The 108,943-nt window shown below is 70.3% G+C and carries 122 protein-coding genes, 4 tRNA genes, 1 pseudogene and 1 riboswitch (2 of these 128 only partly in view); of the genes and pseudogenes, 96 read left to right on the forward strand and 31 right to left on the reverse strand.

Translation table 11 applies throughout. From position 1 onward, the window contains the following. Both AB0J66_RS21315 and nuoH read left to right on the forward strand, forming a co-directional pair. Positions 1–444, forward strand: partial view of an NADH-quinone oxidoreductase subunit C gene (locus AB0J66_RS21315; RefSeq protein WP_364663154.1) — the 3' portion only. The gene continues 192 nt to the left of window position 1, outside the view; only the last 444 of its 636 coding nucleotides appear in the window; its start codon lies off the left edge, out of view; it ends in the stop codon at positions 442–444. Continuing rightward, a complete protein-coding gene (gene nuoH / locus AB0J66_RS21320) occupies positions 444–1,403 on the forward strand; it encodes an NADH-quinone oxidoreductase subunit NuoH (protein ID WP_364663156.1) in 960 nt (319 codons plus the stop codon). Before AB0J66_RS21315 ends, nuoH begins: the two co-directional genes overlap by 1 nt. Here the strand turns inward: nuoH and AB0J66_RS21325 are convergent. Next, complete coding sequence (locus AB0J66_RS21325; RefSeq protein ID WP_364663159.1) at positions 1,400–1,975, reverse strand: Uma2 family endonuclease; 576 nt, start codon at positions 1,973–1,975, stop codon at positions 1,400–1,402. The genes nuoH and AB0J66_RS21325 overlap by 4 nt on opposite strands. 98 nt (positions 1,976–2,073) lie before the next feature. Here AB0J66_RS21325 and AB0J66_RS21330 point away from each other — a divergent pair, with 98 nt between their 5' ends. The 6 genes and pseudogenes from AB0J66_RS21330 (at position 2,074) to AB0J66_RS21355 (ending at position 8,794) form a co-directional block, all read left to right on the forward strand. Continuing rightward, positions 2,074–2,670 (forward strand): NADH-quinone oxidoreductase subunit I, encoded by a 597-nt coding sequence (locus AB0J66_RS21330; protein ID WP_364663161.1) that lies wholly within the window; start codon positions 2,074–2,076, stop codon positions 2,668–2,670. After that, positions 2,667–3,158, forward strand: a pseudogene (locus tag AB0J66_RS21335) (NADH-quinone oxidoreductase subunit J); the annotation flags it as partial. The gene AB0J66_RS21330 and the pseudogene AB0J66_RS21335, both read left to right, overlap by 4 nt. A 434-nt stretch (positions 3,159–3,592) precedes the next feature. Beyond that, positions 3,593–3,967: an NADH-quinone oxidoreductase subunit NuoK gene (nuoK, locus tag AB0J66_RS21340; protein ID WP_364663164.1), complete on the forward strand. Its 375-nt coding sequence runs from the start codon at positions 3,593–3,595 to the stop codon at positions 3,965–3,967. Further along, positions 3,964–5,856 carry an NADH-quinone oxidoreductase subunit L gene (locus AB0J66_RS21345; protein ID WP_364663167.1) on the forward strand — a complete coding sequence of 631 codons (1,893 nt, stop codon included), beginning with the start codon at positions 3,964–3,966 and terminating at the stop codon, positions 5,854–5,856. Before nuoK ends, AB0J66_RS21345 begins: the two co-directional genes overlap by 4 nt. Continuing rightward, on the forward strand, positions 5,856–7,337 hold the full coding sequence (locus AB0J66_RS21350; RefSeq protein WP_364663170.1) for an NADH-quinone oxidoreductase subunit M: 1,482 nt from the start codon (positions 5,856–5,858) through the stop codon (positions 7,335–7,337). The genes AB0J66_RS21345 and AB0J66_RS21350 overlap by 1 nt, the downstream gene beginning before the upstream one ends. Beyond that, positions 7,334–8,794 carry a proton-conducting transporter membrane subunit gene (locus AB0J66_RS21355; protein WP_364663172.1) on the forward strand — a complete coding sequence of 487 codons (1,461 nt, stop codon included), beginning with the start codon at positions 7,334–7,336 and terminating at the stop codon, positions 8,792–8,794. The genes AB0J66_RS21350 and AB0J66_RS21355 overlap by 4 nt, the downstream gene beginning before the upstream one ends. Before the next feature lie 128 nt (positions 8,795–8,922). On the opposite strand, the gene AB0J66_RS21360 is transcribed toward AB0J66_RS21355, so the two are convergent. Then, positions 8,923–10,185 carry an MFS transporter gene (locus AB0J66_RS21360; protein ID WP_364663175.1) on the reverse strand — a complete coding sequence of 421 codons (1,263 nt, stop codon included), beginning with the start codon at positions 10,183–10,185 and terminating at the stop codon, positions 8,923–8,925. A gap of 139 nt (positions 10,186–10,324) precedes the next feature. Continuing rightward, complete coding sequence (htpX, locus tag AB0J66_RS21365) at positions 10,325–11,248, reverse strand: zinc metalloprotease HtpX (RefSeq protein WP_364663177.1); 924 nt, start codon at positions 11,246–11,248, stop codon at positions 10,325–10,327. A gap of 359 nt (positions 11,249–11,607) precedes the next feature. On the opposite strand from htpX, the gene AB0J66_RS21370 reads away from it, so the two are divergent. After that, a complete protein-coding gene (locus tag AB0J66_RS21370) occupies positions 11,608–12,276 on the forward strand; it encodes a hypothetical protein (RefSeq protein WP_364663180.1) in 669 nt (222 codons plus the stop codon). 4 nt (positions 12,277–12,280) lie between these two features. On the opposite strand, the gene AB0J66_RS21375 is transcribed toward AB0J66_RS21370, so the two are convergent. The 3 genes from AB0J66_RS21375 to AB0J66_RS21385 are packed head-to-tail and all read right to left on the reverse strand — an operon-like array spanning position 12,281 to position 14,840. Beyond that, positions 12,281–12,949, reverse strand: coding sequence for an MOSC domain-containing protein (locus AB0J66_RS21375; RefSeq protein WP_364663182.1), 669 nt, complete (start codon positions 12,947–12,949; stop codon positions 12,281–12,283). Next, positions 12,946–13,779 carry a GNAT family N-acetyltransferase gene (locus tag AB0J66_RS21380; RefSeq protein ID WP_364663185.1) on the reverse strand — a complete coding sequence of 278 codons (834 nt, stop codon included), beginning with the start codon at positions 13,777–13,779 and terminating at the stop codon, positions 12,946–12,948. Before AB0J66_RS21380 ends, AB0J66_RS21375 begins: the two co-directional genes overlap by 4 nt. Before the next feature lie 41 nt (positions 13,780–13,820). Beyond that, the gene (locus tag AB0J66_RS21385; RefSeq protein WP_364663187.1) at positions 13,821–14,840 is read right to left on the reverse strand and encodes an LLM class flavin-dependent oxidoreductase; all 1,020 of its coding nucleotides are present in this window, start codon (positions 14,838–14,840) and stop codon (positions 13,821–13,823) included. 117 nt (positions 14,841–14,957) lie between these two features. Here AB0J66_RS21385 and AB0J66_RS21390 point away from each other — a divergent pair, with 117 nt between their 5' ends. Continuing rightward, positions 14,958–17,081: an acyltransferase family protein gene (locus tag AB0J66_RS21390; RefSeq protein ID WP_364663189.1), complete on the forward strand. Its 2,124-nt coding sequence runs from the start codon at positions 14,958–14,960 to the stop codon at positions 17,079–17,081. A gap of 4 nt (positions 17,082–17,085) precedes the next feature. Here AB0J66_RS21390 and AB0J66_RS21395 read toward each other — a convergent pair whose 3' ends face one another. After that, complete coding sequence (locus AB0J66_RS21395) at positions 17,086–17,529, reverse strand: DUF1707 domain-containing protein (RefSeq protein ID WP_364663192.1); 444 nt, start codon at positions 17,527–17,529, stop codon at positions 17,086–17,088. Between the two features lie 77 nt (positions 17,530–17,606). On the opposite strand from AB0J66_RS21395, the gene AB0J66_RS21400 reads away from it, so the two are divergent. Then, positions 17,607–18,215, forward strand: a complete 609-nt coding sequence (locus AB0J66_RS21400; protein WP_364663195.1) for a class I SAM-dependent methyltransferase — start codon at positions 17,607–17,609, stop codon at positions 18,213–18,215. Here the strand turns inward: AB0J66_RS21400 and AB0J66_RS21405 are convergent. From AB0J66_RS21405 to AB0J66_RS21415, 3 genes are read right to left on the reverse strand one after another with little or no spacing between them, the layout of a single operon-like run. Beyond that, on the reverse strand, positions 18,206–18,664 hold the full coding sequence (locus AB0J66_RS21405) for a DUF4396 domain-containing protein (RefSeq protein ID WP_364663197.1): 459 nt from the start codon (positions 18,662–18,664) through the stop codon (positions 18,206–18,208). The genes AB0J66_RS21400 and AB0J66_RS21405 overlap by 10 nt on opposite strands. 15 nt (positions 18,665–18,679) lie before the next feature. Further along, entirely contained in the window at positions 18,680–19,807 is a 1,128-nt protein-coding gene (locus AB0J66_RS21410; protein WP_364663200.1) for an MFS transporter, read from the reverse strand. A 54-nt stretch (positions 19,808–19,861) separates the two neighbouring features. Further along, a complete protein-coding gene (locus AB0J66_RS21415; RefSeq protein WP_364663203.1) occupies positions 19,862–21,244 on the reverse strand; it encodes an FAD-dependent oxidoreductase in 1,383 nt (460 codons plus the stop codon). An 85-nt stretch (positions 21,245–21,329) separates the two neighbouring features. On the opposite strand from AB0J66_RS21415, the gene AB0J66_RS21420 reads away from it, so the two are divergent. From AB0J66_RS21420 to AB0J66_RS21430, 3 genes are read left to right on the forward strand one after another with little or no spacing between them, the layout of a single operon-like run. Then, positions 21,330–21,704 (forward strand): metalloregulator ArsR/SmtB family transcription factor, encoded by a 375-nt coding sequence (locus AB0J66_RS21420; RefSeq protein WP_364663206.1) that lies wholly within the window; start codon positions 21,330–21,332, stop codon positions 21,702–21,704. Further along, positions 21,701–22,777 (forward strand): ACR3 family arsenite efflux transporter, encoded by a 1,077-nt coding sequence (gene arsB / locus AB0J66_RS21425; protein WP_364663209.1) that lies wholly within the window; start codon positions 21,701–21,703, stop codon positions 22,775–22,777. The genes AB0J66_RS21420 and arsB overlap by 4 nt, the downstream gene beginning before the upstream one ends. After that, entirely contained in the window at positions 22,770–23,177 is a 408-nt protein-coding gene (locus AB0J66_RS21430; RefSeq protein WP_364663212.1) for an arsenate reductase ArsC, read from the forward strand. Before arsB ends, AB0J66_RS21430 begins: the two co-directional genes overlap by 8 nt. Positions 23,178–23,232: 55 nt before the next feature. On the opposite strand, the gene AB0J66_RS21435 is transcribed toward AB0J66_RS21430, so the two are convergent. Next, positions 23,233–23,313, reverse strand: a tRNA-Tyr gene (locus AB0J66_RS21435). Positions 23,314–23,461: 148 nt separating this feature from the next. Here AB0J66_RS21435 and AB0J66_RS21440 point away from each other — a divergent pair. Genes AB0J66_RS21440 through AB0J66_RS21450 form a run of 3 tightly spaced genes read left to right on the forward strand, consistent with a single transcriptional unit; the run spans position 23,462 to position 25,113 of the window. Next, positions 23,462–23,956, forward strand: coding sequence for a YajQ family cyclic di-GMP-binding protein (locus AB0J66_RS21440; protein WP_364663214.1), 495 nt, complete (start codon positions 23,462–23,464; stop codon positions 23,954–23,956). Between the two features lie 30 nt (positions 23,957–23,986). Then, positions 23,987–24,295, forward strand: coding sequence for a hypothetical protein (locus AB0J66_RS21445; RefSeq protein ID WP_364663216.1), 309 nt, complete (start codon positions 23,987–23,989; stop codon positions 24,293–24,295). An 8-nt stretch (positions 24,296–24,303) separates the two neighbouring features. Next, the gene (locus tag AB0J66_RS21450; protein WP_364663219.1) at positions 24,304–25,113 is read left to right on the forward strand and encodes a sulfurtransferase; all 810 of its coding nucleotides are present in this window, start codon (positions 24,304–24,306) and stop codon (positions 25,111–25,113) included. An 18-nt stretch (positions 25,114–25,131) separates the two neighbouring features. On the opposite strand, the gene AB0J66_RS21455 is transcribed toward AB0J66_RS21450, so the two are convergent. Then, positions 25,132–25,458, reverse strand: a complete 327-nt coding sequence (locus tag AB0J66_RS21455; RefSeq protein WP_364663221.1) for a hypothetical protein — start codon at positions 25,456–25,458, stop codon at positions 25,132–25,134. A gap of 260 nt (positions 25,459–25,718) precedes the next feature. Here AB0J66_RS21455 and AB0J66_RS21460 point away from each other — a divergent pair, with 260 nt between their 5' ends. The 56 genes from AB0J66_RS21460 to truA all read left to right on the forward strand — a co-directional run bounded on the left by AB0J66_RS21460 (position 25,719) and on the right by truA (position 67,082). After that, positions 25,719–25,865 (forward strand): hypothetical protein, encoded by a 147-nt coding sequence (locus AB0J66_RS21460; protein WP_364663224.1) that lies wholly within the window; start codon positions 25,719–25,721, stop codon positions 25,863–25,865. Positions 25,866–25,924: 59 nt separating this feature from the next. After that, on the forward strand, positions 25,925–28,459 hold the full coding sequence (locus tag AB0J66_RS21465) for a bifunctional diguanylate cyclase/phosphodiesterase (protein ID WP_364663227.1): 2,535 nt from the start codon (positions 25,925–25,927) through the stop codon (positions 28,457–28,459). 109 nt (positions 28,460–28,568) lie between these two features. Then, positions 28,569–28,641 (forward strand) — tRNA-Thr (locus AB0J66_RS21470). A 47-nt stretch (positions 28,642–28,688) separates the two neighbouring features. Continuing rightward, a tRNA-Met gene (locus tag AB0J66_RS21475) sits at positions 28,689–28,761 on the forward strand. Between the two features lie 106 nt (positions 28,762–28,867). Next, positions 28,868–29,035: a 50S ribosomal protein L33 gene (gene rpmG, locus AB0J66_RS21480; RefSeq protein WP_067495822.1), complete on the forward strand. Its 168-nt coding sequence runs from the start codon at positions 28,868–28,870 to the stop codon at positions 29,033–29,035. Between the two features lie 73 nt (positions 29,036–29,108). Next, positions 29,109–29,555, forward strand: a complete 447-nt coding sequence (locus tag AB0J66_RS21485; RefSeq protein WP_364663230.1) for a MaoC family dehydratase N-terminal domain-containing protein — start codon at positions 29,109–29,111, stop codon at positions 29,553–29,555. 4 nt (positions 29,556–29,559) lie between these two features. Next, positions 29,560–29,943, forward strand: coding sequence for a MaoC/PaaZ C-terminal domain-containing protein (locus AB0J66_RS21490; RefSeq protein ID WP_364663233.1), 384 nt, complete (start codon positions 29,560–29,562; stop codon positions 29,941–29,943). A 118-nt stretch (positions 29,944–30,061) separates the two neighbouring features. After that, positions 30,062–30,134: transfer RNA gene (locus tag AB0J66_RS21495), tRNA-Trp, on the forward strand. Positions 30,135–30,242: 108 nt separating this feature from the next. Beyond that, positions 30,243–30,614 carry a preprotein translocase subunit SecE gene (secE, locus tag AB0J66_RS21500; RefSeq protein WP_364663236.1) on the forward strand — a complete coding sequence of 124 codons (372 nt, stop codon included), beginning with the start codon at positions 30,243–30,245 and terminating at the stop codon, positions 30,612–30,614. A 68-nt stretch (positions 30,615–30,682) separates the two neighbouring features. Continuing rightward, positions 30,683–31,444, forward strand: a complete 762-nt coding sequence (gene nusG, locus AB0J66_RS21505) for a transcription termination/antitermination protein NusG (protein WP_364663238.1) — start codon at positions 30,683–30,685, stop codon at positions 31,442–31,444. Positions 31,445–31,515: 71 nt separating this feature from the next. Continuing rightward, a complete protein-coding gene (gene rplA, locus AB0J66_RS21510) occupies positions 31,516–32,226 on the forward strand; it encodes a 50S ribosomal protein L1 (RefSeq protein WP_364663240.1) in 711 nt (236 codons plus the stop codon). 64 nt (positions 32,227–32,290) lie between these two features. Beyond that, the gene (locus AB0J66_RS21515) at positions 32,291–33,079 is read left to right on the forward strand and encodes an ABC transporter ATP-binding protein (protein WP_364663243.1); all 789 of its coding nucleotides are present in this window, start codon (positions 32,291–32,293) and stop codon (positions 33,077–33,079) included. After that, positions 33,076–33,753: a hypothetical protein gene (locus tag AB0J66_RS21520; RefSeq protein ID WP_364663246.1), complete on the forward strand. Its 678-nt coding sequence runs from the start codon at positions 33,076–33,078 to the stop codon at positions 33,751–33,753. Before AB0J66_RS21515 ends, AB0J66_RS21520 begins: the two co-directional genes overlap by 4 nt. Positions 33,754–34,019: 266 nt before the next feature. After that, positions 34,020–34,565, forward strand: a complete 546-nt coding sequence (rplJ, locus tag AB0J66_RS21525) for a 50S ribosomal protein L10 (protein WP_364663249.1) — start codon at positions 34,020–34,022, stop codon at positions 34,563–34,565. 54 nt (positions 34,566–34,619) lie between these two features. Continuing rightward, positions 34,620–35,009: a 50S ribosomal protein L7/L12 gene (gene rplL / locus AB0J66_RS21530; RefSeq protein WP_364663252.1), complete on the forward strand. Its 390-nt coding sequence runs from the start codon at positions 34,620–34,622 to the stop codon at positions 35,007–35,009. A 479-nt stretch (positions 35,010–35,488) separates the two neighbouring features. Further along, on the forward strand, positions 35,489–38,929 hold the full coding sequence (locus AB0J66_RS21535) for a DNA-directed RNA polymerase subunit beta (RefSeq protein WP_364663255.1): 3,441 nt from the start codon (positions 35,489–35,491) through the stop codon (positions 38,927–38,929). Between the two features lie 93 nt (positions 38,930–39,022). Further along, positions 39,023–42,913 carry a DNA-directed RNA polymerase subunit beta' gene (locus tag AB0J66_RS21540; RefSeq protein WP_364663258.1) on the forward strand — a complete coding sequence of 1,297 codons (3,891 nt, stop codon included), beginning with the start codon at positions 39,023–39,025 and terminating at the stop codon, positions 42,911–42,913. A 96-nt stretch (positions 42,914–43,009) separates the two neighbouring features. Then, positions 43,010–43,324: a hypothetical protein gene (locus AB0J66_RS21545; RefSeq protein ID WP_364663925.1), complete on the forward strand. Its 315-nt coding sequence runs from the start codon at positions 43,010–43,012 to the stop codon at positions 43,322–43,324. 26 nt (positions 43,325–43,350) lie between these two features. Next, positions 43,351–43,812 carry a hypothetical protein gene (locus AB0J66_RS21550; RefSeq protein WP_364663261.1) on the forward strand — a complete coding sequence of 154 codons (462 nt, stop codon included), beginning with the start codon at positions 43,351–43,353 and terminating at the stop codon, positions 43,810–43,812. Between the two features lie 428 nt (positions 43,813–44,240). Then, a complete protein-coding gene (rpsL, locus tag AB0J66_RS21555) occupies positions 44,241–44,615 on the forward strand; it encodes a 30S ribosomal protein S12 (RefSeq protein WP_014440718.1) in 375 nt (124 codons plus the stop codon). Between the two features lies 1 nt (position 44,616). Beyond that, positions 44,617–45,087, forward strand: a complete 471-nt coding sequence (rpsG, locus tag AB0J66_RS21560; RefSeq protein ID WP_097322781.1) for a 30S ribosomal protein S7 — start codon at positions 44,617–44,619, stop codon at positions 45,085–45,087. Between the two features lie 90 nt (positions 45,088–45,177). Continuing rightward, entirely contained in the window at positions 45,178–47,274 is a 2,097-nt protein-coding gene (gene fusA / locus AB0J66_RS21565; RefSeq protein WP_364663265.1) for an elongation factor G, read from the forward strand. Between the two features lie 131 nt (positions 47,275–47,405). After that, entirely contained in the window at positions 47,406–48,599 is a 1,194-nt protein-coding gene (gene tuf, locus AB0J66_RS21570; RefSeq protein WP_097322779.1) for an elongation factor Tu, read from the forward strand. A 305-nt stretch (positions 48,600–48,904) separates the two neighbouring features. Next, complete coding sequence (rpsJ, locus tag AB0J66_RS21575; RefSeq protein WP_097322778.1) at positions 48,905–49,213, forward strand: 30S ribosomal protein S10; 309 nt, start codon at positions 48,905–48,907, stop codon at positions 49,211–49,213. A 13-nt stretch (positions 49,214–49,226) separates the two neighbouring features. Beyond that, positions 49,227–49,883 carry a 50S ribosomal protein L3 gene (gene rplC / locus AB0J66_RS21580; RefSeq protein WP_364663268.1) on the forward strand — a complete coding sequence of 219 codons (657 nt, stop codon included), beginning with the start codon at positions 49,227–49,229 and terminating at the stop codon, positions 49,881–49,883. Further along, positions 49,880–50,527: a 50S ribosomal protein L4 gene (rplD, locus tag AB0J66_RS21585; RefSeq protein WP_364663270.1), complete on the forward strand. Its 648-nt coding sequence runs from the start codon at positions 49,880–49,882 to the stop codon at positions 50,525–50,527. The genes rplC and rplD overlap by 4 nt, the downstream gene beginning before the upstream one ends. Next, complete coding sequence (gene rplW, locus AB0J66_RS21590; protein WP_097322775.1) at positions 50,524–50,826, forward strand: 50S ribosomal protein L23; 303 nt, start codon at positions 50,524–50,526, stop codon at positions 50,824–50,826. The genes rplD and rplW overlap by 4 nt, the downstream gene beginning before the upstream one ends. 14 nt (positions 50,827–50,840) lie before the next feature. Next, a complete protein-coding gene (gene rplB, locus AB0J66_RS21595) occupies positions 50,841–51,680 on the forward strand; it encodes a 50S ribosomal protein L2 (RefSeq protein WP_203761912.1) in 840 nt (279 codons plus the stop codon). 14 nt (positions 51,681–51,694) lie between these two features. Beyond that, positions 51,695–51,976: a 30S ribosomal protein S19 gene (rpsS, locus tag AB0J66_RS21600; RefSeq protein ID WP_097322773.1), complete on the forward strand. Its 282-nt coding sequence runs from the start codon at positions 51,695–51,697 to the stop codon at positions 51,974–51,976. Between the two features lie 31 nt (positions 51,977–52,007). Beyond that, positions 52,008–52,472, forward strand: a complete 465-nt coding sequence (gene rplV / locus AB0J66_RS21605; RefSeq protein ID WP_364663275.1) for a 50S ribosomal protein L22 — start codon at positions 52,008–52,010, stop codon at positions 52,470–52,472. Beyond that, positions 52,472–53,329 (forward strand): 30S ribosomal protein S3, encoded by an 858-nt coding sequence (rpsC, locus tag AB0J66_RS21610; protein ID WP_364663278.1) that lies wholly within the window; start codon positions 52,472–52,474, stop codon positions 53,327–53,329. The genes rplV and rpsC overlap by 1 nt, the downstream gene beginning before the upstream one ends. 3 nt (positions 53,330–53,332) lie before the next feature. Next, a complete protein-coding gene (gene rplP / locus AB0J66_RS21615) occupies positions 53,333–53,758 on the forward strand; it encodes a 50S ribosomal protein L16 (protein ID WP_203379161.1) in 426 nt (141 codons plus the stop codon). Further along, positions 53,758–53,991: a 50S ribosomal protein L29 gene (gene rpmC / locus AB0J66_RS21620; RefSeq protein WP_360245572.1), complete on the forward strand. Its 234-nt coding sequence runs from the start codon at positions 53,758–53,760 to the stop codon at positions 53,989–53,991. Before rplP ends, rpmC begins: the two co-directional genes overlap by 1 nt. After that, the gene (gene rpsQ, locus AB0J66_RS21625; protein ID WP_097322768.1) at positions 53,988–54,266 is read left to right on the forward strand and encodes a 30S ribosomal protein S17; all 279 of its coding nucleotides are present in this window, start codon (positions 53,988–53,990) and stop codon (positions 54,264–54,266) included. Before rpmC ends, rpsQ begins: the two co-directional genes overlap by 4 nt. Before the next feature lie 97 nt (positions 54,267–54,363). Beyond that, positions 54,364–54,732 carry a 50S ribosomal protein L14 gene (rplN, locus tag AB0J66_RS21630; protein ID WP_007073026.1) on the forward strand — a complete coding sequence of 123 codons (369 nt, stop codon included), beginning with the start codon at positions 54,364–54,366 and terminating at the stop codon, positions 54,730–54,732. Beyond that, entirely contained in the window at positions 54,729–55,049 is a 321-nt protein-coding gene (gene rplX, locus AB0J66_RS21635) for a 50S ribosomal protein L24 (RefSeq protein WP_097322767.1), read from the forward strand. Before rplN ends, rplX begins: the two co-directional genes overlap by 4 nt. After that, the gene (rplE, locus tag AB0J66_RS21640; RefSeq protein WP_364663283.1) at positions 55,049–55,618 is read left to right on the forward strand and encodes a 50S ribosomal protein L5; all 570 of its coding nucleotides are present in this window, start codon (positions 55,049–55,051) and stop codon (positions 55,616–55,618) included. Before rplX ends, rplE begins: the two co-directional genes overlap by 1 nt. Positions 55,619–55,620: 2 nt before the next feature. Next, positions 55,621–55,806, forward strand: a complete 186-nt coding sequence (locus AB0J66_RS21645; RefSeq protein WP_014440734.1) for a type Z 30S ribosomal protein S14 — start codon at positions 55,621–55,623, stop codon at positions 55,804–55,806. Between the two features lie 119 nt (positions 55,807–55,925). Continuing rightward, positions 55,926–56,333 carry a 30S ribosomal protein S8 gene (gene rpsH / locus AB0J66_RS21650; RefSeq protein WP_360245564.1) on the forward strand — a complete coding sequence of 136 codons (408 nt, stop codon included), beginning with the start codon at positions 55,926–55,928 and terminating at the stop codon, positions 56,331–56,333. Positions 56,334–56,350: 17 nt separating this feature from the next. Next, a complete protein-coding gene (gene rplF, locus AB0J66_RS21655) occupies positions 56,351–56,890 on the forward strand; it encodes a 50S ribosomal protein L6 (protein ID WP_364663285.1) in 540 nt (179 codons plus the stop codon). Then, on the forward strand, positions 56,887–57,282 hold the full coding sequence (rplR, locus tag AB0J66_RS21660) for a 50S ribosomal protein L18 (protein WP_364663287.1): 396 nt from the start codon (positions 56,887–56,889) through the stop codon (positions 57,280–57,282). Before rplF ends, rplR begins: the two co-directional genes overlap by 4 nt. A 13-nt stretch (positions 57,283–57,295) precedes the next feature. Further along, the gene (rpsE, locus tag AB0J66_RS21665; protein WP_360245554.1) at positions 57,296–57,919 is read left to right on the forward strand and encodes a 30S ribosomal protein S5; all 624 of its coding nucleotides are present in this window, start codon (positions 57,296–57,298) and stop codon (positions 57,917–57,919) included. Next, positions 57,919–58,101 carry a 50S ribosomal protein L30 gene (gene rpmD / locus AB0J66_RS21670; protein ID WP_014687772.1) on the forward strand — a complete coding sequence of 61 codons (183 nt, stop codon included), beginning with the start codon at positions 57,919–57,921 and terminating at the stop codon, positions 58,099–58,101. Before rpsE ends, rpmD begins: the two co-directional genes overlap by 1 nt. Beyond that, positions 58,101–58,544 carry a 50S ribosomal protein L15 gene (gene rplO / locus AB0J66_RS21675; RefSeq protein ID WP_364663290.1) on the forward strand — a complete coding sequence of 148 codons (444 nt, stop codon included), beginning with the start codon at positions 58,101–58,103 and terminating at the stop codon, positions 58,542–58,544. Before rpmD ends, rplO begins: the two co-directional genes overlap by 1 nt. Positions 58,545–58,786: 242 nt before the next feature. Beyond that, positions 58,787–60,130 carry a preprotein translocase subunit SecY gene (secY, locus tag AB0J66_RS21680; RefSeq protein WP_364663292.1) on the forward strand — a complete coding sequence of 448 codons (1,344 nt, stop codon included), beginning with the start codon at positions 58,787–58,789 and terminating at the stop codon, positions 60,128–60,130. Between the two features lie 71 nt (positions 60,131–60,201). Further along, complete coding sequence (locus AB0J66_RS21685; RefSeq protein ID WP_030436520.1) at positions 60,202–60,855, forward strand: adenylate kinase; 654 nt, start codon at positions 60,202–60,204, stop codon at positions 60,853–60,855. Positions 60,856–60,858: 3 nt separating this feature from the next. Then, complete coding sequence (gene map, locus AB0J66_RS21690; RefSeq protein ID WP_364663294.1) at positions 60,859–61,692, forward strand: type I methionyl aminopeptidase; 834 nt, start codon at positions 60,859–60,861, stop codon at positions 61,690–61,692. A 44-nt stretch (positions 61,693–61,736) separates the two neighbouring features. Further along, complete coding sequence (locus tag AB0J66_RS21695) at positions 61,737–62,309, forward strand: DUF1707 domain-containing protein (RefSeq protein ID WP_364663297.1); 573 nt, start codon at positions 61,737–61,739, stop codon at positions 62,307–62,309. 165 nt (positions 62,310–62,474) lie between these two features. After that, on the forward strand, positions 62,475–62,696 hold the full coding sequence (gene infA, locus AB0J66_RS21700; RefSeq protein ID WP_007073013.1) for a translation initiation factor IF-1: 222 nt from the start codon (positions 62,475–62,477) through the stop codon (positions 62,694–62,696). Between the two features lie 52 nt (positions 62,697–62,748). Continuing rightward, a complete protein-coding gene (gene rpmJ, locus AB0J66_RS21705) occupies positions 62,749–62,865 on the forward strand; it encodes a 50S ribosomal protein L36 (RefSeq protein WP_015619018.1) in 117 nt (38 codons plus the stop codon). Positions 62,866–63,014: 149 nt separating this feature from the next. After that, the gene (gene rpsM / locus AB0J66_RS21710; protein WP_097322757.1) at positions 63,015–63,395 is read left to right on the forward strand and encodes a 30S ribosomal protein S13; all 381 of its coding nucleotides are present in this window, start codon (positions 63,015–63,017) and stop codon (positions 63,393–63,395) included. Between the two features lie 17 nt (positions 63,396–63,412). Further along, positions 63,413–63,820 (forward strand): 30S ribosomal protein S11, encoded by a 408-nt coding sequence (gene rpsK / locus AB0J66_RS21715; RefSeq protein WP_014440747.1) that lies wholly within the window; start codon positions 63,413–63,415, stop codon positions 63,818–63,820. A gap of 16 nt (positions 63,821–63,836) precedes the next feature. Further along, the gene (gene rpsD, locus AB0J66_RS21720) at positions 63,837–64,463 is read left to right on the forward strand and encodes a 30S ribosomal protein S4 (RefSeq protein ID WP_364663301.1); all 627 of its coding nucleotides are present in this window, start codon (positions 63,837–63,839) and stop codon (positions 64,461–64,463) included. An 88-nt stretch (positions 64,464–64,551) separates the two neighbouring features. Beyond that, positions 64,552–65,574, forward strand: a complete 1,023-nt coding sequence (locus AB0J66_RS21725; protein WP_127499772.1) for a DNA-directed RNA polymerase subunit alpha — start codon at positions 64,552–64,554, stop codon at positions 65,572–65,574. Positions 65,575–65,608: 34 nt separating this feature from the next. Next, positions 65,609–66,205: a 50S ribosomal protein L17 gene (gene rplQ / locus AB0J66_RS21730; RefSeq protein WP_364663304.1), complete on the forward strand. Its 597-nt coding sequence runs from the start codon at positions 65,609–65,611 to the stop codon at positions 66,203–66,205. A 64-nt stretch (positions 66,206–66,269) separates the two neighbouring features. Next, on the forward strand, positions 66,270–67,082 hold the full coding sequence (gene truA, locus AB0J66_RS21735) for a tRNA pseudouridine(38-40) synthase TruA (protein ID WP_364663306.1): 813 nt from the start codon (positions 66,270–66,272) through the stop codon (positions 67,080–67,082). Here the strand turns inward: truA and AB0J66_RS21740 are convergent. Then, positions 67,060–67,851 carry a hypothetical protein gene (locus tag AB0J66_RS21740; protein WP_364663309.1) on the reverse strand — a complete coding sequence of 264 codons (792 nt, stop codon included), beginning with the start codon at positions 67,849–67,851 and terminating at the stop codon, positions 67,060–67,062. The genes truA and AB0J66_RS21740 overlap by 23 nt on opposite strands. Before the next feature lie 96 nt (positions 67,852–67,947). On the opposite strand from AB0J66_RS21740, the gene AB0J66_RS21745 reads away from it, so the two are divergent. Together AB0J66_RS21745 and AB0J66_RS21750 are read left to right on the forward strand one after the other, a co-directional pair. Continuing rightward, on the forward strand, positions 67,948–68,547 hold the full coding sequence (locus AB0J66_RS21745) for a methyltransferase (protein ID WP_364663312.1): 600 nt from the start codon (positions 67,948–67,950) through the stop codon (positions 68,545–68,547). Between the two features lie 32 nt (positions 68,548–68,579). Beyond that, positions 68,580–70,226: an ATP-binding cassette domain-containing protein gene (locus AB0J66_RS21750; protein WP_364663315.1), complete on the forward strand. Its 1,647-nt coding sequence runs from the start codon at positions 68,580–68,582 to the stop codon at positions 70,224–70,226. On the opposite strand, the gene thiC is transcribed toward AB0J66_RS21750, so the two are convergent. From thiC to AB0J66_RS21805, 11 genes are all read right to left on the reverse strand, one after another. Next, positions 70,223–71,725, reverse strand: coding sequence for a phosphomethylpyrimidine synthase ThiC (gene thiC, locus AB0J66_RS21755; protein ID WP_364663318.1), 1,503 nt, complete (start codon positions 71,723–71,725; stop codon positions 70,223–70,225). The genes AB0J66_RS21750 and thiC overlap by 4 nt on opposite strands. A gap of 67 nt (positions 71,726–71,792) precedes the next feature. Further along, positions 71,793–72,554 carry a bifunctional hydroxymethylpyrimidine kinase/phosphomethylpyrimidine kinase gene (gene thiD / locus AB0J66_RS21760; RefSeq protein ID WP_364663320.1) on the reverse strand — a complete coding sequence of 254 codons (762 nt, stop codon included), beginning with the start codon at positions 72,552–72,554 and terminating at the stop codon, positions 71,793–71,795. Next, positions 72,551–73,111, reverse strand: coding sequence for a thiamine phosphate synthase (locus AB0J66_RS21765; RefSeq protein WP_364663323.1), 561 nt, complete (start codon positions 73,109–73,111; stop codon positions 72,551–72,553). Before AB0J66_RS21765 ends, thiD begins: the two co-directional genes overlap by 4 nt. Beyond that, positions 73,105–73,845, reverse strand: a complete 741-nt coding sequence (locus AB0J66_RS21770; protein ID WP_364663326.1) for a thiazole synthase — start codon at positions 73,843–73,845, stop codon at positions 73,105–73,107. Before AB0J66_RS21770 ends, AB0J66_RS21765 begins: the two co-directional genes overlap by 7 nt. Positions 73,846–73,847: 2 nt before the next feature. Next, positions 73,848–74,048: a sulfur carrier protein ThiS gene (thiS, locus tag AB0J66_RS21775; protein WP_364663329.1), complete on the reverse strand. Its 201-nt coding sequence runs from the start codon at positions 74,046–74,048 to the stop codon at positions 73,848–73,850. Then, positions 74,048–75,043: a glycine oxidase ThiO gene (gene thiO, locus AB0J66_RS21780; RefSeq protein ID WP_364663332.1), complete on the reverse strand. Its 996-nt coding sequence runs from the start codon at positions 75,041–75,043 to the stop codon at positions 74,048–74,050. Before thiO ends, thiS begins: the two co-directional genes overlap by 1 nt. Next, positions 75,040–75,618 (reverse strand): thiamine phosphate synthase, encoded by a 579-nt coding sequence (locus AB0J66_RS21785; protein WP_364663335.1) that lies wholly within the window; start codon positions 75,616–75,618, stop codon positions 75,040–75,042. The genes thiO and AB0J66_RS21785 overlap by 4 nt, the downstream gene beginning before the upstream one ends. Continuing rightward, positions 75,612–75,723, reverse strand: a riboswitch (TPP riboswitch). Its footprint overlaps the gene before it by 7 nt. Before the next feature lie 71 nt (positions 75,724–75,794). After that, on the reverse strand, positions 75,795–76,229 hold the full coding sequence (locus tag AB0J66_RS21790; protein WP_364663337.1) for a ribonuclease domain-containing protein: 435 nt from the start codon (positions 76,227–76,229) through the stop codon (positions 75,795–75,797). A 74-nt stretch (positions 76,230–76,303) separates the two neighbouring features. Next, positions 76,304–77,488, reverse strand: a complete 1,185-nt coding sequence (locus AB0J66_RS21795) for a hypothetical protein (protein WP_364663340.1) — start codon at positions 77,486–77,488, stop codon at positions 76,304–76,306. Positions 77,489–77,589: 101 nt separating this feature from the next. Then, positions 77,590–78,339: an ABC transporter ATP-binding protein gene (locus tag AB0J66_RS21800; RefSeq protein ID WP_364663343.1), complete on the reverse strand. Its 750-nt coding sequence runs from the start codon at positions 78,337–78,339 to the stop codon at positions 77,590–77,592. Next, positions 78,336–79,523, reverse strand: a complete 1,188-nt coding sequence (locus tag AB0J66_RS21805; protein ID WP_364663345.1) for an ABC transporter substrate-binding protein — start codon at positions 79,521–79,523, stop codon at positions 78,336–78,338. The genes AB0J66_RS21800 and AB0J66_RS21805 overlap by 4 nt, the downstream gene beginning before the upstream one ends. A gap of 343 nt (positions 79,524–79,866) precedes the next feature. Between AB0J66_RS21805 and AB0J66_RS21810 the strand changes: the two genes are divergently transcribed. Genes AB0J66_RS21810 through AB0J66_RS21825 form a run of 4 tightly spaced genes read left to right on the forward strand, consistent with a single transcriptional unit; the run spans position 79,867 to position 84,170 of the window. Beyond that, on the forward strand, positions 79,867–82,770 hold the full coding sequence (locus tag AB0J66_RS21810; protein WP_364663347.1) for a nitrate- and nitrite sensing domain-containing protein: 2,904 nt from the start codon (positions 79,867–79,869) through the stop codon (positions 82,768–82,770). Then, on the forward strand, positions 82,767–83,174 hold the full coding sequence (locus tag AB0J66_RS21815) for a roadblock/LC7 domain-containing protein (RefSeq protein WP_364663349.1): 408 nt from the start codon (positions 82,767–82,769) through the stop codon (positions 83,172–83,174). Before AB0J66_RS21810 ends, AB0J66_RS21815 begins: the two co-directional genes overlap by 4 nt. 32 nt (positions 83,175–83,206) lie before the next feature. Next, complete coding sequence (locus tag AB0J66_RS21820; protein WP_364663351.1) at positions 83,207–83,569, forward strand: DUF742 domain-containing protein; 363 nt, start codon at positions 83,207–83,209, stop codon at positions 83,567–83,569. After that, positions 83,550–84,170, forward strand: coding sequence for an ATP/GTP-binding protein (locus AB0J66_RS21825; protein ID WP_097322738.1), 621 nt, complete (start codon positions 83,550–83,552; stop codon positions 84,168–84,170). The genes AB0J66_RS21820 and AB0J66_RS21825 overlap by 20 nt, the downstream gene beginning before the upstream one ends. Before the next feature lie 181 nt (positions 84,171–84,351). Here the strand turns inward: AB0J66_RS21825 and AB0J66_RS21830 are convergent, their stop codons facing one another. Beyond that, positions 84,352–85,497, reverse strand: a complete 1,146-nt coding sequence (locus tag AB0J66_RS21830) for a uroporphyrinogen-III synthase (protein ID WP_364663354.1) — start codon at positions 85,495–85,497, stop codon at positions 84,352–84,354. A 667-nt stretch (positions 85,498–86,164) separates the two neighbouring features. On the opposite strand from AB0J66_RS21830, the gene rplM reads away from it, so the two are divergent. The 3 genes from rplM (at position 86,165) to glmM (ending at position 88,624) form a co-directional block, all read left to right on the forward strand. Next, positions 86,165–86,608: a 50S ribosomal protein L13 gene (rplM, locus tag AB0J66_RS21835; RefSeq protein WP_364663357.1), complete on the forward strand. Its 444-nt coding sequence runs from the start codon at positions 86,165–86,167 to the stop codon at positions 86,606–86,608. 20 nt (positions 86,609–86,628) lie between these two features. Continuing rightward, on the forward strand, positions 86,629–87,126 hold the full coding sequence (rpsI, locus tag AB0J66_RS21840) for a 30S ribosomal protein S9 (protein ID WP_360245468.1): 498 nt from the start codon (positions 86,629–86,631) through the stop codon (positions 87,124–87,126). Positions 87,127–87,268: 142 nt separating this feature from the next. Further along, positions 87,269–88,624, forward strand: a complete 1,356-nt coding sequence (gene glmM, locus AB0J66_RS21845; RefSeq protein WP_364663359.1) for a phosphoglucosamine mutase — start codon at positions 87,269–87,271, stop codon at positions 88,622–88,624. Here glmM and AB0J66_RS21850 read toward each other — a convergent pair. Both AB0J66_RS21850 and AB0J66_RS21855 read right to left on the reverse strand, forming a co-directional pair. Next, entirely contained in the window at positions 88,617–89,789 is a 1,173-nt protein-coding gene (locus AB0J66_RS21850) for a pyridoxal phosphate-dependent aminotransferase (protein WP_364663361.1), read from the reverse strand. The two genes, glmM and AB0J66_RS21850, sit on opposite strands and share 8 nt — an antisense overlap. Positions 89,790–89,799: 10 nt before the next feature. Then, the gene (locus AB0J66_RS21855; protein WP_364663363.1) at positions 89,800–90,486 is read right to left on the reverse strand and encodes an MmpS family transport accessory protein; all 687 of its coding nucleotides are present in this window, start codon (positions 90,484–90,486) and stop codon (positions 89,800–89,802) included. A gap of 163 nt (positions 90,487–90,649) precedes the next feature. Between AB0J66_RS21855 and glmS the strand changes: the two genes are divergently transcribed. Beyond that, positions 90,650–92,521, forward strand: coding sequence for a glutamine--fructose-6-phosphate transaminase (isomerizing) (glmS, locus tag AB0J66_RS21860; protein WP_364663366.1), 1,872 nt, complete (start codon positions 90,650–90,652; stop codon positions 92,519–92,521). A 192-nt stretch (positions 92,522–92,713) separates the two neighbouring features. On the opposite strand, the gene AB0J66_RS21865 is transcribed toward glmS, so the two are convergent. Next, positions 92,714–94,204 carry an alpha/beta hydrolase gene (locus AB0J66_RS21865; RefSeq protein WP_364663368.1) on the reverse strand — a complete coding sequence of 497 codons (1,491 nt, stop codon included), beginning with the start codon at positions 94,202–94,204 and terminating at the stop codon, positions 92,714–92,716. Continuing rightward, positions 94,201–94,488 (reverse strand): hypothetical protein, encoded by a 288-nt coding sequence (locus AB0J66_RS21870; RefSeq protein ID WP_364663370.1) that lies wholly within the window; start codon positions 94,486–94,488, stop codon positions 94,201–94,203. The genes AB0J66_RS21865 and AB0J66_RS21870 overlap by 4 nt, the downstream gene beginning before the upstream one ends. A 164-nt stretch (positions 94,489–94,652) precedes the next feature. On the opposite strand from AB0J66_RS21870, the gene AB0J66_RS21875 reads away from it, so the two are divergent. The 12 genes from AB0J66_RS21875 (at position 94,653) to AB0J66_RS21930 (ending at position 106,063) form a co-directional block, all read left to right on the forward strand. After that, on the forward strand, positions 94,653–95,021 hold the full coding sequence (locus AB0J66_RS21875; protein ID WP_364663373.1) for a holo-ACP synthase: 369 nt from the start codon (positions 94,653–94,655) through the stop codon (positions 95,019–95,021). A gap of 70 nt (positions 95,022–95,091) precedes the next feature. Continuing rightward, positions 95,092–96,543, forward strand: a complete 1,452-nt coding sequence (locus AB0J66_RS21880; protein WP_364663376.1) for an NAD(P)H-hydrate dehydratase — start codon at positions 95,092–95,094, stop codon at positions 96,541–96,543. Between the two features lie 36 nt (positions 96,544–96,579). Then, positions 96,580–97,698 (forward strand): alanine racemase, encoded by a 1,119-nt coding sequence (gene alr, locus AB0J66_RS21885; RefSeq protein WP_364663379.1) that lies wholly within the window; start codon positions 96,580–96,582, stop codon positions 97,696–97,698. Continuing rightward, entirely contained in the window at positions 97,695–98,759 is a 1,065-nt protein-coding gene (locus AB0J66_RS21890; protein ID WP_364663382.1) for an alpha/beta hydrolase, read from the forward strand. Before alr ends, AB0J66_RS21890 begins: the two co-directional genes overlap by 4 nt. Then, positions 98,759–99,223, forward strand: a complete 465-nt coding sequence (gene tsaE / locus AB0J66_RS21895; RefSeq protein WP_364663928.1) for a tRNA (adenosine(37)-N6)-threonylcarbamoyltransferase complex ATPase subunit type 1 TsaE — start codon at positions 98,759–98,761, stop codon at positions 99,221–99,223. Before AB0J66_RS21890 ends, tsaE begins: the two co-directional genes overlap by 1 nt. After that, the gene (gene ung, locus AB0J66_RS21900) at positions 99,220–99,912 is read left to right on the forward strand and encodes a uracil-DNA glycosylase (RefSeq protein ID WP_364663384.1); all 693 of its coding nucleotides are present in this window, start codon (positions 99,220–99,222) and stop codon (positions 99,910–99,912) included. Before tsaE ends, ung begins: the two co-directional genes overlap by 4 nt. Positions 99,913–99,941: 29 nt before the next feature. Further along, positions 99,942–100,799: a tRNA (adenosine(37)-N6)-threonylcarbamoyltransferase complex dimerization subunit type 1 TsaB gene (gene tsaB / locus AB0J66_RS21905; RefSeq protein WP_364663386.1), complete on the forward strand. Its 858-nt coding sequence runs from the start codon at positions 99,942–99,944 to the stop codon at positions 100,797–100,799. Continuing rightward, positions 100,799–101,236: a ribosomal protein S18-alanine N-acetyltransferase gene (rimI, locus tag AB0J66_RS21910; RefSeq protein ID WP_364663388.1), complete on the forward strand. Its 438-nt coding sequence runs from the start codon at positions 100,799–100,801 to the stop codon at positions 101,234–101,236. Before tsaB ends, rimI begins: the two co-directional genes overlap by 1 nt. Further along, positions 101,229–102,278 (forward strand): tRNA (adenosine(37)-N6)-threonylcarbamoyltransferase complex transferase subunit TsaD, encoded by a 1,050-nt coding sequence (gene tsaD, locus AB0J66_RS21915; protein WP_364663391.1) that lies wholly within the window; start codon positions 101,229–101,231, stop codon positions 102,276–102,278. Before rimI ends, tsaD begins: the two co-directional genes overlap by 8 nt. 9 nt (positions 102,279–102,287) lie before the next feature. Next, positions 102,288–102,542 (forward strand): hypothetical protein, encoded by a 255-nt coding sequence (locus AB0J66_RS21920; RefSeq protein WP_364663393.1) that lies wholly within the window; start codon positions 102,288–102,290, stop codon positions 102,540–102,542. Positions 102,543–102,593: 51 nt separating this feature from the next. Next, positions 102,594–104,285, forward strand: a complete 1,692-nt coding sequence (locus AB0J66_RS21925; protein WP_364663396.1) for an ABC transporter ATP-binding protein — start codon at positions 102,594–102,596, stop codon at positions 104,283–104,285. Then, complete coding sequence (locus AB0J66_RS21930; RefSeq protein WP_364663398.1) at positions 104,282–106,063, forward strand: ABC transporter ATP-binding protein; 1,782 nt, start codon at positions 104,282–104,284, stop codon at positions 106,061–106,063. Before AB0J66_RS21925 ends, AB0J66_RS21930 begins: the two co-directional genes overlap by 4 nt. Positions 106,064–106,116: 53 nt before the next feature. Here the strand turns inward: AB0J66_RS21930 and groL are convergent, their stop codons facing one another. After that, complete coding sequence (gene groL, locus AB0J66_RS21935; protein WP_364663400.1) at positions 106,117–107,766, reverse strand: chaperonin GroEL; 1,650 nt, start codon at positions 107,764–107,766, stop codon at positions 106,117–106,119. A 72-nt stretch (positions 107,767–107,838) separates the two neighbouring features. Further along, the gene (gene groES / locus AB0J66_RS21940; protein WP_082771855.1) at positions 107,839–108,153 is read right to left on the reverse strand and encodes a co-chaperone GroES; all 315 of its coding nucleotides are present in this window, start codon (positions 108,151–108,153) and stop codon (positions 107,839–107,841) included. Between the two features lie 228 nt (positions 108,154–108,381). On the opposite strand from groES, the gene AB0J66_RS21945 reads away from it, so the two are divergent. Then, on the forward strand, positions 108,382–108,943 hold the start of the coding sequence (locus tag AB0J66_RS21945; protein ID WP_364663403.1) for a methyltransferase domain-containing protein. It continues 611 nt past the right edge of the window; only the first 562 of its 1,173 coding nucleotides appear in the window; the start codon lies at positions 108,382–108,384; its stop codon lies off the right edge, out of view.

Below are 108,943 nucleotides of genomic sequence, written 5' to 3' on the forward strand. Positions count from 1 at the left end.
GACTTCTTCGACTGGCTGTCCGCTGTCGACGAGGGGGACGACGGGTTCCGGGTGGTCGCCCACCTCTACTCGACCCGGCGGCGGCACGCCCTGCTGGTGCGGACGCTGGTGCCCCGCGACGAGCCGGTCATCGAGTCGGTGACCGAGCTGTTCGCCGGCGCCGACTGGCATGAGCGCGAGACGCACGAGATGTTCGGCATCACCTTCGCTCGTCATCCGGACATGCGGCCTCTGCTGCTGCCGCCCGGCTTCGAGGGGCATCCGCTGCGCAAGGAGTTCATCCTGGCGTCCCGGGTGGCCAAGGCGTGGCCGGGCGCGAAGGAGCCGGGGGAGTCCGAGGCCGGCACGACGAAGCGCGCACCCATGCGGCCCCCGGGCGTGCCCGACCCGAACGAGTGGGGTCCCAGAGCCGCGCCGTCGATTCGTGGCGGCGGAGCTGAATGATGCCTGTCTGGCTGGATCTGACCATACGGGTGCTGGCCGTCGTGGCCGGCTTCCTCGTGCTGCCGCTGGTTGTCGGCCAGACCGAGCACAAGGTCATGGCGCACATGCAGGGCCGGCTGGGCCCGATGTACGCGGGTGGCTATCACGGCTGGGCGCAGCTGGTCGCCGACGGCGTGAAGTTCGTCCAGAAGGAGGACATCACGCCCCGGGAGGCGGACCGGAGGGTCTTCCGTCTCGCGCCGTTGGTCGCCCTGTTCCCGTACCTCCTGGTCCTGCTTGTCATCCCGCTCGGGCCCGGCGGCCTCGTCGCCCAGGCCCTGGACGTGGGGTTGTTCTTCGTCCTGGCCGTGCTCGGCGTCGGTGTGGTGGCCGTGCTGATGTCGGCGTGGGCCTCGGCCAACAAGTACAGCCTGCTCGGTGGTCTGCGCGGCGCGGCCCAGCTCCTCGGCTACGAGCTGCCGCTGGTGCTCGCGGCGGCCAGTGTGGCCATGGCCGCCGGCACGCTCAGCCTGCCCGGCATCGTCGAGGCGTGGCGCCCCTGGTGGCTGTTGTGGCAGGCCCCGGCCGCCCTGGTCTTCTTCGTGGCCGGTCTGGCTGAGATCCGGCGTCCACCGTTCGACATGCCGATCGCCGACTCCGAGCTGGTCTTCGGCTACATGACCGAGTACACGGGCTTGCGCTTCGCGTTCTTCCTGCTCGCGGAGTACGTGGGCATCGTCGTGATCGCCGCCCTGACCACCGTCCTGTTCCTCGGCGGCTGGCACGGGCCGCTTGAGGACCAGCTGGGCTGGTTGTGGACGCTGGTGAAGATCTTCGCCGTCTCGTTCGTCATCATCTGGCTGCGCGTCAGCTACCCGCGGCTGCGCGAGGACCAGCTGCAACGGCTCTGCTGGCTGGTCCTCGTGCCGGTGTCACTCGCTCAGCTGGTCGTGACCGCCACGGTCAAGGTCCTCACCTAGAGATTGCGCGGGCGCACGCTGGCCAGCGGGATCTCGATCGGCCAGGGCTGATCGAGGCGGATGGTGTCGTCCCCGGAGAAGACCGCGACCTCGTCGTAGCTCTGCGTTCCACGGTTGAGCTCGAAGGCGGTGATCTCCAGGCCCCCGAGCGTTTCGATCAACCAGAAATGCGGGATCCCGGCGTGGGCGTAGCCGCTCGGCTTGGTCACCCGGTCGGTGCCTTTGGTGCTGGGCGAGACGATCTCGGCCGCGAGCACCACGTCGGCGGCGGGGAATTTGCCACACCCGGACTTGGCCGCCTCAAAGTTGATCACCAAGAGGTCCGGGATGTAGACCTCTTTCGGAGCTAACTCGACTTCGTTGGCCTGACTGACGAAGAGCTCCTCCGGACAGCTCTGTGTCAGGGCGACGCCCAAGAGCATGGCGAGGGTCTGGTGGATGCTGGATGGTGAAGGGGTCACGTGCATTACTCCGTTGAATAGTTCACGGCGCACGCCATCCTCGGGGAACTTCTCGAGATCGCTGGAAGTCCAGTCGTCCTTCGGGGGCGTGTCGCTGGTCAAAGCGCTCATGAATCGCCTCCCGGTATTTCCTGCCGACTTCACCGTACCGGAAGATCTGTAGGGGGTGTGCTCGCGTCACTCGCCCGGACGGGGCAGGATGTCTCTTTGTGAGTGACGACGGGGAGCGCGGCACGCCCGGCAAGGGTCTGGTCCAGGGGCTCGCGGTCACGCTCAAGACGATGACCAAGCGGTCCACCACCCAGCAGTACCCGGATGTCGAGCCCGATCTGCCGCCGCGCAGCCGCGGGGTGATCGCGCTGCTCGAGGAGAACTGCACGGTCTGCATGCTCTGCGCGCGCGAGTGTCCGGACTGGTGCATCTACATCGACTCGCACAAGGAAGAGGTCGTCGTCCCGGGGGCCGCGCGGGCGCGTCAGCGCAACGTGCTCGACCGCTTCGACATCGACTTCTCGCTCTGCATGTACTGCGGAATCTGCATCGAGGTCTGCCCGTTCGACGCGCTGCATTGGACGCCCGAGTTCGAGTACGCGGAGACCGACGTGCTCGATCTGCTGCATGACAAAGACCGGCTGGGCGAGTGGATGCGCACCGTGCCGCCGCCGCCGGCCCATGACGTTCTCGGCGAGCCTTCGAAGGAGGAGGCCACGGCGGAGCGCAAGGCCGCGGGTCCGGGTGCGGCCACTGCGGCCAAGGTCGCCCGACCGGCTGTACGCCGTGACGCGCGCCCGGAGCCGGAAAAGTGACCGTCGCCGACGCGCTGATGGTGGCTCTCGGCGTGATCGCGGTCGGCTCCGCCGCTTTCGTCGTCACCAGCACCCACCTGGTCCGCGCCGGCTTCTATCTGGTCGTCAGCCTGGGCGCGATCGCCGGGCTCTACCTCGTGCTCGGGGCCGAGCTGGTCGCCTGGGTGCAGGTGCTGGTCTACGTGGGCGCCGTCGTCGTGTTGCTGTTGTTCGCCGTGATGCTCACCCGGGCCCCGATCGGCCCGTCGCCCGACCTGGATCGTCCGGCCGGCCCGGCCGCGCTGATCGGCGCGGGCGTCGGCCTGGGCCTGTCCGTGCTGCTCATGGACGCTTTCCGCTGGACCCGGTACGAGCTGCCGCCGCCCGGCACCGGCCGCCGGGTCGGTGAGCAGATCTTCGGGGCCTGGGTGCTCCCGTTCGAGGTGTTGTCGATCCTGTTGCTGGCCGCCCTGGTCGGCGCGATCGTCCTGTCCCGCCCGGACATCGGCGCCCGCCCCGGCCCCGAGGGCGCGGCCGCCGTCCCGCCGCCGAGCCCGATCGACGAGTCGCCCGAGGTGGTGGCCCGGCTGGAGCGGATCGCCGCCCGGCAGGCCGCCGCCCAGGCCCGGGTCCGCGCCCAGCACGCGGCCGAGGTCGCCGAGGCCAACCAAACCGCCGCCGGCACCGCCGTGGAGACGAAAGCCGCGGAGGTCAAAAAAGATCCCACAGAGATGACCCGTGACGAGCTGCTCCGCGAGCAGGCCCGCGACGTCGTCTTCCGCGCCCGCGAGTCCGGCCCCCAGCTGGGCGGCGAGGATCCGCCCCCGCCCGAGACCGGCCCCCGCAAGGTCGAGAACACGGTCGGCGAGCCGATCCCCGACCGGGAGCAACCGGCCCTTCCCCCGCCGCGGCGGGAACTCCCCACGGGGGAGGACGACGACTGATGCACGCCGTCATCCCGTACGTCATCGCCGCCCTGCTCTTCGCCCTCGGGGTCTACGGCGTCCTGCGCCGGCGCAACGCGATCCTGGTCCTGATGGCCGTGGAGCTCATGCTCAACGCGGTCAACCTGATCCTGGTCGCGGCCGACGCCTCGATCAAGTCGGCGCTGACCGGCGTGCAACCCGAGGCGTGGGCCTACCCGGCGGCCGAGCCCAAGGCCGGCGCCATTTTCGCGCTGTTCATCATCGTCATCGCGGCGGCCGAGGTCGGCGTCGGCCTGGCCATCGTGCTGCAGTACTACCGCCTGCGCCGCGCCGTCGTGCTCGACGACGTCGCGCTGCACGAGCACGAGCACGAAGAGCAGGTGACCGGGTGATCGCCGCCTTGATTCCCGGCGTGCCGCTGCTGCTGGGCCTGATCGGCTTGCTGCTGCCCCCGGGCGACGGCGACCGGCGCCGCCCGGCCGCCACGCTCGGTATCGCGGGCGCCGGGGCCGCACTGCTCGTGACGCTCGGCCTGTTGCTCTTCGCGCACAAGCCGATCGAGGCGAGCACACACTGGGTGACCATCGGCGGCATCGACCTCACGCTCGGACTCTCGGTCGGGGTCGCCGTCCTCTACGTCGCGCTCGCCGTCTCGGCCGTCGCCCTGTTCGTGCAGATCTACTCGGTCGCCTACCTGCACGACGACCCGCGCTACGCGCCGTACGCGGCCCAGGTCAGCCTCTTCACCGGCGCCATGCTGCTGGTCGTCACCTCCGGCGACCTGATCGGCGTGCTGGTCGGCTGGGAGGTGATGGGCGCCTGCTCGTACCTGCTGATCGGCCACGACCGCCGGCTGCCCGAGGCCCCGGCCGCCGCCGTGAAGGCGCTCCTGGTCACCCGGGTCGGTGACGTCGGCTTCCTGCTCGGCGTCGCGTTCCTGATCTCCGAGGCCGGCACGTCGCGGATCGCCGACCTGCTCGCCCACGACTACTCCAGCGGCACCCTCACCGCCGCCCTGCTGCTGATCCTGGCCGGGGTGGCCGGCAAGAGCGCGCAGTTCCCGCTGCACACGTGGCTGCCCGACGCCATGGCGGGCCCGACGCCGATCTCCGCCCTGATCCACGCCGCCACCATGGTCGCGGCCGGTGTCTACGTGGTCTTCCGGCTCTACCCGCTCTACGACCGCTCGCCGGCCGCGCTGGCCACCCTCGGCGTGATGGCCGCGATCACCATCCTGCTCGGCGGCCTGAGCGCGATGGCCCAGGACGACCTCAAACGCGTGCTGGCCTGGTCGACGGTGAGCCAGATCGGCTACATGACCGGGGCTCTCGCGGTCGGCTCGCCCGCGGCGGCGCTGTTCCACCTGCTCACCCACGCCGCGTTCAAGGCGCTGCTGTTCCTGGCGGCGGGCGCGGTGATCCACGCCGTCGGCACCAACTACCTGTCCCGGATGGGCGGGCTGCGCGAGCACATGCCGGTGACCTTCTGGTCGTTCGTCGTCGGTCTGGGGGCGCTGGCCGGCGTACCGCCGCTCGCCGGTTTCTGGTCCAAGGAGAACGTTCTGACCGCGGCCGCGCACGCCACCGAGGGCGGCGAGGCGGTTCCGGTCTGGGTGGCCTGGGTGGTCTGGCTGGCCGCGCTGTTCGCGGTCCTGGTCACCGCCTGGTACGCGACCCGGCTGCTGCTGCGCGCATTCTTCGGCATCTCCCGCGCACACGGCCCCGACGGCCCCGACTGGGAGATCGGCTTCGACGACGCCCGCTACACCGCGCCGGCCACCCCGCACGATCCGCCCGGCCTGATGCGCTGGCCGATCCTGCTCCTGGCCGTCCCGGCGGCGCTGCTCGGCCTCGTCGCGTACGCCCCGGGCTTCCGCACCGCCCTCGAGCTGGACGATCCCCACCTCGGCGTGGCCGTCGTCCTGCCCCTGGTGCTGCTCGCGGCCGGGGCCGGCGCCGCCTGGTGGCTCTGGCGGGCGGTTCCCGGCGCCGACCCGGCCGAGGCCCTGGGCCCGGCCCGGCGCTTGTTCGCCGCCGGCTTCCACCTGGACACCCTTCAGGACAGGGCGGTCGTACGCCCGGTGCGCGCCCTGGCCAAGGTCGTGACCGCAACCGACGAGAAGGTGGTGGACGCGGCCGTGGAGGGCACCGGCACCGGGACCACCGGCGTCGGCGACGCGCTGGCCATCGCCCACCGCGTGCCGCTGCCCGGCGCGGCCGTGGCCGTCCTCGCCGGCGCGCTGCTGCTCGGCGCGGTGGCCGTCTGGTTCGGAGCCGCCTGATGACCATCTACCAGGTCGCGCTGGTCGCGGTCGTCGCGCTCCCGGCCCTGGGCGCGGCCGCCGTCGCCCTGTTGCCGGCCCGCCCGGCCCGGCTCACCGGCGTCGCCGTCTCGGCGATCACGCTCCTGCCGATCATCTTGCTGCCGTTCGCCCGCTCCTCGACGTGGACGACGTACTCGGCGAACCCGGCCGGCCCGCGCCTCTGGACCGAGGTCGACGTCTCCTGGGTCCCCGCGCTGCATCTCGACTTCCACCTCGGCGTGGACGGCGTCTCGTACCCGCTCGTCGCGCTCACCGGCCTGCTCACGGCGCTCTGCACCGCGTACCTCCTCAAGAGCTCCGGGCGTGCGCTGATCGCCTTGCTGCTGGTCCTGGAAGCCGGCATAGCCGGGACCTTCCTGTCTTTCGACCTGATCCTGTTCTTCCTTTTCTTCGAGGTCGTCCTGCTGCCCATGTACGCGGTGATCGCGGGCTGGGGTGGCGACGACCGGCGGCGCGCGGCTCGCAAGTTCGTCCTCTACACGCTCTTCGGCTCGGTGTTCCTGCTGCTTGGCGTCGTGACCGTGGCAGTCTCGGCCGGCACCGCCGACCTGGCCGAGCTCATCGGCGGCGCCGGACTCGACCGCACGACCCAGTACGCGGCGTTCACCCTGCTGGCCATCGCGTTCGCGGTGAAGGCGCCGCTGTGGCCGCTGCACACGTGGCTGCCCGACGCGCACACCCAGGCGCCCACGGTCGGCTCGGTGATCCTGGCCGGGGTGCTGCTCAAGATGGGCACCTACGGCCTGATCCGGGTCGGCGTCGGCGTGGCCCCGCTGGGCGCCGAGAAGGCCGCGCCCGTGCTGGGCATCCTGGCCGTGGCCGCGATCATCGCCGGTGCACTGATCTGTTTGCGGCAGACCGAACTCAAGCGCCTGATCGCCTACTCCAGCGTCGGGCACATGGGCTTCGTGCTGCTCGGGATCGCCACGCTGTCCGTGACCGGGCTCCAGGCGGCGCTGCTCGGCAACGTCGCGCACGGTCTCATCACCGGCCTGCTGTTCTTCCTGGCCGGAGCGATCAAGGACCGGGCCCACACCGGGGAGCTGGCCGAGCTCGGCGGTCTGCGGGAGACCGCGCCCCGGCTGGCCGGCGCGCTCGGGTTCGCCGCGATCGCGTCGCTCGGGCTGCCCGGGCTGGCCGGCTTCTGGGGCGAGGCGTTCGCCGTGGTGGCCGCCGTCCAGCGCGGGGGCGGACTGTGGACGACGCTGGCCGTGCTGGCCGCGGTCGGCGGGGCGCTCACCGCCGCGTACTTCCTGCGTCTCCTCCGCCGGGTGACCCACGGCCCGGCGGTCATTTCGCTGTCGCCCACGATCGCCGGACGGGAGTGGCTGGCCTGGTCGCCGCTGGTGGTGCTGACCCTGGCCGTGGGCCTCGTGCCGACCCTGGTGCTGGCCGCGACCAGCGCCCCGATGCGAGCCCTGGTGGAGGCCCTACCGTGACGGCGCAGACGGTCGACCATGTCTCGTTGCTGCCGCTCTACGCGGCGGCGGGCACCGCTGTTCTTGTCCTGCTGGCTGATCTGGTGGTGGCTCGGCGTTCGGCGATCTTCGGCGCGCTGGTCGTGGGCGGTCTCGCGACGGCCGTGTGCGCGATCGTGGTCGGTGGCTCCCGAGTGGGCACCTTCTGTGCCGGCGCCTCCTGCTCCTGGGTGCCGAGTCCGCTGGCCATGACCGCGGCCGTCGTCTTCGCCGGGCTCACGGTCGGTGTGCTCGGCCTATCGGTGCCCTCACTGCGGCTCGGCACGGCGCCGGCGGGGGAGTTCTGCTTCCTGCTCGCCTGTTCGATGACCGGCGGCGTGGTCGTCGGCTACGCGGGCGACCTGATCACCCTGATCGTCGGGGTGGAGACGCTGACCCTGCCGCTCTACCTGCTCGTCGGCCTGCGCCGCTTCGCCCCGGGCGAGAAGGTGAGCACGGCCTCGGCCTCCGCCTCGGTCACGTTCTTCCTGATCAGCGTCGTGTCGACGGCGATCGCGCTGCTCGGGGCGGCGCTGAACTACGCGGCCACCGGCGCCCTGCACCTCGACCGCCTGATCGACGGGGCCGGGCCGTTCGCGCCGGTCGCCGACGCCGGAGTGGCGCTGTTGGTCATCGGCTTGGCGTTCAAGGTCGCGGCGGTGCCACTGCACGCTTGGGCCCCGGCGACGTACGAGGGTGCGCCGCTGCCCGTCGCGGCTTATCTGTCGACGGCGTCGAAGCTCGGTGGTGTGCTCGCCCTCGCGGCGATCGTCTCCCGGGTCGACGCGGCGGCGCTCACGGGCGTCCTGGCCGTGTTGACGATGACCGTGGGCAACCTCGTCGCGCTCCGGCAGACCCGGATGGTCCGGCTGCTGGCCTGGTCGTCGATCGCCCAGGCGGGTTACATCCTGGCCGCCCTGGCCCTCGGCGCGGCCGGTGTGGCGGCCGCGGCGGCGTACTCGGTCTTCTTCGTGGTCCTCGAACTGGTCGCCTTCGGCGTGGTGGTGGCTTTGCGCGCGCCCGGCGCCGACGGCGGCTCGCTGCTCGCCTACCGCGGGGCCGGCCGGCGGTCGCCGTGGCTGGGGGCGGCGCTCGTGCTCGCCTTCGCCGGTCTGGCCGGGCTGCCGCCGGGGCTGGCCGGGCTGTTCGCCAAGGTGACGGTGGTCGACGCCCTGATCGACAACGGGCACGGGTGGCTGGCCGGAGTGGTCGCCCTCAACGCGGTGATCGGGCTGGCCTACTACGTACGGGTGTCGGCGCTGCTCTACACGAAGGCGGAGGCCCCCGGGATCTCCGTCGTGGATCCGGCGCTGCTGGAGGCGGCCACCCACCCGCGGCTGCCGGTGCCCCGGGTGGTCGGCTTCGTGCTGGTCGCGGCGTCGCTGGTGGCGGTGGCGCTTGGCTTCGCCCCGCAGTTGCTGTTCGACGCGCTGGTGTGAGCCGGGGTACGGCAGGACAACCCGGCGGCGCACCGGGGAGAGGGACCACCGACTGGCTGGGCCCGAGCCGGCGGGTGGGGTGTGCTTGCGGTTGTGAGGCCGTGGAGGCGTACCTCTGAAGTCGGCTTTCAGGCAGCTTCCGTGGCCAAGGCCAGGCGGTCGGCGGCCCGGCGGTCGGCGCGGGCGATCGAGCCGTGCGGGACCGCGGCGACCAAGGCGGCGATCATCAAAGCGACCGCGGCGAAGACGAAAGCCCACGGCAGACCGCCCGGCCGGTCGACGATGGCCCCCGCGACGGCGCCGCCGGCCGCGCTGCCCGTGACCGAGACGGTGACGATCCAGGTGTAGGCCTCGTTCAGCATCGACGGCGGGGCCAGACGGCCGACCAGGTTGCTCTCGACCGTGAGAGCCGGCGCGATCGTCGCCCCACCCAGGACCAGAGCCGCGCCCAGCCAGAGCGGGCTGGGCATGAAGGCGAGCACCAGGAAGCTCACCGACACGGCACCCAGCAACCAGGCGAACTGGCGCGGCAGGGGCATGGCCGGCCGGCGCGTGCCGAACCAGATGCCACCGATCGCGCTGCCGATGCCCCAGATGCCCAGCAGCACGCCGCCCAGGCCGTCGCCGCCACCGTGATGCGTCGCGTAGGCCGGGACGATGACGCCGGCCGCGCCGAACGCGATGCCCAGGGCGACCACGCACAGCAGCAGCGCCGGGAACCCGGAGACCTTCAACGGCCCCAGGCCGCGAGCGGTGTCGACGGCCTCGTGCCGGGACCAGTGGCGCATCACCGGCAGACGGGCGATCCACAGCGTGCCCAGCAGGGTCGCGCCGGCCGCACCCAGAAGCGCGGTGGCCGGGTTGCTGGTAATGACCACCAGGGCCGCGACGAGCATCGGGCCCAGCACGAAGACAAGCTCGAACAGCGACGTCTCGGCCGCCATGGCGGCGCCGCGGAGATGATGCCGGCCGCCGGCGGGCGAAGTCATGTCGGTCCAGGCCCGGCGGATGGCCGCGGTCAACGGCGGATAGGTGGCGCCGGCGACCGCGGACGCCACGAAGATCCACGGAAGCGCGGCCTCGCCGCCCCGGCTGGTCAGGACGAGGGCGATCAAGGCCAGCGGGTGCAGGACGGCGGTGGTGAGCAGGATCGGGGCCGGGCCGATCCGGTCGGCCAGGCGGCCGGCGATCGGGCTGATGGCGGCGCCGGCCAGGGCGTAGACACCACCGGCCAGCCCCGCCGCGGCGTATCGACCGGTCTCCTGCTGGACGAGGAGCAGCAGGGCCAGGGGGGTCATGCCGATACCTAGCCGGGCAAGGATCCCCACGCTGAGCAGGACCCGTCCGCCCGGCAGCTGCCAAACGCCCAGGTACTGACGCAACGCGGTCACTTTCTTCGCCTCCTCCGGTAACGACCGATACGACCATCGACCCTAACGCCGGACCGAGACGGAATTCGTCCGCCGGTGCGGGAGAACACAGCAAAAGGCCGCCCGCCGTTCGGTCGGCGAGCGGCCCTTCGTGAGCCGGCTAAGAGATGCGGATCGCGCCGGCCTGCTCACGCAGACGGGCGACGCGCTGCTCCATCGGCGGGTGCGTGGAGAAGAGGGACGAGATGCCACCACCCCGGAACGGGTTGGCGATCATCAGGTGAGCGGCGCTGGTCAGCCGGTTGTCCGCCGGCAACGGCAGCCGCTGCGCCCCGTACTGAATCTTCTCGAGCGCACTGGCCAGAGCCAGCGGGTCCCGGCTGAGCGCGGCCCCGTCCGCGTCGGCCTGGTACTCCCGGTTCCGGCTGATGGCCAGCTGAATGATCGTCGCGGCCAGCGGCCCGAGAATCAGCATCAGCAGCAAAGCCGCCGGGTTCGGGCCGTCATCGTCATCCGAGCCCCCACCGAGCGGCAGGAAGATCGCCAGCTGAGCCAGGCTCGTGATGATGCCGGCCAGCGAGGCCGCCACACTCGAAATCAGAATGTCGCGGTTGTAGACGTGCGAAAGCTCATGCCCGATGACCGCCCGCAACTCCCGCCGATCGAGCAACTGGGTGATCCCCGTCGTCACGGCCACCGCCGCGTGCTCAGGGTTACGCCCGGTCGCGAACGCGTTCGGCTGCATAGTCGGCGAAACATAAAGCCGCGGCATCGGCTGCCCAGCGGTCGTCGCCAGCTCCCGCACCATCTGGTAGAGCGCCGGAAACTCGGCCTCGCTGACCGGCTGCGCCCGCATAGCCCGCAGCGCCAGCTTGTCGGAGAAGAAATACGAGCCGGCGTTCATGGCCAGCGAGATGAACACCGCGAACACCAGCCCACCGCTACCGCCGAGCCAGTAACCCGCGCCCAGAATCAGGGCAGTGAGCAGACCCAACAGAGCGGCCGTCTTGAGACCGTTGTGATGGCTGTGCACAAGAACTCCTTCGAGATGCGGACCGGGTAGGTCACGCAATCCATGGAACATCGCACAGCCTGGAAATCATCCGTCACGGACTGTGAGTTCGCTGAAGGCAGGCGCGCCTCTCACGCTGACTTCGGCGGTACGCGTCCGCGGGCTCACAACCGCAAGCGCACCCCACCCGCCTGCTGGGGCCCAGCCAGTCGGTGGTCCTCCTCCGTGGCCGCGGAGCCCGCCCGCTTCAACCTGATCATGCGGGCGCTTCCGCCGGAGGCTCGAGCCCGTCATGCCGGAGGCGAAAGGCAGGGGGCGTAACCCTGCGAAATGGTGGAGCGTTTCCACGGTGACTGAAGATCTCCTGGACAGAGGCGCCCTTCTACGTCGCCGCTAACGAGGCCGTTCGAGTGGGCGAGAGGCGGTTGCGTATGGAAGCTCAGACCACAGAAACGACGCCGCAGGTCTCGCCGGGGCAGCGGTATGCCGCGGCCTGGGCGGAGATCAACGCACGTCTGACGTCGCGGCAGACGGTCTGTCTGTCGTTTGCGACGATTTCTATCACTCTCGCGTCGCTCATCGTCGGCGGCGTTCTCGGGCCGCAGGCGGCCGGGTTCGTGCGTGATGGGTGGCTGACCGGCATCTGCTGTGGTCTCGTCGCCTTGGCTTGGACCTTCGTGCTCTGGATTCGGCACAATGACGCGACGATCGGGCTGTTGAGCGCGTTCTGCAAAGCACTGGAGAAGATCGACGACCCCGCATCGGCGCGGAAGCTTCCGGCGTGGCACAACGAGTTTCAGGGCTGGATGACGCTGGCGCGCGACCTTCGGAGGCTGTCGGACCGGGCGGTGGCCATCATCGCCGGCATTGCGACGCTGCCCTCGGTCGCTGCGGTGATCGGGCAGGTCCGCGATCCGGAATGGGTGTCGCTGGCCGCGCTGGTAGTGGCCACGCTGGTCGGTTCGGCTTCCGTTCGTTTCGCTCTTGAGAATGCCAAGCGGCGCGAGGAGATCGCGGATCACTCTTTCCGGGCGGACGGCGAAGGCCGCTACCGGTTCCAGGGTCCGCCGCCGCCTCGGCCGCGCTTCGACTCTGACTGATCCCTTACAGGCGGGTGATGCGGTCCTCGAGTTCTTCGCGGAGCAGGTCGGAGATGCCGTCGGCTTCCAGGATCCGGGGCAGCGACGCCGGGTCGAACATGTAGATGGCGAAGGCGTCGGCCAGGGAGATGCCGTTTGCGGGGCGGTGGGTGATCTCGATGGGGTCGCCGGCCTGGAGGGGGCCGGGGGTGATCACGCGGAAGTAGGCGCCGGTGCGGTTCTCGCGGGCGAAGCGCTTCAGCCACTGCTTCTCGCCCATGCGGGCCTGGAAGGTGGCGCACGGGATGCGGCCGAAGGTCGGGGACAGTTCGAGGGTGTCGCCGATCCGCCAGATCTCGCCGATCTGGGTGGTGACCAGGTCGAGGCCGACGGTGGTCATGTTCTCGCCGAACATGCCGTCGGGCAGTGGGCGGCCGAGCTCGGTCTCCCACCACGAGTAGTCCTCGCGGGCGTACGCGTAGACCGCCTGGTCGTCGCCGCCGTGGTGCTTGGTGTCGCCGATCTGGTCGCCGACGACGCCGCTGTGCAGGCCGGTGTGTTTGGGGCCGGGGGCCCGCACGTCGACGGGGTGGGTGACCGGCTCCTTGTAGATGCCGGTGCCCTTCACGCCGCTCTTGGCCGGGTTGGGGCGCATCGCGCCGACGTTCACCGAAAGGACCTTGCCGTCTGTCATGCCGTGAACTCCAGGATCACTCGGTCTTCCACGGGACGGTAACCCAGCCTCTGGTAGAGCCGGTTGCTGATCGGGTTGGCGAGGTCGGTGTTGAGCACCACCTCGCCGGCGCCGGTGTCGAGGGCCGAGCGGGTGGCGGCCACGGTGGCGCCGGCCGCGTAGCCGTGGCCGCGGTGGGCCGGCGGCGTGTAGACGATGGCGACGCGGACCATGCCGGAGTCGAGGCGGGAGCGGATGGCCATCGAGACCGGCCGGCCTTCGTCCTCCCAGATCAGCAGGCCGCCGTACGCGACGCGGTCGTCGATCGCCGCGCCGGCGTCACCGAAGCCCTCCTCGCCGATCTCCTCGTAGAAGGCCTTCTGCCAGGCGATCAGGAGTGGCCGGTCGTCGGCCGTCGCCAGGCGCGCCTGGCCGGGCGGTGACGGGTCGGCCAGGGCTGCCAGTCGATAGAGGCGAGTCCGCCGGGCCACCGACGCCGTCTGGCCGGTGCGCCGCTGCCACGCGGCCGCGAAAACCCGCTCGGCGCCGGCCAGGAGATTCACCGCGGGGGTCGGCGGTACGTCCGTAGCGGCGGCCGCCACCGCGTCGGTGGGCGCGGCACTGAGCATCATCGGGTGCGGCGGGGTTCGCAGGAGCACCCCGTCCACGGCGCCCGACTCCGTACGCCAATAGCCGAACAGCGGATCCGACGGCCCGTACGCCCGCGGGCCCCGGCGCCGCAAGGCGTCGATGACCGTGAGAAAGACGGTGTGCTCGACCGGCCGGGAGGTGAGGAAGGCCCCCGCGGCCGTGGCGAACTCGTCGATGTCGTCGGTCAGCCGCCAGCCCATGCACCGATCCTGGTGGGGCGGGGCCGGGACCGCACCTGGTTTTACCGGCCCCAGGCCTTGGCTATGCGGGCCAGGGAATCCTGCCGGGTGGCCGGGTCGTAGACGGTGCCGGCCAGCATCAGCTCCTGGGCGCCGGTGCGTTCGACCAGCTCGTCGAGCGCCGTCACGACCTCCTCGGCCGTGCCCGCGTACTGCGTGCCCGGAAGCGAGTCGAGCAGGCTGCGGTCGAGGTCGCTGAGCTCGACGGACGCCGCCGTCTCGGGCGAGACGATCGGGCCGAGGCGGCCGGTACGCAGGCTCAGCGCCATGATCCGGCTCGGGCCGGCCAGATATTCGGCCTCCTCGGTCGTCTCGGCGGCGATCACGGAGGCGCTGACCATCGCGTGCGGCTCGGGGAAGCGCGGCGACGGTTTGTAACCGGCCCGGTAGAGATGGAGGGCCTTGTCCACTTCGGAGCTCATTGCGAAGTGATATGCGTAACAGAAGGGCAGGCCGAGGGCGGCGGCCACCTGGGCCCCGTACGTCGACGAGCCGAGCATCCAGACCTCGGGATAGCTCTCGGCGACCGGCGTCGCCATCAGGCGCGAGGAAGCGTCCATCTCGATGCGGTCGTCGCCCAGCAGGGACAGAACAGTCTGCAGGTGCTCGGGGAACTGCTCGACCGTCAGATAGGGCGAAACGCCGCGCAGCGCGGCCGCGGTGGCCTGGTCGGTGCCCGGGGCGCGGCCGATGCCGAGATCGATGCGCCCGGGATAGAGCGCCTCGAGGATGGCGAACTGCTCGGCGACCACGAACGGCATGTGGTTCGGCAGCATCACGCCACCCGATCCGACCCGGATCGTTGTGGTTTGTGCGGCGACCGCGCCGATCAGCACGGGCGGCGAGGTGGAAGCGACGGCCGGCATGTTGTGGTGCTCTGCTACCCAGAAGCGGGCGTAGCCCAACTGGTCGGCGGTCTGCGCGATCTCGACCGTGCCGCGCAGGGCGTCCGCGCTGGAGTGGCCCTCACGCACCGTGGCCAGGTCGAGAACGGAAAGTGGGACACGAGCCGCGGTGGTCACGATCCGACCCTAGCGCGTGCGCTGCCGGGTCGACCTGTGAGCAGGTCGTCGGTATCTTTTGCGGCGACCGTGAACCCTCGACCCTCGATCGCCGACCAGCGACTGGAGCAGCTACACATGGTGTCGTCCACCATCGAAGTCCGGGAAGCCCCGGCCACCCCGCCCGCGCGCCGGGCGGAGGGCGCGCACATCGGCTTCCGGCCGGACATCGAGGGTCTGCGGGCCATCGCCGTGACGCTGGTCGTGCTCAGCCACGCCGGCCTGAGCACCTTCGCCGGCGGGTATGTCGGGGTGGACGTCTTCTTCGTCATCTCCGGCTTCCTCATCACCACGCTGCTGCTCAAGGAGCTGAACAAGACCGGCAAGATCTCGCTGCCCGGCTTCTACGCCCGCCGCGCGATCCGGCTGCTGCCGGTCTCGACCGTCGTCGTGGTCGCGACGATCGTGGCCAGCTGGCTGTGGATGCCGGCCACCCGGTTCAAGGGGATCACCCAGGACGCGCTGTTCAGCACCTTCTACGGCATCAACTGGCGGCTGGCCTGGGAGGGGACGGACTACCTCAACGCCACCGCCGACCCGTCGCCGCTGCAGCACCTGTGGTCGCTCGCCGTCGAGGAGCAGTTCTACCTGGTCTGGCCGCTGCTGCTGCTCGCCGTGTGGGCCGGGCGCCGGGGCAACCGCCGGGCCGCGATCGCGCTGAGCGCCCTGGTCGTGGTGTCGCTGTTCGTCAGCATCCAGCAGACCGCCAGCAACGCGCCGTGGGCGTACTTCGGCTCGCACACGCGGGCCTGGGAGCTGGGCATCGGGGCGCTGGTCGCGGTGGCGGCCGGGCGTCTCCGCCGTACGCCCAAGCCGCTCGCGGCGGTCTTGACCTGGGGCGGCCTGGTCGCCGTGATCATTGCGGCGCTGCGCTTCGACGAGTCGACCGCCTTCCCCGGCTCGGCCGCCCTGCTGCCCGTGCTCGGCACCGCCGCGGTGATCGCCGGGGGCACGTCGGCCGAGGGCTGGGGCGCGGGCCGGATCATCGGCACGGCGCCGTTCCGCTTCATCGGCAAGCTGTCCTACGGCTGGTACCTGTGGCACTGGCCGGTCCTGATGATCTGGCCGCTGGCCTTCATGCGCCCGTCCGGCCCGACCTCCAACCTGGTGTTCGCGGCCGGCGCCCTCGGGCTCGCCTTCATCACGTACCACCTGGTCGAGAACCCGGTCCGGATGCGCCCGTGGCTGCGCTCGCGGGCCCGCCGCGGCCTGAGCCTGGGCCTGGTCCTCTCGGCCGGCGTGGCCGCCCTGGCGCTGATCATCGGGCAGTTCACCCCGCCGATCCCGACCGGACCGGCCACATTCGACACCGCGGCCGCCGTCTCGGCCGCGGCCGACCCGCAGGCCCGGCTGGCCCAGCTGATCGGCGACTCGGTGCACGGCTCCCGGCTGCCGAACAACCTGGTCCCGAAGCTGACCGAGGCCAAGACGATCAACCCGAAGATCTACCAGGACCTCTGCCACCTCGGCTACGAGCAGAACAAGCAGGACAGGCCCTGCGTCTACGGCGACCCCAACGGCGCCCGGACCATGTATTTGATCGGCGACTCGCATGCGGCCGCGTGGTTCCCGGCGGTCGACGCGGTCGCCCGCACCCGCGGCTGGAAGCTGGTCGCCTTCACCAAGGCGTCCTGCCAGCTGCCCTCGGTGCTCAACTTCAACACGGTGCTCAACCAGCCGTACACCAGCTGTGTGCAGTACCGCGACCAGATCCTGGCCCGCGTCGCCGCCGCCAAGCCCGACCTGCTGGTCATGGCCTCGAACGACCTCGACAACGGCGGCATCTACGACGCGGACAACCAGCTGATCCCCCGCCCGGGCCTGCAGGACAACCAGGCCTGGGTCGACGCCTGGCAGAAGACGTGGACCAAGCTCAAGGGCATCCCCAACAAGGTGCTGCTGCAGGACACGCCGTACCCGACCGACATCGCGCCCGAATGCGCCGCGACCAACCCGCGCCAGCTCTACAAGTGCGACCGGTCCCAGGCCCGGTCGCTGGTCGAGCCGGAACGCCGCGCGATGATCGCCGAGCAGGCCGTCCGGAACAAGATCCGGGTGCTCGACCCGACGCCGTGGTTCTGCGCCAAGAACAAGTGCCCGATCGTGGTCGGCAACACCCTGGTCTACAAGGACGACAACCACATGACGGTCGCCTACTCCGAGGCCCTCGCCCCGGTGCTGGGTCAGGCGCTCTTCCGCTAGTTTTTCAGTGGCGCTGCTGGTGGCGGATGACCTGGACGCCGACCGTCACCGCGCCCAGCGCCACACCCGGCACGAGCAGCCACACCGGCCACGGATAGACGTCGCCGTCCACAGTGGCGGCGACGAGCCCGAAAACCACCAGATTGACGGTGGCCAGGGCGGCCCAGATCGTCCAGAGGACCAGCATCGCGGTCGGCAGCCGGCGTGCCTCACGGCGCCGCTCGGCGTCGTGTCGCGCCTTCACCTCGGTCGCGCTCAGCCCCGGGCGCGGCAGGTCGGTGAGCAGCAGCAGGAGCTCCTGGTACGTCTTGGAGGCGTACGCCGTGCGCACCCGGTCGTCGTACTCGTCCAGGCTCAACCGGCCCTCGTCGAGCGCCGCCTTCAACTGCTCGGCGACCTTGTGCCGGTCGGCGTCGGCGGCCCGCATGGTCTCGATGTCTTTTGTCATCGGACACTCCTTTACGCACCCCCGCCGACCGGGTCAGGCTATCGGAGCGGCACCAGCGATCGGCAGGGGGAAAAACCATGAACTACGGCGACGTCATCGCCCGCAACCGGGAGGCGTACGGGCCTCGCGCGGCCACCGAGCGGGACGCTTTCGCCAAAGAACCGTGGAAACTCCAGGAGCGGGCGGCCTTCCTCGATCTGCTGCGGGCGGCCGGCGTGACGACCCTGCTCGAGGTCGGCTCGGGCACCGGCCAGGACAGCGCCTGGTTCCAGGCCTCCGGGCTCGACGTCACGGCCGTCGACCTGTCACCCGCGATGGTCGAGAAGACCAGGGGCAAGGGGGTACGGGCGTACGCGCGCGACCTCCTGGACCTGGAGTTCCCCGCCTCGTCGTTCGGCGCCGTCTACTCGATGAACACCCTGCTGCACGTCCCGACGCCGGAGCTGGACGCCGCCCTGCAGTCGATCTGCGCCGTCCTCGCCCCGGGCGGCCTGCTCCACCTCGGCGTCTACGGCGGCAAGCACGAAGAGGGCGTGGTGGAGGACGGCCGGTTCTTCGCCTTCCGCTCCGACGAGGAGATGCTGACGCACGCCGCCCGCCACTTCGAGATCCTCAACTTCCACGTACAGAAGGCCGACGACCGCCGCTACCAGTCGCTCACCCTGGTCCGCCCGGTTCAGTGGTGATGGTGGTAGTGGTGCGCCACCGCGTGCCCCCGGCCCCGCGCGATCATCCACCGGTTCACCGGCACCGTCACCACGAACGCGATGGCGAGTGACGCCACCAGGCTCCCCCAGAAGAGGACGTCGCCCAGCCCGGCCTCCATGGCTCCCGGGATGACCAGCAGCGCCCCGTTGTCCACCAGCTCCATCACCGCGATCGACACGGTGTCGGCGGCCAGCGCCACCCCGAGCGCCTGCTTGAAGCCGACCCCCGCCGCGAGCACCGGCCGGATCGCCAGCGTGTAGCCGAAGAAGAAGGCCAGCGCCACGGAGATGGCGATGGTCGCGGCGTTGCCCCACCCGAAGGCAGTGCCGATCACCATGCCCAGGATCTCCCCGATCGCACAGCCGGTCAGGCAGTGCAGAGTCGCCGAGATCGCCGACCGAGTCAGTTCCTTCGATGCCGTCGTCATGGCTCGAACATACCCCTAGGGGGTATCTAGACGCCATAACGCGGCCGCGCCGACAGCGCAGATCCCGGCGGTGGCCAGAAAGACGCCGGCGAAACCGAGTCCCGAGCCGGCCAGGGGCGCGGTGGCCTTCGCGATGGTCATCGGGACGACGAGGAGCCCGGCGATGGTGGCGTAGCGGCGGGTGTCGTAGCGCTCGGCCAGCAGCACCGGCTTGGCGATGCTGCCGACGCCGAAACCCAGCCCGAAGCCGATCACGGCGATCACGGTGGCGATCGGGTTCCGCCCGGCCACCGCGAGCACGACCGCGGCCAGGGCCTGAACGGTGAAGATGGCGGCGACCACGGTGGTGGTGCGGAAGCGGCGTTGCAGGCCGGTGGTCACCAGACGGCCGGTCACCGACAGGATGCCGAAGAGGCCGGCCACGGCGGCGGCGAACGTCGGAGAGTGGCCCCAGTCGATGAGCGCCGCCACGAGCAGCACCCCGACGGTGGCCACGGCGGCGGTGTGCGCCGTGAAGCCGATGGTGAGCAGCCAGAAGGCGCGATCGGCCAGAACGGCATTGACCCGCACGGGTGGGTGTCGCGCCGCGGCCGGATGAGCCGGCGCGGGTCGCAGCACCGTCGCGTGCAGCGGGACGGTGAGTAGCGCCTGGAGGGCGGCGAGGACGAGCAGGGCCGTCCGCCAGTCGTAGTGGTGGACGAGCCAGCCGGTCAGGGGCATGAAGATGCTGCTGGCGAAGCCGGCGACGACCGTGAGGGCCAGCAACGCCGTCGACCGCTTCTCCGGTGTGTGCCACGCGATGACGACGGCGAAGGCCGCTTCGTAGAGACACGCGGCGGAGGCGAGGCCGATGCCGACCTGCACCGCGTACAACTGCCACAGCGCGTCCACCTGGGACCAGGCCACGAGCAGGAGCGCGCCCGCGATGGACCCGGTCGTCATCAGCGCGCGGCCGCCGTGCCGGTCGAGCCATCGGCCGACCGGTATGGCGAGCGCGGCGGAGGCGAGCACGCTGGCGGTGAAACTGCCGGTGACCGCCGTGGTCGTGGCGTTCAGGTCGGCCGCGAGCGGGACCAGGAAGACGGCGAACGCGTAGTAAAGGGTGCCGTAGCCGACCGTCTGAGTGACTGCGAGCGCGGCCACAATCGCCCGGGCGCGGGGCGAGTCGACAGCCCCCGAGGGCGAGGAACGCACTGCTCAGCCGCAGCAACCGTCGGACTGCGGTGTCGCCGTGATCAAGGCGAGCGGGGTCCGCTGGAGACCGCCCTCGACCCCGGTCGCCAGTCCCCGGCCGGCGGGCTCGGCCCGGGCCGCCGGGGCGCCGCAGCAACCGCCGGCTGCGGTGTTGATGCTGTCGGCGTCCAACGGCACGCTGCTCGAACAGACGCCGGTCTCCGGCAGATCGAGCTGGACGTCCCGAGCGGCCGCCCAGTCGCCGGCGAGGGCGGCCACGACGGAGCGCGCCTGCTCGTAGCCGGTCGCCATCAGGAAGGTCGGGGCGCGGCCGTACGACTTGGCGCCGATGGCGTAGTAGCCGGGCTCCGGGTGGCCGAGCTGGTCGGCTCCGTGCGGCGGGACGGTGCCGCAGGAGTGCTCGTTGGGGTCGATCAGCGGGGCCAGCGCCCGGGTGGATCCCATGATCGGGTCGAGGTCGAGGCGCAGCTCGCCGGTGATGGTGTGATCCGGCCGGAAGCCCGTAGCCGACACGATCCGGTCGGCGGTCACCGTGCGGATGCCGTCGGAGACCTCGACGCCGTCCGGGCCGCGAGTGACGGCCTGAACGCTGAACCCGGTGAGGAGGGTGATGGCGCCGGACTCGACGTGCTCACGAACGCGGGCTCCGAGCGCTCCACGAGCGGGGAGCGCGTCGGCCGCCCCGCCTCCGTAGGTGCGTGAGGGCGAGGCCGCGCGAATGGCCCAGGTGACGGTGGTGCCGGGCAGCTCGGCGAGGTTGAGCAGCGTGTTGGCCGCGGAGTGGCCGGCGCCGACGACAAGGACACGGCGGCCGGCGAAGCGGTCCCGGTCGCGCCCGAGGACGTCGGGCAGAGCGCTTCCGACGTACGCCGAAGCCGCGGCCTCACCGTGGGCCGGGATGCCCGAGGCGCCGAGGACGTTCGGGCTGTACCAGGTGCCGGAGGCATCGACGACCGCTCGGGCGAGGACGTCCTCGCCGGTGTCGAGGCGGATGAGGTACGGAGTTTCGGCGCGCCCGGCGCTGCGGAGGCGGTCGAGCCCGAGCCGGGTGACGGCGGCGACTCGAGCGCCGTACCGCACGCGGGGTTTGAGGGCCGGTAGGTCCGCGAGCGGCTGCAAATAATCGGCCGCGAGCTGGGCGCCCGTAGGCAGCTTGTCGCCCTCCGGGCGGACCCAGTTGGCCTCGCCGAGGAGCCGGGCCGCCGCCGCGTCGATGTCGTATCGCCACGGCGAGAACAGGCGGATGTGACCCCACTGGCGCATGGCAGCGGCGGCCCCGTCCCCCGCTTCGAGGACGACGAACGGAAGGCCTCGCTCCACGAGGTGGGCGGCGGCAGCCAGCCCGACCGGGCCGGCCCCGATGACCGCAATGGGCAGGTTGTTCACGAGTGACGGCTCCTTCGTCAAGCGGTTTCGATGATTGTCGAAACCGAGACTTGCACGCGGTTTCGACGTATGTCAACCTCGACACATGTCAAAATCGGGTCAGCCCCTCGCCGTCATCGACCTGAACGCGGACGGCTGCTGCGCGCCCATGGCGCAGAGCCGCATCCCATCGGAGGCGGCCGGCACGCTGGCCCAGGCCTTCAAGGCCCTCGGCGACCCGATCCGCCTCCAGCTGATGTCGATGATCGCGTCCGCACCCGGCGGCGAGATCTGCGTGTGCGAGCTGACACCGGCCTTCGAGATCTCCGGCCCGACCATCTCCCACCACCTGAAGGTGCTCAAGGAGTCCGGCCTGGTCACCGCCGAGCGCCGGGCGAGCTGGGTCTACTACCGCCCCCAGCCGGCCCTCATGCGCCGGCTCTCACTCCTGCTCGACATCGACAACCAGCCACCGGCGTGACCTCCGCGGTGCTCGCCCCGCCCGCGGTAGTAGGGCGGTTGTCCCGCCTCGACCGCTTCCTGCCACTGTGGATCCTGCTCGCGATGGCCGCCGGCCTGCTGCTCGGCCGCATCATCCCGGGCCTGAACACCGCGCTGGAGGCCGTCAAGGTCGGCGGCATCTCCCTGCCGATCGCCCTCGGTCTGCTGGTCATGATGTACCCAGTGCTGGCCAAGGTCCGCTACGACCGGCTCGACACGGTCACCGGCGACCGGCGGCTCCTCGTGTCGTCCCTGGTGCTGAACTGGATCGTCGGCCCGGCCGTCATGTTCGCGCTCGCCTGGATCTTCCTGGCCGACCACGCCGCGTACCGCACCGGTCTGATCATCGTCGGTCTGGCCCGCTGCATCGCCATGGTCATCATCTGGAACGACCTGGCCTGCGGCGATCGTGAGGCGGCGGCCGTGCTGGTCGCGCTCAACTCGGTCTTCCAGGTGCTCGCCTTCGGCGTGCTGGGCTGGTTCTACCTGTCCGTGCTACCGGATTGGCTAGGTTTGTCCGGCGCGGCGCTGGAGGTATCGGGCTGGGACATCGCCCGCAACGTGCTGATCTTCCTGGGCATCCCGCTGCTGGCCGGCTTCCTCACCCGCCGTCTGGGCGAGAAGGCCAGGGGCCGTCCGTGGTACGAGGAGAGGTTCATCCCCAAGATCGGCCCGGTCGCCTTGTACGGGTTGCTCTTCACCATCGTCATCCTGTTCGCCTTGCAGGGCGACGCCATCACCTCCAAGCCGTGGGACGTCGCCCTGATCGCCGTGCCGCTGCTCGCCTACTTCGCGATCATGTGGGGCGGCTCCTACGCCCTCGGCAAAGCCATCGGCCTCACCTACGAGCGCACCACCACGCTCGCCTTCACCGCCGCCGGCAACAACTTCGAACTCGCGATCGCCGTGGCCATCGGCACCTTCGGCGTCACCAGCGGCCAGGCCCTGGCCGGCGTAGTCGGCCCCCTGATCGAGGTGCCCGTGCTGGTCGCCCTCGTCTACGTCAGCCTGGCCCTGCGCCGCCGATTCGTCTGGAGACCCCGCCATGCCTGAGAAGCCCAGCGTCCTGTTCGTCTGCGTCCACAACGCCGGCCGCTCCCAAATGGCCGCCGGCTGGCTGCGCCACCTCGCGGGCGACGCCGTCGAGGTCCGCTCCGCCGGCTCCGAGCCCGCCGACCAGATCAACCCGGCCGCCGTCGAGGCCATGCGCGAGGTTGGCATCGACATCACCGCCCAGACCCCCAAGCGCCTGGCGTACGAGACCGCCCAGAACTCCGACGTCATCATCACCATGGGCTGCGGCGACGCCTGCCCCGTCTTCCCCGGCAAACGCTACGAGGACTGGAAACTCGACGACCCCGCCGGCCAGAGCGTCGAGGCCGTCCGCCCCATCCGCGACGAGATCAGGCACCGCATCGAGGCTCTCCTGACCGACCTGCTCCCGGCCCGGTGACGAGAACGGCCCCGGAGCGCGTTTCCGCAGCTTCCGGGGCCGTTCTGTCTGCCTGTGGCGGGTAGAGGATTCGAACCTCTGTAGCTTTCGCGACGGATTTACAGTCCGCTCCCATTGGCCGCTCGGGCAACCCGCCTGGGCACGCTCCTCCGGCTTCCCGAAGCAGCGGAGAACAGGATAGCCGTACCGCCGGGCCCTCTCGCAACCGGGTACGGTCGGCATGTCGGGAGCCGTGTCGCGGCTCCCTCCTCCCATTGATCCGGATCAGCATCGCAGGAGTTTTTATGGCAGCCAGCCCGTCTTTCGACATCGTGAGCAAGGTCGACCAGCAGGAGGTGGACAACGCGTTCCACCAGGCGGAGAAGGAGCTGGGCACGCGCTTCGACTTCCGGGGCACGGGCACGAGCATCGCCAAGTCGGGGGATTCCGGGGTGACCATCACGTCGGAGACCGAGGAGCGGGCGAGCGCCGCCCTCGACGTCTTCAAGGAGAAGCTGGTCAAGCGGAACATCTCGCTGAAGTCGCTGGAGGCGGGGGAGCCCCGGCAGTCCGGCAAGACGTACAAGATCGACTGCAAGGTCATCGAGGGGATCGAGACCGACAAGGCCAAGGCGATCAGCAAGAAGATCCGCGACGAGGGCCCGAAGGGTGTGCAGGCGCAGATCCAGGGTGACCAGCTCCGGGTCACCGGCAAGAAGCGGGACGATCTGCAGGCCGTGATCGCCCTGTTGAAGGCCGAGGACTTCGGTGTCGCCCTGCAGTTCACCAATTACCGGTAACAACGGGGGCGAAGCGCACAGACTGGGGCTATGAGCACCAGTATGTGGACCTTGGTGGTCGGCGGGGTGGCCGGTGCCGCGATGGCGATCTTCGGAGCGTCGATGCTGATCACCGGGCGGGCCCCGCAGGCCACCCTCCGCACCTTCCGGAGCTGCCGGGACGCCGGTTTCTACCATCTGCTCTTCGGGGTGGGGCTGGGGCTGGTGGTGCTGGGCACGGCCTTGGACAATCCGGTGGTGACCGGGATCGTCACCGTTCTGGCGGTGGCCATGGTCGGTGTGGCCCTGGTCCGCTTCCGGCCGCGCCCGCGTCGTCAGGAGCACCATGTGAGCAAGTAGGGGGAGCGTTGATCGAGCCGGTGGTCGATGTCGAGTGGGTGCGGGCGCATCGGGACGGGCTGGTCCTCGCCGACGTCCGGGCGTATCTGGACGGCCGTTCCGGCCGCGACGCGTACGGCCGCGGTCATCTGCCGGGCGCGGTCTTCGTCGATCTGGATCAAGATCTGGCGGCGGCGCCGAGCTCGTCCGAGGGGCGTCACCCTCTGCCTTCCCCTGAGGCTTTTGCCGTACGCATCGGAGCGCTCGGCATCGGCGACGACGACACGGTGATCGCCTATGACGACGCCGGCGGGGTGATGGCGGCCCGCCTTGTCTGGATGCTGCGTGCGCTCGGTCAGGACGCGGCCCTGCTCGACGGCGGCATCGGCGCGTGGGACGGCGAGCTCGAAACGGCCGTACGGCCCAGGGGAGTCGCACCCCGGGCGGCGCGGCCCTGGCCCGCCGACCGGCTGGCCGGCCTGGAAGAGGCCGCGAACGGGGCCGGAGTGGTGATCGACGCCCGCCAGCCCGAGCGTTTCCGGGGCGAGTCCGAGCCGATCGACCCGCGTGCCGGTCACATCCCGGGCGCCCGCAACGTCTCCTGCCGGGAGAACGTCGACGCGACCGGCCGGTTCCTCTCGCCGGAGGCGCTGCGCGAGCGTTTCGCGGCCGCCGGCGTGACGGACGGCGCCGAGGTCATCTCGTACTGCGGCTCCGGCGTCACCGCCTGCCACAACCTGCTCTCGCTCGAGCGGGCCGGGTTCGCCCCGGGCCGTCTCTACCCGGGCTCCTGGTCGCAGTACGCGGCCACGGACCGCCCGGCCGCGACCGGCTCATAGGAGCCGGCCGCGACCGGCTCACAGCGCTTGTTCCTCGGCCCAGCGGTTGTGTGCCTCCCAGGCGGCCTGCTTGGTGCTGCCCAGTGCGACCCCGATCTGGGCCCAGGACGCTCCGGCGTCGCGGGCGGTCCGCACCATGGCCTGCCGCCCGTAGCCGGCCTTGCGGATGACGACCTCGTTGAGCGCGAGCAGCTCGAGCGCCTCCGCGCGGCTCAGCGGCTGGGCCCGGTCGCCGGCCATGGCGGCCAGGGCCGTGCGCATCCTCAGCTCGTCGTATCGCGTTGTAGCCGAGGACAGCGTGTGCTGACGCTCCAGATCGTCGGGGGAGAAGGAGTGCGCGGTCACGCGCGAAAGCTTGGCGTCAGGGCGCCTTGACGTCAAGAAATCCTGACGCAGCCCATGCGAATTGCCCTCACTTCTCCCGTTATTTCGGACGTAAAGTTGTCAATTCTGCGGCCGAGCTTGGGGGAGCCAGCTCAACCGTTCGGTCAGGATTTCGGAATGTGCGGTTTCGACTCGCCCGTGGACACTGCCTGTCGCACATGTGGTGTGGCACCATCATGTGACCCCCCTACCGAGCCTGTTACACCTCACAGGAGCCATACATGTCTGCAAAGAAGCTGGGCCGCCTCGCCGGCTTGGTTTTGGCCCTCGCCGTGGCTTTCGGCGGCGTGGCCGGCCTGAGCGGGCACCCCTCGGCGGTCGGTTCCGGGGCCGTGGCCAACACCAACGCTGTGGTGGATTGGGAGTAAGGGTTCAGCCGCGCACTCACCGGGCGTTGCGGGACCGCGTCGACTGACGAGGGAGTGCGATGGTCGGGCGACCGCGGGCTAGTCGGCGGTCCGGGCGATACGCCTGGTTGATCACGAACCCTCTGGCCCTGTTCGCGCTTCTCAGCGCCGTCGCGTTCTGGATTCAGGACCCGGACTGGTACAAGGAATGGCTCGGCGCGCTGGTCGCGCTCGCGGGCATCATCGTCGCGTACATCGGCGTCATCAACGTGGTGATCCGCCGGAACACGATGAGTTTCTACATCACCGAGGTCCCGTTCCTGCTGGCTCTCTACTACCTGCCGCCGGTCACGGTGATCGTGGTGATGACGCTGGCCGCGCTGGTGGCCAAGCTGACCCGCGGCGCCGTCCTGGTGCCGAGCAAGTTCTGGTTCAACGTCGCCAAGTCGTCGGCCGGGGCCGCCGCGGCCGTGCTCGTGCTCGCCGCCCTGCCGCCGATCCGCGGCGCCGGCCCGGGCACGTGGGCCATTCTCTTCGCCGCCGTCGGCGTCAGCGTGGCGGTCGAGGTGCTCAGCCTGGCCGCCGTGATGGCCGTCGTCCAGGGCGGCCGGGCCGGTCAGGACGTCATCCGGGGCTCCCTGTCGATCTGGATCGGCGCCGGCGTCAACGTCGTGCTCGGCCTGATCTTCCTGGTCGCCCTGGTGGCCACCGAGTGGTCGGCCGTGCTGCTGGCGATCCTGGTGGTCGCGCTGGTCCTCATGCTTCGCTCGTTCACCGAGTTCTTCCGCCAGCACCGCACGCTGGCCGACGTCTACGAGCTGACCAAGGCCGTGCGCGACGAGGGCAGCGACTCCGGCCTGCCCGACGTCATGCTCGAGCGGGTCCGCGCCCTGATGCGCTCGGAGTACGCGACGCTCTGGCTCTCGCCGCAGGACCGGCACCCCGAGGTGCTGCTCACCGCGCGGGTCGAGAACAAGGGCCTGCTGGATCTCTCGCCGACGCCCACGGCGATCCGCGAGCGGGGCATCGCCGACGGGCACTCCGTCGCCGTCGGCAACCAGTTCCCCGAGTCCGAGCAGCTGCGCCAGGCCCTGCGCGACACCAAGGTCAAGGACGTCATCGTGGTGCCGCTGCGCTCGGGGCACACGCCGATCGGCACCCTCGAAGTGATCAACCGGCTCGGCGACACCCGGACGTTCCGCCCGGCCGACGTGCAGGTGCTCGAGACGATCGCGGCCCACGTCGCCGTCGCCGTGGAGAACGCGCGCCTGGTCGACCGGCTGCGCTACGACGCGTACCACGACCGCCTCACCGGCCTGCCCAACCGCCGTCGCGTCACCGACGCGCTGGCCGAGTCGGTCAAGGTGCGCGCCGAGGACGAGGTCGTCGCCGTGCTGCTGTTCGACGTCGACGGGCAGCGCGACGTCAACGAGTCGATGGGCCACGCCGCCGGCGACAAGCTGCTGGCCGAGGTCGCCCGCCGGCTGCGCGGCATCGGTGGCCCGGGGGCGCTGGTCGGGCGCATCGGCGGCGACGAGTTCGTGGTGACCCTGCGGGCCGAGAGCACCGACGCCACCGTCCAGCTCGCCACCGAGATGCGTGAGCAGCTGCGCGGGCCGATGACGGTGGGCACGCTCACCCTCGATCTCGACACCGCGGTCGGCGTCTCCGTCTACCCGGATCACGGCACCGACCCCGAGACGCTGATCCAGCGGGCCGAGCTGGCGGCCAACGCCGCCAAGGTCCTGCCGTACGGCGTGCAGCTGTTCCACCCGGCGCTGGAGTCGCGGGCCGTCCGCCGCCTCGGCATCGCCGCCGACCTGAGGGTGGCCCTGGACAGCGGCGCCATCGACGTCTACTTCCAGCCCAAGGTGACCCTGACCGACCGGCATCTGGTCGGCGTCGAGTGTCTGGCCCGCTGGCAGCACCCGGCGCAGGGCGAGGTGGCCCCGGAGGACTTCGTGGCCGTGGCCGAGCACACCGGTCAGCTCTCCCGCCTGACCGAGGTGGTGCTGGCCGAGGGGCTGCGGCGCTGCCGGGAGTGGGCCGACGACGACCGGCCGCTCTCCATCGCGGTCAACCTGTCGGTCCGGACCCTGCTCGACTCCCGCTTCCCCGGCCAGGTGGCCGCCCTCCTGAAGCAGTACGGGGTGAACGCGGCCCAGGTGACCTTCGAGATCTCCGAGCCGGGCATGCTGGGCGACATCGAGCGGGTGCTGCCGACGCTCTACCGGCTCCGTGACCTGGGCGTCCGGCTCAGCGTCGACGACTTCGGCACGGGCGCGTCCTCACTTTCGTACCTCCGGCAGTGGCCCGTGCACGAAGTCAAGATCGACGACAGTTTCGTGCAGGGGATGGCGACCGACACCGGTGATCTGGCGATCGTGCGGGCGGTGGTCAGCCTGGCCCGCGAGTTCGGTCTCACCGTGGTCGCCGAGGGGGTGGAGAGCGAGCTCACCCTCGACCTGCTGGAGGAGATGGGCTGCGAAATCGGCCAGGGCTATCTGTTCAGCCGCCCCCTGCCGTACGAGCGTCTGGAGGCCTGGTTCAGCGCCCAGACCGAGCCGGCGACCACCCCCGCGGGCGAGGTCCGCAAGCTCCGAGCCGTGGGCTGACCTGCGGTTTCGACGTAATGGGGGAGTCGATTTCACCCCCTGCCAAGGGCCGTGTAGTCTTACTCCTGCGCAACAAGCGAGTGATCGCGCTGGGTTGCTAGTACGGCTTGCCCCCTTAGCTCAGTCGGCAGAGCGTCTCCATGGTAAGGAGAAGGTCTACGGTTCGATTCCGTAAGGGGGCTCTACCGGGTTCGTTCCCGCCGCAGGCGTTGGATGGTGAGCCTGGCTCGGCGGTGTAGCTCAGTTGGCAGAGCAAGCGGCTCATAATCGCTGTGTCGCCGGTTCAAGTCCGGCCACCGCTACTTTGTAATGGGGATCCCGCCCGGGGTCCCACTTTGCATGTCGGCACTTCCAGGGCGTACTCTGGAGCGTCGTTGAATAACCCCGTTAGCAGGAAGGCAATCCGTCGTGGCCAAGGCGACCGACGTCCGTCCGAAGATCACCCTGGCGTGTACGGAGTGCAAGGAGCGGAACTACATCACCCGTAAGAACCGCCGCAACGACCCGGACCGCATCGAGCTGAAGAAGTTCTGCCCCCGGGACGGCAAGCACACCCTGCACCGCGAGACCCGCTGATCTTCAGCACCTCAAAGCTCCACTCCTGCGCCGCTAGGTCATCGACCGAGCGGCGCAGAGTAGTTTGTGGGCCATGCCCCTCGACCAGTCATTTGTCGGCCGTAGCTGGCCCGCGACAGAGCCGTATCTGGTCGGCCGCGAGAAGATCCGCGAGTTCGCCCGCGCGATCGGCGCCGCCGACCCCGAGTACCACGACCCCGAGGCCGCCCGCGCCCTCGGCTACGCCGACGTGGTCGCCCCGCCGACCTTCCCGGTCGCGATCACCATGGCGGCCAGCCGGCAGATCATCGAGGACCCGGAGCTCGGTCTCGACTACAGCCGGGTCGTGCACGGCGACCAGAAGTTCGCCTACTCCCGGCCCGTCGTGGCCGGCGACGCGCTCGTCTGCGTGAACTCGGTCGACGAGATCACCTCCCGCGGCGGGCACGACTTCCTGACCACCCGCACGGAGGTCAGCACCGAGGCCGGCGAGCCGGTCGTGACGGTCTGGTCCAAGCTCGTGCAGCGCGGGGAGGGGTAAAGACATGGAGCCGCAGACCTTCCGGGTGACCCGGGCCGACCTGGTGCGCTACGCGGGCGCCTCGGGCGACTTCAACCCCATCCACTGGAGCGACCGGGTCGCCACCGGCGTGGGCCTGCCCGGCGTCATCGCGCACGGCATGTTCACGATGGCTCTGGTCGGCCGCGCGGTGACCCACTGGGCCGGCGCCGCCGACGCCGTGGTCGAGTTCAGCGTGCGCTTCTCGCGGCCCGTGCCGGTGCCCGACACCGACGAGGGCACCGAGGTGGTCGTCGCCGCCACGGTCAAGGGCACCACCGACGAGGGCCACACCCGGCTGGCGCTGACCGCCACCTGCCAGGGCGAAAAGGTGCTGTCGCTGGCCCAGGCGGTCATCCGCAAGCGTTAGGGCGAGCCCGGGTTGGGCGATGGCCGTGTGAACCCGTACACTGGTGCGCCGTGGGGCAGTGACCCTTCGAGTTCGCCTGCACCAAACAGGTAAACCCGAGGGATCAACCGCCCTGCGAAGGGGTGTAGCTCAATTGGCAGAGCAGCGGTCTCCAAAACCGCAGGCTGCAGGTTCAAGTCCTGTCACCCCTGCGCAAGCCCTCGTAGACGTGCCCGCCCGGTGCGCGGTCCGCACGACGCCGCGCCGGACGTAAGCGCCCGCGGGGACCACATCACCACCGATGACGGAAGTAGGGCGCCATGGCCGAGAGGAACCGACCCGGTGACGCCGGCGACCCGGCCGACGACGAGGTGTTCGCCGACGCCGTTGACGACGACAAGGACGTCCCGGCCGACGACGACGCCGACGAGCCGGTCGGCCGCGGTGGCACTGCGCTGGCCGAGCGGACCCCGAAATCGAAGAAGGAAGCCCGCAGGACCGGCTTCTTCGGCCGCATCGGTGGTTTCTTCCGTGAGGTCGTCAGCGAGCTGCGTAAGGTCATCTGGCCGACGCGCAAGGAGCTGCTGACCTACACCACGATCGTCATCGTGTTCGTGGCCGTCATGACGACGATCGTCGGCCTGCTGGACCTCGGCCTGGGCAAGGCCATCCTCTGGGCCTTCGGCGGCTGAGAGCAGCCCTGAGCGGCTGGGCGTGAGCCCCCGCATGAAGACCATGACTTACCTGGAAGTGAGCGAGCGTGCCTGAGTACGACGAGGAGACCGCGGAGTCCGTCGACGAGCAGTCGTCGGTGGCGACGGCGGACGACGACGAGTCGGTCGAGGCCGCCGAGCCGGAGGCTGCTGCTGCGGCCCCCGCCGAGCCGGAGGCCGCGGTCGCGGCCACCCCGGCCCCGGAAGAGGACGAGGACTACGACCCAGTCCAGGAGCTGCGGCAGAAGCTGCGCTACGCCCCCGGCGACTGGTACGTGGTGCACTCCTACGCCGGTTACGAGAACAAGGTCAAGACCAACCTCGAGACCCGCATCACGAGCCTCGACATGGAGGACTTCATCTTCCAGGTCGAGGTTCCGACCCGCGAGGAGATCGAGGTCAAGAGCGGCAAGCGGGTCCAGGTCAGCAATAAGGTCTTCCCGGGCTACATCCTGGTCCGGATGGATCTGACCCCCGAGTCGTACTCGTGCGTGCGCAACACGCCGGGTGTCACCGGCTTCGTGGGCGCGACGGACCGGGTCGACCGCCCGGCCCCGCTCTCGCTCGACGAGGTGCTGAAGTGGCTCGCTCCCGCCGTCGAGCAGGAGGAGAAGAAGGCCAAGCCCGAGGTCAAGGTCCTCGACTTCGAGGTCGGCGACTCGGTCACGGTCACCGACGGCGCGTTCGCCTCGCTTCCGGCCTCGATCAGCGAAATCAATGCCGACCAGCAGAAGTTGAAGGTTCTGGTCTCCATCTTCGGCCGTGAGACGCCGGTGGAGCTCAACTTCAACCAGGTCGCCAAGATCTGACGAGCATCACCGCAGTCAGTGGGAGGGCCCTGAATCAGGAGGGCCCGCCATCTACCACAGGAGTAATAAACATGCAGCGCAGCAAGGCCTACCGTAAGGCCGTCGAGTCGATCGACGCCGACAAGCTCTACGACCCCGCCGAGGCCATCAAGCTGGCCAAGGAGTCGAGCCCGACCAAGTTCGACGCGACCGTCGAGGTCGCGATGCGGCTGGGCGTCGACCCGCGTAAGGCCGACCAGATGGTCCGCGGCACCGTCAACCTGCCGCACGGCACCGGCAAGACCGCCCGGGTGATCGTCTTCGCCCAGGGCGCCAAGGCCGAGGAGGCCGTCGCGGCCGGCGCCGACGAGGTCGGCACGGACGAGCTCGTGGCCCGTATCCAGGGCGGCTGGCTCGACTTCGACGCCGCCATCGCCACCCCGGACCAGATGGCCAAGATCGGCCGGATCGCCCGGATCCTCGGCCCCCGCGGCCTCATGCCCAACCCGAAGACGGGCACGGTCACCATGGACGTGACCAAGGCCGTCAACGAGATCAAGGGCGGCAAGATCACCTTCCGGGTGGACAAGCACTCCAACCTGCACCTGATCATCGGCAAGGCCTCGTTCAGCGAGGAGCAGCTGGTGGACAACTACGCCTCGGTGCTCGACGAGATCCTGCGGGCCAAGCCGTCCGCCGCCAAGGGCAAGTACCTGAAGAAGGTCGTCGTCACCACGACGATGGGCCCCGGCGTCCAGATCGACCCGAACATCGTGAAGAACGTCAAGAACGCCGACGCCTGATCGGCTGTTCGCTCCGAACGCCCCCGGGACATCCCGGGGGCGTTTTTTGTGGAAAGCTTCGGCCGTGCGTTTCGACGGGGTGTGGTTCCGCTACGGGCGCCGCCTGCCCTGGGCGCTGCGCGAGCTCGACGTCGCCGTCGAGCCCGGCCGTACGGTGGTCGTGCTCGGCCGCAACGGCGCCGGCAAGTCGACGCTGCTCCAGCTCGCGGCCGGGGTGCTCCGGCCGGTACGGGGCGAGGTGCGCGACCGCCCGCCGGTCGTGGGCTGGGTGCCCGAGCGCTTCCCGGCCGACCAGCCGTTCACCGCCGGGCAATACCTGCGCCGCATGGCCCGGCTCCGCGGCGTGGACGAGCGCGCGGCGGGGGAGTGGATCGAGCGCCTGCTCCTCACCGAGCACGCCGGCACCCGCCTCGGCGACCTTTCCAAGGGCACGGCGCAGAAGGTCGGCGTCGCCCAGGCCCTGCTCCGGCCGCCCGGCCTGCTCGTGCTGGACGAGCCGTGGGAGGGCCTCGACGCCGCCGCCCGCACGCTGATCCCCGAGATCGTGGCCGAGGTGACCGCGGCCGGCGGCATCGTCCTGGTCAGCGATCACCGCAACGAGATCGCCGGTCTGCCCGGCGCGATCCACTGGACCGTCTCCGAGTCCCGTCTGCGCTTCGAGGCGTCCACCGCCGGGCCCGCGGACGAGGTGGTCATCGAGGTCGCCGTCCGCCGGGCCGAGGCCGACCAGGCGGTGGTCCGGCTGCGTGCCGAGGGTCACCGGGTCCTGGCGGTACGCGACGCGCCCGCGCCCCAACCGCAAGATCCCCACCTCGGCCCGGCAGTTGACCAGAGCCCGGGGAACCCGCGATGACCGCGCTCGTCCGGATGCGCCTGGCCGCCTTCACCCGCGGGGGCCGGGCGCTCGCACCGCTGATCGCCGTGCTGGTCGTGCTCGGTGTGATCTACGGCGGGGGCGCGTCCCCGGCCGCCGACGCCTACGGCTACTCTGCGGCCGCCCTCTTCCCGGTGCTGGCCTGGCAGTCCAAGCTCGTCCTGGACACCGAGCCCGACGTGCAGCGCCGCCTGGCCCGCACGGCCGTCGGCGCCCGGCGCGAGGCGGCCGCCGGCCTGCTGACCGCCCTGCTGCCGGCACTGGCCGTCTGTGCCGCCGCCATGCTCGCGCCCTGGCTGTTCGGGGGCATCGAGACCGAGGGCGCGCTCGGCGGCAGCGCGCTGGGCGTCCTGGCCCACCTGCTCGCCGTCGGGCCCGCGGTCGCCCTGGGCGGGCTGGCCAGCCGGGCCGTGACCGGCGGCGTCCGCAACGGCGTGGCCGTGCTCGTGGTGGCCGCCCTCCTCGTGGTCGTCCTCGGGCTGCAGGGCTCGGTCGCGCCCTGGCTCGTGCCGCCGGTCATGGCCACCGCCCGGGCGCTGAACGACGCCGATCCGCCGCCGGCCACGACGCTGCTGGCGATCACCGGCTGGGCCGCGGCCTGGTGCGCGGTCGCCCTCGGCGGGTACGGATGGCTCCGCCGGTCGAGGTCCTGAGGGCGCCGATTTGGCGGTGGCGGCGGGACCGCGTACAGTTCCATGTCGAAGTTCCACCCAAAGACCGCTGGTCGCCGCAGCCCCTGTTTTCCGCCGGGGTCGCGGTCGAAGGTCCCGCTGAGTGCGGGCGGCCCGCGCAGGGGAGAACGGTTCGTGACCGGGCGCAAGATTGCCCGCTCCGCCCCGTGCGCCCTGCGCCGGGGCGTTTCTCATTCCGCCCCCTCCTTCGTTCCGGCCAGTGGCTCGAGCATTGAGAGAGGAGGGACATGGCGGACAAGCCGGTCCGGGCCGACAAGGCCAGCGCCGTTTCCGAGCTCACGGACGACTTCCGTAACTCGTCGGCCACCGTGCTGACCGAGTACCGCGGTCTCACGGTCAAGCAGCTCACGGAGCTGCGCCGTTCGCTGGGCAAGGACACCAAGTACGCGGTGTCGAAGAACACCCTGGCGAAGCGCGCGGCAACCGACGCGGGCATCGAGGGCCTCGACAACCTGTTTGCCGGTCCTACCGCGCTCGCCTTCATCAGCGGCGACCCGGTCGAGGCGGCCAAGGGCCTTCGTGCCTTCGCCAAGGCCAACCCCGTCCTGAAGATCAAGGGCGGTGTGTTCGAGGGCAAGGCGATCACTGCTGACGACGTCAACAAGATCGCTGACCTCGAGTCGCGTGAGGTTCTGCTGGCCAAGCTGGCCGGCGCCATGAAGGGCAACCTGTCCAAGGCGGCCGGCCTCTTCCAGGCCCCGCTGTCGCAGGTGGCGCGCCTCGCGGCCGCTCTTCAGGAGAAGCGCGAGAAGGACGGTTCCGCGGAGGCCTGAGCCACCGCGCACCAGCAAGACTTTTTGATCAGTACCTAGGAAAGGTTGCCAGACATGGCGAAGCTCAGCACCGACGAGCTGCTCGACGCGTTCAAGGAGATGACGCTGATCGAGCTGTCCGAGTTCGTGAAGCAGTTCGAGGAGACCTTCGAGGTCACCGCGGCTGCTCCGGTCGCCGTCGCGGCTGCCGGCGCGGGTGGCGGCGCCGCCGCGGCCCCCGCCGAGGAGGAGAAGGACTCGTTCGACGTCGTCCTCGAGGGTGACGGTGGCAAGAAGATCCAGGTCATCAAGGTCGTGCGTGAGCTGACCGGCCTGGGCCTCAAGGAGGCCAAGGACGCCGTCGAGTCCGCCCCCAAGGCGATCCTCGAGGGTGTCAACAAGGAGAAGGCCGACGCCGCCAAGGCGAAGCTCGAGGCCGAGGGCGCCAAGGTCACCCTCAAGTGATCTGACGCTCCACAGTTTCCCCTCGCGAACGGCGAGGGCCCTGCTCAGGGCCCTCGCCGTTCGTGCTTTCGGGCCCGACCCGCTCGGAGGCCCTTGACTGTGTGTCCGCTGACAGGCACGCTGATGGCAGCAAGTTTCCGCGCTTGCGACAGCCACTCCGTGGGTAATCCGGTTCTAGCCGGTCCTACGGCCGGCACCCGAGGAAAGACGCCGCGTCTGAGCGGCCCCGCGTAAGGCCCTGACCGGGTAGAGGCGCAGGTCAGAGGCCGTGAGGGCCAGGCTCCGCAGGTTTCCTCCGGTGTGGGCTGGACAGCGGTTAGCCGAGCGGCTACACTGCTAGTTTGCGCTGCCTTCTGCCTTGAGCCCTGCCAAGACATCCATCCGGATGATTTCTTGGGGGCTCGTCAGAGTGCACGCAGACAGTTGCATACCCGCAGCTGCAGCCGCATCAGCAGCACCGGTCCTCGGAAGGACGCATCTTGGCAGCTTCCCGCCCTGCGAAGACCAGCCGTACGTCGAGCGCTTACGCACCCCGCCGTGTCTCTTTCGGCAGGATCACCGAGCAACTAGAGGTCCCCAACCTCCTCGCCCTCCAGACGGAGTCTTTCGACTGGCTGGTCGGGAACGAGGCTTGGCAGGCCCGGTCGACGGACGACCCGCACGCCCAGTCGGGCCTCGCAGAGATCCTCGAAGAGATCAGTCCCATTGAGGACTTCTCCGGCACCATGTCGCTGTCCTTCTCGTCTCCCCGATTCGACGAGGTCAAGGCCTCGATCGAGGAGTGCAAGGAGAAGGATCTGACCTACTGCGCGCCGCTGTTCGTGACCGCGGAGTTCACCAACAACACCACTGGCGAGATCAAGAGCCAGACCGTGTTCATGGGTGACTTCCCGATGATGACCCCCAAGGGGACGTTCGTCATCAACGGCACGGAGCGCGTCGTGGTGAGCCAGCTCGTCCGCTCGCCGGGCGTGTACTTCACCAAGGAGCCGGACAAGACCTCCGACCGTGACCTCTCCAGCGTCAAGGTCATCCCGAGCCGGGGTGCCTGGCTCGAGTTCGACATCGACAAGCGCGACACCGTCGGTGTCCGCATCGACCGCAAGCGCCGGCAGGCCGTCACCGTCCTGCTCAAGGCCATCGGCTGGTCGGCCGACCAGATCCGTGAGCGGTTCGGCTGGTCCGAGCTCCTCATGACCACGCTGGAGAAGGACCACATCGCCGGGCAGGACGAAGCCCTGCTCGACATCTACCGCAAGCTCCGTCCCGGCGAGCCCCCGACCCGGGAGAACGCGCAGACCCTGCTCGACAACCTCTTCTTCAACCCGAAGAGGTACGACGTCGCCAAGGTCGGCCGTTACAAGTTCAACAAGAAGCTCGAGCTCGACCTGCCGATCGACCGCGGGACGCTGACCGAGGACGACATCGTCAAGACCGTGGAGTACCTAGCCCGGCTGCACGCCGGTGAAGAGGGCTACGAGGCCGACGACATCGACCACTTCGGCAACCGGCGCCTGCGCACGGTCGGCGAGCTCATCCAGAACCAGGTCCGTGTCGGCCTGTCCCGGATGGAGCGCGTCGTCCGCGAGCGCATGACGACCCAGGACGTCGAGGCGATCACGCCGCAGACCCTGATCAACATCCGTCCCGTGGTGGCGGCGATCAAGGAGTTCTTCGGCACGTCGCAGCTGTCGCAGTTCATGGACCAGACCAACCCGCTCGCGGGTCTGACCCACCGTCGCCGCCTGTCGGCGCTCGGCCCGGGTGGTCTGTCCCGCGAGCGGGCCGGCTTCGAGGTCCGTGACGTGCACCCCTCGCACTACGGCCGGATGTGCCCGATCGAGACGCCCGAGGGCCCGAACATCGGCCTGATCGGCGCGCTCTCGACGTTCGCGCGGGTCAACCCGTTCGGTTTCATCGAGACCCCGTACCGCAAGGTGGAAGAGGGCGTCGTCACCGACGAGGTCCACTACCTCACCGCGGACGAGGAAGACCGGTACATCAAGGCGCAGGCCAACGCCACGCTGCGGGCCGACGGCACCTTCGCCGACGACCGCGTCCTGGTCCGCCGTAAGGGCGGTGAGGTCGACTACGTGCCCGGCACGCAGGTCGACTACATGGACGTGTCGCCGCGGCAGATGACCTCGGTCGCGACCGCGATGATCCCGTTCCTCGAGCACGACGACGCCAACCGGGCCCTCATGGGCGCGAACATGCAGCGCCAGGCGGTGCCGCTGGTCAAGGCCGAGGCCCCGCTGGTCGGTACGGGCATGGAGTACCGTGCCGCGGTCGACGCCGGCGACGTGGTCGTGGCCGAGGTCGGCGGCGTGGTCGAGGACCTGTGCGCCGACTACGTGACGGTCCACCAGGACGACGGCCACCGCCGCACGTACCTGCTGCACAAGTTCCGCCGCTCCAACGCCGGCTCCTGCGTCAACCAGAAGCCGGTCGTGTTCGAGGGTGACCGGGTCGAGGCCGGCCAGGTCATCGCCGACGGCCCGTGCACCGACGAGGGGGAGATGGCCCTCGGCCGCAACCTGCTCGTCGCGTTCATGTGCTGGGAGGGTCACAACTACGAGGACGCGATCATCCTGTCGCAGCGCCTCGTCCAGCAGGACGTCCTCACCTCGATCCACATCGAGGAGCACGAGGTCGACGCCCGGGACACCAAGCTCGGCCCGGAGGAGATCACCCGCGACATCCCCAACGTCAGCGAGGAAATGCTCGCCGACCTGGACGAGCGCGGCATCATCCGGATCGGCGCCGAGGTCGTCCCCGGCGACATCCTGGTCGGCAAGGTCACGCCCAAGGGCGAGACCGAGCTGACCCCCGAGGAGCGCCTGCTCCGCGCGATCTTCGGTGAGAAGGCCCGGGAGGTCCGGGACACCTCGCTGAAGGTGCCGCACGGCGAGACCGGCACGGTCATCGGCGTCCGCACGTTCTCGCGCGAGGACGGCGACGAGCTTCCTCCGGGCGTCAACGAGCTGGTCCGCGTCTACGTGGCCCAGAAGCGCAAGATCCAGGACGGTGACAAGCTCGCCGGCCGGCACGGCAACAAGGGCGTCATCTCCAAGATCCTTCCGGTCGAGGACATGCCGTTCCTCGAGGACGGCACCCCCGTCGACATCGTGCTCAACCCGCTCGGTGTGCCCTCGCGTATGAACATCGGCCAGGTTCTGGAGACCCACCTCGGGTGGATCGCCAAGACCGGCTGGGAGGTCGAGGGCGACGACGCCGAGTGGAAGCGCCAGCTGCGCGCGATCGAGGCGCACGAGTCCCCCAAGGACTCGAACGTCGCGACTCCCGTCTTCGACGGTGCGCAGGAGGAGGAGATCAAGGGTCTCCTCGAGTCGACGCTGGTCAACCGCGACGGTAAGCGGCTGGTCAACGGTGACGGCAAGGCGCAGCTGTTCGACGGCCGCTCCGGCGAGCCGCTGCCGGACCCGATCTCGGTCGGGTACGTGTACATCCTGAAGCTGAACCACCTGGTCGACGACAAGATCCACGCTCGCTCGACCGGCCCGTACTCGATGATCACGCAGCAGCCGCTGGGTGGTAAGGCGCAGTTCGGTGGCCAGCGGTTCGGCGAGATGGAGTGCTGGGCGATGCAGGCCTACGGTGCGGCTTACGCGCTGCAGGAGCTGCTCACCATCAAGTCCGACGACGTGCTCGGCCGCGTGAAGGTCTACGAGGCCATCGTCAAGGGCGAGAACATCCCGGAGCCGGGAATCCCGGAGTCGTTCAAGGTGCTGCTCAAGGAGCTGCAGTCGCTGTGCCTCAACGTCGAGGTGCTCTCCAGCGACGGCGTGGCCCTGGAGATGCGCGAGACCGACGACGAGGTCTTCCGGGCCGCGGAAGAACTCGGCATCGACCTGTCCCGCCGCCCGAACGAGGGCGTCAGCAGCGTCGAAGAGATCTGACGGAACGCGTCCCTCGGGGTCATTTCCTGACCCTGGGGGACGCTACCGCCGGCCTGGAATCCATTCGAGCAAGAAATACGAGGGATAGACCAAGTGCTCGACGTCAACTTCTTCGACGAGTTGCGCATCGGCCTGGCCACCGCCGACGACATCCGGCAGTGGTCTCACGGCGAGGTCAAGAAGCCCGAGACGATCAACTACCGCACGCTCAAGCCCGAGAAGGACGGACTCTTCTGCGAGAAGATCTTCGGTCCTCAGCGGGACTGGGAGTGCTACTGCGGCAAGTACAAGCGGGTCCGGTTCAAGGGCATCATCTGTGAGCGCTGCGGCGTCGAGGTGACCCGGTCCAAGGTCCGCCGCGAGCGCATGGGCCACATCGAGCTCGCCGCGTCGGTCACGCACATCTGGTACTTCAAGGGTGTTCCGAGCCGGCTGGGCTACCTGCTCGACCTGGCCCCGAAGGACCTCGAGAAGATCATTTACTTCGCCTCGTACGTGGTCACGAGCGTGGACGCCGAGGCGCGTCACCGCGACATGTCCACCATCGAGAACGAGATCTTCGCCGAGAAGCGCCAGTCCGAGAACAGCCGCGACTCCGAGATCGAGAAGCGCGCGGGCAAGCTGGAGCAGGACCTCGCCGAGCTCGAGGCCGAGGGCGCCAAGGCTGACGTGCGCCGCAAGGTCAAGGAAGCCGGCGAGCGCGAGATGCGCCAGATCCGGGACAAGGCGCAGCGCGAGATCGACCGTCTCGACGAGGTGCTCGACACCTTCCGCAAGCTCGACTCGAAGCAGCTGGTCACCGACGAGCTGCTCTACCGCGAGCTGCGGGACCGCTTCGGTGAGTACTTCACCGGTGGCATGGGCGCCGAGGCGATCAAGGCGCTGCTCGAGAACATGGACCTGGACGCCGAGGCCGAGAACCTGCGCGAGATCATTCGCACCGGTAAGGGCCAGCGGAAGATCCGTGCGCTCAAGCGCCTCAAGGTCGTCGCCGCGTTCCTGAACACCACCAACAAGCCGCTCGGCATGGTCCTGGACTGCGTCCCGGTCATCCCGCCGGACCTGCGCCCGATGGTGCAGCTCGACGGTGGCCGCTTCGCGACCTCGGACCTCAACGACCTGTACCGCCGGGTCATCAACCGGAACAACCGGTTGAAGCGCCTGATCGACCTGGGCGCCCCCGAGATCATCGTGAACAACGAGAAGCGGATGCTGCAGGAGGCCGTCGACGCTCTGTTCGACAACGGCCGCCGCGGCCGGCCGGTCACCGGCCCGGGTAACCGCCCGCTGAAGTCGCTGTCCGACATGCTCAAGGGCAAGCAGGGCCGGTTCCGCCAGAACCTGCTGGGCAAGCGCGTCGACTACTCCGGCCGTTCGGTCATCGTCGTCGGCCCGCGGCTCAAGCTGCACCAGTGCGGTCTGCCCAAGCAGATGGCCCTGGAGCTGTTCAAGCCGTTCGTGATGAAGCGCCTGGTCGACCTGAACCACGCGCAGAACATCAAGTCGGCCAAGCGGATGGTCGAGCGTCAGCGCCCGGTCGTGTGGGACGTCCTCGAAGAGGTCATCAGCGAGCACCCGGTGCTGCTGAACCGCGCGCCCACCCTGCACCGCCTGGGCATCCAGGCCTTCGAGCCGCAGCTGGTCGAGGGCAAGGCGATCCAGATCCACCCGCTCGTCTGCACGGCGTTCAACGCCGACTTCGACGGTGACCAGATGGCGGTGCACGTGCCGCTGTCGGCCGAGGCGCAGGCCGAGGCCCGGATCCTGATGCTCTCGTCGAACAACATCCTCAAGCCGGCCGACGGCAAGCCGGTCACCATGCCGACCCAGGACATGGTCATCGGTCTGTACCACCTGACCCACGAGACGCCCGGCAACAAGGGCGAGGGACGGGTGTTCAGCTCGGACGCCGAGGCGCGGATGGCCTTCGACAACGGCGAGCTGCACCTGCAGGCGCCGGTCAAGATCCGTCTCCGTGACGTGATCGGTGTCGACAACGGCGCCAAGGGCGCGAAGTGGGAGGCCCCGGAGGGCTGGACCGAGGGCGAGCCGCTCCTGGTCGAGACCACCCTGGGCCGGGTCATCTTCAACGAGACCCTGCCCCCGGGCTACCGCTTCGTGAACTACGAGATCCGCAAGGGTCAGCTGTCGGCGATCGTCAACGACCTCGCCGAGCGCTTCCCCAAGGTCAGCCTCGCGGCGACCCTGGACGCGCTCAAGGAGGCCGGCTTCCACTGGGCCACCTGGTCCGGTGTGACGATCGGCATGGGCGACGTCATCGGCCCCCCGCGCAAGCCGGAGATCCTGCAGCGCTACCAGGTCGAGGCGGACCGGATCGACAAGCAGTACCAGCGTGGTCTCATGACCGCCGAGGAGCGTCGCGGCGAGCTCATCGAGATCTGGACGAAGGCGACCAACGAGATCTCCAAGGAGATGGAGAACTCGCTGCCGCACGAGAACCCGCTCTGGGTCATGATCAACTCGGGCGCCCGCGGTAACCTGCTGCAGCTGCGGCAGATCGCCGCGATCCGCGGCCTGGTGGCCAACCCCAAGGGTGAGATCATCCCGCGGCCGATCACCTCGTCCTACCGCGAGGGTCTGACCGTGCTGGAGTACTTCATCTCCACGCACGGCGCCCGTAAGGGCCTGGCCGACACCGCGCTGCGTACCGCCGACTCGGGTTACCTGACCCGTCGTCTGGTGGACGTCTCACAGGACGTCATCATCCGCGAGGAGGACTGCGGCACCGACCGCGCGATCCCGATGCAGGTGGGCGACCGCGAGGCCGACGGCACCCTGGTCGTGCACGTCCACGCCGAGACCGGCGTGCACGCGCGCACCCTGGCCGACGACATCGACGACGCCCAGGGCAACCGGGTGGCGTCGCGGGGCGACGACCTGAACTCGATCCTGGTCGACAAGCTGGTCGCCGCCGGCGTCGAGAACGTCCGGGTCCGCAGCGTCCTGACCTGCGAGTCGAAGCTCGGTGTGTGTGCGGCCTGCTACGGCCGTTCGCTGCCGACCGGCAAGTCGGTCGACATCGGCGAGGCGGTCGGCATCATCGCCGCCCAGTCCATCGGTGAGCCCGGTACGCAGCTGACGATGCGTACCTTCCACACCGGTGGTGTCGCGGGTGAGGACATCACCCAGGGTCTGCCGCGTGTGCAGGAGATCTTCGAGGCCCGCGTGCCCAAGGGCAAGGCGCCCATCGCCGACACCCCGGGACGCATCCGCATCGAGGACGGCGAGCGCTCGCGCAAGATCATCGTGGTGCCGGACGACGGCAGCGACGAGATCGTGTACGACAAGATCTCGAAGCGCGTGAAGCTCCGGGCCCACGACGGCGACCACGTCGGCGTCGGCGAGAAGCTCACCGAGGGCACCATCGACCCGCACGAGCTGCTGCGCATCATGGGCCCGCGCGCGGTCCAGGTCCACCTGACCCAGGAGGTCCAGGAGGTCTACCGCTCGCAGGGTGTGCTCATCCACGACAAGCACATCGAGATCATCATCCGCCAGATGCTCAAGCGGGTGACGGTCATCGACTCGGGTGCCGCGGAGTTCCTCCCCGGCGTCCTGGTCGACCGGGCGCTCTTCGAGTCGGAGAACCGCCGGATCGTGGGCGAGGGTGGCGAGCCCGCCGCCGGTCGCCCGGTGCTGATGGGTATCACCAAGGCCTCGCTGGCCACCGACTCCTGGCTCTCGGCCGCCTCCTTCCAGGAGACGACCCGGGTGCTGACCGACGCGGCGATCAACTCCCGCAGCGACTCGCTCGTCGGCCTCAAGGAGAACGTGATCATCGGTAAGCTCATCCCGGCCGGTACGGGCATCAGCAAGTACCGCAACATCCGGGTCGAGCCGACCGAGGAGGCCAAGGCGAAGGTGTACTCGATGACCGGGTACCCCGAGACCGACTACGGCTTCGGGCCGGCCAGCGGGCAGGCTGTGCCGCTGGACGACTTCGACTTCGGGTCCTACCGCTAAGTCTCATCGCTTCGAAGGGCGGTCGCGCAGCGCGCGGCCGCCCTTCGGGCTTTCTACTATGGGTGGGTGACGCTTCCCGCCCTCACCCGCCACCCGATGGATCCCGACCCGGAGCCGTCCTCCAAGGCACGGGCGGTCTTCGCGCTGGGCCTGGTGGGCTTTCTGACCGGCCCCTTCGTGGGCGGGGTGATCCCGGCGACCCTCGCGCTGGTGCTCTCGCGCCAGGCGGCCCGGCAGGCGTACGAGGCGCAGGGCTACCTGACCGGCTCCGCGTGGATCCGCCGCGGCCGCCGGTTCGCCTGGGCCGGTCTCGTGCTGGCCCTGACGACGCTGGTGATCGCCGCCATCGCCGGCCTGCTGCATCTGGCCGCGTCGCCCGGCGGCCCCGACTTCGCCCCGGGTACCGATTAGCCTCGTTCGGGTGACATGCTGAGGTCATGACGCAGCCCCCGGCGGCCATGCCCTATCCGCCTCCGCCTCCGCCGCCCAACGGCCGGTGGCAGCCGGAGCGGGTCGATCCGCTGCCGGGCACGGAGTTCGGGCTGGTCCAGCTGCGGGTCGAGCCGATCACGTCCGGCCTGGCCATCGGTTCGCTGATCGCCGGCATCGCGTCCATCGGGGTCTCCGGGCTCGTGCTCTGCTTCGGCCTGGTCGGCGCGTCCGGCGGCTGGGGCGGCTGGGTCGGCGGCGCCTTCACCGTTCTCAGTGTGCTGGCCGGCGCGGGCGCTGTGATCGTCGGCATGGTCGCCCGGCGCCAGATCCGCCGGTCCGGTCAGGTCGGCCAGGTCCGTTTCACCGGCGCCGGCCTCGGTCTCGCCGGCATCATCGGCGGATCGACCGGCGCGGGAATTGCCCTCCTGGCTTTGGCGTTGACCCTGGTGTTGCAGTTGTCATCGTGAGTGGCTCCTGGGCTGTTCCGGCGCGAGATCGGGCACCGCGGCGCCGGTTCCTTTGAGCACCCGGTACACTTGCATCGGAGGTATCCGTCACGAGGACTAGGTGCTCATTTTGACCTGGATGCTTGGGGTGGGTACTCTTTCCCCTCGTGCCCGAGCTTGCTCGGGCAACTCGTGCGTGCGCCCGAGTCGGTGAGCTGGCAACAGTGAAACGACGAGGTCGGCGGTGCGCCGAGCGCAGCGCCCTTTCCAGGCGCTGACAAAGACAAAACCCGGTGCGCGTAACTGCGCGCGGCGGGACCGTGAGCCGGACGACACGCCCGACCGCGGGTGCCGGAAGCCCCCCGGGCATGGGGAGCCTTCGGCACACAGAGGCATAACTAAGACGGTGCGGTCGTTGAAGAGCGGCCGAAGGGAGCGGAGAGAACCCGGTGCCCACGATCCAGCAGCTGGTCCGAAAGGGCCGCCAGGCGAAGACGAGCAAGACCAAGACGCCGGCGCTGAAGGGAAGTCCTCAGCGGCGCGGCGTGTGCACGCGCGTGTACACCACCACCCCCAAGAAGCCGAACTCTGCGCTGCGCAAGGTCGCTCGTGTGAAGCTCAGCAGCCAGATCGAGGTGACGGCGTACATCCCGGGCGTCGGCCACAACCTGCAGGAGCACTCGATCGTGCTCGTGCGTGGCGGTCGTGTGAAGGACCTCCCGGGCGTCCGCTACAAGATCGTTCGTGGTTCGCTGGACACCCAGGGTGTCCGCAACCGCAAGCAGGCCCGCAGCCGTTACGGCGCGAAGAAGGAGAAGAGCTGACATGCCGCGTAAGGGCCCCGCTCCGCGCCACCCAGTGGTCGCGGACCCGGTTTACAACTCGCCGCTGGTCACTCAGCTGGTCAACAAGATCCTTGTCGGCGGTAAGCGTCAGCTCGCCGAGCGCATCGTGTACGGCGCCCTCGAGGGTGCCCGCGAGAAGAGCGGCACCGACCCCGTCGTGATCCTCAAGCGCGCGATGGACAACGTCAAGCCGACCCTCGAGGTCCGCAGCCGCCGCGTCGGTGGCGCGACCTACCAGGTTCCGGTCGAGGTCCGTACCCCGCGCCAGACCACTCTCGGCCTTCGCTGGCTCGTCCAGTACTCGAAGGCGCGCCGGGAGAAGACCATGATCGAGCGTCTCCAGAACGAGCTGCTCGACGCCAGCAACGGCCTCGGCGCCGCCGTCAAGCGGCGCGAGGACACCCACAAGATGGCGGAGTCCAACAAGGCCTTCGCGCACTACCGCTGGTAAGACCCCGCTGCCGGCCCGGTCGATTGAACCGGGCCGGAACGCAAGTCGTACCGGTTCACGAGACGACGACGAAGAAAAGTAGGGATTGAAGTGGCCGCCGCAGACGCGCTCGCCAACGTACGCAACATCGGCATCATGGCGCACATCGATGCCGGTAAGACCACGACTACTGAGCGAATCCTGTTCTACACCGGCATCACGTACAAGATCGGTGAGGTCCACGAGGGCGCCGCCGTCATGGACTGGATGGAGCAGGAGCAGGAGCGCGGTATCACGATCACTTCCGCCGCCACCAAGTGCGAGTGGAAGGGCCACACGATCCAGATCATCGACACGCCCGGCCACGTCGACTTCACGGTCGAGGTGGAGCGGTCGCTGCGTGTGCTGGACGGTGCGGTGGCGGTCTACGACGGCGTCGCCGGCGTGGAGCCGCAGACCGAGAACGTGTGGCGGCAGGCGGACAAGTACCACGTTCCCCGGATGTGCTTCGTCAACAAGCTCGACCGGACCGGCGCGGACTTCTTCCGCTGCGTGCAGATGATGATCGACCGGCTCAACGCCACCCCGCTCGTCCTGCAGATCCCGATCGGCCTCGAGGGCGACCACATCGGCGTCGTCGACCTGATCGGCATGCGCGCGCTCACCTGGCGTGGGGAGACCCAGAAGGGTGAGGACTACGCGGTCGAGGAGATCCCGGCCGACCTGGTCGACTCCGCGAACGAGTGGCGCGAGAAGCTCATCGAGACCCTGGCCGACGTCGACGACGCGGTCATGGAGAAGTACCTCGAGGGCGAGTCGCTGAGCGAGGACGAGATCAAGGCCGCCATCCGGCGCGCCACGATCGCCAGCAAGGCCAACCCGGTGCTGTGCGGCTCGGCGTTCAAGAACAAGGGCGTCCAGCCCATGCTCGACGCCGTGATCGACTTCCTGCCGTCGCCGCTGGACATCCCGGCCATCGAGGGCACCGCGACCGACGGCGAGACGCCGCTGCAGCGCAAGCCGTCGAACTCGGAGCCGTTCTCGGCCCTGGCCTTCAAGATCCAGACCGACAAGCACCTCGGCAAGCTCACGTACGTGCGGGTCTACTCCGGCACGCTCGAGTCCGGTTCTCAGGTGGTCAACTCCACCAAGGACCGCAAGGAGCGAATCGGCAAGATCTACCAGATGCACGCCAACAAGCGTGAGGAGCGCGCCACCGCGCAGGCCGGCGACATCATCGCCGTCCAGGGTCTCAAGCAGACCACCACCGGTGACACGCTCAGCGACCCGGCCAGCCCGGTCATCCTGGAGTCGATGACCTTCCCGGAGCCGGTCATCCAGGTCGCCATCGAGCCGAAGACCAAGTCGGACCAGGAGAAGCTGGGCACCGCGATCCAGCGCCTGGCCGAGGAGGACCCGACGTTCCGGGTCTTCAACGACGAGGAGACCGGCCAGACGATCATCGCCGGCATGGGCGAGCTCCACCTGGACATCCTGGTGGACCGCATGCGCCGCGAGTTCAACGTCGAGGCCAACATCGGCAAGCCGCAGGTGGCCTACCGTGAGACGATCCGCGGCACCGTGGAGAAGTACACGTACGTCCACAAGAAGCAGACCGGTGGCTCGGGCCAGTACGCGAAGGTCGTCGTCAACGTCGAGCCGCTGCCGCTCGAGGCCGACGGCCCCACGTACGAGTTCGTCAACGCGGTGACCGGTGGCCGCATCCCCAAGGAGTTCATCCCCTCGGTGGACGCGGGCGCGCAGGACTCGCTGCAGTACGGCGTCCTCGCCGGCTACCCGCTCGTCGGCGTGAAGTTCACGCTGGTCGACGGTCAGTACCACGAGGTCGACTCGTCCGAGATGGCGTTCAAGATCGCCGGCTCGATGGCGATGAAGGAGGTCGCCCGCAAGGCCGACCCCGCGCTGCTCGAGCCGATGATGTCCGTCGAGGTGACCACGCCCGAGGACAACATGGGCGACGTCATCGGCGACCTCAACTCGCGACGTGGCATCATCCAGTCGATGGAGGAGCGCTCCGGCGCCCGCGTCGTCAAGGCTCTGGTACCGCTCTCCGAGATGTTCGGCTACGTCGGCGACCTCCGGTCGAAGACCGCCGGCCGGGCTAGCTACAGCATGCAGTTCGACTCCTACGCCGAGGTCCCGCAGGGCGTCGCGAAGGAGATCATCGCCAAGGCCACGGGCGCCTGAGTCCGCACCTGAAGCGTTGAGGCGCGTGCGGTCCGTCGAGGGCCGCACGCGCACGAGCAGTCGACAGAGTCCCCATCGCCTTATCGGGCGTGCCGGGCGAAAGTAAAACCACAGTCCACAGGAGGACACCAGTGGCGAAGGCGAAGTTCGAGCGGACTAAGCCGCACGTCAACATCGGCACCATTGGTCACATCGACCACGGTAAGACGACGCTGACTGCGGCCATCACGAAGGTCCTGCACGACGAGTACCCGGACCTCAACCCGTACACCCCGTTCGACGAGATCGACAAGGCGCCGGAGGAGAAGGCCCGCGGCATCACGATCTCGATCGCACACGTCGAGTACCAGACCGCGGCGCGTCACTACGCGCACGTGGACTGCCCCGGCCACGCCGACTACATCAAGAACATGATCACCGGTGCCGCCCAGATGGACGGCGCGATCCTGGTGGTCGCCGCGACCGACGGCCCGATGCCGCAGACCAAGGAGCACGTGCTCCTGGCCCGCCAGGTCGGCGTTCCGTACATCGTCGTCGCCCTGAACAAGAGCGACATGGTGGACGACGAGGAGCTCCTCGAGCTCGTCGAGCTCGAGGTTCGCGAGCTGCTCAGCACCTACGAGTTCCCGGGCGACGACCTGCCGGTCGTGCGCGTCTCGGCGCTCAAGGCGCTCGAGGGCGACAAGGAGTGGACCGGCAAGCTCCTCGAGCTGATGAACGCGGTCGACACCGCGATCCCGCAGCCCGAGCGTGAGACCGAGAAGCCGTTCCTCATGCCGATCGAGGACGTCTTCACGATCACCGGTCGTGGCACCGTGGTCACGGGTCGCGCCGAGCGCGGCATCCTCAAGCCGAACGAGGAGGTCGAGATCGTCGGCATCCGCGAGAAGTCGACGAAGACCGTCTGCACCGGCATCGAGATGTTCCGCAAGCTGCTCGACGAGGCCCGCGCGGGCGAGAACGTCGGCCTGCTGCTCCGCGGCATCAAGCGCGAGGACGTCGAGCGCGGCATGGTCGTGGTCAAGCCCGGCACCAGCACTCCGCACACGGAGTTCGAGGGCCAGGTCTACATCCTCTCGAAGGAGGAGGGCGGCCGCCACACGCCGTTCTTCCAGAACTACCGCCCGCAGTTCTACTTCCGCACCACGGACGTCACCGGCGTCGTCACGCTGCCCGAGGGCACCGAGATGGTCATGCCGGGCGACTCCACCAGCATGTCGGTCAAGCTGATCCAGCCGATCGCCATGGAGCAGGGCCTGAAGTTCGCGATCCGTGAGGGTGGCCGCACCGTCGGCGCCGGCACGGTCACGAAGATCAACGTCTGACGATCGGGTACCCCGATTAGCATTGCCGGCGAGTTTCCGGCATACTAGTCAGGTTGCGTCCGAGCGGGGTGGGTAGCTGCCTTGTGCAGCTACCCACCCTCGCCGGGTGTCTGGGGTTGTTTTAGCCGCCCGTTTGACACCTCAAGATCCCCGTGATCTGGATGGTTGCTGTGCGCAGATTTCTGAGCGCAGGCGCGACACGCCCGACCGCGGGGGTCGGACAACGCAGGATCGACGGTCCTGCGGGCTGCGAGAGCCACCGCTCTCGCACGTAGCGGCATCGAGAGAAGGAAACAGAAGCCACCATGGCGGGACAGAAGATCCGCATCCGGCTCAAGGCCTACGACCACGAGGTAGTCGACTCCTCGGCTCGGAAGATCGTCGAGACGGTTACGCGTACCGGTGCGTCGGTTGCCGGCCCGGTGCCGCTGCCCACGGAGATCAACCGTTTCTGCGTCATCCGCTCGCCGCACAAGTACAAGGACTCGCGCGAGCACTTCGAGATGCGCACGCACAAGCGGCTGATCGACATCATCGACCCGACTCCGAAGACGGTCGACTCGCTCATGCGCCTCGACCTGCCGGCTGGCGTCGACATCGAGATCAAGCTGTAGGGATCTGCGACTAATGGACAGGGAAGTTAAGGGGATCCTGGGCGCCAAGCTCGGCATGACCCAGGTCTGGGACAACAACAAAGTTGTCCCGGTGACCGTGGTCCAGGCCGGCCCTTGTGTCGTGACCCAGGTCCGTACGGATGAGAAGGACGGCTACACCGCCGTCCAGTTGGCCTACGGCGCGATCGACCCGCGGAAGGTCAACAAGCCCGAGGGCGGCCACTTCGCCAAGGCGGGTGTCTCGCCGCGGCGGCACGTCGTCGAGCTGCGCACCAGCGACGCCGGCGCGTACGAGCTCGGCCAGGAGGTCACCGTCGAGACGTTCCCGGTCGGCACGCCGATCGACGTCACCGGTAAGACCAAGGGCAAGGGCTACGCCGGTGTCATGAAGCGGCACGGCTTCCACGGCCTCAAGAGCAGCCACGGTGTCGAGCGCAAGCACCGCTCGCCCGGCTCCATCGGCGCCTGCGCGACCCCGGGTCGCGTCTTCAAGGGCGTCCGGATGGCCGGTCGCATGGGTAGCCAGCGCTTCACCGTGCAGAACCTGACCGTGCAGGCGGTGGACACCGAGAACAACCTGATCCTGGTCAAGGGCGCGGTGCCCGGCCCCAAGGGCGCGCTGATCCTGGTCCGCACCGCCGCGAAGAAGACGAAGGGCGGTGCCAAGTGAGCTCGGTTGACGTGATCAACGCCGAGGGCAACAAGGCCGGCTCGGTCGAGCTGCCGGACGCGGTCTTCGACGTCCAGGCCAACATCCCGCTGATGCACCAGGTCGTGGTGGCCCAGCTCGCGGCCGCCCGCCAGGGCACGCACAAGGCGAAGTCCCGCGGCGAGGTCGCCGGCGGCGGCAAGAAGCCGTACAAGCAGAAGGGCACCGGCCGCGCCCGTCAGGGCTCGATCCGCGCGCCTCAGTTCACCGGCGGTGGCGTCGTGCACGGTCCCGTGCCGCGCGACTACAGCCAGCGGACCCCCAAGAAGATGAAGGCCGCCGCTCTGCGGGGCGCCCTGTCCGACCGGGCCCGCGACGGCCGGGTGCACGTGGTCGAGTCCTTCGTCACCGGCGAGACGCCGTCGACCAAGGCCGCCATCGCCACGCTGCGCAAGGTCGCCGAGTCGACCAAGGTTCTGGTCGTGCTCAGCAGCACCGACGAGCTCAACTGGCTCTCGCTGCGCAACGAGGTCACGGTTCACCTGCTCGAGGCCGGACAGCTCAACACGTACGACGTGCTGGTCGCCGACGAGGTTGTCTTCACCAAGGACGCGCTCGACGAGTTCCTGGGCACCCCGGCGACGGCCGAGGAGGGGAACAAGTGACCACGATCGCTGACCCGCGCGACATCATCGTCCGCCCGGTTGTCTCCGAGAAGAGCTACAGCGTCCTCGACCAGAACTGGTACACGTTCGAGGTCCACCCGGACGCGAACAAGACCGCGATCAAGATCGCGATCCAGCAGATCTTCAACGTCCGCGTGCTCTCGGTGAACACCGCGAACCGCGAGGGCAAGCGCAAGCGCACCCGGACCGGCTTCGGTCAGCGCAAGGCGACGAAGCGCGCGATGGTCAAGCTGGCTGACGGCGACCGTATCGAGGCCTTCGGCGGCCCGGTCAGCTAAGGGGACAGAAGACAATGGCTATCCGTAAGTACAAGCCGACCACGCCGGGCCGTCGCGGCTCCAGCGTCGCCGACTTCGCCGAGATCACCCGGTCCACCCCGGAGAAGTCTCTGCTGGCTCCGCTGCCCAAGAAGGGTGGCCGCAACGTCCACGGCCGCATCACCACGCGGCACCAGGGCGGTGGCCACAAGCGGCAGTACCGGCTGATCGACTTCAAGCGGGTCGACAAGGACGGCGTGCCGGCCAAGGTCGCGCACATCGAGTACGACCCCAACCGCACGTCGCGCATCGCGCTGCTGCACTACGCCGACGGCGAGAAGCGCTACATCCTCGCGCCGAAGGACCTCAAGCAGGGCGACCGGGTCGAGTCCGGGCCGGGCGCTGACATCAAGCCGGGGAACAACCTTCCCCTGCGCAACATCCCGGTCGGTACGACGGTCCACGGCGTGGAGCTTCGTCCCGGCGGTGGCGCCAAGCTGGCCCGCTCGGCCGGTGTCGGCATCCAGCTGCTCGGCCGTGAGGGCGCGTACGCCACGCTGCGTATGCCCTCCGGTGAGATCCGCCGGGTCGACATCCGTTGCCGCGCCACGGTCGGCGAGATCGGCAATGCCGAACAGTCGAACATCAACTGGGGCAAGGCCGGCCGCATGCGCTGGAAGGGCAAGCGCCCGACCGTCCGCGGTGTCGCCATGAACCCGATCGACCACCCGCACGGTGGTGGTGAGGGTAAGACCTCCGGTGGTCGCCACCCGGTCAACCCGGCTGGTAAGCCCGAGGGCCGTACCCGCCGCAAGGGCCAGGAGAGCGACAAGCTGATCGTTCGCCGCCGCTACGCCACCCGCAAGCGCGGGTAACGGGAGTTTAAAAGATGCCACGCAGCCTGAAGAAGGGCCCGTTCGTCGACGACCACCTGCTCAAGAAGGTGGAAGTCCAGAACGAGAAGAACTCGAAGAACGTCATCAAGACCTGGTCGCGCCGCTCGATGATCATCCCCGACATGCTGGGGCACACGATCGCGGTGCACGACGGGCGCAAGCACGTCCCGGTGTTCATCACCGAGGCCATGGTCGGCCACAAGCTCGGCGAGTTCGCTCTGACCCGCACGTTCAAGGGTCACGAGAAGGACGACCGCAAGAGCCGTCGTCGCTAGTCAGTCCACGGATAAGAAAGGGGTCACAGCGATGCCAGTCAAGAACGACGCACCGGCGCTTCCGGGCAGTCGTGCGGTTGCCAAGCACGTCCGCATCTCGCCGAGCAAGGCACGCCGTGTGGTCAACCTCGTCCGCGGTCTGCCCGCGAAACAGGCTCTGACCGTCCTGCAGTTCGCGCCTCAGGCGGCGAGCGAGCAGGTCTACAAGGTGCTCGCGAGCGCTATCGCGAACGCGGAGAACAACGAGCGGCTCGACCCGGACGCGCTCCTGGTCAGCGAGGCGTTCGTCGACGAGGGCCCGACGCTCAAGCGGTTCCGTCCGCGGGCGCAGGGCCGGGCGTACCGGATCCGCAAGCGCACCTGCCACATCACGATCGCCGTCGAGGCGGTCCAGGTCGCCCGGCCGGCCAAGAAGGCCGCCGCGGCGAAGAAGGCGACGCCGGCCAAGAAGGCTGCGCCGGCCGCCGAGCCCCAGACGACGGAGGAGTCCGAGTAATGGGCCAGAAAGTTCACCCCACCGGATTCCGCCTCGGTATCTCCACCGACTGGAAGTCGCGGTGGTTCGCCGACAAGCTCTACAAGGACTACATCGGCGAGGACGTCAAGATCCGCCGCATGATGTCCAAGGGCCTCGAGCGCGCCGGCATCTCCAAGGTGGACATCGAGCGCACCCGCGACCGGGTCCGCGTCGACATCCACACCGCCCGGCCGGGCATCGTCATCGGCCGTAAGGGCGCGGAGGCCGACCGGATCCGCGGCGAGCTCGAGAAGCTCACCGGCAAGCAGGTCCAGCTCAACATCCTCGAGGTGAAGAGCCCGGAGTCGGACGCGCAGCTCGTGGCGCAGGGCGTCGCCGAGCAGCTGTCCTCCCGGGTCAGCTTCCGCCGGGCGATGCGCAAGGCCATGCAGTCCGCGATGAAGAACCCGATCTGCAAGGGCATCCGGGTGCAGGTCTCCGGCCGCCTCGGCGGCGCGGAGATGAGCCGCACGGAGTTCTACCGTGAGGGTCGCGTCCCGCTGCACACGCTGCGCGCCAACATCGAGTACGGCTTCTTCGAGGCCCGCACGACGTTCGGCCGCATCGGTGTGAAGGTCTGGATCTACAAGGGCGACGCCGTTCCGGGTCGCGAGGCTGTCGCCGAGGCGCCGGCGCGTCCGCGCCGCGACCGTGGTGACCGCCCCGACCGTCCGCGTCGTGGCCGTTCCGGCTCGTCGGGCACGACGGCCGGCGGCACCGAGGCCGGTCGCGCGGCCGCGCAGGCCCGGGGTGGCGACACCCCGACCGGCGAGAACACGAACGACGCCGCGGTTGCCGCGGCTCCGGCTCAGGCCGAGACGCAGCAGGAGGGCTGACACATGCTGATGCCGCGTAAGCCCCCGAAGGGCTTCCGCAAGCCGCACCACCCGGACCGCCACGGCGCGTCCAAGGGCGGCACGCGAGTTGTCTTCGGTGAGTTCGGTATCCAGGCGCTGGAGCCCGCGTACGTGACCAACCGGCAGATCGAGTCGGCCCGTATCGCGATGACCCGTCACATCAAGCGTGGCGGCAAGGTCTGGATCTCGGTCTTCCCCGACAACGCTCTGACCAAGAAGCCGGCCGAGACCCGCATGGGTTCCGGTAAGGGTTCTCCCGAGTGGTGGGTCGCGAACGTCAAGCCGGGCCGGATTCTCTTCGAGATGTCCTTCCCGAACGAGACGATCGCGCGCGAGGCGATGCGCCGCGCGATCCACAAGCTCCCGATGAAGTGCCGCATCGTGACACGCGAAGTGGGTGAAAGCTGATGGCAGCGGGCGTTAAGGCAGCCGAGCTGCGCGAGCTCTCCGAGGAGGAGCTGATCGCGCGGCTGCGGGAGGCCAAGGCGGAGCTGTTCAACCTTCGCGTGCAGGGCGCGACCGGCCAGCTCGACAATCACCGTCGACTGCAGGTCGTCCGCAAGGACATCGCGAAGATCTACACGATCATGCGTGAACGTGAGCTCGGGCTCTCGGTTGCGCCGGATGAGGTGACAGCATGAGTGACGAGAGCACGGCCACCACGGCCCGGGCGAACCGCAAGGTCCGCGAGGGCCTCGTGGTCAGCGACAAGATGGACAAGACCGTCGTCGTCGAGGTCGAGGACCGCGTGAAGCACGCCCTCTACGGCAAGGTTCTCCGTCGCACCCGCAAGCTCAAGGTGCACGACGAGCAGAACGCCTGCGGCATCGGCGACCGGGTTCTCCTGATGGAGACCCGCCCGCTGTCGGCCACCAAGCGGTGGCGTGTCGTAGAGATCCTCGAAAAGGCCAAGTGAGTGCGTCGGGTCGGCCCCCCGGGCCGGCCCGACCACCATCGTTCCGCCAAGCTTCGGTCTGTTTTCTCCGGAGAACTGGCAGACATAGGAGACAGACGTGATCCAGCAGGAGTCGCGACTGCGCGTCGCCGACAACACGGGTGCCCGGGAGATCCTGTGCATCCGGGTGCTCGGCGGCTCCGGTCGCCGTTACGCGAGCATCGGCGACGTCATCGTGGCCACGGTCAAGGACGCCATCCCCGGCGCCGGTGTGAAGAAGGGCGACGTCGTCAAGGCGGTCGTCGTTCGCACCGCCAAGGAGAAGCGCCGTCCGGACGGCTCGTACATCCGCTTCGACGAGAACGCCGCCGTCATCATCAAGGACGGTGGGGACCCCCGCGGCACCCGCATCTTCGGCCCGGTCGGCCGCGAGCTGCGCGACAAGCGGTTCATGAAGATCATCAGCCTGGCGCCGGAGGTGCTCTGACCGTGAAGATCAAGAAGGGCGACACGGTCGTCGTCATCGCCGGCAAGGACAAGGGTGCCAAGGGCAAGGTCATTGCGGCCTACCCGCGGCAGGACAAGGTCCTCGTCGAGGGCGTCAACCGCGTCAAGAAGCACGAACGCATTCGCACCACGCAGCGTGGTTCGAAGACCGGTGGCATCGTGACCCAGGAAGCCCCCGTTCACATCTCGAACGTGCAGATCGTGGACGACCAGGGCAAGCCGACCCGCATCGGGTACAAGGTCGACGAGAACGGCACCAAGGTCCGTATCGCGCGTACGACCGGTAAGGAAATCTGATGACTGCCGCCACCGAGACCAAGGCGCTTCCGCGCCTGAAGCAGAAGTACCGCTCGGAGGTCGTTCCCGGCCTCCAGGAGCAGTACAAGTACGGCAACCCCATGCAGGTTCCCGGCCTGGTGAAGGTCGTCGTGAACATGGGTGTTGGCGAGGCCGCCCGCGACGCCAAGCTGATCGACGGCGCCGTGCGTGACCTGACCACCATCACCGGTCAGAAGCCGCTCGTGCGGCGGGCGACCAAGTCCATCGCGCAGTTCAAGCTGCGTGAGGGCATGCCGATCGGCGCGAAGGTGACCCTGCGCAACGACCGGATGTGGGAGTTCCTCGACCGGCTTCTGTCGATCGCCCTCCCGCGTATCCGTGACTTCCGCGGCCTCGACGGGCGCAAGCTCGACGGGCACGGGAACTACACCTTCGGTCTGACCGAGCAGTCGGTGTTCCACGAGATCGACCAGGACAAGATCGATCGTCCGCGGGGCATGGACATCACGGTGGTCACCACCGCGACGACCGACGACGAGGGCCGGGCGCTGCTCAAGCTCCTGGGCTTCCCGTTCAAGGAGAACTGAGCATGGCCAAGAAGGCGCTGATCATCAAGGCGGCCGCGAAGCCGAAGTTCGCCGTGCGTGCTTACACCCGCTGCCAGAAGTGCGGTCGCCCGCACTCGGTCTACCGCAAGTTCGGCCTGTGCCGCGTTTGCGTGCGGGACATGGCGCACCGGGGCGAGCTGCCCGGCGTGTCGAAGGCCTCCTGGTAATCCCCATCCAACCGCCCCGCCCAGCCGCCCCTAAGCGGACTAAAGGCGGAGTTGATGCAACACCGCTTCGCCGTAGGCCCATCTACGGGAACCCCGGCGAGAAAGGTTGACGAACACCCATGACGATGACGGACCCGATCGCAGACATGCTGACGCGTCTGCGTAACGCCAACCAGGCGTACCACGACAAGGTGACCATGCCCTTCTCGAAGATCAAGGCGAACATCGCCGAGGTCCTCAAGAGCGAGGGTTACATCGCCTCCTGGTCGGCCGAGGAGCCCGAGGAAGGCGCCGTCGGCCGGCGTCTGGTCGTTGAGCTCAAGTACGGCCAGAACCGCGAGCGCAGCCTCGCCGGAATCAAGCGCGTTTCCAAGCCCGGCCTCCGGGTTTACGCCAAGTCCGACGAGCTCCCGCGAGTTCTCGGCGGCCTTGGTGTCGCGATCATTTCGACGTCCCAGGGGCTGCTGACCGACCGGCAGGCCCGCAAGCGGAGCGTTGGCGGGGAAGTCCTCGCCTTCGTCTGGTAACTGGAGACTGAGAAACCATGTCGCGAATCGGACGTAAGTCGATCCCGGTCCCGGCCGGCGTCGACGTCACCATCTCGGGCCAGACCGTCAAGGTCAAGGGCCCCAAGGGCGAGCTGTCGCACACCGTCTCGGAGCCGATCACGGTCGAGCAGGACGGTGCCGAGCTGCACGTCAACCGCCCCAACGACGAGCGCAAGGCCAAGGAGCTCCACGGCCTGTCGCGTACCCTGGTCGCCAACATGATCGTCGGCGTCACCGAGGGCTACAAGAAGACGCTCGAGATCAACGGCACCGGTTACCGGGTCACCGCCAAGGGCAAGGACCTCGAGTTCGCCCTGGGCTTCTCGCACCCGGTCAACGTCGTGCCGCCGGCGGGCATCAGCTTCTCCGTCGAGAAGCCGACCCAGTTCACGGTCTCGGGCATCGACAAGCAGCTGGTCGGCGAGGTTGCCGCCAACATTCGGAAGATCCGCCCGCCGGAGCCCTACAAGGGCAAGGGCGTCAAGTACCAGGGCGAGGTCATCCGCCGCAAGGCTGGAAAGGCAGGTAAGAAGTGACCGCCACGCTTCTCAAGCGTCGCAACGGCGCGGGTGTGTCCGCCAAGCGGGCTGTCGGGAAGGCGCGTCGCCACTTCCGAGTCCGCCGGAACGTCTTCGGCACCGCCGAGCGGCCGCGTCTGGTCGTCACCCGTTCCGCGCGGCACATCACCGCGCAGATCATCGACGACCTCAAGGGCCACACGCTGGCCTCGGCCTCCACGCTCGACACCTCCCTGCGGGGTGGCGAGGGTGACAAGAGCGCTCAGGCCGGCAAGGTCGGTGCGCTCCTCGCCGAGCGGGCCAAGGCCGCGGGCGTGTCCAAGGTCGTCTTCGACCGCGGTGGCAACAAGTACGCGGGGCGGATCGCCGCTCTGGCGTCGGCCGCTCGCGAAGCCGGACTCGAGTTCTAGGAGGAATTGACCAATGCCTGGTCAGCAGCGCCGAGGCGGCGGGTCCGGCGGTAACACCGAGGGTGGCAACCGCCGGGACAACCGCCGTGAGGGCGGCCGCGGGAACGCGCCCGTCGACAAGACCCCGCATCTCGAGCGGGTCGTCGCGATCAACCGTGTCGCCAAGGTCGTCAAGGGTGGCCGTCGCTTCAGCTTCACCGCTCTGGTGATCGTGGGCGATGGCGACGGCACCGTCGGCATCGGCTACGGAAAGGCCAAGGAGGTGCCCGCGGCCATCGCCAAGGGCGTCGAGGAGGCCAAGAAGCACTTCTTCAAGGTTCCGCGGATCGGTGCGACCATTCCGCACCCGATCACGGGCGAGGCCGCCGCGGGCGTCGTGCTCCTCAAGCCGGCATCCGCTGGTACCGGTGTCATCGCCGGTGGCCCGGTGCGTGCCGTGCTCGAGTGCGCCGGCATCCACGACGTGCTCTCGAAGAGCCTCGGCTCGTCGAACCCGATCAACATCGTGCACGCGACGGTGGCCGCGCTGAAGGGCCTCGAGTCGCCCGAGCAGGTCGCGTCCCGTCGTGGCCTGCCGGTCGAGGACGTGGCGCCGGCGGCCATGCTGGCGGCGCGTGCGGAAGCGGCGGTGCACTGATGGCCCGTTTGAAGGTCACCCAGATCCGGTCCGAGATCGGGCGCAAGCAGAACCAGCGGGACTCGCTGCGTTCGCTCGGCCTGAAGCGGATCAACGATGTGGTGGTCAAGGAGGACCGTCCCGAGATTCGGGGCATGATCTTCGCCGTGAACCACCTCGTCACTGTTGAGGAGGTCGAGTAATGGCGATCAAGGTCCACCACCTCCGCCCGGCGCCCGGAGCCAAGACCCCCAAGACCCGCGTGGGTCGTGGTGAGGGCTCCAAGGGTAAGACCGCCGGTCGCGGTACCAAGGGCACCAAGGCCCGCTACCAGGTTCCGGCCCGCTTCGAGGGTGGGCAGATGCCCATCCACATGCGGCTGCCGAAGCTGAAGGGCTTCAAGAACAAGAACAAGGTCGTCTTCCAGGTCGTCAACCTGGACCGGCTCGCCGCGCTGTTCCCGAACGGCGGCGAGATCGGCCCGGACGAGCTGGTGCAGGCCGGCGCGGTCCGCAAGGGCCAGCTGGTCAAGGTGCTCGGCTCGGGCGAGCTGGACGGCGTGTCGCTGACTGTCTCGGCGCACGCGTTCAGCGAGTCGGCCAAGGAGAAGATCGCTGCTGCTGGTGGTTCCACCACCGAGCTGTGATGCTCGTGGGGATGCTCGCCCGGGCGACGCGAAACGCGTCGTTCGGGCAGCATCCCCATTGTGGCGTCTGACCTGGGGTTTCATAACCAGGTGAAATGCCTACCCGCGGTGACGGCTACCGTGCTCCACCGTGGGGCGACAAGACTGTTAGAGTCCGTTGCCAGCTAGAGATGTCGGTCGTCCGGACCGATGCCTTCCCCCATCCGCCCCACGCGGCGGTAACCTCGCGCAGGAGGAAGAAGTTGCTCTCCGCCTTTACCAGTGCGTTCCGGACGCCTGACCTGCGCAAGAAACTGTTGTTCACGGTCGCGATCATCGCGCTGTACCGGCTCGGTGCCACTCTGCCCAGCCCTGGTGTGTCCTACACCAACGTGCAGAAGTGCATCCAGATCGTGAACGACCAGAACTCCGGCGGCGTCCTCAACCTGCTGAACCTGTTCTCGGGTGGCGCGCTGCTCCAGCTCTCGGTGTTCGCGCTCGGCATCATGCCGTACATCACCGCCTCCATCATCCTGCAGCTGCTGACCGTGGTGATTCCCCGCCTCGAGCAGCTCCGCAAGGAGGGCCAGTCAGGCCAGGCGAAGATCACGCAGTACACCCGCTACCTGACGCTCGGCCTCGCCGTCCTGCAGTCCTCGGCGTTCGTCGCCCTGGCGCGGACCGGCCAGCTGTTCGGCAACGCGTGTGACCAGAGCGACCCGTCGACGCAGATCATCCCCGAGAACACCGGGCTGCCGATCTGGCTCACGCTCTCCGTCCTGGTCCTGACGATGACCGCCGGCACCGGCATGGTCATGTGGCTCGGTGAGCTCATCACCGACCGCGGCGTCGGCAACGGCATGTCCGTCCTGATCTTCACCTCGATCGCCGCCCGGCTCCCCGGCGAGGGCTGGTCGATCAAGGAGTCGAGCGGCGTCGGCAAGTTCCTCCTGGTGATCGTCCTGGTCCTGGTCATCATCGGCCTGGTCGTCTTCATCGAGCAGGCCCAGCGCCGCATCCCGGTGCAGTACGCCAAGCGGATGATCGGCCGGCGGATGTACGGCGGCACCTCGACCTACATCCCGCTCAAGGTCAACCAGGCCGGTGTCGTCCCGGTCATCTTCGCGTCGTCGCTGCTGTACCTGCCTCAGCTGTACCTGCAGTTCTTCGACCCGAACAACCTCAAGGGCTACCAGATCTGGATCCAGCGGTGGCTGGCCGACCCCACGAGCGAGCTCTACATCGGCGTCTACTTCCTGCTGATCATCTTCTTCACGTACTTCTACGTCTCGATCACGTTCAACCCGACCGAGGTCGCGGACAACATGAAGAAGTACGGTGGGTTCGTGCCGGGTATCCGCCCGGGCAAGCCGACCGCCGACTACCTGGACTTCATCCTTAGCCGGATCACCCTGCCGGGTGCGCTCTACCTCGGTCTGATCTCGGTCCTGCCGAACTTCTTCTTCATCTGGCTGAACCAGCAGCAGTACCAGAACTTCCCGTTCGGCGGTACGGCAGTGCTGATCATGGTGGGTGTGGGTCTGGAGACGGTGAAGCAGATCGAGAGCCAGCTGATGCAGCGCAACTACGAAGGGTTCCTCCGGTAGTGGCCGGCAGGCTCGGCGCCACTCTTGCGTGGGTCAGCGAGGCTCGTTCTCACCGAAGCGAGGCGATGTAGGTGCGGCTGGTACTGGTGGGCCCTCCGGGGGCCGGCAAGGGGACCCAGGCTGAGTTCATCGCCGCCCATCTGGCCGTACCGAAGATCTCGACCGGTGACATCTTCCGGGCGAACGTCTCGCAGGGCACGCCGCTGGGCGTCGAGGCCAAGCGGTACATGGACGCGGGCCAGCTCGTCCCGGACGAGGTGACCATCAACATGGTCCGGGACCGGCTGGCCGAGCCCGACGCCGGTGACGGCTTCCTGCTCGACGGCTTCCCGCGCACGGTTCCCCAGGCCTCGGCCCTGGACAAGCTCCTGGCCGACCTGGGCACCGCCCTCGATCTGGTGATGGAGCTCGTGGTCGACGACGACGAGGTCATCCGGCGGCTGTCGGGCCGCCGGACCTGCCGCGGCTGCGGCAAGATCTGGCACGTCGAGTTCGATCCCACCAGCAAGGAGAACATCTGCGACCGCTGTGGTTCGGAGCTGTTCCAGCGGGACGACGACAAGGCCGAGACGATCGCCAACCGCCTCGTGGAGTACGCGGAGAAGACCGCTCCTCTGGTCGACTTCTACGGCGCCCAGGGCAAGCTGGTGGGCATCGACGCGACCGGCCCGGTCGAGGACGTGACCGTACGCGCCATCGACGCCCTGCGGTCGTACGGAGGCTAGAAAGTGCGCCGCCCCCAGCTCGACATCCAACTGAAGACGCCCGAGCAGATCGAGAAGATGCGGGCCGCCGGCCTGGTCGTCTTCGCCGCTCTCGAGGCGATGCGCGAGGCCGTGGCGCCGGGCGTCTCCACCGGCGACCTCGACGCGATCGCCGAGAAGGTGATCCGCGACTCCGGCGCCATCCCGTCGTTCAAGGGCTACCACGGCTTCCCGGCCTCGATCTGCGCCTCGGTCAACGAGCAGGTGGTGCACGGCATCCCGAGCACCGAGCAGGTCCTGCGCGAGGGCGACCTGGTCTCGCTCGACTGCGGCGCGATCCTCGACGGCTGGCACGGCGACTCGGCCATCACAGTCGGGGTCGGCGAGACCGACCCGGCACTGCTGCGCATGGCCGAGGTGGCCGAGGACGCGATGTGGGCCGGCATCGCCGCCGCCGCGCGTGGCGCCGCCAACGGCCGGGGCAAGCTCACCGACATCTCCTTCAACGTGGAGAAGACCATCCGCAAGGGCGGCCGGTACGGGATCGTGGACGGCTATGGCGGCCACGGCATCGGCACCGAGATGCACCAGGACCCGCACGTGCTCAACCACGGCAAGCCCGGCAAGGGCCCGCGGCTGGTGCCCGGCCTGTGCCTGGCCATCGAGCCGATGATCACGATGGGCTCGCCGCGCACGGCCGAGCTCGAGGACGGCTGGACCGTGGTGACCCGCGACGGGTCCCGCGCCGCCCACGTGGAGCACACCATGGCGCTGCTGGAGGACGGGGTGTGGGTCACCACCGCCCCGGACGGCGGCCGGGCCCGCCTGGGCGATCTGGTGACGTCCCGACAGGCCTGAGGGCGAGTCTTCCGGTTCTTGGGACGGGCTGGCATGGTTGAGGTATGGGCCGTGACCAGATGCGTGCCGGCGACGACGACCGGCGGCAGACCGCCGATGCGCTGAAGACCGCTCTGGATGAGGGCCGGCTCGACCTCGCCGAATACGACGAGCGCCTCCAGCGGGCGTACGCCGCCAAGACGTACGCCGAACTTGATCTCTTGATCGCCGATCTGCCCGGCAGCAAGCCGGCCCAGCCAGCGCCCGTGGCCAAGGTCTCGAAGGCGGCCGAGCGCGAGGCGAAGGTCGAGTGGATCCGCCAGGTGTGGGGCTCGTGGGCCTTCGTCACCCTGCTGACGACGGCCATCTGGTTCATCACGAGCCTGGCCGGCAACGAGTGGGGCTACTTCTGGCCGATCTGGGTGGCCGGCCCGTGGGGTGTGCTGCAGCTCTTCGCGACGATCGGCGGCCTGGCCGGCGGCGCCCCGCGCAAGATGGTCGAGGAACGCGACCGTAAACGGGAGCGTAAGCAGCGTAAACGCGAACGCCGGGCACAGCAGGCGCAGCTGCCTCCGTCGCCAGGCCAAAAATGGGATATGTCCGATTCCAAGGTCGCCGACACACCCGACCACGGGTAGCGCAGACCTCGGTTTGGTGTCCCTGCTGAGCGGGCGTACACTGGCTAGCTGGCGCGCCTGCGTCCACTCTCGCATGTCTTCAGCGCTTCGAAGGCTGCCGGGAGCCGCGGCTGGCAGGATGCACGACGCGCTAACCCCGAACCCCAGTGTCAGGTAGCGGAGGACATGCCTAAGAAAGACGGAGCCATCGAGATCGAGGGCCGCGTGATCGAGCCCCTGCCGAACGCCATGTTCCGCGTTGAGCTCGCCAATGGTCACAAGGTCCTTGCACACATCTCCGGCAAGATGCGGCAGCACTACATCCGCATCCTTCCCGAGGACAGAGTCGTCGTCGAACTGTCGCCGTACGACCTCACCCGTGGGCGAATCGTCTACCGCTATAAGTGATGACTGGGTCGCGGGGGATCTGTTCCCGTCCCGCTGAGAGTTAAGGCAAACCGTGAAGGTCAAGCCGAGCGTCAAGCGGATCTGCAACAACTGCCGGGTCATCCGGCGGCACGGCCGCGTCATGGTCATCTGCAAGACCGACGCGCGCCACAAGCAGCGCCAGGGCTGAGTCCCGGCTCGCTGCCAGATCCGTCAATTGCAAGAGCTCGTCCCAGCCACCTAGTGGCTGCACCCCCGGCGCGGAGGCCGGGGCCCGCCCGGGCAGGCGGGGTGGGACGGGCCCAGACCTCCGAACGATTCTGAGGAGTACGCCCTTACATGGCACGACTCGTCGGCGTCGATCTTCCCCGCGAGAAGCGGATGGAGATCGCGCTCACCTACATCTACGGGATCGGTCGCACCCGTGCCGTAGAGGCACTGACCGCCACCGCGATTGACCTGAACAAGCGCGCCAAGGACCTCACGGACGAGGAGCTGGTCCAGCTCCGCGACTACATCGAGGGCAATTTCAAGGTTGAGGGTGACCTGCGCCGCGAGGTCGCCGCGGACATCCGCCGCAAGGTCGAGATCGGCTCTTACGCCGGCATCCGCCACCGCCGGGGCCTGCCCGTGCGCGGTCAGCGGACCCGGACCAACGCTCGTACCCGCAAGGGCCCGAAGCGCACGGTCGCCGGTAAGAAGAAGCCCGGTCGGAAGTAATAGGAGCGCACTGACTTATGCCACCGAAGGCACGCGCTGGGGCCGCTGTAAAGAAGGTCCGGCGCAAGGAACGCAAGAACGTCGCCCACGGGCAGGCGCACATCAAGAGCACCTTCAACAACACCATCGTGTCGATCACCGACCCGACCGGTGCTGTGATCTCCTGGGCCTCCTCCGGCCAGGTGGGCTTCAAGGGCTCCCGCAAGTCGACGCCGTTCGCCGCGCAGCTGGCCGCCGAGGCCGCCGCTCGCCGGGCCATGGAGCACGGCATGCGCAAGGTCGACGTCTTCGTCAAGGGTCCCGGCTCCGGCCGCGAGACCGCGATCCGTTCGCTGCAGGCCGCCGGCCTGGAGGTCGGGCAGATCTCTGACGTGACGCCGCAGCCGCACAACGGATGCCGTCCGCCGAAGCGTCGTCGGGTCTAAGGGAGAGATCGAAGCAATGGCTCGTTACACCGGTGCGGACTGCAAGCGCTGCCGCCGCGAGAAGATGAAGCTGTTCCTCAAGGGCAGCAAGTGCGACGGGCCCAAGTGCCCGTTCGAGTCGCGTCCCTTCCCGCCCGGCCAGCACGGCCGCGGCCGGACCAAGGAGACCGAGTACCTCCTGCAGCACCGCGAGAAGCAGAAGGCCCGCCGCGTCTACGGCGTGCTGGAGAAGCAGTTCCGCGGTTACTACGAGGAGGCCGTGAACAAGCAGGGCAAGACCGGTGAGGTCCTCCTGCAGATCCTCGAGTCGCGTCTTGACAACGTCGTCTACCGGGCCGGCCTCGCGCAGTCCCGGGACATGGCCCGGCAGCTGGTCAAGCACGGCCACTTCCTGGTCAACGGCGTGAAGGTCGACATCCCGTCGTACCGCGTCAAGGAGAAGGACATCATCACGACCCGGGAGAAGTCGAAGGAGATGACTCCCTTCGTCGTCGCCCAGGCTCAGGCCGGTTCGCGGCCGGTTCCGGCGTGGCTGGAGCCGATCCCGAGCGAGATGAAGGTCCTCGTGCACACCCTCCCGGCCCGGGCGGTCATCGACACCCAGGTCCAGGAGCAGCTGATCGTCGAGCTCTACTCCAAGTAGCAGCTCTGCCGGGGGCGCCGCTCGGCGCCCCCGGTGCATCACCGAAGGCCATCAAATAGTGGGTGGCCCGACAGAAAGAAGAAGTAGCGTGCTCATCAGCCAGCGGCCGTCCCTCTCCGAGGAGTCGATCAGCGAGACCCGCTCCCGGTTCACCATCGAGCCTCTGGAGCCCGGTTTCGGCTACACCCTCGGCAACTCGCTCCGGCGCACCCTGCTGTCGTCGATCCCCGGCGCGGCGGTCACCAGCATCAAGATCGACGGCGTTCTGCACGAGTTCACCACCATCCCCGGTGTCAAGGAGGACGTGGTCGAGCTCGTCATGAACGTCAAGGAGCTCACCGTCAGCTCCGAGCACGACGAGCCGGTCAGCATGTACCTGCGCAAGCAGGGCCCGGGCGACGTCACCGCCGGTGACATCCAGCCCCCGGCCGGTGTGTCCGTGCACAACCCCGACCTGAAGCTGGCCACGCTCAACAGCAAGGGCCGGCTCGACATGGAGCTCACCGTCGAGCGGGGCCGTGGCTACGTCACGGCGGCGCAGAACAAGAGCGCCGGCGCCGAGATCGGCCGCATCCCGGTCGACTCGATCTACTCGCCGGTCATGAAGGTGACCTACCGCGTCGAGGCGACCCGCGTCGAGCAGCGCACCGACTTCGACCGCCTCATCATCGACGTCGAGTCGAAGGCGTCCATCTCGCCCCGCACCGCGCTGGCCTCGGCCGGCTCGACCCTGGTCGAGCTGTTCGGGCTCTGCCGGGAGCTGGACGAGACCGCCGAGGGCATCGACATCGGCCCGTCGCCGCAGGACGCGCAGCTCGCTGCCGACCTGGCCCTGCCGATCGAGGAGCTGGACCTCACCGTCCGGTCGTACAACTGCCTCAAGCGCGAGGGCATCAACTCCGTCGGAGAACTCATCGGGCGGACGGAGGCCGACCTTCTGGATATAAGGAATTTCGGTCAGAAGAGCATCGACGAGGTCAAGATGAAGCTCGCCGGAATGGGGCTGGGCCTCAAGGACAGCGCGCCGTCCTTCGACCCCGCTCACGTCGTGGACTCGTTCGGCGACGTGGACTACGACACCGACGATTACCGCGAGACCGAGCAGCTCTGAGTTTGTAGCTCGGCCATCTAAAGGAGCATTGGAAATGCCCACGCCCACCAAGGGAGCCCGCCTCGGCGGCAGCCCGGCGCACGAGAAGCTCATCCTGGCCAACCTGGCCACCGAGCTTTTCCGGCACGGGAAGATCAAGACCACTGAGGCCAAGGCCCGCCGCCTGCGCCCCCTGGCTGAGCAGCTCATCACCAAGGCCAAGCGCGGCGACCTGCACAACCGTCGCCGGGTGCTGGCCACGGTGAAGGACAAGGACGTCGTGTACGCCCTGTTCGAGCAGATCGCGCCGCGGTACGGCAACCGCCCCGGTGGCTACACCCGGATCACCAAGACCGGCCCGCGCAAGGGTGACGCCGCCCCCATGGCCGTCATCGAGCTGGTCGAGGAGCTCCAGGTGGCGGCGGCCACCGCGCCGGCCAAGAAGGCCGCCCGCAAGGCGACCGCGCAGCAGGACAAGGTCGAGGCGCTGGCCCGCGAGGACGAGGCTCCGGCCGCCGCTCCCGCCGCCAAGGCCGACGTCGACACCGACGCCGACCAGGACGCCGAGGCTCCGGTCAACGCGTCCGGCGACAAGGGCGCCGAGGGCCCGGGCGACCAGGCCGAGGGTGAAGACACCGACGCCAAGGCGTGACGTAACGCGAAAGACCCGGTGCTCCCGTTCGGGGGCGCCGGGTCTTTTCCTTTGTGGGGGAGACATGGAATCGATCCGGCTGCGGCTGGACGTCTCGTACGACGGGGCCGATTTCTCGGGCTGGGCGGCCCAGCCGGGGCGGCGGACGGTGGCCGGTGTGCTGGTGGAGGCGCTCGCGCGGCTGGTCGGCGCGGACACCCCGCTGGGGCTGACGGTCGCCGGGCGTACGGACGCCGGGGTGCACGCCACCGGTCAGGTCTGCCACATCGACCTGCCCGTCGCGGCCTGGGAACAGCTGGAGGGCTCGCTGCTGCGCCGGCTGGCCGCGCTCATGCCGCCGGACGCCCGGGTGCGGGCGGTCCGGGCCGTGCCGGCGACCTTCGACGCGCGCTTCTCGGCCACCTTCCGGCGGTACGAGTACCGGGTCGCCGACACCGTCTGGGGGCCCGAGCCGCTGCGCCGGCACGACACCATCAACTGGGTGCGGCCGCTCGACCTGGACCGGCTCAACGCCGCCTCGCAGTGGCTGACCGGGGAGCACGACTACGCGGCGTACTGCAAGCGCAAGGAGCACGCCACCACGATCCGGGCCATCACCCGGCTCGACTGGCGGCGCGACCCGGACGGCGTCTGCGTGGCCACCGTGCAGGCCGACGCGTTCTGCCAGTCGATGGTCCGCAGCCTGGTCGGCGCGCTGCTGACCGTGGGCGACGGCCGCCGCGACCCGGGCTGGCCGGCCACCCTGCTGAGCCGTACGGAACGCTCCAGCGAGGTGACCGTGGCCCCGGCCCACGGGCTGACCCTGGTCGAGGTGGGCTATGTGGCCGAGGCCGACTACGCCGCCCGGGCCGACGCTACCCGGCGACTACGGGCTTGAGCAGCGACCCGGCCAGGTGGGTGTCGATGATCTCGGCGGTGATCCGGGTGGCGACCGGGTCGTCGTTCGGCACCAGCTGGCCGTCGGCCCGGGTGATCACGCAGTAGAGCAGGTAGTGACCGCGGGCGTGCCAGCCGATCTGGGGCGCGGCCGTGCCGGGGCCGCCCGACGGCAGCGTCGCGAAGCTGCCGTCGCCGCTCTCGACCAGGCCCCGCAGCAGGTCCTCGACCTCCGAGGCGCCGGCCGCGTCGGCCAGGTTGAACGCCCCGGCCGTGACCCGGTAGCCCTCGTAGGGCGCGATCAGGCCGGCCCGCACCACCTCGCGGCAGCCGTACTGCTTCAGCAGTGGTCCCAGATCACCGGTGGTCGCCTCGGCGCAGTCACCGCTCATATGGCGCAGATCGACGGCGTACGGACCGTCGGCGCCGGCCGGTCGCACGCCGTCCTCCGCCGGGAAGACGTCGCCGAGCGCGAGCGTGCGCGGCTCGGCCAGGGCGGCCGGGGCGAGGGTGGTCGCCGGCGGCCGGTCCCGGAACCGGTCGGCGAAGATCAAGAATCCGAACGTGCCGAGCAGGGCGAGCAGGATCAGCGCGGCCAGGCCGCGGGTGAGCAGTTGGAACGGGCGCAACGGCTCCGCGCGGGCCCGGCGCCGGGCCCGGGGCGCGGCCGGACGATGCTGCCCGGCCGGCGCGATGCCGCGGGCGAGCAGAACCAGGCCGCCGTCGGCGGTCGCGCGGTGGGCCGGTCGGGAAGGGGTGCCGTACCGCATGCGGCCACGCTAGGAGCGCACTGTGATCAATGAACGCACAGTTTGTGCGGCACCCCGGAGGTTGCTGCCGCGTTGAACAGCGGCAGACTTGCTCAGGTGACCGCCGACCATTACTTCAGCGCCGAGCCGACGGCGCCCGACCAGCGCCGCGAGATCCAGTTCAGCGTCGCGGGCCTCGACTACAAACTCGCCACCGCGCCCGGTGTCTTCTCCTCGGGCCGGCTCGACCCCGGCACCGCCGTCCTGCTGGGCAAGGGTGACTTCCCGGCGGGCGGGGTGCTGCTCGATCTCGGCTGCGGCTACGGGCCGATCGCGTGCGTGCTGGCCCGCACGGCGCCGGCCGCCGAGGTGCACGCCGTCGACGTCAACTCGCGGGCCCGCCAGCTCACGGTGGAGAACGCGGCGTCGCTCGGCCTGCGCATCCGGGTCGCCGCGCCGGACGAGGTGCCGGCCGATGTGACGTTCGACCAGATCTGGAGCAACCCGCCCACCCACGTCGGCAAGGCCGAGCTGCACTCGATCATGGAGCGCTGGCTGCCGCGGCTCGCCCCCGGCGGCGTCGCCTGGCTGGTCATCAACCGCAATCTGGGCGGGGACTCGCTGCACGCCTGGCTCGTCGAGCGGGGCTGGGCGGTCGAGCGGATCGCCAGCAAGAAGGGCTTCCGGGTGCTCAAGGTCGCGGCGAAAACCGACTGACTTCCGGGCGGGCACCGGGGAGGATGTCCGCCATGGGGTACGTGGATGTCGCCGGCGCCGGATTCGTGCTGCCCGACGGACGGCGGTTATTCGCCGACGTCTCGTTCCGGGTCGGCGAGGGGGCCAAGGTCGCGCTGGTCGGCCCGAACGGCGCGGGCAAGACGACGCTGCTGCGCATGGTCGCCGGTGATCTGCCCATGCAGGAGGGCAGCATCGCGCGCTCCGGCGGGCTCGGCGTGATGCGCCAGTTCATCGGCATGATCGGCGACGACCGTACGCTCGCCGATCTGGCCCTTTCGCTGGTCAAGCCCACGCTGCGGGAGGCGGGGGAGCGGCTGGAGCGGGCCGCGGGGGCGCTCGACGAGTCGGAGCGCACCCAGCTCGCGTACGCCAACGCCCTGGCCCATTGGGGTGAGAGCGGTGGCTACGACGCCGAGGTTCTTTTCGACACCGTGGCCGTCGCGATCCTCGGCAAGCCGTGGGAAGACGTGCGGCACCGTCCGGTGCGGACACTCAGCGGCGGCCAGCAGAAAAGGTTCGCGCTCGACCTGCTGCTGCGCGGCGACGACGAGGTGCTGCTGCTCGACGAGCCGGACAACTTCCTCGACGTGCCCGGCAAACGCTGGCTCGAGTCGCGGCTGCGCGAGTCGCCCAAATCGGTCCTTTACGTCTCGCACGACCGCGAGCTGCTGGCCCAGACGGCCGACCGGGTCGTGGCGGTCGAGGGGGGCAGCGCCTGGACCCATCCCGGTGGCTTCGCCTCGTGGTACGACGCCCGGGTGAACAGGCACGAGCGCCTCGAGGAGAACCACCGCCGCTGGGAGGAAGAGCATCAGAAGCTGAAGGACCTGGTGCTGTCGCTCAAGCAGAAGGCGACCTTCAACGACGGCATGGCCTCGCGCTACCAGGCCGCCCAGACCCGGCTGCGCAAATTCGAGGAGGCCGGCCCGCCGCCGCTGCCGCCCAAGGACCAGTCGCTCAAGATGAACCTGCGCGGCGGCCGCACGGCCAAACGAGCGGTGATCATGAAGCAGGTCGAGCTCGAGGACCTGACGTTCCCGTTCGATCTGGAGATCTGGTACGGCGACCGGGTGGCCGTGCTCGGCGCCAACGGCACGGGCAAGTCGCACTTCCTGCGCCTGCTCGCGGCCGGCGGCAGCGACCCGGAAGCGGAGAACAAGCCGGTCGACGGCGCCCCGCTCGCCCACGTCGCCCACAACGGCGTGGCCCGGCTCGGCGCCCGCGTCCGGCCCGGCCACTTCTCACAGACCCACGATCGGCCCGAGCTGCTCGAACGAACCCTGGTCGAGATCCTCTGGCGCGGCGACGACCACCGCTCGGGCATGGACCGGGCCGGCGCGATGAAAGCCCTCAACCGCTACGAGCTGGCCGCCCAGGGCGACCAGCGCTTCGGCACCCTCTCCGGCGGGCAGCAGGCCCGCTTCCTGGTGCTGCTGCTCGAGCTGTCCGGGGCCACGGTCCTGCTCCTGGACGAGCCGACCGACAACCTCGACCTGGCCTCGGCCGAGGCCCTGGAGGAGGGCTTACGCCAGTTCGAGGGCACGGTGATCGCGGTGACCCACGACCGCTGGTTCACCCGCTCCTTCGACCGCTTCGTCCTCTTCCAGGGCGACGGCGAGGTCGTCGAGACCCCCGAACCCGTCTGGGACGTCCGCTAGGGCTTCGTCAGGGGCACGTAAACCTTGCCGCCGCCCTCGACGAACTCTGAGGATTTCTGGGCCATGCCCTGGGCTTTGAGTTCGTGGCTGATTTTCATGGAGCAGAATTTCGGGCCGCACATGGAGCAGAAGTGGGCGGTCTTGGCGGCGGGGGCGGGGAGGGTCTCGTCGTGGTAGGAGCGGGCGGTCTCGGGGTCGAGGGCCAGCTCGAACTGGTCCTCCCAGCGGAACTCGAAGCGGGCCTTGGACAGGGCGTCGTCCCAGGCCTGGGCGCCGGGGTGGCCCTTGGCCAGGTCGGCCGCGTGGGCGGCGATCTTGTAGGCGATCATGCCGGCCTTGACGTCGTCCTTGTTGGGCAGGCCGAGGTGTTCCTTGGGGGTGACGTAGCAGAGCATCGCGGTGCCGTACATGCCGATCATCGCGGCGCCGATGGCCGAGGTGATGTGGTCGTAGGCGGGGGCGATGTCGGTGGCGAGCGGGCCGAGCGTGTAGAACGGCGCCCCTCCGCAGAGTTCGACCTGCAGGTCCACGTTCTCCTTGATCTTGTGCATGGGCACGTGGCCCGGGCCCTCGACCATCACCTGCACGCCGTACTCCCAGGCGCGGTGGGTCAGCTCGCCCAGCGTGCGCAGCTCGGCGAACTGGGCCGCGTCGTTGGCGTCGGCGATCGAGCCGGGGCGCAGGCCGTCGCCCAGGGAGAACGTGATGTCGTACCGGGCGAAGATCTCGCACAGCTCGTCGTAGTGGGTGTAGAGGAAGTTCTCCTCGTGGTGGGCCAGGCACCAGGCCGCCATGATCGAGCCACCGCGGGAGACGATGCCGGTGACCCGGTCGGCGGCCAGCGGCACGTGCGGCAGCAGCACTCCGGCGTGGACGGTCATGTAGTCGACGCCCTGCTCGGCCTGCTCGATGATCGTGTCGCGGAACAACTCCCAGGTCAGCTTGACCGGGTCGCCCTTGACCTTCTCGAGCGCCTGGTAGATCGGCACGGTCCCGATCGGTACCGGCGAGTTCCGGATGATGGCCTCGCGGGTCTCGTGGATGCGCGGGCCGGTCGACAGATCCATCACCGTGTCGGCGCCCCAGCGGGTGGCCCACGTCATCTTCTCCACCTCCTCGGCGACCGACGAGGTGACGGCGGAGGTGCCGATGTTCGCGTTGACCTTCACCAGGAACCGCGAGCCGATCACCATCGGCTCCGACTCGGGGTGGTTGACGTTGGCCGGCAGCACCGCCCGGCCGGCGGCGATCTCGTCCCGGACCAGCTCCACCGGCACGTTCTCGCGGATCGCCACGAATTCCATTTCGGGCGTGATCTCACCGGCCCGGGCCGCGGCGAGCTGGGTCTTGGTGGTGCCCCAGGCTTTTCGCAGCGGGGGCAGGCCCACCTCCGGGTCGCTGCCCGGTCCCGAGGTGTCGTAGAGCCGTACCGGATCGTTGCCGTCGCTGAGCACGACCTCCGAGAACGGCACGCCGTTGACGTACACCTTGCGCCTCATGCTTTTCCTCCCCAATCGGGATAAAACCGGCGACGAACGGCAGCACGGGACCCCGTACCGCCAGGTATCAGATCGAAAAGTGGTGCAGCGGGCCCGGTCCGGCCCCCAGTTGCCAGTCGCGACCGCCAGCCAGCGCGGCCGCCACATAGCGCTTGGCCGCCCGCACGGCCACCGGCACCGGATCACCGGCCGCCAGCCGAACCGCGATCGCCGACGAGAACGTGCAACCCGAACCGTGGTTGTTCGCCGTCGGCACCGGCTCGCCGCGCAGCGTCTCGGCCCCGCCGTCGTGCCACAGGACATCGGCGGCCGTCTCGCTGCCGGTCACCACGACCGCCCGCGCACCGCGCTGGGCCAGGCCTTCGGCCGCCACGACCATCTCCTCGGCCGTCTCGACCGGGCTTGCCGTCAGGGCGGCGGCTTCCTGCCGGTTCGGGGTCAGGACCCGGCTGTACGCGACCAGAGGCGCGACAGCCGCAGTGTCGGCCAGCCGGGCCCCGGACGTGGCGACCAGCACCGGATCGACGACCAGGTTGGGCAGGCGCCCGGCCCGGTCGGCGATGAGCTCGGCGATCGCCGGATCACCGATCATGCCGACCTTGACCGCGGCCACCGGGAAGTCGGCCAGCACGGCGTCGAGCTGGGCGGCGACGACGTCGATGGGGATGGGGTGGATGGCGGTCACGCCGAGGGTGTTCTGCGCGGTCACGGCGGTGATGACCGAGGTGCCGTACGCCCCGAGCGCGGCAAAGGTCTTGAGGTCGGCCTGAATACCCGCACCCCCACCGGAATCCGACCCGGCGATCGTCAACACAACCGGCGGCGTCATCGCGCGACCGCCGCTGCCAACGCTGCGGCCACAGGCTCGGGATCGTCGGCCCGCATGATGGCGCCGAGCACGGCCACTCCCCGCGCGCCGGCGGCCACGCACGCCGCCGCCCGGGCCGGGGAGTCGATACCGCCCAATGCCAGCCACGGGACGTCGCCGGCGAGGTCGGCCGCGCCCTCCGGGGTCAGCGCGGGTCCGTAGCCGGGCTTGGTTTCGGTCAGGAACACTGGCGAAAGGGTCACGTAGTCCTCGGTGGACAGTGACGGGACGCCGTGGGCTGAGCGGCCGATCAAGCCGGCGCGGGGCAGCGGGTCGGCCTCGGCCAGGTGCACCGCGTCGCCGCCCAGGGGGTCCGGGCCGGCCACGATCAGACGGCCCGGCGGGAGCAGGGCTCGCAACTCAGCAGCGAGCGCGGCTCTCTCGTCGTACGGCAGGTCTCTCTCCCGGAGAATGACCCACTCGGCGCCGCCGCGGATCGCCGCCTGGACCACCGGCACCAGCGGCCCGGTGGCGGACCGGCGATCGGTGAGCACGACGAGGCCGCCGGGGGTCACCATTCGGCCCGTCCCTCGTCCGATGTGGACGCCAGCGCGTGGAAGCGGCGTGGGATGCGCCCAGCGGTGAACGCCATCCGGCCGGCCAGGACCGCGTGCCGCATCGCGGTGGCCATCGCCTGCGGGTCGTCGGCCCGGGTGATGGCGCTGGCGATGAGCACGGCGTCGCAGCCCAGCTCCATCGCGAGGGCCGCGTCCGAGGCGGTGCCGATGCCGGCGTCGAGCACCACCGGGATGTCGACGCTCTGCCGGATCAGGCGGATGTGGTGCGGGTTGGAGATGCCCAGGCCGGAGCCGATCGGCGAGCCGGCCGGCATGACCGCGGCGCAGCCCACGTCGGCCAGGCGGCGGGCCAGGATCGGATCGTCGCTGGTGTAGGGCAGGACCGTGAAGCCGTCGCCGACCAGCGTCTCGGCCGCCCGCAGCAACTCGACGCCGTCGGGCAGCAGGGTCCGTTCGTCGCCGATCACCTCGAGCTTGATCAGATCGGTCTCGAAGGCCTCGCGGGCCAGGTGGGCCGTCTTGACCGCGTCGCCGGCCGTGTAGCAGCCGGCCGTGTTGGGCAGGATCCGCACGCCGAGCCGGTCGAGCATCGGCAGCAGACCCGGGCCGGCCGCGTCGACCCGGCGCAGGGCCACCGTGACCAGGTCGGTTCCGGAGGCGACGATCGCCTGTTCCAGGGCGGTGAGACTGTTGGCGCCGCCGGTGCCGAGGATGAGCCGCGACTTGTCGAACATCGTCAGCCTCCCTGGGCCGCGGTCAGGACCTCGACCGTGTCGCCCTCGGCGAGGGTCACGGTGGGCCAGGTCGAGCGGGGCACGACCTCGCCGTTGACCGCGACCGCGACTCCGCGCCGAGCCTCGGTGAGCGACTCGACCAGAGTCTGCACGGACAACTGCTGGTCACCGTCGAAGCTGCGCCCGTTGACGGTCAGCCGCATCAGAACCTCCTCGGGTCGAAGTCGGTCGGCGTCGCGATGCCCTCCAGCAGGTCGGCGGTCAGGGCCGCGGTCACCGGGGCGAGCAGGATGCCGTTGCGGTGGTGCCCGGCGGCGACGATGCGGCCGGGCGCGAAGTAGCCGATCAGGGGAGCGTTGTCCGGGGTGCCGGGGCGGTGCCCGACCGTCGTCTCGGCCAGCTCCAGCTCGGCCAGACCCGGCACCAGCTCGATCGCGGCCCGCAACAGGTCGTACACCCCGCCCGCGGTGATCAGGCTGTCGGTGCGTTCCTCCTGGGTGGCGCCGACGACGATCTCGCCGTCCTGGCGGGGCACCACGTACACCGGCCGGCCGTCGACGGTCGCGTCGAGCACGTGCCGCAGCAGACCCGGCTCGCCTTTCAGGCGAAGGACCTGACCCTTGACCGGCCGTACGGGGAGTCCGGTGAGCCGGGCCGTGCCGGTGCCGGCCGCCACGACGATCGTCCCGGAGTCCACGTCGGACAGTGAGTCGACCCGCTTGGCGACGATCCGGCCGCTCAGCTTCGCCCGGAGCGCGGCCACGACCCGGCGCGGGTCGACCTGCCGCTCACGGGGTGAGTGCACGCCGGCCCGTACCCGCGGGCTGAGAGCCGGCTCCAGCGACCGCAACTCCGACGGGCGCAGCAGCGGAAGCTGCTGTTTCGTCCAATGCCGGGCCGCGGAGGCCACGTCGTCCGCGGTCATCGCCAGGCTCAGCGTTCCCGTGTCGTCGTAGCCGACGTCGACGCCGAGCCCGGCCGCGAAGCCGGGCCACAGGTCGGCCGACCGCTCCATCAGCCGCACCAGCGCCGGGTCCTCGAACGCCGACTCGCCGCCGGGGGCCAGCATGCCCGCCGCCACGTGCCAGGCGCCCTCGTCGCCGCCGTCGAGCACGGTCACGTCCCGGCCCCGCTCGACGAGCTGCCAGGCGATCGACAGGCCGATGATCCCGCCGCCCACCACCACGACGTCGCTCATGCCAGCGCCTTCAGGAACGCGATCGTGACACCGGCCGGGTCGCCCGCCACGGCCGAGATCGCGGCCACGCCGTACGCCCGGAGAAGCGGCACCCGCTGCGGGGTGATCCCGCCGATCGCGATGACCGGCGTGCCCGGCACCGCGGCGGCGACCCTGGCAATCCCCTCCGGCCCGATCGGATCGGGGAGTCCTGCCTTGCTGGTGGTGGCGAAGGCCGGCCCGGACCCGAGATAGGACGCCCCGTCGCGGACCGCCTGTTCGGCGGCTTCGGGCGTACGGCACGTGGCGCCGACGATGGCCGAGGGACCGAGCACCCGCCGCACCGCAGCGACCGGCAGATCTTCCGCACCCACGTGGACACCGTCGGCGCCGGCCGCCAGGGCCACCCCTACCCGGTCGTCCACCAGGCAGATCGCGTCACCAGCGCGCCGGCACACGTCGAGGGCGGCCACGGTCAGCTCGTAGGCCGCGCGATCGGACTTCTTCTCCCGCACCTGGATGGCGACCGGCCCGTGGCCGACCGCCCCTCGCACGACGTCGAGCGAGTCGGTGACTACATGCAAACGAGGAAACAACGAACGCTCCTCCCTGCGCCGGCATGACCCGGATCAGGTTCTACGGTCGGGGGCTGCGTCGGCCCCCCTCTCAGCCCGGTGCACCGGACTCCCGTGGGGTTGTTGTTCGGACCATAACCGGTCCGCGGCGAAAAAAGCTAGGAGCCGGAAATCACAGCCGGCTCCTCGCCGCATGATCAGAGCTTGTAGAAGGTCACGTAGTGGTCGGGGGTGAACCAGGCTTCCTTTGTGGAGCGGTTGACCACGATCCGGTACGCGTCGCGGGTGGCGCCGCGGGTGCGGGAGTAGACGTCGTACTCGTTGTAGGTGGCGTTGAGGGGGAGTTGCTGCTCGCGGTTCTGGAAGGTGCCGCCGGTGTAGTTGTACTGGCCGTACGGCCAGGAGTACCAGCCGCTGCTGGTCGGCCAGCCGAGCGACGACCAGCCGGTGCGGGCTGTGCGGGCGGCTGAGCAGCGCGAGATCGTGCAGCTCGAGTAGACGGCGGCCTGGGCCGCGTCCGTGGTCGTGGGCGCCACCACGGCCGGCGCCACCAGGGCGGTGCCGGAGAGGGCGAAGACCATCGCGAGGCCGGCCAGGAGCCGGCGGAGGCGGGGTTGCCGGTCAGGGGTCATGACCACATCGTGGAGCGCGGGGAGGCCGCGCGGTACCTCCCCGATGGATCATTCCATTGATGTTTGCCTATCGATTACCGGCCCAGGCCGCCGACCCAGTCGGTCAGCTCGCCCTCCCGGCCCTGCTGGGCGGCGCGGGGCTGGGGCGGGGTGAAGCCGTCGAACGACGGTGTCGGCAGGACACCGGTGTCCGACGGGCGCAACTCGTGATCGGGGCGCTGGGCGGCGGCCGAGGCGCGGGCCGCGACGGCGGCGGCGACGCTGGCCCGGCCGGTGATGGCCTGCGCGGCGCCGGCCCCCGGCGGCGGGCCGGTCGGGCCGGTCGGGCCGTTGGCGGCCTGGGCGATGGCCGACGGCTGGGACTCGCGCTGGGGGAGCGGCGGGCGCTCGGGAGTGGGCGCGCTCTCGGCCGGCGCGCCGACCGGGCCGCGCCGGAACACCGCGGCCAGCACCGAACCGAACACTCCGGCGCCGGCGGCGGTCATCGCCGCCCAGTAGGGCACCTCCTGGTAGCGGTCGGCGCCCGCGCCGGGGCCGGCGATCAGATAGGCCACGGTCAGCAGGGCCGGGCCGGGCAGGCCGGCCAGCGCGATGGCCGCGGTCGAGGCCTGCCGGCGACGGGCGGCCAGGCCGATCAGCAGGCCGCAGATCAGGGCCAGGGCCGGCATCGTGAACAGCGCGGCCTGGTCGACGGCCTTGCCCGGCAGGATGCTCAGGTCGAGCACGCCGAGGCGTACGGCCGGAAGGTCTTGACCTGGCCGCAGTGACGGGGCCACCGAGGCGACCGCGAGGACCCACACGGCGACGGTCAGCGTGATGATGCTCCAGCGGGCCACCGTGCTGCGCAGGGCGGCGTAGGCGGCGAAGATGCCGATGGCCGCCCCGAGCGCGGCGCACGCGCCGACCACGAAGACCGGGTCGACCCCGGCGACCTGCGCGTTGCGGGCCGGCTGCATGGTCAGCGGGACGATCGCGGCCGCGCCGAAGCCGGCCACGACGGCGGGGACGAAACGGGCGCCGGCGGGTGGGTTCGGGGGCAGCTGGGTGCGGCCGACCACGGCGCCGATGGCGGCGGCGGTCATGGCGAACCAGGCCACCCAGGCCAGCTGGGCGATCCACTCGTCACGCGCGGTGACCTCGACGACGCGGGTGAAGCGCAGGAAGCCCAGACCGTAGGCCAGGCCCAGCTGACTGGCCCCGCCCAGCGCGGCAACGCCGAACGTGGCCCCCAACAGCTTCGCCCAGGTGCGGAAAGTCATGCCCGGCACGTTACGGAATCCTCTCCCGTGAACGCCACTGGGACGTCCGATTCTTAAGGCAGTCCAAAATCCGGCTTACGGAACCCTTGTACGGAGGGTGATCACGCCATCAGAAGATCATGAAGCTGGGCGCTGCACCGGGCCACCTCGTCCAGGTTGGCCGACCGGCCGAGCGCCCGCGGCCGCGGGATGTCGACGTCGATGATCTCGCGGACCCGGCCCGGCCGCGGGCTCAGCACTACCACGCGGTCGGCCAGCAGCACCGCCTCGTCGATCGAATGGGTGACGAAGACCGTTGTCGCTTCCTGCTCCATGTGGATGCGCTGGAGCTCGACCGAGAGCTCTTCCCGGATCAGCGGGTCGAGCGCCGAGAACGGCTCGTCCATCAGCATCACCCGGGGACGGCCGATCAGCGCGCGGCACAGCGCCACCCGCTGCTGCATGCCGCCCGACAGCTCGTGCGGCAGCCGCTTCTCGAAGCCGGCCAGGCCGGTCAGGGTCAGCAGCTCGTGCGCCCGGTCGCGGTACTCGGCCTTGCGCCAGCCGAAGATCTGCACCGGCAGCAGCACGTTGTCCAGGACCGTGCGCCACGGCAGCAGGGCCGGGCGCTGGAACATCATCGAGACGTCCCGGCGTGGCTTGACCACGTGGTCGCCGGAGACCTCGATGCGGCCACCGGTCGGTGGGAGCAGGCCGGCGATCATCCGCAGCAGCGTCGACTTGCCGCAGCCGGAACGGCCCACGACCGCCACGAACTCGCCGTCGGCCACCTCGAGGCTGACGTCGCGCAGAGCGTCCACAGTGCCGGACCGGCCGGTGAAGGTGCGTGAGACCCGGTCGATGCGGATCACGAGGCCAGCCGCCAGCGGCCGGCCCGCGCCACCAGCACGGTGAGCGCCTGCGGCATGAGGCCGGAGTGGTTGTCGGGCGTGATGCGGATCGGGCCGGAGAGCCCGTCGACCTGCGAGGTCTCGATGATGTCGCGGATGCCGTCCCGGTTGTTGCCGGCCCGGGCCACCGCGTCGGCGACCAGGTCGACCGCGTCCGCCGCGAACGAGGCGACGCCCGAGTAGCTGCCGTAGCGCGAGGTGTAGTCGCGGAACCACTGCTTGCGCGAGGACTTGGCCGGGGTCGTGGCGATCACGTCGTCGATGGCCAGGATCGGCGTGAAGATCATCCGGGCGTCGTCGGTCGCCTTGACCGCGGCCGCCGGGATGAACAGGTCGCCGGCCGAGGCGGCGTCGAAGTACAGCTTGCCCTTGTAGCCGACCTGCTTGGCGCCGATCGCGGCCAGCTGGGCCTGGTCGGGCGCGGTGAGCACGACGATCGCGCCCGGCTCGGCGTCGGCCAGCGTGCCGACGGCCTGGGTGATGTCGGTGGCGGTCGGCTTGACGGCCCGGACGATCTGGCCGCTGACGCCGGAACCGTTCAGCTTCGCGGAGAGGGCCTTCAGCGCGCCCTTGCCGTACAGATCGTCGGAGTGCAGGATGCCGATCTTCTTGATCTTGGCCTGGCGGAGCTCGGCCACCATCGCGGCCGCGCTGTCCGGCGAGTTCGGGCCGATCTTGAAGAGATAACGCCGATCGCTGACCGGGTTGACCACCTCTTCGGAGGCGGCCAGCGAGATCGTCGGCACCTTCTTGTCGGTGATCGTCTTGACCGCGCCGACCGTGCATTGATCGCAGGCGCCGGTGACGATCGCGGCGACCGACTTGTCGTCCGCGAAAGAGCTGATGTTGCGCAGCGAGGACGTCGGGTCGTTCCGGTTGTCCTGCGTGATCAATTTCAGCTGCCGGTCGCCGAGCTGGCCGGAGGCGTTCACCTGCTCGATCCGCAACTGCAGGGCCCGGGCGTATGCGGTGTCGACGGCCGACGAATTGTTGAGGTCGGCGGCGATGGTGATGACTTCCGACGCTTCGGTCGAGTCGTCGTCCGAGGAGCAGCCGGCCGCACCGGCGACGAGGAGCATCGATGCCACGGCGGATGCCGCGGTGATGCGGGAGAGCCGCACTGCGGTGCCTCCTAGAAAGGCCATACGGACAAGTTGTCCGTTCGAACGCGCCAAACCTTGCCAACGTGAGGGCCACCGGTCAAGCAGGGGTCCATCGATGGAGCGAGACGCTTGTCTCACATATTGGTTGGAATCTTGGGATTTGATCGTGACCGGGTCATCACAGAATGTCGTGGTCGGCATATTCGTGCACGTCAAAGAGGTGCGAATGTCGAATGTGGAACTGGCAATGCAACCAACAGTCGGACGTCGAGTTCGTTTCGGGGAGTTTCCGGACTTCCCAAACCAATGTCCGCTCTGATGAAATTCCCGGGCCGCAGCGGTCAGGCGGGCGAAGAGACACGGGATTGACCACGGAGGAGAAGTCGTGAGCACCGGATCTTCGACCCAGGTGGCGCGCCGTGGTGTCTTTCCCCGGCTCCGCGACGCCCGCATCCGGGCCAAGCTGGCGCTGATCCTGCTCGTGCCGCTGGCCGCCGTCATCGTGCTGGCCACCACGCGCCTGGTCGATATCGGACAGCGCGCGTCCGCCGCCGGGCAGGTGGAGGAGCTGACCAAGCTCGACACCGACGTCTCGGCGCTGACCCAGTTGCTGCACACCGAGCGCATGACCGCCGCCGCCTACCTGGCCGCCCCGGTCGGTGCCAAGCCGGACGCGTACAACGCCACGGTCCGCAACACCGACGCCCAGATCGCCGTCTACCGCGCCCACCGGGCCGGCATCGACGACCCGCCGGGCGCCGTGCGCGACCGGCTGAGCCGGATCGACGACCACCTCAACACGATGGACGCCACCCGCACGGCGGTCGGCAAGCGCGAGGGCATCGCGGTCGCCGAGGCCGTGTCCCGTTACGGCGTGGTCATCACCGACCTGGTCGCCTACGGCGAGGCGGTCAGCCAGGTCGCCGGTGACAGCGAGGTGGCCGACAACCTCCGCGCGCTCGCCGCGTTCTCCCGGGCCAAGGCGGGCACGGCCGAGCAGGAGGCCGTCTCGTACGCCGCCCGCGCCTCCGGTGACATCAGCGAGGAGCAGCGGGTCGCGTTCATCGCGACGCAGACCAGCCAGCAGGAGGCGCTCACCACCTTCTCCCTGGTGGCCAGCCCCGAGCAGCGTGCCCTGGCCGACAAGGTGGTCAGCGGCGACGCGGTCAACCTGGTCGACGGCGTCGCCACCCAGCTCGGCCGGGGCGACGCGGTGGACGCCGGCGACATCACCGAGGCCTTCGGCGCCGTGGTCGACCTGATGCGCTGGGCCGAGCAGCAGCTCGAGTCCAAGATCGTGGCCGCCGCGAGCGACGACCGGGACGCGGTCGTCCGGCAGGCCGCCATCGAGTCGGCCCTGGTCGTGCTCGTGCTGATCATCGCCATCGCGCTCGCCGTGATCCTGGCCCGCTCGCTCAACATGTCGCTGCGCCGGCTGCGTGAGGGCGCGCTCGCGGTGGCCAACCGCGACCTGCCCGACGCCGTGGCCAAGCTGCGCGACTCCCGCAACCTGGGTGAGGGCGGCGCCGACGACATCGTCCGCCAGGTCCGCGACCCGATCAACCTGTCCAACCGCGACGAGATCGGCCAGGTCGCCCAGGCGTTCAACGTGGTCCACCGCGAGGCGGTCCGGATCGCGGCCGAGCAGGCCGCGCTGCGCACCAGCGTCTCGACGATGTTCCTCAACCTGGCCCGCCGCAGTCAGTCGCTGGTCGACCGGATGATCGGCGAGCTCGACATGATCGAGCGCACCGAGGAGGACCCGAAGCGGCTCGCTCAGCTCTTCGAGCTCGACCACCTGGCCACCCGGATGCGCCGCAACGACGAAAACCTCCTGGTGCTGGCCGGCGCCGACTCGAGCCCGCCGCGGCGCGAGGACGCGCTGGTGGTCGACGCCCTGCGCGCCGCGCAGTCCGAGGTCGAGCTCTACAACCGCATCGAGTTCGGCACGGTCGACACCGACATCTCGATCGCCGCGCTCGCCGTCAACGACGTGGTCCGTCTCGTCGCCGAGCTGCTCGACAACGCCACCCGCTTCTCCCCGCCGACCACCGTGGTGGTCGCCGACGGCCGCCGGATCCGCGACTACGTGGTGATCCAGGTCGAGGACCGCGGGCTCGGCATGTCCGAGGAGCAGATGGACCAGCTCAACCGCCGGCTGGCCGAGCCGCCGGACGTCGACGTGGCCGCGTTCCGCCTGATGGGCCTGGCCGTGGTCAGCCGGCTCGCCTCCCGCTACGGGATCCGGGTCGAGCTGCGGGCCAACCTCGAGGGCGGCACGGTCGCCCAGGTCACCCTGCCGAGCAGCATCGTCGTCACGCCCCGGCGCAGCGACACGTTCGGTGGCGGCCGGCTGCCCGAGCTGGGCGCGGCGCCGCTGGGCGGCTGGGACGCCCGGGCCTCGCGAGCCGCCACGGCCACGCTGCCGACCATCGAGCCGCCGCGGCCGGCGCCCGAGCCGGTCATGCCGGAGCCGGTGCAGCAGCACCCGACGCTGCCGGTCTTCCCGTCGCAGCGCCCGCCGAGCGACCCGGCCGAGGTGCGGCCCACGCCGAACCGGCCGCCGTTGCCGACCCGGGTGTCCAAGACGATCGAGCAGGCGCAGAACGCGCCGACGATGAACGGCTTCACGCCGACGGTGCCGCCCGTCTCGGCCCCGCCGGTCTCACCGGCCCCCGCACCGACCGGCAGCTGGGGCGCGGCGCTGGCCGCGATGCCCCCGGTGCCGGCCCAGCCGCCGGCCCCGCCGGCCGACGACCGCAGCGACTCCCCGATCTTCGTGCAGATGCAGCAGAGCTGGTTCCGCAACCACGACGGGGCGAGCCAGGAGCAGTTCGGGATGCCGACGGCGGGCTACGCGCCCCCGCCCAACGAGATCCCGGCGGCGGTGGCAGCGCCCCCCGCGCCCGCTCCCACGCCCGCTCCGAAGCCCAAGCCCGCGCCCGAACAACCGGCGCCGACGACGACCGGGCACAATGGACCGTCGGTTCCGAAACAGCGCCCCGCTGAGGAGGACCGGTGGAAGACAGCGGCGGACGAGGGATGGAAGCGGGCCATGGCGGCGGCTGAACCGGTCGACGCCGGAACCACGCGATCCGGCCTCCCCAAGCGCGTACCGCAAGCACAGCTGGTGCCCGGCGGCGTGCAGGAGGGCCCGAAGGCCCAGAACCGCCGCAGCCCCGACGAGGTCCGCGGGTTGCTGTCCGCGTACCACCGGGGAGTGCAACGCGGGCGGACGGACGGCACCGCCGAGTCCGCCGCCTTCCAGGCTAAGGAGACCGATCAGTGACCAGGCCCCCCACCATGCAGGACATGGGCTGGCTGCTCAACAACTTCGCCAACAGCGTGGCCGGCATCGCCCACGTCGTCGCGGTGTCCGCGGACGGGCTGCTGCTGGCCGCCTCCCGCGACCTGCCGGCCGACCGGGCCGACCAGCTCGCCGCCATCACCTCCGGGGTGGTCAGCCTGACCGACGGCGCCTCGCGCATGTTCAACGCGGGCACCGTCCAGCAGACGATCATCGAGATGGAGAGCGGCTACCTCTTCCTCATGTCCATCAGCGACGGCTCCGCGATGGCCGTCCTGGCCGCCCGCAGCTGCGACGTCGGCCAGGTCGGGTACGAGATGGCGCTGCTGGTCGAGCGGGTCGGCGCGGCGCTGTCGCCCGCCACCCGTGAAGCAGTCAGCCATTAGAAGCCGGACCGCCGGAACGGGGTGAGGAGCGGATGGGACAGCCACAGGACCCGAGAGGCAACCTTGTGCGCCCGTACGCGGTCACCCGCGGGCGGACGGAACCACGCCGGGACATCCCGATCGAGGCGGTCCTGGTCGCGAGCCAGGCCGCTCTGCAAGAGGCCCGGTTCGCCGGGCATGACAAATACCGCATCGCTGTCCTGTGCGAGGCGAAAGCGCAGTCCCTCGCCGAGCTCTCCGCGCTCTCCCGGTTGCCGCTGGGTGTCGCTCGGGTGCTCGTCGCGGACATGGTGGCCGACGGGCTGCTGTCGTTGCACAGCGCCGCTCCCAAGACTGGGTTCACGGAGCGGATGGATCTGCTGGAAAGGGTGTTAGGTGGACTTCGCAAGCTCTGAGCGGGCGGGGGCGCAACCCAAAGAGATCACCTCCGCGAAGATCGTCGTCGCCGGGGGATTCGGCGTCGGCAAGACGACGCTGGTCGGGGCGGTCTCCGAGATCGAGCCGCTGACCACCGAGGCCGTCATGACCTCGGCCGGTCAGGGGATCGACGACGCGTCCAAAGTGCCCGGCAAGGGGACCACGACGGTCGCCATGGACTTCGGCCGCATCACCATGGCCGACGACCTCATCCTGTACCTCTTCGGCACCCCCGGGCAGACCCGCTTCTGGTTCATGTGGGACGAGCTGATCCGTGGCGCCGTCGGGGCGGCGGTGCTGGTCGACACCCGGCGCATCGCCGACGCCTTCGCGCCGCTCGACTACTTCGAGAACCGTCACCTGCCGTACCTGGTCGCGCTGAACTGCTTCGACGGCGCTCCCCGGTACGAGCCCGACGAGGTCCGGGAGGCGCTGGCCATCCCGCCGCACGTCCCGCTGATCATGTGCGACGCCCGTCATCGCGAGTCGGTCAAGCAGGTGCTGGTCGGCGTCGTCGAGCACGCCATGGCCACGCTGGTGGCCGAGCAGTCAGGCGGCTATCCGGCGCCGGTGGGATAAAGGCTCAAGAACGAGGTCGTAGCTCGGTGGGGAGTACAGATCGCTGCTCCCGCCGAGGGCCGCGGCGGGGTGAGCTGGGCGCTGGCGCGCCCAGAACGCTCACCCCACCACGGCGACGTGCGTGAGTGGTTGCGCTTTCGAAAACCAGCGCTTGCCGGCCCGAGCTTTTTGGTCGGCGCTTTCAGCCGGCCAGCCGGTAGCCGCGTTTCACCACGGTCTGGACGACCCCGGGGGCGGAGAGGCCGGCCCGCAGCCGGGCCACGGCCATCTCCACGGCGTGTTCGTCCGCGCCCCGGGGCAGGGCGTGCAGCAGGGCCGCCCGGGACAGGACGCGGCCCGGCGCCGACGCCAGAGCGCGCAGGACGGCCATCGGGCCGGGCGCCAGCGGGCGTAGCTCTCCGTCGACGATGGCCGCGTGGCCCCGCAAGGTGATGGAGTGCCCCGCCACCTCCAGGGAGACGGCGCGCCGGGGCAGCTCGTCGACGATCGTGCGGACCAGGGCGCTGAGCCGGGCCCGCGGGGGCGCCACGACCGGGATGCCGTGCCGGCGCAGGGGAGCGGCCGTGACCGGGCCGGCGCAGGCGACCAGGATGTCGCCGCGCAGCGCCTCGAGCACGGCCTCGCTGTTCGGGCCGGCCGCGTGCAGCAGCGCCGACACGGCCGGCGCGGCCGTGAAGGTCACCGCGTCGACCAGGCGCCCGATGATGAGGTCGACCAGCCGTTCCAGCGGGGCCGGGTCCATCGGCGGCGCCCAGCGGTAGACGGGCACCTCGATCACGCGGGCGCCGGCCGCGCGCAGCGCCTCGGTGTACTCGGGCTGGCTCTCGCCGTGCAGCTGCATGGCCACCGTCCGGCCGGCCAGGCCGCGGGCCCGGAGGTGGTCGACGACCTCTTCATAGCTCTCGCCCTCGGGCGACCACTGATCGTGCAGCCCGGCCGCCCGGACCGCGGCCCGGGCCTTGGGACCGCGGGCGATCAGATAGGCCCGGGTGAGCGCCGCCCGCAGCGGCTCGGCCAGGCCCCAGCCCTCGGCCGCCTCGAGCCAGCCGCGCAGGCCGATGCCGGTCGTGACCAGCACGACATCGGGCGGGGTCTCCAGGCTGGCCCGGGTCGCGGCCTTGAGCTCGGCGTCGTCGGCGATCGGGACGATGCGCAGCGCGGGGGCGAGCACCACCCGGGCCCCGCGGCTTTCCAGCAGGCTCGCCAGCTCGTCCCGGCGGCGGTCGGCGGTGACGCCGACCGTGTAGCCGGAGAGCGACGCGGCCGGCTCGGCCAGCGCGGCCGCCGAGATCACCGTCCGGCGCGGTCCCCCCGTACGGTCGGTCATGTTCTCTGAAGAAGTCGCGACGCGGCCGGCCGGTCCACCGAAGGGCACGCTCGGAGCCCGCCGTCCTCAGCGTCGACCCGCTCCCATGTCACGCCTGCGTTCTCCGCCGTACCTCCGGCCGGCGCGCGCCGCGACTCCTCCTGGCCGAACCGGGAAGCCGGCTCGGCCGACACCGTCAGGTCCGTCCTCAACCCTGACGGTGGCTCTTCCATAGTGCGCCGCCCCGCGGCGGCCCGGCGAGAGCCGGGCCGCTCGGTCGTGGTCTCCGCACCGATGGCCATGTCGCCAAGCGTGTCGTCGCGGAATTTCACCGATGCGTCCCGTTTGTTTCGAGCCTGCTAACCGTCGGCGGGTGGTGACCTCGGTGACCTTGGATACCGGCCTCGGGCGTGTTCGGGCGAGCGGGTATGCTTGGCGCGCATATGTTTGGAGGTCACGTCGGCCTGGGCTCTTTGCGGGGCCGCCCTTCGCGGGCAACGGCGAGACCGCCGACCGCTGTGACCCTGCACGTTTGGACCCTGCACGTTTTGACCACGCGCCGCACGGCCGGGTATTGTTGCCTGCTGTTGTGCGACAGCTGCGAGCGTGCCCCTCGGGGTAGGCTTGATGTTCGCGTTCGCCGCGACCAGCGCGCGACCCCAGACCGACGACAAGACAAGGTAATTCTGTGCGTACGTACAGCCCGAAGCCGGGTGAGATCGAGCGTCAGTGGCACATTATCGACGCTTCTGACGTCGTCCTGGGCCGCCTGGCCACCCACACCGCGACCCTCCTGCGCGGCAAGCACAAGCCGACCTTCGCGCCGCACGTCGACACCGGCGACTACGTGGTGATCATCAACGCCGGCAAGGTCGCCCTGACCGGCAACAAGCGGCAGACCAAGGTCGCCTACCGCCACTCGGGCTACCCGGGTGGTCTCAAGCAGGTCGGCTACGAGGAGCTGCTCACCAAGCGCCCCGAGAAGGCGATCGAGCTGGCCGTCAAGGGCATGCTCCCGCACAACAAGCTCGCGCGGCAGATCATCAAGAAGCTGAAGGTCTACCCGGGCGCTGAGCACCCGCACGCCGCCCAGCAGCCCCAGCCGTTCGAAATCACCCAGATCGCGCAGTGAGCGCGGGAGAAGGCAGCAGCATGTCCGACATCATCGAGCCCGAGGTCGTCGAGACCGTCGAGGAGCCCGCTGAGACGGTCGTCGTGGTCGAGACGCCCGCGCCGGCCCCGGTCCGCGCCCCGCGTCCCGGTGACCGTCCCATCCAGACCGTCGGCCGCCGCAAGGAGGCCATCGTCCGGGTGCGTCTCGTCCCCGGCAGCGGCAAGATCACGTGCAACGGCCGCGACCTCGAGGCCTACTTCCCCAGCAAGGTGCACCAGCAGCTCATCCGTGAGCCGCTCGTCACCGCGGAGAAGGAAGAGCAGTTCGACGTGATCGCCAACCTGCGCGGTGGCGGCATCACCGGCCAGGCCGGCGCGCTGCGCCTGGGCATCGCCCGCGCGCTCATCACCAACGAGCCGGACGACCGTCCCGCGCTCAAGAAGGCCGGCTTCCTCACCCGTGACGCCCGCGTCAAGGAGAGCAAGAAGTACGGTCTCAAGAAGGCCCGTAAGGCTCCGCAGTACTCGAAGCGCTGATTTTGCGCCGAGTCTGACACGGCCGGGTTGCGCCCCTCGCGGGGCCGCGGCCCGGCCGTTTGCGTTCCCTCCCCTTGAATCGACGCGACGCACCCGGCGCGGGCCCCTCTCTCCACGGACCGCCCGGCGAAAGGAAACCGCCATGGGGCGACTCTTCGGCACCGACGGCGTACGTGGGCTCGCCAACGGCGACCTCCTCACCCCGGAACTGGCCCTGTCCGTAGCGGTCGCGGCCGCCCGGGTGCTCGTCGAGAGCGACGGCAGCCACCCGCCGCTGGCCATCGTCGGCCGTGACCCCCGGGCCAGCGGCGAGATGCTCGAGGCGGCCGTCGTGGCCGGCCTCACCAGCGCCGGCGCCAACGTGGTGCGGGTCGGCGTGCTGCCCACCCCGGCCGTGGCCTACCTGGTCGCCCAGACCGGGGCCGACCTGGGCGTCATGCTCTCGGCCTCGCACAACCCGATGCCCGACAACGGGATCAAGCTCTTCGCCGCGGGTGGCACCAAGCTCCCCGACGAGCTCGAGGAGCGCATCGAGAAGGCCGTCGAGGACGGCCACGGGCTGGTCGGCCGGCCCACCGGCGCCGGGATCGGGCGGGTCAACGACCTGCTGGACGGGGCCGAGCACTACATCAAGCACCTGGTCGGCTCGACGCCGCACTCGCTGACCGGGATCAAGGTCGTGGTCGACTGCGCCAACGGCGCGGCCAGCGAGGTCGGCCCGGTGGCCTACGAGGAGGCCGGGGCCGAGGTCATCGCGATCCACGCCGACCCCGACGGCCTGAACATCAACGACGACTGCGGCTCGACCCACCTGGAGAAGGTGCAGGCGGCCGTCCTCGAGCACGGCGCCGACCTGGGCATCGCGCACGACGGCGACGCCGACCGCTGCCTCGCGGTGACCGCCTCGGGCGAGATCGTCGACGGCGACCAGATCATGGCGATCCTGGCCCTGGCCATGCGCGACGCGGGCACGCTGACCGACGACACCCTGGTCGCGACCGTGATGAGCAACCTCGGCCTGCGCATCGCGATGAAGCAGAACGGCATCAAGCTGCTCGAGACCAAGGTCGGCGACCGGTACGTGCTGGAGGAGCTGAACGCGGGCGGGCTGGCCCTGGGCGGCGAGCAGAGCGGGCACATCGTGATGCCGGCCTACGCCACCACCGGCGACGGCGTGCTGACCGGCCTGCACCTGATGGCCCAGCTCGCGGCGAGCGGCAAGTCCCTGGCCGACCTGGCCGCGGTCGTGCACACCCTGCCCCAGGTCCTGATCAACGTGAAGGTCGGCGACCGGGAGGCCGGCGCGGCCGCCCCGACCGTGCAGGCGGCCGTGGCCCTGGCCGAGGACGAGCTGGGCGAGACCGGCCGGGTGCTGCTGCGCCCGTCCGGCACCGAGCCCCTCGTCCGGGTGATGGTCGAGGCCGCCAGCGAGGAGCAGGCCCGCGCGGTCGCTGAGCGCATCGCCGACGAGGTGCGGGCGGCCAGCCCGGCTAGCTAGAAAGCTTGGCCAAGCGGCGGGCTGCCTCGTCGATGACCTCTTCGCGCTTGCAGAAGGCGAAGCGGATCAGATGGCGGCCCGCCTGTTTGGTGTCGTAGAAGACCTCGGTCGGCACGGCCACCACGCCGCAGCGCCCGGGCAGCGCGCGGCAGAACGCGATGCCGTCCTCGCCCGATCGGGTGATGTCGGCGGTCACGAAGTAAGTGCCCTCGGACGGCAGGATGTCGAAGCCGGCCTCGGTCAGGCCGGTCACGAGCCGGTCGCGGCGGGCCTGCAGGCCGGCCCGGAAGCCGGTGAAGTACTCGTCCGGCAGCCCCAGCGCGACGGCGACGGCCGGCTGCAACGGGCCGGCGTTGACGAAGGTCAGGAACTGCTTCACCCGCATCACGGCCGAGACCAGCGCCGCCGGCCCGGTGGCCCAGCCGACCTTCCAGCCGGTGCACGAGAACGTCTTGCCGGCCGACGAGATCCGCAGCGTGCGCTCGCGCATGCCGGGCAGGCTCGCCAACGGCACGTGTGGCTCGGCGGCGTCGGTGAAGACCAGGTGCTCGTACACCTCGTCGGTCACGGCGTACGTTCCGTACTCCTGGCAGAGACCGGCGATCAGGGTGAGCTCGGCCGAGGTGAAGACCTTGCCGGTGGGGTTGTGCGGCGAGTTGAGCAGCACCAGCCGGGTGCGCGGGCCGAACGCGGCCCGCAGCTGAGCCTCGTCGAAGGCGTACCGCCCGCCGGGCCCGGGGCGCAGGGTGACCGGGCGGCGCACGGCGCCGGCCAGCGCGATCGAGGCGGCGTAGGAGTCGTAGTACGGCTCGAAGCAGACGACCTCGTCACCCGGCTCGCAGAGGGCCAGGATCGCCGCCGCGACCGCCTCGGTGGCGCCCGCCGTGACCACGACCTCGGTCTCCGGATCCCGGGAGAGCCCCCAGAAGCGCTGCTCGTGCCCGGCGATCGCGCTCCGCAGGGCGGGGATGCCGGGCAGCGGCGGATATTGGTTGGCGCCCTCCCGCAGCGCCCGGGCGGCCGCGTCGAGCATCTCGGCCGGGCCGTCGGTGTCGGGGAAACCCTGGCCGAGGTTGATCGCACCGGTCCGGACGGCCAGGGCGGACATCTCGGAGAAGATCGTGGTGCCGAACGGGCGCATCCGTTCGACCAGTGGGTCGCTCATCTGGCTCAGCTCATTTGCTCAACGCGAAGTGGGTGCAGGACGCTGTGCCGAACGTACCGGTCTCGGAGGTCTTCTGCTTGACCTCCTCGCCGTTGACGAGCACGCGGCAGCTGATCGTGCCGCCTTCCGCACCCAGCCTGAACGCGGTGACCGAAAGCAGGGCCGGGGTGTCCATGTCGCCGGTGAACTTCCACGGCAGGGTGACGTTCTCGAGCCGCGTGGGCGACTCGCCGAGCGTCTCCACGTAGAGCAGCTGCGAGGCCGGGCCGTCGCCCGTCACCTCGTACGTCACGCTGATCTGGTCGCTGATCCCGGGTACGTCGGTCGGCAGGGCCGGCAGGTCGGGCTCGGTGATCGGCTTGACCGCCTCTTCCGCCTTTTGTGTGACGTTGCGCGCGATGAGCACACCGGCGGTCGCGACGCCTCCGCACAGCAGCAGCGTGACGGCGACGATCACGGCCACGATCGGGACGCTGCTCTTCTTCGGCGGCCCGGACGGCGGCGGATAGGCCTGCGGCGGCGGCCCGTACGGGTCGTACGGCGTGCCGTAGCCGGGCGAGGGATAGCCGGGCGGCACCTGGTCGGAGGGGGTCGCCGGGAACTCCGACGTCGGCGGGTAGTCCGGATCCGGCAGCTTGGCCGACCCCGGCTGGAACGTCGGGGGCCGCGGGCCGGGCGGCTCAGGATTGCTGCTCAACGTCACTCCCGGAGTCCAAGGGGCGTCAGCCGACGGTACGCCAGCGGCGCCAGCCGATCGGTGCCGCCACCCCCGCCGTTCGGGCCGTTTTGCGCAATGCACGTGCTCGAAAGGGTGCTTCTCGCGCATGACGAATGAGCGAACGTCGGCTACAGTGCCGAGCATGTGTGGCATCGTGGGGTACGTCGGCGGTCGACCGGCGCTCAGCATCGTTCTCGACGGCCTGCGCCGGCTTGAGTACCGCGGATACGACTCCGCCGGCGTCGCGGTCGTCGACGGCGGCGCCGTCCTGACCGAGAAGAAGGCCGGCAAGCTCGCCAACCTGGAGAAGGCCCTGGCCTCGGGCTTCTCCGACGGGCCGACCGGCATCGGGCACACCCGGTGGGCGACCCACGGTGGCCCGACCGACCGCAACGCGCACCCGCACCTGTCGGCCGACGGCCGGGTCGCCGTCATCCACAACGGCATCATCGAGAACTTCGGCCGGCTGCGGGCCGCGCTGGAGGCCGACGGCATCGAGTTCACCAGCGACACCGACACCGAGTGCGCGGCCCACCTGCTCGCCGCCGAGGTGCGCAAGCTGCGCGAGTCCGGCGCCCTGGAGGGCCCGGAGCTGCTGGCCGAGGGCATGCGCCGCACGGTCAGCCAGCTGGAGGGCGCGTTCACGCTGCTCGCCGTCGACGTCGACGTGCCGAACGCGGTGGTGGCCGCCCGCCGCAACTCGCCGCTGGTCGTGGGCCGCGGCAAGGGCGAGAACTTCCTGGCCAGCGACGTGTCGGCGTTCATCGAGCACACCCGCGAGGCGATCGAGCTGGGCCAGGACCAGGTCGTCCTGATCACCCCCGACGAAATCCAGATCACCGGCTTCGACGGCTCGCCGGCGCTCGGCCAGGAGTTCCACATCGACTGGGACGCGTCGGCCGCCGAGAAGGGCGGCTACGACTACTTCATGCTCAAGGAGATCGCCGAGCAGCCCCAGGCGATCGCCGACACCCTGCTCGGCCGGCTCTCCGACCGCGGCGAGATCGTGCTCGACGAGGTCCGCCTGACCGACCAGGACCTGCGCGACATCGACAAGGTCTTCATCGTCGCCTGCGGCACGGCCTACCACGCCGGCATGGTCGCCAAGTACGCGATCGAGCACTGGGTGCGCATCCCGTGCGAGGTCGAGCTGGCGTCGGAGTTCCGCTACCGCGACCCGATCCTGGACCGCTCGACGCTGGTGATCGCGATCAGCCAGTCCGGCGAGACCATGGACACGCTGATGGCGCTGCGCCACGCCAAGGAGCAGAAGGCCCGCGTCCTGGCGATCTGCAACACCAACGGCTCGACCATCCCCCGCGAGTCCGACGCGGTGCTCTACACCCACGGCGGCCCGGAGATCGCGGTCGCCTCGACCAAGGCGTTCCTGACCCAGCTCGTCGCCACCTACCTGATCGGCCTGCACCTGGCCCAGATCCGCGGCGTCATGTACGCCGACGAGGTCGCGGCCGTGGTCGAGAAGCTGCGCAGCACCCCCGACGCGCTGCGCGAGCTGCTCAACTCCATGGAGGACGTGCGCGCCCTGGCCCGCGACCTGAAGACCGCCTCGACGGTGCTCTTCATCGGCCGCCACGTCGGCTTCCCGGTGGCGCTGGAGGGCGCCCTGAAGCTGAAGGAGCTCGCCTACATGCACGCCGAGGGCTTCGCCGCCGGCGAGCTCAAGCACGGCCCGATCGCCCTGATCGACCAGGGCACCCCGGTCGTCTGCGTGGTGCCTTCCCCCGCCGGCCGCGGCGTCATGCGCGACAAGGTCGTCTCCAACATCCAGGAGGTCCGAGCCCGCGGCGCCCGCACCATCGTCATCGCCGAGGAGGGCGACGACGACGTCCGCCCCTACGCCGACCACCTGATCGCCGTCCCGGCCACCCCCACCCTGCTGGCCCCCCTGATGACCACAGTGCCGCTGCAGATCCTCGCCTGCGAGATCGCCGCCGCCCGCGGCCACGACGTAGACCAGCCCCGCAACCTGGCCAAGTCCGTCACCGTCGAATAACCCACCCGCAGCCCGCCCAGGCCGCCCCAGCGCCCACGCGCCGGGGCGGCCTTCGCGTTCCCAGCCCTGTCCGGCCCGCCCTGTCCGGCCCGCCCTCGCCAGGCCGCCGAGCCCGGCTTTGCGCGGCTGGGCGGCCGGGGTGGCGGTCTTGCGGGCCGAGCGGCGGGGGCCGGGGTCGGGCGGGGGCCGGGGTCATCGGGCTGTTCCGAGGGTGATGGCGGCCATGGTGTCGAGGGCCGGGTTGCCGGGGTTCCAGTAGCCGACGTGGCCCTCGGGGCGGCTCGCGAAGACATGGGCGCCGAAGCCGGGGTCGCTCGGATTGCGCCCGAACCACAGCTCGTCCTCCGGGCGGCCGAAGGCCAGCCACGGCCCGGCGAACGGCACCGCCACGGCCGTGGTGAGGTCGCGGGCGAGCCCACCCGGCGCGACCGCGGCCCACTGGATCACGTCGTCGCGGGCCGTCGACGCCCAGACCTCCCCGGACCGCACCCGCAGGTCGCTCGCCGAGTCCACCCCGACGCCGGGTGAGCCCACGAAGACGACGCTGTCGGCGTCGAGCCCCGGCCCGGCGGCGGCCCGGCCCACCACGACCGAGCCGTAGCTGTGGCCGAGCACCGTCTGCCGCGCCGGAGCACCCTCGTGCCCGGCCCGCAGCCCCTCCTGGAAGCGCCGCAACACCGGCGCCGCCGCCTCGGCCTGCCGCGCGCTCGCGGCCTCGCCGACGAAGTCGGGAGCGTCGTAGTCGAGCCACATGACAGCGCTCGACGCCAGCCCGGGCCCCAGCTCGGCGGCCCGGACCGCGACCCGCTCGGCCCGGGCCAGCTCCCCGCCGAAGGACGCCAGGTCGGCCGTCATCCCCGGCACATGGGTGAGCACGGTGTCGGCCCGGTCGGGATCGCCGAGCGCCACCACCGCGCGCCCTTCCCCGGCAAGGTCGAGCCGCAACAGGTAGGCCCGCGGGCCGTCGCCGTCGGCCAGCCGATCGCTCAGGGCCGCCAGCCCGTCGCGCACCTCGCGCAGCCGATCACGGTCGTCACCCCGGGCGGCGCCGATGGCCCGGTCGATCTCGGCCCGCCGGTCGTCGAGCAGCAGGCGGTTGGCGATGTCCCGGTCGGCGGCCGGAACACCGTCGAGCCCGGCCGGCACCCCCGGTTCCGTGGCCAGCAGCCATTGCCGCTGCGCCGGCGACAGCCCCATCCACCAGGTGCGCACCTCGGCGGGCGACGCCGTGCAGTCCGGCCGCGCCGCCCCCGGCTCCGGCTCGGCCGAGGTCCGCAGCGCCTCGGCCAGACAGCCCAGTTCCTCGGCCGCGCCGGCGTCGGCCTTCGTGGCCACCGAGACAGCGGCCGCAGGGGAGCCGTCGGGTGGGGGTGAGGCGCGGGACAGGAGGGCGCGGGCGCGCTCCAGGGCCGCGGCGAACTCGCTGACCACCTGGTCGGCGCGCCAGCAGTGCAGGCGGAACAGCACGAGGCGGCGGTGCAGCCCGGCGAGCCGCCGGCCCGCCGCGGCCGACGCCGCGCCCGTCCACGAGTGGCCGAGCGCGACCAGCCGGGCCGTCAGCTCGGCGGCCAGCCGGCCGGCCAGGTCGGCCCAGCGGCGCCAGGAGAGCGCGAGCGCCCGCCACCGGCCCGGGTCGGTCACCCGCAGCCGGTCGTGCACGACGCCGGGGTCGGCGGTGGTCATCGGCTCAGCCGCAGGCGGGTGACCGCCCGGGCGTCGGCCAGCTCGTACTCCGCGGCGGCGGTGCTGATCCGCCGGGCCGTCTCGGCCACCTCGCTCCCGATCAGGGCGAGGTGGTGGCGGGCCGCCTCCGCGGCCAGGCCGGCCGCGTCGGCCGCGGCCCAGCGCGGGGTGGTGTCGGGGACCGGCGCCTGATCCGTCCCGGACGTGATCCGGGACGCCGTGCCGGCCACGGCCGAGGCGTCGTGGCGCAGCTCATCGGTGTCGACTTCAAGGTCGGGTTGCATCAGGAGCCTCCAGGCGGTGCGAAGGGATGCGCCGACGGTAGGGCCCGCGGGCCGCCCGTGGGCGGCCCTGTGGACAACCCGCCCCGATCCCGTTGCGGGGTTGTCCACAGGCATTGAGCGCGACCACGCCCGGTGCTAACGGCGCAGCCCGCTAGGGTGGGCGGGTGATCGTGTCTGTCGGCATCGACGTGGTTCTGGTGGAGCGCTTCGCGCGCGCCCTCGACCGGACACCGCTGCTGGGGGTCCGCCTCTTCACCGAGGACGAGCGGCAGACCGGCTCCGGCAATCCCCGCTCGGCCGAGTCGCTCGCGGCCCGGTTCGCGGCCAAGGAGGCTGTGGCCAAGGCCCTCGGCGCCCCGGCCGGGCTGCGCTGGCACGACTGCGAGATCGTCTCCGATCCGGACGGCCGTCCCTGGTTGACCGTCTCCGGTACGGTCGCCGCGGCCGCCACCGAGCGCGGCATCAACCGGTGGCATCTGTCCCTGTCGCACGACGGCGGGATCGCCTCGGCGATGGTGGTTGCGGAGTCCTGACCAGCGGCGACGCCAAATTGTCGTACCCGGGGCATAGAACATCGGCACACCGCGGAGGCTGGAGGACGAGATGCGGCAGGCATGGCGGGTCGCCGATGTGCGCGCGGCCGAGAAGGCGCTGATGGCCAAGCTGCCCGAGGGCACGCTCATGCAGCGGGCGGCCGCCGGGCTGGCCCGTCGCTGCGCGCTGCTGCTGGCGGAGAGCGGCGGGGTCTACGGCGCTCGGGTGCTGCTGCTGATCGGCAGTGGCGACAACGGCGGTGATGCGCTCTACGCCGGTGCGGCGCTGGCCCGGCGCGGCGCTCAGGTGCGCGCGCTGCTGATGCGTCCCGAGCGGGTCCATCTCGCCGGCCTGGCGGCGCTGCGGGCCGCCGGCGGGTTCACCGTCCGCGATCTGCCCGACAGCGCCGATCTGGTGGTCGACGGGATCGTCGGCATCGGCGCCACCGGCGGTCTGCGCCCGCCGGCCTCGGTCATCGTCGACGCGCTGGGTGCGCTCCACGGGCGTACGGGTGGGCGGGCCCCGATCGTCGCCGTCGACGTGCCGAGCGGGGTCACGGTCGACACCGGTGACGTTCCCGGCGAGGCGGTCACCGCGGATGTCACCGTCACATTCGGCTGTTACAAGCCGGCCCACTTCGTCGGGGCCGCGGCGCCCCGCTGCGGGCAGGTCGAGCTGGTCGACATCGGGCTCGGCCCGGTGCTGCGCGCCGATCCGGCCCTGCGGGTGCCCGACGCCGAGGACATCGCGAGCTGGTGGCCCACGCCCGGCCCGGCCTCCGACAAATACAGCCGGGGCGTCGTCGGCATCGCCACCGGCTCGGCGACCTATCCCGGGGCCGCGGTCCTCTCCACGACCGGCGCCCTGGCCGGCCCGACCGGCATGGTGCGTTACGCGGGCAGTGGACACGAAGAGGTGGTCCGCGCCCATCCGTCGGTGGTGGCCGTGCCCAAGGTCAACGACGCCGGGCGGGTGCAGGCCTGGGTGTGCGGCTCCGGTCTGGGCACCGACGAGGAGGCCCGGGTCGCCCTGCGCAGCGTGCTCGCGACCTCGGTGCCGGTGGTGCTCGACGCCGACGCCCTGACCCTGCTGGTCGACGGCAAGCACGCCAAGGACCTGCGGCGCAACGCGCCTCTGGTGATCACACCGCACGACGGCGAGTTCAAGCGGCTGGCCGGCGAGGCGCCCGGCGCCGACCGGGTGGGCAGCGCCCTGCGCCTGGCCGCCTGGATGAACGCGGTGGTCCTGCTCAAGGGTGACCGGACCATCGTGGCCACCCCGGCCGGCGAGGTCTGGGTCAACCCGACCGGCACCTCGGCGCTGGCCACCGCGGGCAGCGGGGACGTCCTGGGTGGCCTGCTCGGCTCGCTGCTGGCGGCCGGGCTGCCGCCGGAGCGGGCCGCCGTCGCCGCGGCTTACGCGCACGGGCTGGCCGGCCGGCGGGCCGCCGCCGACGGCCCGGTCACGGCGCCCGACGTGGCGGCCGCGCTGCGCGGGGTCGTGGGCGCCCTGGTGCGGTGACGGAAATCGTCATACCGAATAAGTAGGCTGGGACTCATGTGGCAGGCCGAAGTCCGGGTCGATCTGGACGCAATCCGGGACAATGTCGCGCTGCTGCGCGCCCGCACCACCGCCGAGGTCATGGCGGTGGTCAAGGCCGACGGTTATGGGCACGGCATGGTGCCCGCGGCCCGCGCGGCCCTGGCCGGCGGCGCGACCTGGCTGGGCGTCGTCACCCTCGAGGAGGGTCTGGCCCTGCGCCGGGCCGGCATCGAGGCGCCGGTGCTGTCCTGGCTGCACTCGCCCGGCATGCCGCTGCACGAGGGGGTGGCGGCCGACATCGATCTCAGCGCGGGCAGCCTGGAGTTGCTGGGCGACATCGTGGCCGCCGCCAAGCAGGCGGAGCGGACAGCTCGCGTCCATCTCAAGATCGACACCGGCCTTTCCCGGGGTGGGGCGACGCCCGGCGAGTGGCCGGCCCTGCTCGAGGCGGCGGCCAAGGCCCAGGCCGACGGGGCCATCGACGTGGTCGGGGTCTGGAGCCACTTCATCTACGCCGATGCCCCCGGCCACGAGACCATCGACCACCAGCTCGCCGTCTTCGCCGAGGGGCTGGCCACCGCCGAGCGGTTCGGCATCACCCCGCGCTACCGGCACATCGCCAACTCGGCGGCCACGCTGACCAGGCCCGACACCCATTACGACCTGGTCCGTCCCGGCATCGCGGTCTACGGGCTGTCGCCGATCGCCGGCGAGACCTTCGGGCTGCGGCCCGCGATGACCGCCCACGCCCGGGTGGCGCTGACCAAGCGCGTGCCGGCCGGCCAGGGCGTGTCGTACGGGCACACCTACCACACCGAGCGCGAGACGACCCTGGCCCTGGTGCCCCTCGGCTATGCCGACGGCGTGCCCAGGCACGCCTCCAACGCCGGCCCGGTGCAGCTCGGCGGCAAGCGGCGGACGATCGCCGGCCGCGTCTGCATGGATCAGATCGTCCTCGACGTCGGCGACGACCCGGTCGAGGCGGGCCAGGTGGCGACGCTGTTCGGGCCGGGCGACGACGGCGAGCCGACCGCCGACGACTGGGCCGAGGTGGTCGGCACGATCAACTACGAGATCGTGACGCGGTTCGGCAGCACGAGGGTGCCCCGCGTGTACGAAGGGGGCCCGGCATGAGCCGGGCCAAACAGGTCGGCCTGGCCGGCGCCGCGGTCGGCGTCGTCGCGGCCGGTCTGGCGACCGCGTTCGCCGTCGAGCGGGCGCTGGTGCGCCGCTCGGTCAACGCGCCCGGCGACCCTTATGTGGAGGAGCCGTTCGGCGACCAGCCGTTCGATCGCGAGCTCACCGTGACCGCGGCCGACGGCACCGACGTGCACGTCGAGATCGTGGAGCCGCGAGGGCCCGGGAAAACGGACAAGCCGACGATCGTCTTCGTGCACGGCTTCGCCCTCGACATGGGCACCTTCTATTTCCAGCGCAAGGCGCTCACCGAGCGGGGCGACCACCGGCTGGTCTTCTACGACCAGCCGGGCCACGGCAAGTCCAGCCGGCTGCAGTCGGGCGACTACGACATCGCGGCGCTGGGCAAGTCGCTGGCCGCCGTGCTCGACGAGACCGTGCCGGAGGGGCACATCGTCCTGATCGGCCACTCGATGGGCGGCATGACCATCATGGCGTTCGCCGAGCAATATCCGGAGTGGTTCGGCAACCGGGTCACCGGCGTCGTGCTGATGTCGACTTCGGCCGGCCTGATCGACAAGGCCAAGATCGGCATCCCCTCGCTGGTGGCGCGGGCCAGCGCCCCGTTCTTCCCGCTCTGGGGCAAGGCGGCCCACCTCGGCGGCAGTCAGATCGACCGGGCCCGGATGATCTCGTCCGACCTGTCCTGGCTGCTGACCCGGCGCTACGGTTTCGGCGAGCCGAAACCGAGCCCGTCCCTGGTCACGTTCGTGGAGAGCATGAACTCCAAGACCTCGGCCGAGACGCTGACGAAATATCTGGGCACGCTCTACACGCACAACCGCTTCCCGGCGCTGTCCGCCCTGCGGGGCGTGCCGGTGCTGGTCATCGTGGGCACGAAGGACTACCTGACCCCGGTCACCCATTCGGAGGAGATTCTCAAGTACCTCCCGGAGGCCGAGCTCGTGAAGGTCGAGAACAGCGGCCACGTGGTCATGCTGGAGAAGGCGGACGAGGTCAACTCCTTCCTCCTGCCGTTCCTGGAGAAGATCTCGTGATCAAGCTGCCGACGGTCGAGGAGACCCGCGCGTTCGGGCAGCGACTCGCGGGCGTGCTCCGCGCCGGTGACCTGGTGCTGCTCACCGGGCCCCTCGGCGCCGGCAAGACGGCCCTGGTGCAGGGCATCGGCGCCGGCCTCGGGGTGACCGACCCGATCACCTCGCCGACGTTCGTGATCGCCCGCGTGCATCGCGGCCGGACACCGTTGGTGCACGCCGACGCGTACAGGCTGGGCGACAGCCCCGACCCGCGGGCCGAGATCGACGACCTCGACCTGGATGCCTCGGCCGACGACGCCGTCACGGTCGTCGAGTGGGGTGTAGGCCTGGTCGAGCAGCTGAACGACGAATACCTGCAGGTGCGGATCGACCGGCTGGACGACGACACGCGGGTGGTCGAGCTGGTCCCGCACGGCGGCGACTGGGCGGCCCGGATGGAAACCTTGACGAAGGGGAGAACGTGAATCTGGCGGAACTGCTGCCGGCCGAGTGGCGAGCCGAGCTGGCCGGCTTTCTCGACGAGGAACAGACGGCCGCGCTGGGCGAGTTCGTGGCGGGGGAGTACGAGGCCCACACGATCTATCCGCCGATCGAGGACCTGTTCGCGGCGTACCGGTTGTGCCCGCCCGAGCGGACCCGCGTGCTGATCCTCGGCCAGGACCCGTACCACGGCGCCGGCCAGGCGCACGGCCTCAGCTTCAGCGTGCGCGACGGCGTCCGGATCCCGCCCTCGCTGCGCAACGTGTTCAAGGAGCTGGCCGAGGACGTCGGCGTGGCCCCGCCCACCACGGGCGACCTGACCGGCTGGGCCCGCCAGGGTGTTCTGCTGCTCAACGCGGTGCTCACGGTCCGGGCCGGCGCGGCCGCCTCCCACGGCGGCAAGGGCTGGGAGTCGTTCACGGACGCGACGATCAAGGCGCTCAACGCCCGCGACGAGCGGGTCGTCTTCCTGCTCTGGGGCGGGTACGCCCGGAAGAAGGCCGCCTTGATCACCAACCCGGTGCACGCCGTGCTGGAGGCGGGCCACCCCAGCCCGCTCAACCCGAAGGGGTTCCGCGGCGCCCGCCCGTTCAGCGCGGCCAACAAGGCTCTGGCCGACGCCGGCCGCCCGCTGATCGACTGGGACCCGCGGGCGGAGCCGGTCGCCGGATGACCGGGGCGCCGGCGCGTTAGGGTCGGGACGTGCTCGTACTGGCTCTGGACACCGCGACCCCCGCGTCGACGGCCGCCCTGGTGGAGGTCACCGCCGACCGCCTCATCGGGGTGGCCGAGCGGCGCACCGTCGACCCCCGTGCGCACGGCGAGAAGCTCGCGCCGGAGATCGCCGCCACCCTGGCCGAGGCCGGGGCCCGGCCCGGCGATCTCGGCGCGATCGTCGCCGGGCTCGGCCCCGGGCCGTTCACCGGTCTGCGGGTCGGGCTGGCCACGGCCGAGAGCATGGGTCAGGCGCTGGGCATCCCGGCGTACGGCGTGTGCTCGCTCGACGGCATCGGCCGGGCCGCCGGGCCGGGCCGGGTGCTGGTCGCCACCGACGCCCGCCGGCGCGAGGTCTACTTCGCGACCTATGTGGACGGCGTGCGCCTGTTCGGCCCCGAGGTCGCCAAGCCGGCCGACGTGGCCGAGGTGCTGGGCCAGGTCTACCGGAGAAGGACCAGCCAGGCGGCCGAGTCGGCCGCCCTGTCCGAGTCCGAGATCATCGAGTCGGCCACGGCGCTGGCCGGGGCCGACGCCGCCCGGCTGGCGGCCGTGCTGGCCCGGGCCGAGATCGACGCCGTGGTCGACGACCCCGACGAGGACCGTGCGTACTGGGCGAAGAAGCTGCGGGCGTTCGACCGCGCGGCCGGCGAGGGCGCTCTGAAGTACGGCGACGTCTTCGGCGTCCCGGTCGAGGAGCACCTGCTCTACCCGCCCGGCGCGGCCCTGGTGGCCCTGGCCGCCGAGCGCATCCGCTCGGGCGCGCCCGGCGAGCAGCTGACACCTCTCTATCTGCGCCGGCCGGACGCGGTCGAGCCGGCCGGGCGCAAGCCGGTGCTGACCTGATGCGGATAGAGCGATTCCGCTGGTGGCACATCGCCGAGGTGCAGCCGATCGAGGCCGACCTGTTCGGCGCCGAGAAGTGGTCGCCGGCGATGTTCTGGAACGAGCTCGCCCAGCGCCACTTCTACGTCGTCGCCCTGGGCGACGACGACGAGGTGCTCGGTTATGCCGGGCTGGCCGCCCTCCCGGACGAGGCCTGGGTGCAGAACATCGCGGTCCGGCGTGGCGGCCAGCGCCGCGGCACCGGCCGGGCCCTGCTCGAGGCGCTGCTGGCCGAGACCGCGCGCCTCGGTATCAAGCAGACGCTGCTGGAGGTCGCGGTCGACAACGCCCCCGCCCAGCGCCTCTACGCGACGTACGACTTCGAGCCCGTCGGCATCCGGCGCGGCTACTACCAATCCAGCAACACGGACGCCCTGGTGATGATGCGCGATGCCTGACGAGCCCCTGGTCCTCGGGATCGAGACCTCCTGCGACGAGACGGGGATCGGTATCGTCCGCGGGCACACGCTGCTGGCCGACGCGCTGGCGTCCAGTGTGGAGCAGCACGCCCGGTTCGGCGGCGTGGTGCCCGAGGTGGCCAGCCGGGCCCACCTGGAGGCCCTGGTCCCGACCATGCAACGCGCGCTCGACGAGGCCCGGGTCACCCTGGCCGACATCGACGCCATCGCGGTGACCAGCGGCCCCGGTCTGGCCGGGGCGCTGCTGGTCGGGGTGGCGGCCGCCAAGGGGTACGCCCTGGCGGCCGAGAAACCGCTCTACGGGGTCAACCACCTGGCGGCCCACGTGGCCGTCGACACTCTGGAGCACGGCCCGCTGCCCGAGCCGGCCGTGGCCATGCTCGTCTCCGGCGGCCACTCCTCGTTGCTGCTGGTGGACGATCTGACCAACGGCGTCAAGCCGTTGGGGGCCACCATCGACGACGCCGCCGGCGAGGCTTTCGACAAGGTCGCGCGGCTGCTCGGGCTGGGCTTCCCGGGCGGGCCGATCATCGACCGGACGGCTCGCGACGGTGACGTGTCGATCACGTTCCCGCGTGGGCTGACCGCGGCCAAGGATCTCGCGGCGCACCGGTTCGACTTCTCGTTCTCCGGGCTCAAGACCGCGGTGGCCCGGTGGGTCGAGGCGCGGCAGCGCGACGGCGAGCCCGTGCCCGTCGCCGACGTCTCGGCCTCCTTCCAGGAGGCCGTCTGCGACGTCCTCACCGCCAAGGCGATCGACGCGTGCTTGACCCATGGCGTACGGACCCTGGTGATCGGCGGTGGTGTCGCGGCCAACTCGCGTCTGCGGGTCCTGGCCGAGCAGCGGGCGGCCAAGCACGGCATCGAGGTCCGGGTGCCCCGGCCGCAGCTGTGCACGGACAACGGCGCCATGGTGGCGGCCCTCGGTTCGCGGCTGGTCGCCGCCGGTGTCGCGCCCAGCCGTCTCGATCTGCCGGCCGATTCCGCGATGCCATTGACCTCGGTCAGCGTGGCGGGGTAGGAAGCCAGGATGATCGCGCGGATGTGGGAGATACGGGCCTCCAAGAGCGGCTTGGACGAGCTGCTGGCCTGGGTCTGTGACGTGGCCGTGCCGCGGCTGGAGGTGCTTCCGCAGCACGTGTCGAGCGACGTCTACTCGTCCACCGACAACCGGGTCGTGGTCATCTCGAAGTGGCGGCACAGCCCTGAGAGCCTGCCCGCCCCGCCGCCGCATCTGATCGCCCGGGCGGCCCACGTGTGGGACTTCACACCGGTCGACCGGTAAGGGAAAACGCGTCGCGAATTGTCGTACCCCCGCCGTAACGTCGGGGCCCTGATGCGACGACTACCTGATGCCGATCCCGGCCTTCCCGACGACCGGTCACCCGTGCGCTACCTGGGGTGGCTGGTCCGGCGTGGGTGGTTCTCGGTCTACGCGGCGATCCTCATGGCCGTCCTCTGGATGCTCTGCCAGGCCGTCGTGCCGGCCGTGGTCGGCCAGGCGATCGACGCCGCCACCGACCACGACCGCCGCGGCCTGCTCACCTGGTCGCTGGTGCTGCTCGCGGCCGGCCTCGGCCAGGCGTTCTTCGGCGTCGTGCGACATCGCTTCGCCGTGATCAATTTCTTGGGCGCGATGTTCCGTACGGTCCAGGTCACGGTCCGTCAGGCCGGCCGGCTCGGGTCGGCCCTGCCCCGCCGGCTCGACACCGGCGAGGTCGTCGCGATCGGCACATCCGACATCCGCCAGATCGGCGCGGCGATCGACATCACCGCCCGCGGCACGGGCTCGCTCATCGCCGTCGTCGCGGTGACGGTCATCCTGCTCACCACGTCGGTGCCGCTCGGCCTCGTGGTCGTGCTCGGCGTGCCGCTGCTGATGGCGATCGTCGGTCTGCTCATCCGCCCGCTGCACCGGCTCCAGCAGGCCTCCCGCGACCAGCAGGGCCTGCTCACCGGCCGAGCGGCCGACCTGGTGGGCGGCCTGCGGGTGCTGCGCGGCGTCGGCGGCGAGGCCGTGATGGGCGAGCGCTACCGCGCCGAGTCGCAGCGGCTGCGGGCGGCCGGGGTGCGTACGGCCCGGGTCGAGTCGCTGCTCGAGGCGGCCCAGGTGCTGCTGCCCGGTATCTTCCTGGTGCTGGTCACGTGGCTCGGCGCCCGCTTCGCGCTGACCGGCCACATCACCGTGGGCCAGCTGGTCTCCTTCTATGCTTATGCGGCTTTCCTGGTCACGCCGCTGCGCCAGCTCACCGAGGCGATCGACAAGCTGACCCGCGGGCACGTCTCGGCCCGGCGGGTCGTGACGATGCTGCACGCCTCGACCGACCTGCCCGACCCGGGCCGGCCGCGGGCGGCGGGCGAGCTGACCGGCGAGCTGGCCGACCCGGAGTCCGGCGTCACCGTCCGGCCGGGTGAGGTCACCGCGATCGTCGCCGCCGTCCCGGCCGACGCGGCCGCCATCGCCGACCGCCTGGGGCGGTACGCCGAGGGCGGCACGGCCGGCGGCCACCCGTTGTCGTCGTTCCCGCTGGCCACCGTGCGCGAGCGGATCCTGGTCGCCGACAACGACGCGCGGCTGTTCACCGGCCCGCTGCGGGCCGATCTCGACCCGGCCGGCGACGGCCGGCTGCCGGCGGCGCTGCACGCGGCCGCGGCCACCGACATCGTCGAGGCCCTGCCCGACGGTCTCGACAGCGAGGTCGCCGAGCGCGGCCGGTCCTTCTCCGGCGGCCAGCAGCAACGGCTGCGGCTGGTCCGCGCGCTGGTCGCCGACCCCGACACGCTGGTGTTGGTCGAGCCGACCAGCGCCGTCGACGCCCACACCGAGGCCCGGATAGCCGATCGGCTGGTCACCGAGCGCGCCGGGCGCACGACCGTGATCTGTACGTCCAGCCCGCTGGTGCTCGACCGCACCGACCGGGTGATCTATGTGGAGGGTGGCCGGGTGGTCGCCACCGGCACCCACCGCGCGTTGCTGGCGGGGGAGCCCCGCTACGCCCGGACGGTTCTGCGAGAGGACGCGGCGTGAGCAATCTTCTGCCGGTGGCCGACACGACCCAGGTCCGGCGGTACGCGCGCGACCTGTTCCGGCGCTACCCACGGGCGCTGGGCGTCGCGGTCGGGCTGCACGTGCTGGGCGCGGTGGCCGGGCTGGTCGGGCCGCGCCTGCTGGGCGACCTGGTCGAGGCGATCCGGCACGGCGAGGGCGTCGGCGCGGTCGACAAGCTGGCCGCGCTGATCGCCGGTTTCGTTGTGCTGCAAGCGATCCTGGTCCGCTTCGCCCACCTGGCCTCGGCCCGGCTCGGTGAGCGGGTGCTGGCCCGGCTGCGCGAGGAGTTCGTCGACCGGGTGCTCGCCCTGCCGCTCTCCACGGTGGAGCGGGCGGGCTCGGGTGACCTGCTGACCCGCACCACGCGCGACGTGGACGCGCTGTCGCGGTGCGTGCGGCTGGCCGTGCCCGAGACGATGATCGGCTTGATCACGGTGGTGCTGGTGGTGGCGGCGCTGGTGGTGGTCACGCCGGTGCTGGCGCTGCCGCTGCTGGTCGCCGTGCCGCTGCTCGTGGTCGGCACCCGGTGGTACTTGCGCCGCGCCCCCGCCGGATATCTCAATCAGAACGCGGCGTACTCGACGGTGACCGACGGGCTGGCCGAGACGGTGGAGGGCGCCCGGACCGTCGACGCGCTGCGCCGGCAGCGACAGCGGATCGAGCGCTCCGACGCCGATCTGCGGAAGAGCTGGCTGGCCGAGCGGTACACGCTGTTCCTCCGGATGGTGTGGTTCCCGATCGTCGAGGCGGCCTATGTGCTGCCGGTGGTGTCCACCCTGATCGTCGGTGGTTGGCTCTACCTGCGTGGCAGCGTCTCGCTGGGGCAGCTCACGGCCGCGGTGATCTACGTGCAGATGCTGATCGACCCGCTCGACCGGCTGCTGGGCTGGCTCGACGAGCTGCAGATCGGCGGGGCGTCCCTGGCCCGTCTGCTCGGCGTGGTCGACGAGGAGCCGCCGCAGCCGCGCGCGCCGCGGACGCCGGAGGGCACCCGCATCGAGGTCAGCGACGTGCACTTCTCCTATGTGGCCGGTCGCGAGGTGCTGCACGGCATCGACCTCACGCTCGAGCCGGGGGAGCGGCTGGCCGTCGTCGGGCCGTCCGGGGCGGGCAAGTCGACGCTGGGCCGGCTGCTGGCCGGCGTGCACCAGCCGACCCGGGGCACGATCACGGTGGGTGGGGTGCCGCTGGGCGAACTCCCGCTGGACAAGCTGCGTACCGAGGTCGCGCTGGTCAGTCAGGAGCATCACGTCTTCATCGGCACGGTTCGCGACAACGTCGCCATGGTGCGGCCGGGTGCGGCCGAGCCGGAGGTCCGCGCGGCGCTGGCCGCGGTGCACGCGCTCGAGTGGGCCGAGGCACTGCCGGGTGGGCTGGAGACGATGGTCGGCTCGGGCGGTCATGCGCTGACCGCCGCCCAGGCGCAGCAGCTGGCGCTGGCCCGGCTGGTCCTGGCCGATCCGCACACGCTGGTGCTGGACGAGGCGACGTCGCTGCTCGACCCGCGGGCGGCCCGCGATCTGGAGCGGTCGCTGGCGGCGGTGCTGCACGGCCGTACGGTCGTGGCGATCGCCCACCGGCTGTTCTCGGCCCACGACGCCGACCGGGTCGCCGTGGTGGAGAACGGCCGCATCACCGAGCTCGGCTCGCACGACGAGCTGGTCGCGGCCAACGGCCCCTACGCCGCGCTCTGGCGCTCCTGGCACGGCGAGCGCGTCCCCGACTCGGCGGAAGAGGAGGCGGCCGCCGCCCGCTGACCCGCGCAAAAGGGCGCACCCCGGAGGGTGCGCCCTGATGTGTTGCGGATGGATCAGAAGCCGGGGCCGTGCTGGTGGCCGTGGCCACCGTGGCTGTGGCCGTGACCGCCGGCGGCGGCGGGCTCCGGCTCGGCCGGCTTGTCGACCACGAGGCTCTCGGTGGTCAGCAGCAGGCCGGCGATCGAGACGGCGTTGGAGACCGCGTTGCGGGTCACCTTCACCGGGTCGAGGATGCCGGCCGCGGCCAGGTCGACGTACTCGTCGGTGGCCGCGTTGAGGCCGTGGCCCCAGCCCAGCTCGCCGACCTTGCCCACCACGACGTAGCCGTCGTGGCCGGCGTTCTGCGCGATCCAGCGCAGCGGCTCCACCAGCGCCTTGCGGACGATCGAGACACCGATCGCCTCCTCGCCGGTCAGGCCGAGGCCGCCGTCGAGCTCCGTCGCCACCTGGGCGAGGGCGGCGCCACCGCCGGGCACAGTGCCCTCCTCGACGGCCGCCTTCGTCGCTGCGATGGCGTCCTCGATGCGGTGCTTGCGCTCCTTCATCTCGACCTCGGTGGCCGCGCCGACCTTGATCACCGCGATGCCGCCGGAGAGCTTGGCCAGCCGCTCCTGGAGCTTCTCGCGGTCCCAGTCGGAGTCGGACGCCTCGATCTCCTTGCGGATCTGCGAGACCCGGTCGGTGACCTCGGACGACTTGCCGCCACCGTCGACGATGGTGGTGTTCTCCTTGTCGACGACGATGCGCCGGGCGGTGCCCAGCGACTCGAGGCCGACCTGGTCGAGCTTGTAACCGAGCTCGGGGGCGATCAGCTCGCCACCGGTCGCGATCGCGAGGTCCTGCAGGATCGCCTTGCGGCGGTCACCGAAGCCGGGCGCCTTCACCGCGGCGACCTTGATGGTCTTGCGGAGGGCGTTCACGACCAGGGTCGAGAGCGCCTGGCCCTCGACGTCCTCGGCCACGATCAGCAGCGGCTTGCTGTTCTGCAGCACCTTCTCCAGCAGCGGGAGGAGCTCCTCGATGCTGGAGATCTTCTGGGTGGTGAGGAGGATGTACGCGTCCTCCAGCACCGCCTCCTGCGACTCGGCGTCGGTCACGAAGTTCGGGGAGATGAAGCCCTTGTCGAACTGCAGACCCTCGGTGACCTCGAGCTCGGTCGCCATGGCCGAGCCCTCCTCGACGGTGATGACACCGTCGCGGCCGACCCGGTCCATCGCCTCGGCGATGAGCTCGCCGATGGTGGCGTCCTGGGCCGAGATGGTGGCCACGTTCGCGATCGCCTTGTGGTCGGCGACCTCGACCGCCTTGCCGAGCAGCGCCTGCGAGACGTGCTCGGCGGCCTTGTCCATGCCCCGCTTGAGCGAGATGGGGCTGGCGCCCGCGGTGACGTTGCGCAGACCCTCGCGCACCAGCGCCTGGGCCAGCACCGTGGCCGTGGTGGTCCCGTCGCCGGCGACGTCGTTGGTCTTGGTCGCCACCTCCTTGACCAGCTGGGCGCCGAGGTTCTGGTACGGGTCGGTGAGCTCGATCTCCTTGGCGATGGTGACACCGTCGTTGGTGATCGTGGGAGCGCCGAACTTCTTGTCCAGGACGACGTTGCGGCCGCGCGGGCCGAGGGTGACCTTGACCGTGTCGGCGAGCGCGTTGACGCCGTGCTCGAGCAGGTGGCGCGCGTCGTCCGAGAAGCTGAGAATCTTCGCCATGTTTAAGGTCCCTTCACGCACCACCGCCCTGGCCCGTGATCACGGGCCAGGGCGGTAAGCACTGTCAGTAGGTCACTTCTCGATGACCGCGAGGACGTCGCGGGCGGAGAGCACCAGGTACTCCTCGCCGGCGTACTTGACCTCGGTGCCGCCGTACTTCGAGTAGAGAACCGTCTCGCCGACCTTGACGTCAACCGGGATGCGGTTGCCCTTGTCGTCGATGCGGCCGGGGCCGACAGCGAGGACGGTGCCCTCCTGCGGCTTCTCCTTGGCGGTGTCGGGGATCACGATGCCCGACGCCGTGGTCGTCTCAGCCTCGTTCGCCTGGACCACGATGCGGTCCTCGAGCGGCTTGATCGCAACCTTTGTCGCGGTAGTCACGGGCATACCCTCCTGGGTACAGGTTTTCGCCGGTCAAGGTGATGGCCGGTCTGATGCCTCATGCCACCGGGCGGGGCCGTCGTCGCGGGTGCCGGTCCGCCTGGTGCCTCACCGCGCGCCCGGATGGTCGCACGGCTGGCACCCTCGTGATGAGAGTGCTAATCGGAGATTAGGCCGGAACTAGCACTCCGTCAACCAGAGTGCCAATGAAGTCGCGCGGGGGAGAATGCCTGCGTGACTGCGGAATCGACGGCCCGGCTGCGTACGCCCGAAGGGGTGAAGGCGCTGGACAGCGCCCTGGAGGTCGCCGGGAGTGACCCGCTCGCGGCCGCCTCGGCGCTGCGGGCCCGCGGGGTGCCGCCGGAGCTCGCGGCGGCCGCGCTCACCCAGGTCGAGTTGCGGCGCCGGGCGGTGGCCAAGTTCGGCCCGGACGCGGCGTCGATGTTCTTCACCCGGGCCGGGCTCGAGCAGGCGACGCGATCGGTCGTCGCCGAGCGGCGGGCGAGGCGACTCGCGGCGGCCGGAGTCACGACCCTGGCTGATCTGGGCTGCGGGCTCGGCTCGGACGCCTTGGCGGCGGCGCGGGCCGGCATTCGGGTGTACGCGGTGGACGCCGACCCGGAGACGGCCGCGATGGCCGCCGCCAACGCCGAGGTTCTGGGCCTGGATGTACGCGTCGAGTGCGCCGACGCCACGTCGGTGCCGGTGGAGAAGTACGACGCGGTCTTCGCCGACCCGGCCCGCCGCCGGGCCGGCCGCGGCCGGGTTTTCGACCCGAAGTCGTATTCGCCGCCGT

It is taken from the genome of Actinoplanes sp. NPDC049598 (genome assembly GCF_040675435.1).
Taxonomy (GTDB): domain Bacteria; phylum Actinomycetota; class Actinomycetes; order Mycobacteriales; family Micromonosporaceae; genus Actinoplanes.

What these genes read in the sequence shown, in the direction of transcription:
- nuoH (WP_364663156.1), top strand. Translation starts at nt 444, where the DNA reads ATGCCTGTCTGGCTGGATCTGACCATACGGGTGCTGGCCGTCGTGGCC.
- AB0J66_RS21325 (WP_364663159.1), bottom strand. Translation starts at nt 1,975, where the DNA reads ATGAGCGCTTTGACCAGCGACACGCCCCCGAAGGACGACTGGACTTCC.
- nuoK (WP_364663164.1), top strand. Translation starts at nt 3,593, where the DNA reads ATGCACGCCGTCATCCCGTACGTCATCGCCGCCCTGCTCTTCGCCCTC.
- AB0J66_RS21350 (WP_364663170.1), top strand. Translation starts at nt 5,856, where the DNA reads ATGACCATCTACCAGGTCGCGCTGGTCGCGGTCGTCGCGCTCCCGGCC.
- htpX (WP_364663177.1), bottom strand. Translation starts at nt 11,248, where the DNA reads ATGTTCCATGGATTGCGTGACCTACCCGGTCCGCATCTCGAAGGAGTT.
- AB0J66_RS21370 (WP_364663180.1), top strand. Translation starts at nt 11,608, where the DNA reads ATGGAAGCTCAGACCACAGAAACGACGCCGCAGGTCTCGCCGGGGCAG.
- AB0J66_RS21375 (WP_364663182.1), bottom strand. Translation starts at nt 12,949, where the DNA reads ATGACAGACGGCAAGGTCCTTTCGGTGAACGTCGGCGCGATGCGCCCC.
- AB0J66_RS21380 (WP_364663185.1), bottom strand. Translation starts at nt 13,779, where the DNA reads ATGGGCTGGCGGCTGACCGACGACATCGACGAGTTCGCCACGGCCGCG.
- AB0J66_RS21390 (WP_364663189.1), top strand. Translation starts at nt 14,958, where the DNA reads ATGGTGTCGTCCACCATCGAAGTCCGGGAAGCCCCGGCCACCCCGCCC.
- AB0J66_RS21395 (WP_364663192.1), bottom strand. Translation starts at nt 17,529, where the DNA reads ATGACAAAAGACATCGAGACCATGCGGGCCGCCGACGCCGACCGGCAC.
- AB0J66_RS21400 (WP_364663195.1), top strand. Translation starts at nt 17,607, where the DNA reads ATGAACTACGGCGACGTCATCGCCCGCAACCGGGAGGCGTACGGGCCT.
- AB0J66_RS21405 (WP_364663197.1), bottom strand. Translation starts at nt 18,664, where the DNA reads ATGACGACGGCATCGAAGGAACTGACTCGGTCGGCGATCTCGGCGACT.
- AB0J66_RS21420 (WP_364663206.1), top strand. Translation starts at nt 21,330, where the DNA reads ATGTCAAAATCGGGTCAGCCCCTCGCCGTCATCGACCTGAACGCGGAC.
- AB0J66_RS21430 (WP_364663212.1), top strand. Translation starts at nt 22,770, where the DNA reads ATGCCTGAGAAGCCCAGCGTCCTGTTCGTCTGCGTCCACAACGCCGGC.
- AB0J66_RS21440 (WP_364663214.1), top strand. Translation starts at nt 23,462, where the DNA reads ATGGCAGCCAGCCCGTCTTTCGACATCGTGAGCAAGGTCGACCAGCAG.
- AB0J66_RS21445 (WP_364663216.1), top strand. Translation starts at nt 23,987, where the DNA reads ATGAGCACCAGTATGTGGACCTTGGTGGTCGGCGGGGTGGCCGGTGCC.
- AB0J66_RS21460 (WP_364663224.1), top strand. Translation starts at nt 25,719, where the DNA reads ATGTCTGCAAAGAAGCTGGGCCGCCTCGCCGGCTTGGTTTTGGCCCTC.
- AB0J66_RS21465 (WP_364663227.1), top strand. Translation starts at nt 25,925, where the DNA reads ATGGTCGGGCGACCGCGGGCTAGTCGGCGGTCCGGGCGATACGCCTGG.
- AB0J66_RS21485 (WP_364663230.1), top strand. Translation starts at nt 29,109, where the DNA reads ATGCCCCTCGACCAGTCATTTGTCGGCCGTAGCTGGCCCGCGACAGAG.
- AB0J66_RS21490 (WP_364663233.1), top strand. Translation starts at nt 29,560, where the DNA reads ATGGAGCCGCAGACCTTCCGGGTGACCCGGGCCGACCTGGTGCGCTAC.
- secE (WP_364663236.1), top strand. Translation starts at nt 30,243, where the DNA reads ATGGCCGAGAGGAACCGACCCGGTGACGCCGGCGACCCGGCCGACGAC.
- rplA (WP_364663240.1), top strand. Translation starts at nt 31,516, where the DNA reads ATGCAGCGCAGCAAGGCCTACCGTAAGGCCGTCGAGTCGATCGACGCC.
- AB0J66_RS21520 (WP_364663246.1), top strand. Translation starts at nt 33,076, where the DNA reads ATGACCGCGCTCGTCCGGATGCGCCTGGCCGCCTTCACCCGCGGGGGC.
- rplJ (WP_364663249.1), top strand. Translation starts at nt 34,020, where the DNA reads ATGGCGGACAAGCCGGTCCGGGCCGACAAGGCCAGCGCCGTTTCCGAG.
- rplL (WP_364663252.1), top strand. Translation starts at nt 34,620, where the DNA reads ATGGCGAAGCTCAGCACCGACGAGCTGCTCGACGCGTTCAAGGAGATG.
- AB0J66_RS21545 (WP_364663925.1), top strand. Translation starts at nt 43,010, where the DNA reads ATGGATCCCGACCCGGAGCCGTCCTCCAAGGCACGGGCGGTCTTCGCG.
- AB0J66_RS21550 (WP_364663261.1), top strand. Translation starts at nt 43,351, where the DNA reads ATGACGCAGCCCCCGGCGGCCATGCCCTATCCGCCTCCGCCTCCGCCG.
- rpsG (WP_097322781.1), top strand. Translation starts at nt 44,617, where the DNA reads ATGCCGCGTAAGGGCCCCGCTCCGCGCCACCCAGTGGTCGCGGACCCG.
- rpsJ (WP_097322778.1), top strand. Translation starts at nt 48,905, where the DNA reads ATGGCGGGACAGAAGATCCGCATCCGGCTCAAGGCCTACGACCACGAG.
- rplC (WP_364663268.1), top strand. Translation starts at nt 49,227, where the DNA reads ATGGACAGGGAAGTTAAGGGGATCCTGGGCGCCAAGCTCGGCATGACC.
- rplB (WP_203761912.1), top strand. Translation starts at nt 50,841, where the DNA reads ATGGCTATCCGTAAGTACAAGCCGACCACGCCGGGCCGTCGCGGCTCC.
- rpsS (WP_097322773.1), top strand. Translation starts at nt 51,695, where the DNA reads ATGCCACGCAGCCTGAAGAAGGGCCCGTTCGTCGACGACCACCTGCTC.
- rplV (WP_364663275.1), top strand. Translation starts at nt 52,008, where the DNA reads ATGCCAGTCAAGAACGACGCACCGGCGCTTCCGGGCAGTCGTGCGGTT.
- rpsC (WP_364663278.1), top strand. Translation starts at nt 52,472, where the DNA reads ATGGGCCAGAAAGTTCACCCCACCGGATTCCGCCTCGGTATCTCCACC.
- rplP (WP_203379161.1), top strand. Translation starts at nt 53,333, where the DNA reads ATGCTGATGCCGCGTAAGCCCCCGAAGGGCTTCCGCAAGCCGCACCAC.
- rpmC (WP_360245572.1), top strand. Translation starts at nt 53,758, where the DNA reads ATGGCAGCGGGCGTTAAGGCAGCCGAGCTGCGCGAGCTCTCCGAGGAG.
- rpsQ (WP_097322768.1), top strand. Translation starts at nt 53,988, where the DNA reads ATGAGTGACGAGAGCACGGCCACCACGGCCCGGGCGAACCGCAAGGTC.
- rplE (WP_364663283.1), top strand. Translation starts at nt 55,049, where the DNA reads ATGACTGCCGCCACCGAGACCAAGGCGCTTCCGCGCCTGAAGCAGAAG.
- AB0J66_RS21645 (WP_014440734.1), top strand. Translation starts at nt 55,621, where the DNA reads ATGGCCAAGAAGGCGCTGATCATCAAGGCGGCCGCGAAGCCGAAGTTC.
- rpsH (WP_360245564.1), top strand. Translation starts at nt 55,926, where the DNA reads ATGACGATGACGGACCCGATCGCAGACATGCTGACGCGTCTGCGTAAC.
- rplF (WP_364663285.1), top strand. Translation starts at nt 56,351, where the DNA reads ATGTCGCGAATCGGACGTAAGTCGATCCCGGTCCCGGCCGGCGTCGAC.
- rpsE (WP_360245554.1), top strand. Translation starts at nt 57,296, where the DNA reads ATGCCTGGTCAGCAGCGCCGAGGCGGCGGGTCCGGCGGTAACACCGAG.
- rpmD (WP_014687772.1), top strand. Translation starts at nt 57,919, where the DNA reads ATGGCCCGTTTGAAGGTCACCCAGATCCGGTCCGAGATCGGGCGCAAG.
- rplO (WP_364663290.1), top strand. Translation starts at nt 58,101, where the DNA reads ATGGCGATCAAGGTCCACCACCTCCGCCCGGCGCCCGGAGCCAAGACC.
- AB0J66_RS21695 (WP_364663297.1), top strand. Translation starts at nt 61,737, where the DNA reads ATGGGCCGTGACCAGATGCGTGCCGGCGACGACGACCGGCGGCAGACC.
- infA (WP_007073013.1), top strand. Translation starts at nt 62,475, where the DNA reads ATGCCTAAGAAAGACGGAGCCATCGAGATCGAGGGCCGCGTGATCGAG.
- rpsM (WP_097322757.1), top strand. Translation starts at nt 63,015, where the DNA reads ATGGCACGACTCGTCGGCGTCGATCTTCCCCGCGAGAAGCGGATGGAG.
- rpsK (WP_014440747.1), top strand. Translation starts at nt 63,413, where the DNA reads ATGCCACCGAAGGCACGCGCTGGGGCCGCTGTAAAGAAGGTCCGGCGC.
- rpsD (WP_364663301.1), top strand. Translation starts at nt 63,837, where the DNA reads ATGGCTCGTTACACCGGTGCGGACTGCAAGCGCTGCCGCCGCGAGAAG.
- rplQ (WP_364663304.1), top strand. Translation starts at nt 65,609, where the DNA reads ATGCCCACGCCCACCAAGGGAGCCCGCCTCGGCGGCAGCCCGGCGCAC.
- truA (WP_364663306.1), top strand. Translation starts at nt 66,270, where the DNA reads ATGGAATCGATCCGGCTGCGGCTGGACGTCTCGTACGACGGGGCCGAT.
- AB0J66_RS21740 (WP_364663309.1), bottom strand. Translation starts at nt 67,851, where the DNA reads ATGCGGTACGGCACCCCTTCCCGACCGGCCCACCGCGCGACCGCCGAC.
- AB0J66_RS21750 (WP_364663315.1), top strand. Translation starts at nt 68,580, where the DNA reads ATGGGGTACGTGGATGTCGCCGGCGCCGGATTCGTGCTGCCCGACGGA.
- thiC (WP_364663318.1), bottom strand. Translation starts at nt 71,725, where the DNA reads ATGAGGCGCAAGGTGTACGTCAACGGCGTGCCGTTCTCGGAGGTCGTG.
- thiD (WP_364663320.1), bottom strand. Translation starts at nt 72,554, where the DNA reads ATGACGCCGCCGGTTGTGTTGACGATCGCCGGGTCGGATTCCGGTGGG.
- AB0J66_RS21765 (WP_364663323.1), bottom strand. Translation starts at nt 73,111, where the DNA reads ATGGTGACCCCCGGCGGCCTCGTCGTGCTCACCGATCGCCGGTCCGCC.
- AB0J66_RS21770 (WP_364663326.1), bottom strand. Translation starts at nt 73,845, where the DNA reads ATGTTCGACAAGTCGCGGCTCATCCTCGGCACCGGCGGCGCCAACAGT.
- thiS (WP_364663329.1), bottom strand. Translation starts at nt 74,048, where the DNA reads ATGCGGCTGACCGTCAACGGGCGCAGCTTCGACGGTGACCAGCAGTTG.
- thiO (WP_364663332.1), bottom strand. Translation starts at nt 75,043, where the DNA reads ATGAGCGACGTCGTGGTGGTGGGCGGCGGGATCATCGGCCTGTCGATC.
- AB0J66_RS21790 (WP_364663337.1), bottom strand. Translation starts at nt 76,229, where the DNA reads ATGACCCCTGACCGGCAACCCCGCCTCCGCCGGCTCCTGGCCGGCCTC.
- AB0J66_RS21795 (WP_364663340.1), bottom strand. Translation starts at nt 77,488, where the DNA reads ATGACTTTCCGCACCTGGGCGAAGCTGTTGGGGGCCACGTTCGGCGTT.
- AB0J66_RS21805 (WP_364663345.1), bottom strand. Translation starts at nt 79,523, where the DNA reads ATGGCCTTTCTAGGAGGCACCGCAGTGCGGCTCTCCCGCATCACCGCG.
- AB0J66_RS21820 (WP_364663351.1), top strand. Translation starts at nt 83,207, where the DNA reads ATGGGACAGCCACAGGACCCGAGAGGCAACCTTGTGCGCCCGTACGCG.
- AB0J66_RS21830 (WP_364663354.1), bottom strand. Translation starts at nt 85,497, where the DNA reads ATGACCGACCGTACGGGGGGACCGCGCCGGACGGTGATCTCGGCGGCC.
- rpsI (WP_360245468.1), top strand. Translation starts at nt 86,629, where the DNA reads ATGTCCGACATCATCGAGCCCGAGGTCGTCGAGACCGTCGAGGAGCCC.
- glmM (WP_364663359.1), top strand. Translation starts at nt 87,269, where the DNA reads ATGGGGCGACTCTTCGGCACCGACGGCGTACGTGGGCTCGCCAACGGC.
- AB0J66_RS21850 (WP_364663361.1), bottom strand. Translation starts at nt 89,789, where the DNA reads ATGAGCGACCCACTGGTCGAACGGATGCGCCCGTTCGGCACCACGATC.
- glmS (WP_364663366.1), top strand. Translation starts at nt 90,650, where the DNA reads ATGTGTGGCATCGTGGGGTACGTCGGCGGTCGACCGGCGCTCAGCATC.
- AB0J66_RS21865 (WP_364663368.1), bottom strand. Translation starts at nt 94,204, where the DNA reads ATGACCACCGCCGACCCCGGCGTCGTGCACGACCGGCTGCGGGTGACC.
- AB0J66_RS21870 (WP_364663370.1), bottom strand. Translation starts at nt 94,488, where the DNA reads ATGCAACCCGACCTTGAAGTCGACACCGATGAGCTGCGCCACGACGCC.
- AB0J66_RS21880 (WP_364663376.1), top strand. Translation starts at nt 95,092, where the DNA reads ATGCGGCAGGCATGGCGGGTCGCCGATGTGCGCGCGGCCGAGAAGGCG.
- alr (WP_364663379.1), top strand. Translation starts at nt 96,580, where the DNA reads ATGTGGCAGGCCGAAGTCCGGGTCGATCTGGACGCAATCCGGGACAAT.
- AB0J66_RS21890 (WP_364663382.1), top strand. Translation starts at nt 97,695, where the DNA reads ATGAGCCGGGCCAAACAGGTCGGCCTGGCCGGCGCCGCGGTCGGCGTC.
- rimI (WP_364663388.1), top strand. Translation starts at nt 100,799, where the DNA reads ATGCGGATAGAGCGATTCCGCTGGTGGCACATCGCCGAGGTGCAGCCG.
- tsaD (WP_364663391.1), top strand. Translation starts at nt 101,229, where the DNA reads ATGCCTGACGAGCCCCTGGTCCTCGGGATCGAGACCTCCTGCGACGAG.
- AB0J66_RS21920 (WP_364663393.1), top strand. Translation starts at nt 102,288, where the DNA reads ATGATCGCGCGGATGTGGGAGATACGGGCCTCCAAGAGCGGCTTGGAC.
- AB0J66_RS21925 (WP_364663396.1), top strand. Translation starts at nt 102,594, where the DNA reads ATGCGACGACTACCTGATGCCGATCCCGGCCTTCCCGACGACCGGTCA.
- groL (WP_364663400.1), bottom strand. Translation starts at nt 107,766, where the DNA reads ATGGCGAAGATTCTCAGCTTCTCGGACGACGCGCGCCACCTGCTCGAG.
- groES (WP_082771855.1), bottom strand. Translation starts at nt 108,153, where the DNA reads ATGCCCGTGACTACCGCGACAAAGGTTGCGATCAAGCCGCTCGAGGAC.